Source organism: Streptomyces sp. NBC_01429 (genome assembly GCF_036231945.1).
Classification (GTDB): Bacteria; Actinomycetota; Actinomycetes; order Streptomycetales; family Streptomycetaceae; genus Streptomyces.
The window spans coordinates 4,862,162-4,973,594 of the sequence record NZ_CP109599.1 but is presented as its reverse complement, the minus strand read 5'-3'; the positions used below and the strand labels follow the sequence as shown (position 1 = coordinate 4,973,594).

General features: G+C 71.9%; 106 protein-coding genes and 3 pseudogenes (1 of these 109 only partly in view). 51 read left to right on the top strand and 58 right to left on the bottom strand.

All coding sequences use genetic code 11. The annotated features are described in order from the left end of the window. Positions 1–22: 22 nt before the first annotated feature. Positions 23–1,639, bottom strand: a complete 1,617-nt coding sequence (locus OG627_RS21940; RefSeq protein ID WP_329067636.1) for an L-lactate permease — start codon at positions 1,637–1,639, stop codon at positions 23–25. 156 nt (positions 1,640–1,795) lie between these two features. Continuing rightward, positions 1,796–2,224 carry a DUF3499 domain-containing protein gene (locus OG627_RS21935; RefSeq protein WP_329067634.1) on the bottom strand — a complete coding sequence of 143 codons (429 nt, stop codon included), beginning with the start codon at positions 2,222–2,224 and terminating at the stop codon, positions 1,796–1,798. 275 nt (positions 2,225–2,499) lie between these two features. Here OG627_RS21935 and OG627_RS21930 point away from each other — a divergent pair, with 275 nt between their 5' ends. Then, a complete protein-coding gene (locus OG627_RS21930; RefSeq protein WP_329072867.1) occupies positions 2,500–2,928 on the top strand; it encodes a metallopeptidase family protein in 429 nt (142 codons plus the stop codon). 96 nt (positions 2,929–3,024) lie between these two features. Here the strand turns inward: OG627_RS21930 and OG627_RS21925 are convergent, their stop codons facing one another. The 3 genes from OG627_RS21925 to OG627_RS21915 form a co-directional block, all read right to left on the bottom strand. Continuing rightward, positions 3,025–4,596, bottom strand: coding sequence for a DUF5719 family protein (locus tag OG627_RS21925; protein ID WP_329067632.1), 1,572 nt, complete (start codon positions 4,594–4,596; stop codon positions 3,025–3,027). Continuing rightward, complete coding sequence (locus OG627_RS21920) at positions 4,593–8,468, bottom strand: glycosyltransferase family 2 protein (RefSeq protein WP_329067630.1); 3,876 nt, start codon at positions 8,466–8,468, stop codon at positions 4,593–4,595. Before OG627_RS21920 ends, OG627_RS21925 begins: the two co-directional genes overlap by 4 nt. Positions 8,469–8,820: 352 nt before the next feature. Then, on the bottom strand, positions 8,821–9,084 hold the full coding sequence (locus tag OG627_RS21915) for a WhiB family transcriptional regulator (protein ID WP_014046372.1): 264 nt from the start codon (positions 9,082–9,084) through the stop codon (positions 8,821–8,823). A gap of 804 nt (positions 9,085–9,888) precedes the next feature. Between OG627_RS21915 and OG627_RS21910 the strand changes: the two genes are divergently transcribed. From OG627_RS21910 to OG627_RS21900, 3 genes are read left to right on the top strand one after another with little or no spacing between them, the layout of a single operon-like run. After that, positions 9,889–10,437 (top strand): cysteine dioxygenase, encoded by a 549-nt coding sequence (locus OG627_RS21910; RefSeq protein ID WP_329067628.1) that lies wholly within the window; start codon positions 9,889–9,891, stop codon positions 10,435–10,437. A 45-nt stretch (positions 10,438–10,482) separates the two neighbouring features. Next, the gene (gene cofD / locus OG627_RS21905; protein ID WP_329067626.1) at positions 10,483–11,439 is read left to right on the top strand and encodes a 2-phospho-L-lactate transferase; all 957 of its coding nucleotides are present in this window, start codon (positions 10,483–10,485) and stop codon (positions 11,437–11,439) included. Continuing rightward, complete coding sequence (locus OG627_RS21900; RefSeq protein ID WP_329067625.1) at positions 11,436–12,743, top strand: coenzyme F420-0:L-glutamate ligase; 1,308 nt, start codon at positions 11,436–11,438, stop codon at positions 12,741–12,743. The genes cofD and OG627_RS21900 overlap by 4 nt, the downstream gene beginning before the upstream one ends. Positions 12,744–12,764: 21 nt before the next feature. Here OG627_RS21900 and OG627_RS21895 read toward each other — a convergent pair whose 3' ends face one another. The 3 genes from OG627_RS21895 to OG627_RS21885 form a co-directional block, all read right to left on the bottom strand. After that, positions 12,765–13,745, bottom strand: a complete 981-nt coding sequence (locus OG627_RS21895) for a DNA-3-methyladenine glycosylase family protein (RefSeq protein WP_443073519.1) — start codon at positions 13,743–13,745, stop codon at positions 12,765–12,767. Positions 13,746–13,878: 133 nt separating this feature from the next. Next, a complete protein-coding gene (locus OG627_RS21890; RefSeq protein WP_329067621.1) occupies positions 13,879–14,961 on the bottom strand; it encodes an NDP-sugar synthase in 1,083 nt (360 codons plus the stop codon). Positions 14,962–15,090: 129 nt separating this feature from the next. Then, positions 15,091–16,524, bottom strand: coding sequence for a peptidoglycan recognition protein family protein (locus OG627_RS21885; protein ID WP_329067619.1), 1,434 nt, complete (start codon positions 16,522–16,524; stop codon positions 15,091–15,093). 126 nt (positions 16,525–16,650) lie between these two features. Between OG627_RS21885 and OG627_RS21880 the strand changes: the two genes are divergently transcribed. The 4 genes from OG627_RS21880 (at position 16,651) to OG627_RS21865 (ending at position 22,797) form a co-directional block, all read left to right on the top strand. Continuing rightward, positions 16,651–17,403: a TIGR03089 family protein gene (locus OG627_RS21880; protein ID WP_329067617.1), complete on the top strand. Its 753-nt coding sequence runs from the start codon at positions 16,651–16,653 to the stop codon at positions 17,401–17,403. Positions 17,404–17,789: 386 nt separating this feature from the next. Next, entirely contained in the window at positions 17,790–18,992 is a 1,203-nt protein-coding gene (locus OG627_RS21875) for an LCP family glycopolymer transferase (protein WP_443073642.1), read from the top strand. A gap of 222 nt (positions 18,993–19,214) precedes the next feature. Continuing rightward, positions 19,215–21,002: an LCP family protein gene (locus OG627_RS21870; RefSeq protein ID WP_329067614.1), complete on the top strand. Its 1,788-nt coding sequence runs from the start codon at positions 19,215–19,217 to the stop codon at positions 21,000–21,002. A 46-nt stretch (positions 21,003–21,048) separates the two neighbouring features. Further along, a complete protein-coding gene (locus OG627_RS21865; protein ID WP_329067612.1) occupies positions 21,049–22,797 on the top strand; it encodes an LCP family protein in 1,749 nt (582 codons plus the stop codon). Positions 22,798–22,871: 74 nt separating this feature from the next. On the opposite strand, the gene OG627_RS21860 is transcribed toward OG627_RS21865, so the two are convergent. Next, positions 22,872–23,912, bottom strand: a complete 1,041-nt coding sequence (locus tag OG627_RS21860; protein ID WP_329067610.1) for a glycosyltransferase family 2 protein — start codon at positions 23,910–23,912, stop codon at positions 22,872–22,874. Positions 23,913–24,135: 223 nt separating this feature from the next. Here OG627_RS21860 and OG627_RS21855 point away from each other — a divergent pair, with 223 nt between their 5' ends. Continuing rightward, positions 24,136–25,653 carry an LCP family protein gene (locus OG627_RS21855; protein ID WP_443073518.1) on the top strand — a complete coding sequence of 506 codons (1,518 nt, stop codon included), beginning with the start codon at positions 24,136–24,138 and terminating at the stop codon, positions 25,651–25,653. A gap of 39 nt (positions 25,654–25,692) precedes the next feature. Here OG627_RS21855 and OG627_RS21850 read toward each other — a convergent pair whose 3' ends face one another. After that, complete coding sequence (locus OG627_RS21850; protein WP_329067608.1) at positions 25,693–26,289, bottom strand: acyl-CoA thioesterase; 597 nt, start codon at positions 26,287–26,289, stop codon at positions 25,693–25,695. Between the two features lie 138 nt (positions 26,290–26,427). On the opposite strand from OG627_RS21850, the gene OG627_RS21845 reads away from it, so the two are divergent. Further along, entirely contained in the window at positions 26,428–27,708 is a 1,281-nt protein-coding gene (locus OG627_RS21845) for an LCP family protein (RefSeq protein ID WP_329067606.1), read from the top strand. Beyond that, on the top strand, positions 27,708–28,193 hold the full coding sequence (locus tag OG627_RS21840) for a cytidine deaminase family protein (protein ID WP_329067604.1): 486 nt from the start codon (positions 27,708–27,710) through the stop codon (positions 28,191–28,193). The genes OG627_RS21845 and OG627_RS21840 overlap by 1 nt, the downstream gene beginning before the upstream one ends. Before the next feature lie 63 nt (positions 28,194–28,256). Here OG627_RS21840 and OG627_RS21835 read toward each other — a convergent pair whose 3' ends face one another. Together OG627_RS21835 and OG627_RS21830 are read right to left on the bottom strand one after the other, a co-directional pair. After that, on the bottom strand, positions 28,257–28,718 hold the full coding sequence (locus tag OG627_RS21835; protein ID WP_329067602.1) for a cupin domain-containing protein: 462 nt from the start codon (positions 28,716–28,718) through the stop codon (positions 28,257–28,259). Positions 28,719–28,720: 2 nt separating this feature from the next. Further along, on the bottom strand, positions 28,721–29,179 hold the full coding sequence (locus OG627_RS21830) for a nitroreductase family deazaflavin-dependent oxidoreductase (RefSeq protein WP_329067600.1): 459 nt from the start codon (positions 29,177–29,179) through the stop codon (positions 28,721–28,723). Positions 29,180–29,506: 327 nt separating this feature from the next. Here OG627_RS21830 and OG627_RS21825 point away from each other — a divergent pair, with 327 nt between their 5' ends. From OG627_RS21825 to OG627_RS21805, 5 genes and pseudogenes are all read left to right on the top strand, one after another. Further along, entirely contained in the window at positions 29,507–29,713 is a 207-nt protein-coding gene (locus tag OG627_RS21825; RefSeq protein ID WP_329067598.1) for a hypothetical protein, read from the top strand. Beyond that, complete coding sequence (locus OG627_RS21820) at positions 29,697–30,221, top strand: DUF6879 family protein (protein ID WP_329067596.1); 525 nt, start codon at positions 29,697–29,699, stop codon at positions 30,219–30,221. The genes OG627_RS21825 and OG627_RS21820 overlap by 17 nt, the downstream gene beginning before the upstream one ends. After that, positions 30,208–31,042: pseudogene (locus OG627_RS21815) on the top strand (helix-turn-helix domain-containing protein). The gene OG627_RS21820 and the pseudogene OG627_RS21815 overlap by 14 nt, the downstream one beginning before the upstream one ends. A gap of 202 nt (positions 31,043–31,244) precedes the next feature. After that, a complete protein-coding gene (locus tag OG627_RS21810) occupies positions 31,245–31,427 on the top strand; it encodes a DUF397 domain-containing protein (RefSeq protein ID WP_329067594.1) in 183 nt (60 codons plus the stop codon). An 88-nt stretch (positions 31,428–31,515) separates the two neighbouring features. Continuing rightward, on the top strand, positions 31,516–31,983 hold the full coding sequence (locus OG627_RS21805; protein WP_329067592.1) for a hypothetical protein: 468 nt from the start codon (positions 31,516–31,518) through the stop codon (positions 31,981–31,983). Between the two features lie 47 nt (positions 31,984–32,030). On the opposite strand, the pseudogene OG627_RS21800 reads toward OG627_RS21805, so the two are convergent. Continuing rightward, positions 32,031–32,117: pseudogene (locus OG627_RS21800) on the bottom strand (acyl-CoA dehydrogenase family protein); the annotation flags it as partial. A 98-nt stretch (positions 32,118–32,215) separates the two neighbouring features. Here OG627_RS21800 and OG627_RS21795 point away from each other — a divergent pair. Next, on the top strand, positions 32,216–32,464 hold the full coding sequence (locus OG627_RS21795; protein ID WP_329067590.1) for a helix-turn-helix transcriptional regulator: 249 nt from the start codon (positions 32,216–32,218) through the stop codon (positions 32,462–32,464). A 663-nt stretch (positions 32,465–33,127) separates the two neighbouring features. On the opposite strand, the gene OG627_RS21790 is transcribed toward OG627_RS21795, so the two are convergent. From OG627_RS21790 to OG627_RS21780, 3 genes are all read right to left on the bottom strand, one after another. Continuing rightward, a complete protein-coding gene (locus OG627_RS21790) occupies positions 33,128–33,253 on the bottom strand; it encodes a hypothetical protein (RefSeq protein ID WP_329067588.1) in 126 nt (41 codons plus the stop codon). Positions 33,254–33,356: 103 nt separating this feature from the next. Continuing rightward, positions 33,357–33,779 (bottom strand): DUF6415 family natural product biosynthesis protein, encoded by a 423-nt coding sequence (locus OG627_RS21785; protein ID WP_329067586.1) that lies wholly within the window; start codon positions 33,777–33,779, stop codon positions 33,357–33,359. Continuing rightward, complete coding sequence (locus OG627_RS21780; protein WP_329067584.1) at positions 33,776–34,246, bottom strand: hypothetical protein; 471 nt, start codon at positions 34,244–34,246, stop codon at positions 33,776–33,778. Before OG627_RS21780 ends, OG627_RS21785 begins: the two co-directional genes overlap by 4 nt. A 161-nt stretch (positions 34,247–34,407) precedes the next feature. Between OG627_RS21780 and OG627_RS21775 the strand changes: the two genes are divergently transcribed. The 3 genes from OG627_RS21775 (at position 34,408) to OG627_RS21765 (ending at position 36,650) form a co-directional block, all read left to right on the top strand. After that, entirely contained in the window at positions 34,408–35,862 is a 1,455-nt protein-coding gene (locus OG627_RS21775) for a helix-turn-helix domain-containing protein (RefSeq protein WP_329067581.1), read from the top strand. An 11-nt stretch (positions 35,863–35,873) separates the two neighbouring features. After that, positions 35,874–36,359, top strand: coding sequence for a hypothetical protein (locus tag OG627_RS21770; RefSeq protein ID WP_329067579.1), 486 nt, complete (start codon positions 35,874–35,876; stop codon positions 36,357–36,359). A 120-nt stretch (positions 36,360–36,479) separates the two neighbouring features. Next, positions 36,480–36,650 carry a hypothetical protein gene (locus OG627_RS21765; RefSeq protein WP_329067577.1) on the top strand — a complete coding sequence of 57 codons (171 nt, stop codon included), beginning with the start codon at positions 36,480–36,482 and terminating at the stop codon, positions 36,648–36,650. A gap of 271 nt (positions 36,651–36,921) precedes the next feature. Here the strand turns inward: OG627_RS21765 and OG627_RS21760 are convergent, their stop codons facing one another. Next, positions 36,922–38,094, bottom strand: coding sequence for an acyl-CoA dehydrogenase (locus OG627_RS21760; RefSeq protein WP_329067575.1), 1,173 nt, complete (start codon positions 38,092–38,094; stop codon positions 36,922–36,924). 230 nt (positions 38,095–38,324) lie between these two features. On the opposite strand from OG627_RS21760, the gene OG627_RS21755 reads away from it, so the two are divergent. Both OG627_RS21755 and OG627_RS21750 read left to right on the top strand, forming a co-directional pair. Next, positions 38,325–39,683, top strand: a complete 1,359-nt coding sequence (locus tag OG627_RS21755; protein WP_329067573.1) for a UDP-glucose dehydrogenase family protein — start codon at positions 38,325–38,327, stop codon at positions 39,681–39,683. 46 nt (positions 39,684–39,729) lie between these two features. Next, positions 39,730–40,290 (top strand): hypothetical protein, encoded by a 561-nt coding sequence (locus OG627_RS21750; RefSeq protein ID WP_329067571.1) that lies wholly within the window; start codon positions 39,730–39,732, stop codon positions 40,288–40,290. Positions 40,291–40,300: 10 nt separating this feature from the next. Here OG627_RS21750 and OG627_RS21745 read toward each other — a convergent pair whose 3' ends face one another. Then, positions 40,301–40,885: a CGNR zinc finger domain-containing protein gene (locus tag OG627_RS21745; RefSeq protein WP_329067569.1), complete on the bottom strand. Its 585-nt coding sequence runs from the start codon at positions 40,883–40,885 to the stop codon at positions 40,301–40,303. 179 nt (positions 40,886–41,064) lie between these two features. Between OG627_RS21745 and OG627_RS21740 the strand changes: the two genes are divergently transcribed. Continuing rightward, positions 41,065–41,439: a VOC family protein gene (locus OG627_RS21740; RefSeq protein WP_329067567.1), complete on the top strand. Its 375-nt coding sequence runs from the start codon at positions 41,065–41,067 to the stop codon at positions 41,437–41,439. On the opposite strand, the gene OG627_RS21735 is transcribed toward OG627_RS21740, so the two are convergent. From OG627_RS21735 to OG627_RS21720, 4 genes are all read right to left on the bottom strand, one after another. Continuing rightward, on the bottom strand, positions 41,391–42,668 hold the full coding sequence (locus OG627_RS21735; RefSeq protein ID WP_329067565.1) for a dipeptidase: 1,278 nt from the start codon (positions 42,666–42,668) through the stop codon (positions 41,391–41,393). The genes OG627_RS21740 and OG627_RS21735 overlap by 49 nt on opposite strands. A 136-nt stretch (positions 42,669–42,804) precedes the next feature. Next, the gene (locus tag OG627_RS21730) at positions 42,805–44,019 is read right to left on the bottom strand and encodes a dipeptidase (RefSeq protein WP_329067563.1); all 1,215 of its coding nucleotides are present in this window, start codon (positions 44,017–44,019) and stop codon (positions 42,805–42,807) included. After that, positions 44,016–44,540, bottom strand: a complete 525-nt coding sequence (gene purE, locus OG627_RS21725) for a 5-(carboxyamino)imidazole ribonucleotide mutase (protein ID WP_329067561.1) — start codon at positions 44,538–44,540, stop codon at positions 44,016–44,018. The genes OG627_RS21730 and purE overlap by 4 nt, the downstream gene beginning before the upstream one ends. Continuing rightward, a complete protein-coding gene (locus OG627_RS21720) occupies positions 44,537–45,676 on the bottom strand; it encodes a 5-(carboxyamino)imidazole ribonucleotide synthase (protein WP_329067558.1) in 1,140 nt (379 codons plus the stop codon). The genes purE and OG627_RS21720 overlap by 4 nt, the downstream gene beginning before the upstream one ends. A 177-nt stretch (positions 45,677–45,853) precedes the next feature. On the opposite strand from OG627_RS21720, the gene OG627_RS21715 reads away from it, so the two are divergent. Continuing rightward, a complete protein-coding gene (locus OG627_RS21715; RefSeq protein ID WP_329067556.1) occupies positions 45,854–46,330 on the top strand; it encodes a GtrA family protein in 477 nt (158 codons plus the stop codon). 24 nt (positions 46,331–46,354) lie between these two features. Here the strand turns inward: OG627_RS21715 and OG627_RS21710 are convergent, their stop codons facing one another. Continuing rightward, positions 46,355–47,629, bottom strand: coding sequence for an ATP-binding protein (locus tag OG627_RS21710; RefSeq protein WP_329067554.1), 1,275 nt, complete (start codon positions 47,627–47,629; stop codon positions 46,355–46,357). Positions 47,630–47,909: 280 nt separating this feature from the next. Further along, positions 47,910–48,587: a response regulator transcription factor gene (locus OG627_RS21705; RefSeq protein WP_114623002.1), complete on the bottom strand. Its 678-nt coding sequence runs from the start codon at positions 48,585–48,587 to the stop codon at positions 47,910–47,912. Positions 48,588–48,973: 386 nt separating this feature from the next. Here OG627_RS21705 and OG627_RS21700 point away from each other — a divergent pair, with 386 nt between their 5' ends. Continuing rightward, the gene (locus OG627_RS21700) at positions 48,974–50,497 is read left to right on the top strand and encodes a peptide MFS transporter (protein ID WP_329067551.1); all 1,524 of its coding nucleotides are present in this window, start codon (positions 48,974–48,976) and stop codon (positions 50,495–50,497) included. Between the two features lie 117 nt (positions 50,498–50,614). On the opposite strand, the gene OG627_RS21695 is transcribed toward OG627_RS21700, so the two are convergent. Continuing rightward, positions 50,615–51,103, bottom strand: a complete 489-nt coding sequence (locus OG627_RS21695) for an ATP-binding protein (protein WP_329067550.1) — start codon at positions 51,101–51,103, stop codon at positions 50,615–50,617. A 375-nt stretch (positions 51,104–51,478) separates the two neighbouring features. Beyond that, positions 51,479–51,847 (bottom strand): STAS domain-containing protein, encoded by a 369-nt coding sequence (locus tag OG627_RS21690; protein ID WP_329072864.1) that lies wholly within the window; start codon positions 51,845–51,847, stop codon positions 51,479–51,481. Positions 51,848–52,118: 271 nt separating this feature from the next. Between OG627_RS21690 and OG627_RS21685 the strand changes: the two genes are divergently transcribed. Further along, the gene (locus OG627_RS21685) at positions 52,119–53,066 is read left to right on the top strand and encodes an RNA polymerase sigma factor SigF (RefSeq protein WP_443073517.1); all 948 of its coding nucleotides are present in this window, start codon (positions 52,119–52,121) and stop codon (positions 53,064–53,066) included. A 283-nt stretch (positions 53,067–53,349) separates the two neighbouring features. Further along, complete coding sequence (locus tag OG627_RS21680; protein ID WP_329072862.1) at positions 53,350–54,276, top strand: LLM class flavin-dependent oxidoreductase; 927 nt, start codon at positions 53,350–53,352, stop codon at positions 54,274–54,276. Between the two features lie 14 nt (positions 54,277–54,290). Here the strand turns inward: OG627_RS21680 and OG627_RS21675 are convergent, their stop codons facing one another. Continuing rightward, on the bottom strand, positions 54,291–54,959 hold the full coding sequence (locus OG627_RS21675; RefSeq protein WP_329067546.1) for a TetR/AcrR family transcriptional regulator: 669 nt from the start codon (positions 54,957–54,959) through the stop codon (positions 54,291–54,293). Positions 54,960–55,071: 112 nt separating this feature from the next. Between OG627_RS21675 and OG627_RS21670 the strand changes: the two genes are divergently transcribed. From OG627_RS21670 to OG627_RS21655, 4 genes are all read left to right on the top strand, one after another. Beyond that, positions 55,072–55,968, top strand: a complete 897-nt coding sequence (locus OG627_RS21670; protein WP_329067544.1) for an EamA family transporter — start codon at positions 55,072–55,074, stop codon at positions 55,966–55,968. Between the two features lie 194 nt (positions 55,969–56,162). Beyond that, positions 56,163–57,542, top strand: a complete 1,380-nt coding sequence (locus OG627_RS21665; protein ID WP_329072860.1) for a histidine-type phosphatase — start codon at positions 56,163–56,165, stop codon at positions 57,540–57,542. A gap of 109 nt (positions 57,543–57,651) precedes the next feature. After that, entirely contained in the window at positions 57,652–58,968 is a 1,317-nt protein-coding gene (locus tag OG627_RS21660) for a DegT/DnrJ/EryC1/StrS family aminotransferase (RefSeq protein WP_329067542.1), read from the top strand. Then, positions 58,961–61,216: a lipopolysaccharide biosynthesis protein gene (locus tag OG627_RS21655; RefSeq protein WP_329067539.1), complete on the top strand. Its 2,256-nt coding sequence runs from the start codon at positions 58,961–58,963 to the stop codon at positions 61,214–61,216. The genes OG627_RS21660 and OG627_RS21655 overlap by 8 nt, the downstream gene beginning before the upstream one ends. On the opposite strand, the gene OG627_RS21650 is transcribed toward OG627_RS21655, so the two are convergent. From OG627_RS21650 to OG627_RS21620, 7 genes are all read right to left on the bottom strand, one after another. After that, positions 61,186–62,328, bottom strand: a complete 1,143-nt coding sequence (locus OG627_RS21650; RefSeq protein WP_329067537.1) for a glycoside hydrolase family 26 protein — start codon at positions 62,326–62,328, stop codon at positions 61,186–61,188. The two genes, OG627_RS21655 and OG627_RS21650, sit on opposite strands and share 31 nt — an antisense overlap. A 14-nt stretch (positions 62,329–62,342) precedes the next feature. After that, entirely contained in the window at positions 62,343–62,846 is a 504-nt protein-coding gene (locus OG627_RS21645) for a hypothetical protein (protein WP_329067535.1), read from the bottom strand. 91 nt (positions 62,847–62,937) lie between these two features. Beyond that, positions 62,938–64,944: a hypothetical protein gene (locus OG627_RS21640; protein WP_329067533.1), complete on the bottom strand. Its 2,007-nt coding sequence runs from the start codon at positions 64,942–64,944 to the stop codon at positions 62,938–62,940. Between the two features lie 43 nt (positions 64,945–64,987). Continuing rightward, positions 64,988–65,833, bottom strand: coding sequence for a polysaccharide deacetylase family protein (locus OG627_RS21635; protein WP_329067531.1), 846 nt, complete (start codon positions 65,831–65,833; stop codon positions 64,988–64,990). Further along, positions 65,830–67,338, bottom strand: coding sequence for a glycosyltransferase (locus OG627_RS21630; protein WP_443073516.1), 1,509 nt, complete (start codon positions 67,336–67,338; stop codon positions 65,830–65,832). The genes OG627_RS21635 and OG627_RS21630 overlap by 4 nt, the downstream gene beginning before the upstream one ends. A 44-nt stretch (positions 67,339–67,382) precedes the next feature. Beyond that, a complete protein-coding gene (locus tag OG627_RS21625) occupies positions 67,383–68,519 on the bottom strand; it encodes a GNAT family N-acetyltransferase (RefSeq protein WP_329067527.1) in 1,137 nt (378 codons plus the stop codon). Positions 68,520–68,813: 294 nt separating this feature from the next. Next, positions 68,814–69,254, bottom strand: a complete 441-nt coding sequence (locus tag OG627_RS21620) for a DUF6415 family natural product biosynthesis protein (RefSeq protein ID WP_329067525.1) — start codon at positions 69,252–69,254, stop codon at positions 68,814–68,816. Between the two features lie 167 nt (positions 69,255–69,421). Here OG627_RS21620 and OG627_RS21615 point away from each other — a divergent pair, with 167 nt between their 5' ends. Continuing rightward, complete coding sequence (locus tag OG627_RS21615) at positions 69,422–70,828, top strand: hypothetical protein (protein WP_329067523.1); 1,407 nt, start codon at positions 69,422–69,424, stop codon at positions 70,826–70,828. Positions 70,829–70,868: 40 nt separating this feature from the next. Here the strand turns inward: OG627_RS21615 and hutI are convergent, their stop codons facing one another. From hutI to hutU, 4 genes are all read right to left on the bottom strand, one after another. After that, positions 70,869–72,083, bottom strand: coding sequence for an imidazolonepropionase (gene hutI, locus OG627_RS21610; protein ID WP_329067521.1), 1,215 nt, complete (start codon positions 72,081–72,083; stop codon positions 70,869–70,871). A gap of 140 nt (positions 72,084–72,223) precedes the next feature. Continuing rightward, complete coding sequence (locus OG627_RS21605; RefSeq protein WP_329067519.1) at positions 72,224–73,711, bottom strand: formimidoylglutamate deiminase; 1,488 nt, start codon at positions 73,709–73,711, stop codon at positions 72,224–72,226. Beyond that, complete coding sequence (locus OG627_RS21600; RefSeq protein WP_329072858.1) at positions 73,708–74,895, bottom strand: allantoate amidohydrolase; 1,188 nt, start codon at positions 74,893–74,895, stop codon at positions 73,708–73,710. Before OG627_RS21600 ends, OG627_RS21605 begins: the two co-directional genes overlap by 4 nt. Positions 74,896–75,002: 107 nt before the next feature. Beyond that, entirely contained in the window at positions 75,003–76,733 is a 1,731-nt protein-coding gene (gene hutU, locus OG627_RS21595) for a urocanate hydratase (RefSeq protein ID WP_329067517.1), read from the bottom strand. Positions 76,734–76,857: 124 nt separating this feature from the next. Between hutU and OG627_RS21590 the strand changes: the two genes are divergently transcribed. The 5 genes from OG627_RS21590 (at position 76,858) to OG627_RS21570 (ending at position 80,758) form a co-directional block, all read left to right on the top strand. After that, the gene (locus tag OG627_RS21590) at positions 76,858–78,366 is read left to right on the top strand and encodes a diaminopimelate decarboxylase (protein ID WP_329067515.1); all 1,509 of its coding nucleotides are present in this window, start codon (positions 76,858–76,860) and stop codon (positions 78,364–78,366) included. A gap of 139 nt (positions 78,367–78,505) precedes the next feature. Next, the gene (locus tag OG627_RS21585; RefSeq protein WP_329067513.1) at positions 78,506–79,003 is read left to right on the top strand and encodes a hypothetical protein; all 498 of its coding nucleotides are present in this window, start codon (positions 78,506–78,508) and stop codon (positions 79,001–79,003) included. Continuing rightward, a complete protein-coding gene (locus OG627_RS21580) occupies positions 79,000–79,794 on the top strand; it encodes a transcriptional regulator (RefSeq protein ID WP_329067511.1) in 795 nt (264 codons plus the stop codon). The genes OG627_RS21585 and OG627_RS21580 overlap by 4 nt, the downstream gene beginning before the upstream one ends. 55 nt (positions 79,795–79,849) lie before the next feature. Then, positions 79,850–80,284: a roadblock/LC7 domain-containing protein gene (locus OG627_RS21575; protein WP_329067509.1), complete on the top strand. Its 435-nt coding sequence runs from the start codon at positions 79,850–79,852 to the stop codon at positions 80,282–80,284. A gap of 99 nt (positions 80,285–80,383) precedes the next feature. After that, positions 80,384–80,758: a hypothetical protein gene (locus OG627_RS21570; protein WP_329067507.1), complete on the top strand. Its 375-nt coding sequence runs from the start codon at positions 80,384–80,386 to the stop codon at positions 80,756–80,758. Between the two features lie 98 nt (positions 80,759–80,856). Here the strand turns inward: OG627_RS21570 and OG627_RS21565 are convergent, their stop codons facing one another. Continuing rightward, complete coding sequence (locus tag OG627_RS21565; RefSeq protein ID WP_329067505.1) at positions 80,857–81,426, bottom strand: hypothetical protein; 570 nt, start codon at positions 81,424–81,426, stop codon at positions 80,857–80,859. 113 nt (positions 81,427–81,539) lie between these two features. Beyond that, positions 81,540–82,463 carry an NmrA family NAD(P)-binding protein gene (locus tag OG627_RS21560; RefSeq protein ID WP_329067503.1) on the bottom strand — a complete coding sequence of 308 codons (924 nt, stop codon included), beginning with the start codon at positions 82,461–82,463 and terminating at the stop codon, positions 81,540–81,542. Positions 82,464–82,622: 159 nt separating this feature from the next. Between OG627_RS21560 and OG627_RS21555 the strand changes: the two genes are divergently transcribed. After that, positions 82,623–83,183, top strand: coding sequence for a TetR/AcrR family transcriptional regulator (locus tag OG627_RS21555; RefSeq protein ID WP_329067502.1), 561 nt, complete (start codon positions 82,623–82,625; stop codon positions 83,181–83,183). On the opposite strand, the gene OG627_RS21550 is transcribed toward OG627_RS21555, so the two are convergent. Both OG627_RS21550 and OG627_RS21545 read right to left on the bottom strand, forming a co-directional pair. Continuing rightward, positions 83,167–83,382 carry a hypothetical protein gene (locus OG627_RS21550; protein WP_329067500.1) on the bottom strand — a complete coding sequence of 72 codons (216 nt, stop codon included), beginning with the start codon at positions 83,380–83,382 and terminating at the stop codon, positions 83,167–83,169. The genes OG627_RS21555 and OG627_RS21550 overlap by 17 nt on opposite strands. A 460-nt stretch (positions 83,383–83,842) precedes the next feature. After that, entirely contained in the window at positions 83,843–84,202 is a 360-nt protein-coding gene (locus tag OG627_RS21545) for a winged helix-turn-helix transcriptional regulator (protein WP_329067497.1), read from the bottom strand. A gap of 152 nt (positions 84,203–84,354) precedes the next feature. Here OG627_RS21545 and OG627_RS21540 point away from each other — a divergent pair, with 152 nt between their 5' ends. After that, positions 84,355–85,308: an alpha/beta fold hydrolase gene (locus OG627_RS21540; RefSeq protein ID WP_329067495.1), complete on the top strand. Its 954-nt coding sequence runs from the start codon at positions 84,355–84,357 to the stop codon at positions 85,306–85,308. Positions 85,309–85,985: 677 nt separating this feature from the next. Here OG627_RS21540 and OG627_RS21535 read toward each other — a convergent pair. Both OG627_RS21535 and OG627_RS21530 read right to left on the bottom strand, forming a co-directional pair. Next, positions 85,986–86,822: a MurR/RpiR family transcriptional regulator gene (locus OG627_RS21535; RefSeq protein WP_329067493.1), complete on the bottom strand. Its 837-nt coding sequence runs from the start codon at positions 86,820–86,822 to the stop codon at positions 85,986–85,988. Next, on the bottom strand, positions 86,819–88,540 hold the full coding sequence (locus OG627_RS21530) for an aromatic amino acid ammonia-lyase (protein WP_329067492.1): 1,722 nt from the start codon (positions 88,538–88,540) through the stop codon (positions 86,819–86,821). Before OG627_RS21530 ends, OG627_RS21535 begins: the two co-directional genes overlap by 4 nt. A 143-nt stretch (positions 88,541–88,683) precedes the next feature. Here OG627_RS21530 and OG627_RS21525 point away from each other — a divergent pair, with 143 nt between their 5' ends. From OG627_RS21525 to OG627_RS21510, 4 genes are all read left to right on the top strand, one after another. Beyond that, the gene (locus OG627_RS21525; protein ID WP_329072856.1) at positions 88,684–89,847 is read left to right on the top strand and encodes an ABC transporter ATP-binding protein; all 1,164 of its coding nucleotides are present in this window, start codon (positions 88,684–88,686) and stop codon (positions 89,845–89,847) included. Next, positions 89,844–90,560 carry an ABC transporter permease gene (locus OG627_RS21520; protein WP_329067490.1) on the top strand — a complete coding sequence of 239 codons (717 nt, stop codon included), beginning with the start codon at positions 89,844–89,846 and terminating at the stop codon, positions 90,558–90,560. Before OG627_RS21525 ends, OG627_RS21520 begins: the two co-directional genes overlap by 4 nt. 5 nt (positions 90,561–90,565) lie before the next feature. Further along, positions 90,566–91,234 (top strand): ABC transporter permease, encoded by a 669-nt coding sequence (locus OG627_RS21515; protein ID WP_329067488.1) that lies wholly within the window; start codon positions 90,566–90,568, stop codon positions 91,232–91,234. Between the two features lie 112 nt (positions 91,235–91,346). Beyond that, on the top strand, positions 91,347–92,321 hold the full coding sequence (locus OG627_RS21510) for an ABC transporter substrate-binding protein (RefSeq protein WP_329067486.1): 975 nt from the start codon (positions 91,347–91,349) through the stop codon (positions 92,319–92,321). A gap of 32 nt (positions 92,322–92,353) precedes the next feature. Here the strand turns inward: OG627_RS21510 and OG627_RS21505 are convergent, their stop codons facing one another. After that, positions 92,354–93,133: a TetR/AcrR family transcriptional regulator gene (locus tag OG627_RS21505; protein WP_329067484.1), complete on the bottom strand. Its 780-nt coding sequence runs from the start codon at positions 93,131–93,133 to the stop codon at positions 92,354–92,356. An 83-nt stretch (positions 93,134–93,216) separates the two neighbouring features. Between OG627_RS21505 and OG627_RS21500 the strand changes: the two genes are divergently transcribed. Next, entirely contained in the window at positions 93,217–94,104 is an 888-nt protein-coding gene (locus OG627_RS21500; RefSeq protein ID WP_329067482.1) for an NAD(P)H-binding protein, read from the top strand. A gap of 40 nt (positions 94,105–94,144) precedes the next feature. Here the strand turns inward: OG627_RS21500 and OG627_RS21495 are convergent, their stop codons facing one another. Then, the gene (locus OG627_RS21495) at positions 94,145–95,941 is read right to left on the bottom strand and encodes a protein kinase domain-containing protein (RefSeq protein WP_329067481.1); all 1,797 of its coding nucleotides are present in this window, start codon (positions 95,939–95,941) and stop codon (positions 94,145–94,147) included. Between the two features lie 249 nt (positions 95,942–96,190). Between OG627_RS21495 and OG627_RS21490 the strand changes: the two genes are divergently transcribed. The 3 genes from OG627_RS21490 to OG627_RS21480 all read left to right on the top strand — a co-directional run bounded on the left by OG627_RS21490 (position 96,191) and on the right by OG627_RS21480 (position 97,292). Next, positions 96,191–96,811, top strand: a complete 621-nt coding sequence (locus OG627_RS21490; protein WP_329067479.1) for a Uma2 family endonuclease — start codon at positions 96,191–96,193, stop codon at positions 96,809–96,811. A gap of 102 nt (positions 96,812–96,913) precedes the next feature. Continuing rightward, entirely contained in the window at positions 96,914–97,087 is a 174-nt protein-coding gene (locus OG627_RS21485; protein ID WP_329067477.1) for a hypothetical protein, read from the top strand. 37 nt (positions 97,088–97,124) lie between these two features. Further along, a complete protein-coding gene (locus OG627_RS21480; RefSeq protein WP_329067475.1) occupies positions 97,125–97,292 on the top strand; it encodes a hypothetical protein in 168 nt (55 codons plus the stop codon). 9 nt (positions 97,293–97,301) lie between these two features. Here the strand turns inward: OG627_RS21480 and OG627_RS21475 are convergent, their stop codons facing one another. From OG627_RS21475 to tsaB, 4 genes are read right to left on the bottom strand one after another with little or no spacing between them, the layout of a single operon-like run. Further along, on the bottom strand, positions 97,302–97,577 hold the full coding sequence (locus OG627_RS21475) for a hypothetical protein (RefSeq protein ID WP_329067473.1): 276 nt from the start codon (positions 97,575–97,577) through the stop codon (positions 97,302–97,304). Continuing rightward, on the bottom strand, positions 97,574–98,737 hold the full coding sequence (gene tsaD, locus OG627_RS21470; RefSeq protein WP_329072854.1) for a tRNA (adenosine(37)-N6)-threonylcarbamoyltransferase complex transferase subunit TsaD: 1,164 nt from the start codon (positions 98,735–98,737) through the stop codon (positions 97,574–97,576). Before tsaD ends, OG627_RS21475 begins: the two co-directional genes overlap by 4 nt. An 18-nt stretch (positions 98,738–98,755) precedes the next feature. After that, a complete protein-coding gene (locus OG627_RS21465) occupies positions 98,756–99,277 on the bottom strand; it encodes a GNAT family N-acetyltransferase (RefSeq protein ID WP_329072852.1) in 522 nt (173 codons plus the stop codon). 50 nt (positions 99,278–99,327) lie between these two features. Then, positions 99,328–99,981, bottom strand: coding sequence for a tRNA (adenosine(37)-N6)-threonylcarbamoyltransferase complex dimerization subunit type 1 TsaB (gene tsaB, locus OG627_RS21460; protein ID WP_329067470.1), 654 nt, complete (start codon positions 99,979–99,981; stop codon positions 99,328–99,330). A gap of 126 nt (positions 99,982–100,107) precedes the next feature. Between tsaB and OG627_RS21455 the strand changes: the two genes are divergently transcribed. After that, positions 100,108–100,647, top strand: coding sequence for a L,D-transpeptidase (locus tag OG627_RS21455; protein ID WP_329072850.1), 540 nt, complete (start codon positions 100,108–100,110; stop codon positions 100,645–100,647). 103 nt (positions 100,648–100,750) lie between these two features. Here OG627_RS21455 and OG627_RS21450 read toward each other — a convergent pair whose 3' ends face one another. The 7 genes and pseudogenes from OG627_RS21450 to glmS form a co-directional block, all read right to left on the bottom strand. Next, complete coding sequence (locus OG627_RS21450) at positions 100,751–101,005, bottom strand: hypothetical protein (RefSeq protein ID WP_329067468.1); 255 nt, start codon at positions 101,003–101,005, stop codon at positions 100,751–100,753. A gap of 326 nt (positions 101,006–101,331) precedes the next feature. Beyond that, positions 101,332–101,910 (bottom strand): annotated as a pseudogene (gene tsaE / locus OG627_RS21445) (tRNA (adenosine(37)-N6)-threonylcarbamoyltransferase complex ATPase subunit type 1 TsaE); the annotation flags it as partial. Next, the gene (locus OG627_RS21440) at positions 101,882–103,117 is read right to left on the bottom strand and encodes an alpha/beta fold hydrolase (RefSeq protein ID WP_329067464.1); all 1,236 of its coding nucleotides are present in this window, start codon (positions 103,115–103,117) and stop codon (positions 101,882–101,884) included. The gene OG627_RS21440 and the pseudogene tsaE, both read right to left, overlap by 29 nt. A 115-nt stretch (positions 103,118–103,232) precedes the next feature. Then, positions 103,233–104,396 (bottom strand): alanine racemase, encoded by a 1,164-nt coding sequence (alr, locus tag OG627_RS21435; RefSeq protein WP_443073515.1) that lies wholly within the window; start codon positions 104,394–104,396, stop codon positions 103,233–103,235. A gap of 90 nt (positions 104,397–104,486) precedes the next feature. Beyond that, positions 104,487–106,031 (bottom strand): bifunctional ADP-dependent NAD(P)H-hydrate dehydratase/NAD(P)H-hydrate epimerase, encoded by a 1,545-nt coding sequence (locus OG627_RS21430; RefSeq protein WP_329067463.1) that lies wholly within the window; start codon positions 106,029–106,031, stop codon positions 104,487–104,489. Positions 106,032–106,052: 21 nt separating this feature from the next. After that, entirely contained in the window at positions 106,053–106,421 is a 369-nt protein-coding gene (locus OG627_RS21425; RefSeq protein WP_329067462.1) for a holo-ACP synthase, read from the bottom strand. Positions 106,422–106,460: 39 nt separating this feature from the next. Further along, positions 106,461–108,308 carry a glutamine--fructose-6-phosphate transaminase (isomerizing) gene (glmS, locus tag OG627_RS21420; protein WP_329067460.1) on the bottom strand — a complete coding sequence of 616 codons (1,848 nt, stop codon included), beginning with the start codon at positions 108,306–108,308 and terminating at the stop codon, positions 106,461–106,463. A 222-nt stretch (positions 108,309–108,530) separates the two neighbouring features. Here glmS and coaA point away from each other — a divergent pair, with 222 nt between their 5' ends. After that, on the top strand, positions 108,531–109,526 hold the full coding sequence (gene coaA, locus OG627_RS21415) for a type I pantothenate kinase (protein WP_329067458.1): 996 nt from the start codon (positions 108,531–108,533) through the stop codon (positions 109,524–109,526). Positions 109,527–109,634: 108 nt separating this feature from the next. Continuing rightward, complete coding sequence (locus OG627_RS21410; RefSeq protein ID WP_329067455.1) at positions 109,635–110,378, top strand: class I SAM-dependent methyltransferase; 744 nt, start codon at positions 109,635–109,637, stop codon at positions 110,376–110,378. Between the two features lie 6 nt (positions 110,379–110,384). On the opposite strand, the gene OG627_RS21405 is transcribed toward OG627_RS21410, so the two are convergent. Further along, positions 110,385–111,197 (bottom strand): SDR family NAD(P)-dependent oxidoreductase, encoded by an 813-nt coding sequence (locus tag OG627_RS21405; RefSeq protein ID WP_329067453.1) that lies wholly within the window; start codon positions 111,195–111,197, stop codon positions 110,385–110,387. Positions 111,198–111,283: 86 nt separating this feature from the next. Here OG627_RS21405 and OG627_RS21400 point away from each other — a divergent pair, with 86 nt between their 5' ends. Next, positions 111,284–111,433 carry the 5' end (the start) of a helix-turn-helix transcriptional regulator gene (locus tag OG627_RS21400; RefSeq protein WP_329067452.1) on the top strand. It continues 702 nt past the right edge of the window, so only the first 150 of its 852 coding nucleotides appear in the window; the start codon lies at positions 111,284–111,286; its stop codon lies beyond the right edge, outside the window.

Below are 111,433 nucleotides of genomic sequence, written 5' to 3'. Positions count from 1 at the left end.
GCCCGGCGGGAGGCGTGGAGTCCTACGGCAGCATCCAGCCCAGTACCGGCGTGCTCTGGCCCATGACGATCAGGCACATCACCAGCAGCAGCGCCAGGCTCCACGGCAGCACCTTGCGCAGCAGGTCGCCCTCCCGGCCCGCCAGTCCCACCGCCGCGCAGGCGATCGTCAGGTTCTGCGGGGAGATCATCTTGCCGAGCACCCCGCCGGAGCTGTTCGCCGCCGCCAGCAGTTCCGGCGACAGGCCGGACTCGCCCGCCGCCGTCACCTGGAGCGCGCCGAAGAGCGCGTTGGCGGAGGTGTCCGAGCCGGAGACCGCGACGCCGAACCAGCCCAGGATCGGGGAGAGGAAGGCGAGGCCCGCGCCCGCCGCCGCGACGAAGTGGCCGATGGTGGCGGCCTGGCCGGACAGGTTCATGACGTAGGCCAGGGCGAGTACGGAGGTGACGGTGAGGATCGCGTACCGCAGCTCGCGCACGGTCGCCGCCCACTCCCGCGCCGCGTCCGCCGCCCGTACGCCGAGCACCGCGGCCGTGAGCAGGCCGGCGAGCAGGACGAGGGTGCCGCCGGTGGCGACGAGCGGCAGGGAGAAGACGTTGGCGCCGACCCGGCCGCCGTCCGCGTCGGCGACGTCGAGGAAGGGCCAGTCGAAGACGCGCGTGGCCCGGGCCAGTACCTCCTTGACCGGCGGAATCTGCGCGATCGAGAAGATGACCACGATCAGGGCGTACGGGGCGTAGGCGCGCAGCACTTGGCCGCGCGGGTCGTCCTGGTCCAGGTCGTCGCTGCGTACGCCGGTGAGCACGGAGGCGCGTACGGGCTCCGCCGCCGGTCTGCGGGCGGCGGGGAGGGCGACGAGTGCGGCGGCGCCCGCCAGCGCGGCGGCGATGTCGGCGAGTTGGGCGGAGAGGTAGTTGGAGGCGACGAACTGCGCGACGGCGAAGGCGACTCCGCAGGCCAGCGCGGGCCGCCAGGTCTCGCGCAGCCCTCGTCGGCCGTCCACGAGCCAGACCAGCACGAGGGGGACGACGAGTGCGAGCAGCGGCGTCTGCCGGCCGACGACGGAGGCGACCGTGTCCAGCGGCAACCCGGTGACCTGCGCGAGCGTCACCACCGGCGTGCCCATCGCGCCGAAGGCGACCGGCGCGGTGTTGGCGACGAGCGCGACGACGGCGGCCTTGACCGGGTCGAAGCCGAGCGCCACCAGCATCACCGCGCTGATCGCGACCGGCGCCCCGAACCCCGCGAGCGCCTCCAGGAGCGCGCCGAAGCAGAAGGCGATGACCAGCGCCTGGATGCGGGGGTCGTCGGAGAGCCGCCCGAAGGAGCGCCGCAGGACGTCGAAGTGCTGGGTGCGGACCGTCATCCGGTAGACCCAGAGGGCGTTGACGACGATCCACATGATGGGGAAAACCCCGAAGAGGGCGCCCTGCGCGCCGGCCGAGAGGGTCTGGCCGAGGGGCATGGCGAAGACGAGCCAGGCCACCAGCACGGCGACGGCCAGCCCGATCAGCCCGGCGAGATGGGCCCTCATCCGTACGGCGCCGAGCAGGACCAACACAGTGACCAGCGGTAACGCCGCGACGAGGGCGGAGAGCGCGAGCGAGTCGGCGACGGGTTCCAGTTGCTGTACGAACACGACAGTCCTCCGGATTCCGCGATACGGAAACTGATCTCTCACGAGTGGAGGAATGGTCGTGCGCACGACAAGGCGGGGTCAATGGGTCGCACAGGATCCGTGACCGAAGAAATCAGCCGGACGAACGCCGGGACACCGGGGACACCGGGCGCGACGTCAGGATTCCGGCGAGCGCAGCACCCGCAGATGCCCGCGCCGCCCGACCTCCACCGGGTCTCCGCCGCGCGCGCCCTTGCCGCCGCCCTCCGGCGACGGGCGCTCCTGCGGCCGGGCCGCTTCGCGCACCGCGTTGGCGAGTGCTTCGAGATCGTCACCGCTCGGGCGCGACGGGGCCGAGCCGTCCGTCAGACGGACGACCTCCCAGCCGCGCGGAGCGGTCAGTCGCTCGCTGTGTTCCGCACACAGGTCGTAGCAATGAGGCTCGGCGTAGGTGGCGAGCGGGCCGAGGACCGCGGTCGAGTCGGCATAGACGTACGTCAGTGTCGCGACAGCGGGACGGCCGCACGCGGTGCGCGAACAGCGACGTACAGGGCTCACGATGTTGGACGGTACCGCACTCTTGAGCGGGCCGCGACGACTCGCCACCACGTCACCCGCCCGTGTCGCGGCATGATCCCCCGCCCGAGTTGGCCGGAATCAACTGCCCTGACCTGCGCGGAAAGCGGCGTGACGGAGCGGCGACACCCCGTGACACGGTCGCCACTTGGGACAAAACCCATCAATGAAGGCGAGAGCGGCGATCGCGAGAGCGCATGGAATCGAGCCCAAGCTTGGCCGGAATGCTCAATATGCGACATGCCGCACGAGGGGGGTACCGACCGCGATATTGAGATCCCTGGGAGGGCTACCCTGCGTCAGTGATGGACAGTCCCGTACCTCCCCGCCCGGCCGAGCAGGGACCGCGCCGCCGCGACCGGCACGGCCGCGGTATGCGCGGTCCCGTCGCGCCGCCCCAGGTGCCGCTCTCGATCAGCCGCTCGGAGTCCTTCCGCGATCTCGTGCGGGACTCCGTGGACCGGCTGGAGCGGCGCTGGCCCCAGCTGTCCGACGTCGATTTCCTGGTCCTGGACGTGCCGGAGACGCTGGAGGACACCGTGCCCCTCGGCAGCTCGGTACCGGCGGCCAAGGACCGGCCGGCGCGCATCATGGTCTACCGGCGGCCCGTCGAGATCCGCACCAAGAACCGCGACGAGCGCGCGTTGCTGGTCCACGAGGTCGTGGTCGAGCAGGTCGCGGAGCTGCTCGGACTGGCCCCCGAGTCCGTCGATCCCCGGTACGGGCAGGAGTGAGCCCGGGACCGGAGGCGCCGATGTGAGCCGAGGGGGGAATGGGGGGAGAGCCAGGGGGACGTGGGGGCGAAGCCTGGCTCCGTCCCCCCGTACCCGCTACTTCCCGTCGTCCAGGATCGACAGGTCTTCCCTGGCCCTCGGTACGGAGACGGTCCCCCGGTCGTCCGGCAGCGTCTGCACCGTGAACATCGAAATGCCGTCCTCCGGCAGCGCGAGCATCCGCGCCGCATGGACCGGACCACCCGACTCCGGTTCCACCGTCAGCGCGTACGCCCCCTTCAGCCCTGCGGGCGCCGAGGGCTGGACACTCAGGGTCGTACCGGCCTTGACGCTGTACGTCTCCACCTTCGCCTCGCCGCCCCCGCTGCCCGCCGAGGCCGTGACCTTGACCTTCGCGGCGTCGCCCGGCGCGGTCAGATAGAGCGTCGAGCCCTTGGCGCGGTTGTCGGCCACGGTCGCCCGCGACGCGATCGGCCCGGTCGCCGGGATGAACGCGATCTCCCGCTTGTCGCCCTTGCCCCTGACCACGCGCAGCGCCGTGACCACCGGCGCCGAGCGGGCGCCGTCGGACGGGCTGACGATCAGCGAACCGGCCTCGCCCTTGGTGACGTCGGACAGGTCGAGCGCCGCCGTCATCCTGGACTTGACGTGCAGCGTCTCGTACCCGGCCGGGGTGATCGTGCCGTCGGCGCCCGCGAGCTGCACCTTCAGGTCCGCGTCGTCGTTGCCGGTCGCGAACGCCACCAGCCGCACATCGGTCGCGTCCGCCGGAATGCCCGGCATCACCTGACGGCTCCCGGCGTCCGCCGCGGCGGCCAGCCAGTCGCTGCCGCCCGCGCTGTCCTCCGCGCGCACCGCCGCGCCGACCCTGCCCGTACGGGTGGTGACATGGACGGTCACGCTGGGGGCGTCCTCGGCGGTCAGGGTGGACAGCAGCACCGGAACGGTGGACCGGGCGGGGACCGGGATGCCCTCCCCCGCCTCCGACTTGATCACGCCGTCCTTCCCGTACAGCTCGATGTCCACGACGGCCACCGTGTCGTCGGGGTTGGTGAGGTGCACGTAGTCCTGGCGCGACCGCTCGGTGCTCGCGCCGGGGAACCAGAAGTCGGTGTCCGGCGCGGTGCAGGTCATGCCCAGCAGGCCGCGCGCGTCGCCCACGCTCACCGCGGTGGTCTGCTGCGTCGTCCAGCCGGGGGCGAACCTGCCGGTGGCGACGCCGACCAGGGCCGGTACCTCGGCGCCGCTCGCCTCGACGGTGACGGGCTTGCCCGGCTCCTTCAGCGCGACGAACGGCTTCGCCTTCGCCGCGTCCTTCTTCGCGTCGTCCTGCTTCTTCTCGTCCTTCTTCGTGTCGCCGGAGTCCGTACCGCCGGAGTCCGCCAGGGTGACGGTGGACTTCTTCAGCTCCGCCGATCCGCCCTCCTCCTCGCCCGCCTCACGGTCAGCCCCGCCCTTGCCGGTGGGCGTGACGGAGGTGTACGTCGTCTCCGCCACCTCCGACACGCTCGGCGCCGGGCAGAGCTGGGTGGTGCGCTCCACCGGCAGCCGCGCGGCCGAGCCGGACGCCGCCGTGTCACCGGCGGCCGGGGCGGTCATGGAGGCGAATCCGGTGATGGCGGCGAGGGCGGTGGCGGCCGCGAGGAGGGAGATGCTCGTACGGTTCACTGGTTGCTGCTCCCGTCGGGGCGCTGACGCGGTTCGTTCTCGGGGCCGTCGGGGTAGGGCGGCTGCTGGGCGTAGCCGTACGGGTCGTAGGACGGCGCGTCGTACTGCTGCTGCCCGTCCTGCTGGTACGGGGCACCGGCCTGGTACTGGCCCTGCTGGTACTCACCCTGCGGGTAGTCGCCCTGCTGGTAATCGCCCTGCTGGTACGGGTCGGCGGCGTACTGCTGCTGCTGGTAGGGCTGCTGGTACTGGCCCTCGCCGTACTGCTGCGCCTGCGGGGTCTGCTGTGCCTGCTGTGCCTGCTGTGCCTGCTGTGCCTGCTGTGCCTGCTGTGCCTGCTGTGCCTGCTGTGCCTGCTGCGGGTAGTCCGCGCCCGCGTAGGTACGCGGGTCCCACTCGTCGTACGCCGGCTGCCGCGGCACGGCCCCGTACCCCTCCTCCGGCGCGCCGGGGGCGACCGGGGGCGGCGGCGGGACGGGGGCCTGCTGCCCGGTGTCGTACTCCGGCGCCTGCGCGGACTCGGGGGTACGCGACGGGGCGGGCGCGGCCTGCGGTGCCCCGTCGCCCTCGGTGTCCCGCGCGGCCTCCGCCTCCGTCTCGGCCGCCGCGGCCTCGGCCGCCGCGCGCAGCCTGCGCGCCCGGCGTCCCTCGCCCGATCCCTGCTGCTCCGGGATGTCCAGCTCCTCCTCGGGCAGGTCGTCGTCGATCTCCCGGCGACGCCCCGGCAGGGCGAGCACCAGCAGGACGACGGCGAGCGCGATCTGCGTCCAGATCCACACGGTGTGCGTGAAGGTGTCCTCGTACGTGAGGTCGAGCCGGCCGCCCTCGGCCGGCAGCTCGAAGCCCTGCGCCCAGCCGTCGACGGTCTTCTTCGTGAGGACCTTGCCGTCGAGCGTGGCCTGCCAGCCATCGGCGGCCCGGTCCGCGATCCGCAGGATCCGCCCGGAGGCGCCCGCCGGGATCTTCGTGTGCGCCTCGACGGGCGCGGACGCGACGGCCAGCGGCTCGCCCTCGCCCTTGCCGTCGACGATGGTGGCCCGCGAGATCTGCCGGTCCACGCGCCACAGCGCGCTGCCGTCCAGCTGGCTGAGCCGGGTCAGACCCGGGGTGGCGTCCAGGACGCGGCCCGTCTGCCGGGGCACTCCGTCCCGTACGAGCACGTACCGGATCGCGAAGCCGCTGAGGTGGTCGGTCTGGTCGGCGCCGGAGCCGGCGACCAGATTGGCGACGATCTTGTCGAGCCGCTCGTCCCCGCCGCCGGACGCGGTCAGCTCGGCGTCGCCGAGCCGCGCGCCGGAGCCGCGGACCAGGGAGTACGACACCTCGGCCGCCGAAGTACCGCCCAGGACCAGGGTGCGCGGCTGGTCGCGGGTGACGGACTCCTCGGCGACGAACGCGGGCACCTGCACCGGGTCGCGGCGCTCCAGCGGGCCCGCGGCGCCGCCGATCATCCAGCCGAGGGCGACGATCAGCGGGCCGAGGCCCGCGGCGGCGGCGATGAGGACGGCGACGGGCTGGCGCCAGCCGAAGCTCTGCTCGGCGACCCGGATGCGGGCGCCGTCGGCGCCGAGCACGGCGGCCGCGATCAGCGCGAGTCCGTAGAGCAGGGTGGCGGGTCCGGCCCAGCCGGAGTTGTTGGACAGGACGGCGAAGACCAGCGCGACCAGCGCGGCGGCCCAGGCCGTACGGATCGCGAACTGCCGCTCGGCGCGCAGCAGGGCCGCCAGCGCGGCCAGCACGATGCCGAGCATGAGGATGCCGCCGGCCGCCTTCGGGCCGCCGGGGCTGATGCCGAGCAGGTCGAGCGCGGAGGCCGAGCCCGTACCGAATTCGAGACCCGCTTCGCGGAAGAGGGCGCCGGGGTCGGACAGCAGCGACAGCGACCAGGGCGCGAGCATCAGGATCGGCGTGCCGAGCGCGGCGAGCACGCGCGGCGCGTACGCCTTGAGGTCGGTCCTGCGCAGCGCGAGGACGCCGACGGCGAGTACGACCGCCACCGGCCAGACGACCGGGGTGAAGGCCATCGCGAAGGTGAGCAGGAAGGCGTACGCCCAGGTGGCGCGCCAGCTGCCGCGGCTCTCGCCGTGCGCGCCCTCGCGCATGCCGTACGCGGAGACGGCGGCGCGGGCGATCAGCGGCAGCAGGACGGCGAGTACGGCGGTGCCGAGCCGCCCGGTCGCCAGGGCGCCCGTGGCGGCGGGCAGGAAGGCGTACGCGACGCTCGCCCAGGCGCGCAGCAGCCGGGACGGCACCAGGGGCCGGGAGGCGAAGTAGGCGGTGATCCCGGCCAGCGGTACGGAGCAGACCAGCAGCAGGGTCAGCGCGAAGCCGGTGGAGCCGAGGAACAGCGCGGACAGGGCCGCGAGTACGGCGAGGTAGGGCGGCGCGGTGTCGGTGAGCCCCGTACCGACGGGGTGCCAGCCGTCGGCGTACCGGGACCACAGGTCGGAGACGTCGGCGGGCGCCGGGAGCAGGGCCCCGCCCGCGAGCGCGCCGCCGCCGAACAGGCCCCTGCAGGCGATGACGGAGACGAGCAGCAGGACGGCGAAGAGGACCGGGCCCGGCTTGTGGACCAGCTTCTTCAGCCGGGCGAACTGCTCGACCTCCATGAAGTCGGCGTCGTCGCCCCCGGGGCCGGACTCGACGGCGCCGTGGCGCGAGCCGCCGGTGTCGGAGTCGGAGTCGCCGCCGAGGCTGGCGGCGACCTGTTCGACCGTGACGCGGATCGTCGCGCCGGCGGGCGGGAAGAGGGGGCGCAGTTCGGCCGCCTCCACGACGCCCTTGCCGCGCTCCTTGCGGCCGCTGACGATCCGTCCGGGCCGCAGCAGGGTGCCGAAGAGGCCCATGACCTCGTCGATGGCCTGGCCGGGCGCCTTGCCGACGAGATAGGCGAGGGTGCGCAGCAGGGTGCCGATGACGAGGCGGAACAGGACGTACGGGAGGACGGCGGCCCGCGCGTTGACGAGCATCGTGTAGGCGGCGCCGGCCTTGTCGACGCGGTGCGGGTTGACGACGGAGCGGCCCGCGCAGTCGACCGTGCGGCGCTCGCGGGCGGACGCCTCGGCGTGCCGCAGGACGGCGTCGGGGGCGATGAGGACGCGGTGCCCGGCGGCGTGCACGCGCCAGCACAGGTCGACGTCGTCGCGCATGAGGGGCAGCGCGCGGTCGAAGCCGCCGAGTTCGTCCCAGACGTCGCGGCGGATGAGCATGCCGGCGCTGGAGACGGACAGGACGGTGCGGACCTGGTCGTGCTGGCCCTGGTCCTGTTCGCGCCGGTCGAGGCCGGTCCAGCGGCGTCCGCTGTTGGCGATGGAGACGCCGACTTCGAGAAGCTGCTTGCGGTCGTACCAGCCGCGGAGTTTGGGGCCGACGACGGCGGCGTACTCGTCGGAGTCGGCGACGCGCAGCAGTTCGGCCAGCGCGTCGGGGGCGGGCGCGCAGTCGTCGTGGAGGAGCCACAGCCACTGCACCGGTTCGCCGTGCGGCAGTTCGGGGAGGCTGTAGTTCTCGTCCTGCCAGGTCTTGGTGACCGGGTCCCAGCCGCCCGGCCGCTTCAGGTACGGCAGTTCGTCGGGCGTGAGCACCCCGGCGATCCGGGCGGCCTCGTCGACCGCCGTGCCGAAGCCGGACCTGCGGGCGAGATGCAGCACATGGTCGTCGCCGAGCGCCTCGGTGAGCAGTTGGGCGGATTCGTCGGCGCTGCCGGTGTCGGCTGCCATGACGTTCTGTACGGGGCGTTCCTGGCCCAGCAGCCCGGCGAGGGCGTCGGGCAGCCAGCGCGCGCCGTCATGGGAGACGAGCACCGCGGTCACGACGTGCCGGGGGAACTCGGGGGCGGTGGCGGGAACGAACGCGGCTGTGGTGGGGGACATTGAGGTGGCGGGCCCTCCGGCCGGGGGGTCGCCCCGAAGGGGCGTTGGAGCGTCTCGGACGGGGCCCCACACTAACGGTAGGAGCGGACACCGAGCGCCCGGTCGCCCGATGATCCCGGCGTGCGTACGGGCCGGGCGCGGCCGGAAACACAACGGTCCGCCGCCTGCGGCAGAGCGCGGGCTGCGGACCGTGTCATACGTAACAGCGGGGCCGGTGGGCCGAGGGGCCGTCGGCCGGGGGTACGAGTGGGCCGGCGCCGGGGTGGGTTCGGCGCGCGGGCCGCGGCTCGGGCGGGGGCGCGATCGGACCGGGAAGGGATCGGACCGGGAGCGGGTCCCGGATCCGGCCGGATCAGATCGCGGCCTTCTTGAGCCGGCGCCGCTCGCGCTCGGAAAGCCCGCCCCAGATGCCGAATCTCTCGTCGTTGGCAAGGGCGTACTCAAGGCATTCGGAGCGGACCTCGCAGGCGAGGCAGACCTTCTTGGCCTCGCGGGTCGAACCGCCCTTTTCGGGGAAGAAGGACTCGGGATCGGTCTGGGCGCACAAGGCGCGCTCCTGCCAGCCGAGTTCCTCGTCCGCGTCCTCGACCAGCAGTTGTTGGAACAGCTCGGTCATGTGCGCCCCTCGTCTGTCTATTGCTCCCCGTGGGTGTGGCCGCTGTCGAGTTCGGCCGAACGACACGAGTGAAATTACAAGTGCGTGGTCTGGGTGGGTCAAGCCGAGATCTGCTATTGCCCCCGGTATTCACTCTGCGGAACCAAGCGTATGCGGAAAGTGTGCAAATCACCAAAAACCTGACACATGCCACTGGCCTGCCCGCATCGACCTCCTCTCCGCAAGCTCGACATGTTCGACAAGCTCAACAATCCCAACCAGGAAGACGTCACGAACTTCGCCGTTGTTGCGCGTCCGAACGGGGAAGCGATCCGGATCACACTTCCGGATCACCGCCCCGGCCGGGCCCGGCCGAGCCCCGACCGCGCCCGACCGGAAGGGAGCAAAAGGGAGCGAAGGGGTGTGCGCGCATGGTCGCTGCCCCATGTGTCCCGGACCGCCGATACGCAAACCTCCCCCTCGCCGGGGTGACCGGATGAGGTGAAGAATTACCACCAAACCGGTCATTGAGTTGACATCCGGGACTGGATTCGGGACCTTGGATCCCATGCCAGCCATCGCCTCGCAGACCGCGACCCACGTCCGTGGATTCCGCAGCGCTGTCCAGGCCCGCTGTTGCTGTTCCAGCTGTTGACGGCTCACGCCTCCAGCCGATCGAACTCCAGCCGATCGAATCCCCACCGATCGAACGTGCACCGATCGAACGTGCACCGATCGAACCGAGTCCCTTCCGTGCGTGGATGACGCCCGGCGCGTTCACGTACCCCTCGCCCCTTCCTTCATCTCCGAGGAACCACCGCGTCCATGAACAGCGACAGCGACCTTCAGATCGCCGGCGACCTCCTTGAGGTCCCGCATCTCCTCCAGCCGGCCCGGGAGCACCCGGTCACCGTGGCCGAATTCGTCGGCCTCGCCCGTACCCTCGCCGCCGACCGGGACCAGTGGGCGCCGCTGGTGCGCTACGACGCCATCAGCCGCTGGTACCACCGGCTGCGCACCGGGCCCGGCTACGAGGTCTGGCTGCTCTCCTGGGTGCCTGGGCAGAGCACCGACCCGCACGACCACGGCCGGTCCTCGGGCGTACTGACCGTGCTCGAAGGGCGGCTGACGGAGCGTTCGCAGCACGGCGACCGCACCCTGGCCCCCGGCGCGCAGCGGATCCTGGCCCCCGGCCACGCCCACGAGGTCGTCAACGACGCGCTGGAGCCCGCGGTGAGCCTGCACATCTACTACCCGGGGCTGACGGAGATGCCGACGCACCCGACGGACTCCGTCCGGGCCACCACCCCGGCCACCGCCCCTGCCCCCGCCGCGGCCACCGCTTCCGCGCGGGAGAAGGTCGTCCCCGCCTGACGCTCCCGCCCGTCGGCCGATCACCGCCCCTGACACACTGTCTTTATGCGCATTGTGGTTCTGGCCGGCGGTATCGGCGGCGCCCGTTTCCTCCGCGGCCTCAAGCAGGCCGCGCCTGACGCGGACGTCACGGTGATCGGCAACACCGGTGACGACATCCATCTGTTCGGGCTGAAAGTCTGTCCCGACCTCGACACGGTGATGTACACCCTGGGCGGTGGCATCAATGAGGAGCAGGGCTGGGGACGTACGGACGAGACGTTCCAGGTCAAGAGCGAACTCGCGGCCTACGGCGTGGGGCCCGAGTGGTTCGGCCTCGGTGACCGCGACTTCGCCACCCATATCGTCCGTACGCAGATGCTCGGCGCCGGCTACCCGCTGAGCGCCGTCACCGAGGCGCTCTGCGACCGCTGGAATCCCGGCGTACGGCTGCTGCCGATGTCCGACGACCGCGTCGAGACGCATGTGGCGATCGACGTGGACGGTGAGCGCCAGGCCGTGCACTTCCAGGAGTACTGGGTACGGATGCGGGCGGCCGTGGAGGCGCACGCGATCGTCCCGGTCGGCGCCGAGCAGGCCAAGCCGGCGCCCGGCGTGCTGGAGGCCATCGGCGCCGCCGACGTCATCCTCTTCCCGCCGTCCAACCCGGTGGTCAGCATCGGCACGATCCTGGCCGTCCCCGGCATCCGCGAGGCCATCGCCGAGGCGGGCGTCCCGGTGGTCGGGCTCTCCCCCATCGTCGGGGACGCGCCCGTGCGCGGGATGGCCGACAAGGTGCTCGCCGCGATCGGCGTCGAGGCCACGGCCTCGGCGGTCGCGCTGCACTACGGGTCCGGGCTGCTCGACGGCTGGCTGGTCGACACCGTGGACGCCGCCGCCGTGCCCTCCGTCGAGAGCGCGGGCATCCGCAGCCGCGCGGTCCCGCTGATGATGACGGACGTGGCGGCCACGGCCGCGATGGCCCGCGAGGCGCTGGCCCTGGCCGAGGAGGTACGGGCATGACACCGCCCTCGTACCGGGTGCGCGCCCTGCCGGGGCTGCCGGAGGTCCGCCCGGGGGACGACCTCGCCAAGCTCATCGCCGCCGCCGGTCCCGCGCTGGTGGACGGGGACATCCTGCTGGTCACCTCGAAGATCGTCTCCAAGGCCGAGGGCAGGATCGTCGAGGCGACCGACCGCGAGGCGGCCATCGACGCGGAGAGCGTACGGGTGGTCGCGCGGCGCGGCGCCCTGCGCATCGTCGAGAACCGGCAGGGCCTGGTCATGGCCGCGGCCGGGGTCGACGCCTCCAACACCGCGCCGGGCACGGTCCTGCTGCTGCCCGAGGACCCGGACGCGTCGGCGCGGGCGATCAGGGACGGCCTGCGGGACACGCTCGGTGCGGACATCGGTGTGATCGTCACCGACACCTTCGGCCGGCCCTGGCGCAACGGTCTGACCGATGTCGCGATCGGCGCGGCGGGCGTCCGGGTCCTGGAGGACCTGCGCGGCGCTACGGACGCGCACGGCAATCCGCTGTCGGCCACCATCGTGGCTCTCGCGGACGAGCTGGCGGCCGCCGGTGACCTGGTGAAGGGCAAGGCCGAGAATCTGCCGGTGGCGGTGGTGAGCGGGCTCGCCCATCTCGTCGCGCCCGGCGAGGCGACGGACCCGGGCGCCCGCGCGCTGGTGCGGGTCGCGGCCGACGACATGTTCCGGCTCGGCACGTCCGAGGCCGTACGGGAAGCGGTGACCCAGCGGCGCACGGTCCGCGAGTTCACCGACGACCCGGTCGACCCGGGCGCGGTCCGCCGGGCGGTCGCGGCCGCGGTCACGGCGCCGGCCCCGCACCACACGACGCCCTGGCGCTTCGTCCTGCTGGAGTCCGAGGCGTCCCGCACCCGGCTGCTGGACGCCATGCGCGACGCCTGGATCGCCGATCTGCGCCGCGACGGCAAGTCCGAGGAGTCGATCGCCAAGCGCGTGCGGCGCGGGGACGTCCTGCGCAAGGCGCCGTACCTCGTGGTGCCGTGCCTGGTGACGGACGGCGCGCACACCTACGGCGACGCCCGGCGCGACACGGCGGAACGCGAGATGTTCGTCGTCGCCACGGGCGCCGGGGTGCAGAACCTGCTGGTGGCGCTGGCCGGGGAGCGGCTGGGCTCGGCGTGGGTCTCGTCCACCATGTTCTGCCGCGATGTCGTCCGGGAGGTGCTGGACCTGCCGGAGCACTGGGACCCGATGGGCGCGGTCGCGGTGGGCCGCGCCGCGGCCCCGCCGAAGGAACGTCCGGCGCGGTCGCCGGAGAGCTTCATCGAGGTGCGCTGAGCGGGCACCACGTACGTACGTTCAGAGGCGCGCGATGTTCCGGATCTCCATCCGGGGCGCGCGCCGGGCCGGGGTCCGGCCGCTGAGCAGGATGAGCCGGACGGCGCGGTGCCGCTGGCCCTCGTAGGGGGCGAGGAGTTCCAGCATCGCCGCGTCGTCCGCGTCCCGGTCGTCCGCGAGCGCGTGCCCGACGATGCCGGGCAGATGGAGATCGCCGACGGTGACGGCGTCGGGGGCGCCGTTGGCCCGCTGGACGACCTCGGCGGCGGTCCACGGCCCGATCCCGGGGATCAGCTCCAGCCGGGCGGCGGCCCGCTCCGGCGCCATCGCCGCCGCCTCCTCCATCCGGCGCGCGACGCGGACGGCGCGCAGGATCGTGGCCGAGCGCTTGGAGTCGACGCCCGCCTTGTGCCACTCCCAGGACGGGATCAGCGCCCATGTCCTGGGGTCGGGCATCACGTACAGCCCCTCGCCGGCCGGTCCCGGCGCGGGCTCGCCGTACCCGCGTACCAGCAGCCGCCAGGCGCGGTACGCCTCGATCGTCGTGACCTTCTGCTCCAGGACCGACGGAATCAGCGACTCCAGGACGAGTCCGGTCCGGCACAGCCGCAGTCCGGGCCGACGCCGCAGCGCCTGCGCGACGACGCGGTGACGCGGGGTGAGGGCGGCCGGGTCGTCGGTGGCGCCGAGCAGCTCCGGCAGCTGTTCGAGCAGCCACTCGGCCCCCGGCCCCCACGCCTCGGCGGCCACGTCGCCGCCGCGCCTCTCGACCAGCAGCGTCCCGGCCCCCTCGGGCGTCCGGCAGGCCCGTCGTACCGCCCCGTCCGCCCCGGCCCGGAACGTCGGGTCACCGGGCCCCCGGCGCAGCGGGCCCAGTACGAGCCCGAGGTCGTACGGGCCGTCCGGCGGCGTCCAGCGCCGGGTGAGCCCCCGGGGCCGCGGCACGCTTGCGCCGTGCGCGGATCTGTCGGGGGCGGAACGGGGAGCGAAACGGCCGGCCACGGGTCGAGCGTACGGTGTCGCCTTCCGGCGGGGGGCCGCGGCCGGGCCCGGCCCGGTTCGCCGGGTGGCGGGGCGGGCCCGGCGCCCCGGCGAACCGGGGTTCCGGTGCTCCTGGCCCGCCCGCGGCGAACGGCTACGCGTCCGAGGAGAACCGCACCGCCCCCGCCCCCAGCACCGCGTCGCACCACACGCGGACGCCCTCGCGCAGTTCGTTGTCCGGGCCGACCGTCGCGCCGTCGCCGACGACCGCGCCCGTCACGACCGTACGGGCGCCGATCCGCGCGCCCGCGCCGATCAGCGAGTCGGTGATCACCGTGCCGGGCTCGACGACCGCGCCGTCCAGGACGGCGCTGCCCGCGATCCGGGCGCCCGCGCCGATCACGGCGGAGGCGCCGACCACCGTGCCCTCGGTGAGTTTGGCGTCGTCGGCGACGGAGGCGCCCGGCAGGGTCAGCCGGTCGCCGCAGCGGCCGGGCACCGCCGGGGACGGGGCGCGGCCGAGGACGAGATCGGCGGAGCCGCGCACGAAGGCTGCCGGGGTGCCGAGGTCCAGCCAGTACGTGGAGTCGACCATGCCCTGGAGATGGGCGCCGGCGGCCAGCAGCCCGGGGAACGTCTCGCGCTCCACGGAGACCGGCCGGTCCCCGGGTATGGAGTCGATGACCGAGCGCCGGAACACGTACGCCCCGGCGTTGATCTGGTCCGTGACGATCTCCTCGGGGGTCTGCGGCTTCTCCAGGAACGCCGTCACCCGCCCGTCCGCGTCGGTGGGCACGAGTCCGAACGCGCGCGGGTCGGCGACGCGGGTCAGATGGAGCGAGACGTCGGCCCCCGACGCGCTGTGCGTCGCGACGAGCGCCCGGATGTCGAGACCTGTCAGGATGTCGCCGTTGAAGACCAGTACGGGGTCGTCGGGTCCGGAGCGCAGCCGCGAGGCGACGTTTCTGATGGCGCCGCCCGTGCCGAGCGGATCGCGCTCGGTCACGTACTCCAGGCTCAGCCCGAGGGCCGAGCCGTCCCCGAAGTACGGCTCGAAGACCTCGGCGAGGTACGAGGTCGCGAGCACGACGTGCTCGACCCCCGCCGCCCGCGCACGCGCCAGCTGGTGCGTGAGGAACGGGACGCCGGCCGCCGGGACCATGGGCTTGGGCGTGCGCACGGTCAGGGGCCTGAGCCTGGTGCCCTTGCCTCCGACCAGGAGGATCGCTTCTGTCAACGTGTGGTCTCCGCTTCTCGGGGTGGTCTCGGGGCCGCGCTCTCGTACGTACATGGATACATGCGCACGTACTCGGAACCGACCGGCACTCCCCCGGCCCAGCCGTCGCCGCTGGTCAGCGACGGCTGGTCAACGGCCCTGGTAGCGGGCCGCGGTGGTGCGGACGGTGCCGAGCCTGCTGTAGAGACGGCTCCCCGGGCATTCGGTGGCGAATCCGTCCCTGTGCCCGGAGATGGTGTTCATGCTGACCCTGGTTCCCTTGGAGTACTTCCCGCTTCCCCCGGAGGTCAGTGTGACCTTGCCCTTCGGGTTGACGCGGTGCAGCCCGAGCTTCCACGCGGTGAGCTGCGCGACGGCGGTGGTGGCCGCCGCCGGCGGGTTCGTACCGCTGTACGTTCCGAGGACGGCGATGCCCATGGTGTTCGTGTTGAAACCGAGCGTGTGGGCGCCCAGTACGGGTCTCGCCACGCCCCCGGCGCGCCCTTCGTAGATGTTTCCGCACTTGTCGATGGCGAAGTTGTAGCCGAAGTCGCGCCAGCCGCTGCTCTTGACGTGGTAGCGGTAGATACTGCGCAGGACGGAGGGCGCCTGCTTGCAGGTGTAGTTGTTGCCGGTGGCGCTGTGGTGGACGAAGGCGGCCTTGACCGTGCTGGTGTAGCCGAACCGCTTCTCCCGCAGCGACTCGTCCGCGCCCCAGCCCTTGCGCGTGACGATGCGCGGGCGCGGCGCCGCGTACTGCTTGGCGGCGGCGTCGGTGACCTCGGCCTCGGACTCCGCTTTGGTGAGGGCCGGGATCTCGCGGGCGCCCAGGGTGGCGAGGCCCTCGTTCGCGGTCGAACTGGCCGATTCCTCCAGGGACATGGGGATGGCGGGGGCGCGCTCGCCCTCGGCGAGGGAGCCGGTCGCGCCCGGGTCCGCGGCGCCGCTCTCCTCGCCGGTGCTGCCCTTGCCGCCGACATCCGTACCGCCGGCTTCCGGCGTCTCCTCGCCCGGCTCCTCCCCCGGGTCGATCAGCTCCAGCCGCAGCCCCCGCGGGAGCAGCCCGCGGGCCGGGCCCGTCTCGCCGTCCTCCTGGATGGCCCGTACGCGCAGTTCGACGCCGTCCGAGCCGCCGACCCAGAGCGGGGCGGTGGAGCCGTGCACGGTGCCCGAGTCGCGCTCCTGGGTGCCGGGGTCGGCGCCGTGTTCCTGGTTGTGGGTCTCCAGGTCCTGCCAGTCGGACCAGACGTGGGTGGCGGTGGCGCGGGTCCGGACCTGGACGGTGCCGTGGAACTCGGCGTCGGCGTCGTCCCAGATGACACCGAGCATCGAGAAGGGCCGGACGTCACGGCGGGCCACGCCCTGTTCAGCGGCGCCGGACGAGCGCCGGTCGCCGAGGGCGGTGAGCGGGAGGGACTCGGTGGAGCCCGGCACGGCCGCCGCGCCCGCCCGGTGGTGCGGCTCCGCGGTGGAGGACGCCGCCGCCGTGTGCGGTGCGGCGAGCGCGTCCGACGGCTGCGACGTAGGGAGGAGCAGGGCGGCGGTGCACGTGACGCCGATCGAGGTTGCAAGGTAGGCACGCATGAGCCGATCCTGCGGGCGCGGGCGCCGCCGCGCCTCCGGGAAAACTGACGGCCCGTCGGGCCAACCGGTGTACGGCGTCACCGGTACGGCGGTGGCGGCACAGGGCCCCGGCGTACCCTGTGCCGCGTGAACGCCAGCGACCGTACCCCCGCCGACCTGCTGCGATCCGCTCTCGCCGCGGACCCGGCCCGCCCCTTGATCACTTTCTACGACGATGCCACCGGTGAGCGGGTGGAATTGTCCGTGGCCACCTTCGCCAATTGGGTGTCCAAGACCGCCAATCTGCTCCAGGACGAGCTGTCCGCCGAGCCGGGCGACCGGCTCGCGCTGCTGCTGCCCGCGCACTGGCAGAGCGCGGTGTGGCTGCTCGCCTGTTCCTCGGTGGGGGTGTGCGTGGAGATCGGCGGCGACCCCGCGGCGGCCTCTCTCGTGGTCAGCGGCCCGGACACGCTGGACGCGGCGCGCGCGTGCGGCGGCGAGCGGGTGGCGCTGGCGCTGCGTCCGCTGGGCGGCCGTTTCCCGCGGCCTCCGGCCGGGTTCGTGGACTACGCCGTCGAGGTGCCCTCGCAGGGCGACCGCTTCGCGCCGTACGCCCCGGTGGACCCGCAGGCGCCCGCGCTCGTCGTCGGGGGGACGGAGCTGACGGGGGCCCAACTGGTCGCGCGGGCACGCGCGGACGCCGAGGAGCGAGTTCTCGGCGCCGGTTCGCGGCTGCTGTCGGGGCTGTCGTACGACGGCTGGCAGGGGCTCTCGGCCGGGCTGTTCGCCCCGCTCGCGGCGGGCGGCTCCGTGGTGCTGTGCCGACATCTCGGGACGCTTCCGGCACCGGCGCTGGAGCAGCGCGTGACGAGTGAACGGGTCACCCACCGCGCGGTTTGACGCGGCGCGGAAAGGCAACACGTCTCCCCGGGAACGTCCGAAAACCGCCCGTCCCGCACACAACGGACGGGGGTGGCACAGCCGTAACCAAACCGAAGCACATGATCGGCAAGATGTGCGATCTCCAGCACAACCAAGGGCCGTCGCCGCCCGTCTACGACATCAACCGGCGGCCCAGCGTGCCGCCGACGGCTTGAAGGATGGACGAAGACGTGACCGACAGTGCTGGCACGCCGCCCGAACCGGACGAGAACGCCGGGAGCGAATCCGGGAGCGAATCCGAGAGCGGCGCGGCAGCCGAGGACAGAGACGTCACGGCCCCCCTTGACGAAAAACCCCAGCGCGGCGACGAGTACCACGCCGCCCTCACGGCCGTCGCCTCCGTCATGGCGGCGGCCGCCGCGGCGCCCGAGCCCGCAGCGGAGCCGGCCGGCGCACCGCCCGTGCTTGCCGCGCTTCCCGCGCCGCGCAAGCCCCGCAAGCGCCGCTGGCTGCGCTGGGTGGCCGTCGGCGCCTCGGTGACCGTGCTCGCCGTCACCGCCACCGGCTGGTGGTTCTACCAGCGGCTCGACGCCAACATCACGACCGATACCAGCACCGCCGCCGAACTTCAGACATACGAGAAGGAACGGCCGAAGCCCGTCGTCCTGGACGCCGAGAACATACTTCTCGTCGGCTCGGACAGCCGGGCCGGCGAGGGCAACAGCAAGTACGGCCGCGACGACGGCGGTTCGCAGCGCTCCGACACGACGATCCTGCTGCATCTGCCCGCCGACCGGAAGAGCGCGACCGCCGTCTCCTTCCCGCGCGACCTGATGGTGGACATCCCCAGCTGCCGCCGGTCGGACGGCACCCGCAGCAGGGCGCAGTCCGCGCAGTTCAACTGGGCCTTCGAGTTCGGCGGCGCGGCCTGCACCATCCGTACCGTCGAGAAGCTCACCGGTATCCGCGTCGACCATCACATGGTGGTCGACTTCCAGGGCTTCAAGGACATGGTGGACGCGGTCGACGGCGTCAAGGTCTGCCTCAAGGAGGCGGTGGACGACAAGGACTCGAAGCTCAAGCTCTCCGCCGGTACGCACACACTCGACGGCGAGCAGGCGCTCGGTTACGTACGGGCGCGGCACAGCCTCGGGGACGGCAGCGACACGCAGCGCATGGGCAGGCAGCAGCGGTTCCTCGGCGCCCTCTTCAAGAAGGTGCAGAGCAATGGGGTGCTGCTCAATCCGACGCAGCTCTATCCGGTGCTCTACGCGGCGACGAAGGCCATCACCACCGACCCGGGGCTGGGCTCGCTCAGCGATCTCTACGATCTGACGCGTTCGATGCAGAGCGTACCGACCGACAAGGTGCAGTTCCTCACTGTTCCCCGGCAACCGTATGTTCAGGACCCCAACCGGGACGAACTGGTGCAGCCCGCCGCGAATATCCTCTTCAAGCAATTGCGCGAGGACGCCCTCGTCACCGTCGTCCCGCCGAGCGCGGAAGACACCGACGAAGCCGATGAGGCCGATGATTCCCCCGCCGCCACGACGGACGAAGACCCCGTCTTCCAGGGGACAAATGCCGCGGCGCGCGTATGCGAGTAAAGCAATACCCAAAGAGTGAGCGACAGTCCACGAAAATTGGGCAGATTGCCCGCTTGTAAGGAACGTGGAATTTGTCACGGGCGTCGCTCGACGCTGAACTGGACGGATAGTGTGGCGCGATCCGGTGCATCCGACCGCCAGGTCGCGCACTAGCTGGAGCGAAAACCGGGCGTCTTCGGGGGAAGGCGACTCGCGTGGCACCGACGGAGGATTCAAGCAACCGTGGATGCACATAGCCGTGGACAGGCGGACGATATCGATCCCGCCGACCAGTGGGTGCTCAACCCGGACACGGGTAACTACGAGCTGCGACTGGACCACTCCACAGGGCAGTCACCGGCACCACGCGCCACCACCGGCAGAAGAACGGACGCCGGTACCGGCACCGGACCGGACCCGTCGGCCGCGACCGGCGACGCCCCGGCGCCGCGCGCCGACGTCCCGGAGCAGCGCAGCCGCCGGGCGGGCAAGAATCCGGCCAAGGGCCCGGGCAGGAACCAGCAGGAGCCGCCGCCCGCCGCGCCCGGCCGCCGTAAGCGCAAGGCTGTCAAGGGCAAGAAGAAGTCGGGCAAGAAGAAGGCCCTGCTGTGGACCGGCGGCGCGCTGGCCCTCGTCCTGGTGGCCGGTTCCACCGGCGGTTACCTCTACTACCAGCACCTCAACAGCAACATCGCCACCATCGATGTCGCGGGCGCGGGCAGCGGCGGCTTCAAAAAGGGCAAGCCCGTCAACATCCTGCTGATCGGCACGGACAAGCGGACCGGCGCGGGCAACGAGGGATACGGCGACGCGGGCAGCATCGGCCACGCCGACACCAATCTGCTGTTCCACGTCTCCAAGGACCGTACGAACGCGACGGTGCTCTCCATCCCGCGCGACCTGATCACCGACATCCCCGACTGCGAGACCAAGACCGAGGACGGCACCAAGGTCATCCCCGGTGCCACGCAGCAGCGCTTCAACAACAGCCTGGGCCAGGACGACCGGGACCCCGGCTGCACGATGCGCACCACCACCGAGATCACCGGCCTGGAGATCGACCACTTCATGATGGCCGACTTCAACGCGGTCAAGACGCTGTCCACCGCGGTCGGGGGCGTCGAGGTGTGCGTGGACAAGGACGTCGACGACAAAAAGTCGCGGCTCAAGCTCACCAAGGGCACCCACAAGATCGCGGGCGAGCAGGCCCTCGCCTTCGTCCGTACCCGGCACGCGTTCGGCAACGAGAGCGACCTCAGCCGGATCCAGACGCAGCAGCAGTTCCTCGGCTCGATGATCCGCGAGATGAAGTCCGGCGACACGCTGACCAGCCCCAGCAAGCTGTTCAAGCTGGCGGAGGCGGCGACGAAGGCGCTGACGGTGGACACCGGCATCGGCAGCATCGACAAGCTCAGCGAACTCGCCAAGGAACTCGCCAAGGTCCCGGCGAAGAACATCACCTTCATGACGCTGCCGGTGCTCGACAACCCGGCGGAGACCGTGAAGGCGACGGTGGTCCTCAACGACAACGAGGCCAAGCCGCTGTTCTCGATGATGCAGAACGACGTCTCCCTCACCGAGGTGAAGAAGAAGGAGTCGGCGAAGGACGCCGCCGCCAAGAAGAAGCAGGAGGCGCTCCTCAAGGGCACCAAGGCCGCGCCCGCCGATGTGCGCGTCGACGTGTTCAACGGCGGCGGCCCGCAGGGCTCCGCGCAGGAGACCCTGAACTGGCTGCAGAACACCGAGGGCGTGCTGAAGTCCTCCAACAAGGGCAACGCCCCGGCCGATGTGGCCAGGACGACGCTGGAGTACGCGCCGAACCAGGCCGACCAGGCGCGCGCGCTGGCGGACATGCTGGGGCTGCCCGCGTCCGGGATGAAGCCGGGCACCGAGGACGCCGAGGGGCTCGAAGCGATGGCGCTGACCCTGGGCAAGGACTTCAAGGGCGCCGGGGTGCCCATCGCCGGGGCGGCGAAGGTGTCGTCCAACGTGCAGAAGGTAGAAGCGGACAAGCAGGTCTGCGCCAAGTGACGCCGCGGAACCGGCTCGTACGGACTGCGTGACACGGGGAGTCTGGATGGGTCAGAGCGGTAGTGGTGTACGGCCGGAGGGCGCGCGAGAACGCGTCCCGCAGGCGCGGGAACTGGGCTGGGACGACAGCCTGTACGAGGGGGACGGACCGCCCCCGAAGGACGCGGACGGCGGGCCGGGATCCGGCGTAGGCGGCGGGTCCGGATCCGGGCCGGGCTCCCCGCCCCCCGCCGGGGCCGGGGCCGGGAAGAGCGGCGACGCGCTCCCCGTACGCACCAGGCGCGGACCCTGGCGCATAGTGCGCTGGGCCGCCGCCGTGCTGTCGCTGCTGATACTCGGGACGGCCGGCGCCGGTTACTGGTACTACGAGCACCTCAACGGCAACATCCGCAGCGGCTCGCGCACCGGCGGCGCGGCGGACCCGGCGAAGGCGCGGGCGAACGCGGCGGGCCAGACCCCGCTGAACATCCTGCTCCTGGGCTCCGACAGCCGCAGCGATCCGGCGAACGTCAAGCTCGGCGGCGGCAAGAACCTCACGGAGGACCCGCCGCTCGCGGACGTGCAGATGCTGGTCCACATATCCGCCGACCGGAAGAACGCCTCGGTCGTGTCGATACCCCGGGACACCCGGGTCTCCATACCGAAGTGCGAGGACGCCGAGACCGGCACGACCTATCCGCAGGTCAACACGATCATCAACGAGTCGCTGGGGCGCGGTGGCGCGGGCTGCACCCTCGCCACCTGGCAGAAGCTGACCGGCCTCTACATCGACCACTGGATGACGATCGACTTCTCCGGCGTCGTGAAGATGGCCGACGCGATCGGCGGCGTCGACGTCTGCGTCAAGGACAACGTGTGGGACCGGCCCCGGCCCGGGGTCCCCGGCGGCTCGGGGCTCAAACTCACCAAGGGCACCCACCAGGTCAAGGGCGAGCAGGCCCTCCAGTGGCTGCGCACCCGGCACGCCTTCGCCAGCGACCTCGGCCGCGCCAAGGCGCAGCACATGTATCTGAACTCGATGATCCGCCATCTCACCTCGCAGAACGTCTTCACCGACACGCCCAGGCTGACCGGTCTCGCGGAGGCCGCCACCAAGTCGCTGGAGGTGTCGCAGGAGATCGGTACGGTCAAGAAGCTCTTCGACCTGGCCATGCAGCTCAAGAGCGTGCCGACCGACCGCATCACCATGACCACGATGCCGACGGACGTCGATCCGCAGGATCCGAACCATCTGGTCGTGCAGCAGGCCGACGCGGACAGGATGTGGGCGATGCTCCGCGACGACGTGGCCTTCGACAGCAACGGCGACAAGGCCGATGCGAAGACCGGGGCCGCCGCCGGGAAGAAGGCCGCCGACAAGGCCGCCAAGACCCCGTCATCCACGCCCGCCGACACCGGTGTGGGCGTGCGCAACGGCACGGGCGACGCGCAGAGCAGCCCGGTACGGGGCCGCGCGGCGGCCGTGGCGACACTGCTGAACGGCAAGGGATACCCGCTGGCCAGGGCGGACGCCCAGCTCACCCCGCAGGAGAGGACGACGGTCGACTTCCCCAGCGCGGAGCTGGAGGGCGACGCGCAGGCGGTCGCCAAGGCCCTGGGGATTCCGCTGACTTCGGTGAAGAAGTCCACGGACGTGTCGGGGGTCACGGTGACGGTCGGCGCGGACTGGCGCACCGGCTCGGCCTTCCCGAAGGCGGCCGAACCCGAGGCGGGCTCCGTCCCGGACACGGCGGACGCCCTCAACGGCTCGGAGAAGGACGCCTGCATGGACGTGTACAAGCCGTACCGCTTCTGACACCGCCGTACTTACGAGAGAGGAGCGCCGCCCGGCACCTGCCGGGCGGCGCTCCCGCTTCGTTCTGCTACGGGTTACGCCTCGACCGGCCGCGCCCCGGCGGCCGGGCGGCGGCTCGCGATGACCTTCTTCGCCAGCGAGCGCGGGCTCGTCAGGAAGCCGAAGCCCCACGACATGTGCATGGTGGCCAGCGCCACCGGGATCTGTAGGCGCGCCTTCAGCGACAGGCCCTTGCCCGCCGGGAGCGAGCCCGCGACGATCGCGGCGAGATAGCCGGCCGGCACGACCAGGCCCCACGGCGTGAGAGCCACGCCGACGACCAGGCCCGCCGCGATCGCGCAGACGGCGGCCGGCGGGGCGAGATAGCGCAGGTTGATCGAGCCGGAGTGGTAGCGGGCGACGACATGGCGCCAGCGGCCGTAGTCCTTGTACTGCTTGGCGAGCGCCTTCACCGAGGGGCGCGGGCGGTACTGGACGCGCAGTTCGGGCGAGAACCAGATCGCGCCGCCCGACTCGCGGATGCGGAAGTTCAGCTCCCAGTCCTGGGCGCGGATGAACTCCTCGTTGTAGCCGTCCTGCTGTTCCAGCGCCTCGCGCCGGAAGACGCCCAGATACACGGTCTCGGCCGGGCCGGCCTCGCCTCCGGTGTGGAACGCGGCGTTGCCGACGCCGATCTTCGAGGTCATCGCGGCGGCCACCGCGTTCTCCCAGTCGTTCTCGCCCTCGGCGTGCATGATGCCGCCGACGTTCTGCGCGCCCGTCTCCTCCAGGAGCCGGACCGCGGTGGCGATGTAGTTCGGCGAGAGCATGCCGTGGCCGTCGACCCGTACGACGACGGGGTGACGGGACGCCTTGATCGCGGCGTTCAGCGCCGCCGGGGTGCGGCCCGTCGGGTTCGGGACGGTGTGGACGCGGGCGCGCGCGTCGGACGCGGTCTCCCGTACCAGCTCCGCGGCGATCTCGTCCGTACGGTCCGCGGAGGGGCCGAGCGCGATCACCACCTCCATCTCGCCGTCGTACTCCTGCTCCAGGATGTGCCGGACGGAGTTCCTCAGATGGCGTTCCTCGTTGAGCACCGGCATGATCACGGAGACCGCGGGCGGCAGGGCAGGCATGTGGTCCTTCTGGGTCCTTCGGGAGGCTGAGAGCCTGTCGGGTGACCTTCGACCGGCTCTGCGGTATGACCCGCCACGTTACCGCGAACGGGGGACAGCCACGCGCGCCGCCCGGTTGCGGACCGGTGCCGCTGATCGTATGGGCCTACCGTGCGCGGAATCCGTTCACGGCTTCACCCGCTCCCCCGGCCACCCGGCCCCTGTCACCGCGGAGGTGCTCCCCGTGCCCACGCCGCCCCGCACCACCCGCCGCCCCGCACCACCAGGACGCGGGCCCGGCCCCCGGCGGCCGCGCTGGGGCATGCGGACGGCGACGACGCTCTCCGTCCTGGTCCTGGGCGCTGGCGGGATCGGCCACGCGGTGGTGACCAGCCTCGATACGGGGATCGGCCGGGTCGACCCGTTCAAGGACATGAAGAACCGGCCGAACGCCGGGCGGGGGCTGAACCTGCTGCTCGTCGGCACCGACGGCCGCGACAAGATCACGGAGGAGGAGCGGCAGAAGTACCGGCTCGGCGGCGCGCCCTGCCACTGCACCGACACGGTCATGCTGGTGCACCTCTCGGAGGACGGGCGGCGCGCCAGCGTCGTCAGCCTGCCGCGCGACAGCTACACGGAGCTGCCCGAGCACACCGACGCCACCACCGGCAAGCGCCACGCGCCGCACCCGGTGAAGCTGAACGCGGCGTACGCGGAGGGCGGGCCGCGGCTGACGGTCGGCACGGTCGAGCGGATGACGGGCGTGAAGATCAGCCACTATCTGGAGGTCGACTTCACCGCCTTCATGAAGACGGTGGACGCGCTGGGCGGAGTGGACATCTGCACGCCCCGGCCGCTGAAGGACTCGTACACCGGCCTCGACCTGGCCCCGGGCACGCACCGGATGAACGGCGGGGAGGCGCTCCAGTACGTACGGTCCCGGCATATCGACGGCGCGGCCGACCTCGGGCGGATGCAGCGTCAGCAGCGCTTCCTGGCCGCCCTGATCCACCGGGCCACCAGCAGCGGGGTGCTGCTGAACCCGGTGCGGTTCAAGGAGGTCACCTCGACCATGCTCGACTCGGTACGGGCCGACGCCGGGTTCGGCGCGCGGCAGCTGCTCGATCTCAACGAGGCGATGCGCGGCTTCTCCCCCGCCTCGTCGGAGTTCACCTCCGTACCGCTGGCCGGTGACGGCTCGGGGGTGACGGTCAAGGGCATCGGCTCGACGGTGAAGTGGGATCCGGTGAAGTCGAAGCAGCTGTTCCGGGCGGTGCGCGACGACAAGCCGCTGACGCCGCGGAAGGACCGGCCGGCGCACCCCTCGAAGTCCGGCGGGTCCGGATCCGGTGAATCCGGCGGTAGCGGGTCCGGCGGCAAGGGCGAGCCGGTCAAGCTGGTCGACGTGAAGCCGCAGGAGATCCGGGTGCAGGTCTACAACGGGACGGCCACGGACGGCCTGGGCAAGCGGGTGGACGACGCGCTGCACGCCACCGGCTTCAACACCACCCGCGCGCCGCTCACCTCGGACGGCCCCGACGCCCATCGCACGGTCGTCATGTACGACCCGCGCTGGGACCGCTCGGCGAAGTCCCTGGCGGCGGCGCTGCCGGGCAGTGAGCTGCGGGCGGTGAAGCAGCAGGGCGCGACGCTGAAGGTGATGGCGGGCACGGACTACAAGGCGGTCACTCCGGTACGGGCGGAGGAGGCGCCGAAGGGCGAGTTCGGGGCGACGACGGGCGACCAGGCGGTGTGCGCGTAGCCGACGGCGGGCGCCGGGGCGGGGCCGGCGCGCGCGTGGCTACCGCTCGTCGGTGCTGTCGTCGCCGTCGGCGGCCGGACCGCCCCGCCGCTCGTCGATCCCGTCGGCGGCCCGCTTCGCCCGCAGCTCCTTGATCGCGCGGCGCCGGGCGAGCCGGTGCGTGCGCCGGATCTGCGCCTCCTGGTAGCGCCGTTCGTCCCGCTCGGTCTCCGGGATCACCGGCGGTACGGACCGGGGCCTGCCCTCCTCGTCCACGGCGGCGAAGACGAGATACGCGCTGCCGACCTGGGTGGCGGGGGTGGACTCGTTCCAGCGCTCGGCCAGGACGCGTACGCCGATCTCCATGGACGACCGGCCGACCCAGTTGACCTGAGCCTTCACATGGACGAGGTCCCCCACCCTGACGGGCACCAGGAAGACCATCTCGTCCATGGAGGCGGTGACGGCGGGCCCGCCGGAGTGCCGGCCGGCGACGGCCCCCGCCGCGTCGTCCACCAGCTTCATGATCACGCCGCCGTGCACCGTACCGAGCAGGTTGGTGTCGCCGCCGCTCATGATGTGGCTGAGCGTGGTCCGTGAGGCGGACGTGGGCTTGCCCGGAATCGGGGAATCCGGGTTTTGGGCCTGGTCTGTCATGCCCTCCACCCTATGCGCGGGTCCGACGGCTTCTGCCCGGGCAACGGCCCGGTCTTCTTTGCATCAGCTTCGCAACAGCCCCGATCCGATTTCCCACCTCCCTGTATGGAGCACAGCCTCGCCCGGCAGACTGTCCGTATGAATGATTGGCCCGATGGACGGAACGGCGAGCAGGGCAACGGGTACGGGCGCGGCAGCGCGGGCGGGCGGCCCGAGGGCGCGCGTTCCATGCCGCACGTACAGCGCCGCGGAGTGCCCCAGCAGTCACCGGGGTACGGCCAGGGCGCCGGCCCCGGCCGGGACAACGGGTACGGCGACGCGTACGACAACGGCTACAACACGGGCCAGGTCTACGGCGCCCCCTCCGGCGGGGCCGGCGGCGGTGGCTATGACGGCGTACCCCCGCAGCGCGGCGGGGGCGCCTCCGGGCCCCGGCAGGCGCCCGACTGGCGCCGCCGTATCAAGATCGGCGCGCTGGTGCTGGTCGTGGCCGTCCTCGGCGTCTCCATCGGCACGTACTTCTGGGCCGACTCCAAGCTCCGGCGCGAGGTCGACCTGTCGGTCGTGATCGACCGCCCGGACGGGGGCAAGGGCACGAACTATCTGATCGTCGGTACGGACAGCCGGGACGGCATGTCCGACGAGGAGAAGAAGAAGCTCCACACGGGCTCCGCCGAGGGCAGCAGGACCGACTCGATGATGATCCTGCACACGGGGTCCAACGGGCCGACCCTGATCTCGCTGCCGCGCGACACCGATGTGCAGATCCCCTCCTTCAAGGGCTCGGAGTCCGGCAAGGTCTTCCCGGCGCAGTCCGCGCACAAGAAGCTCAACGCGGCCTTCGCCGAGGACGGCGCGCCGCTGCTGGTGCGCACCGTCGAGGCCAAGACCGGGCTGCGGATCGACCACTACGTGGAGATCGGCTTCGCCGGGTTCGCCAATGTCGTGGACGCGATCGGCGGGGTGGACCTGGACATCCCCAAGGCGTTCAAGGACAAGAAGTCGGGCGCGGACTTCCAGGCGGGCGAGCAGACCCTCAACGGCGAGCAGGCGCTGGCCTTCGTACGGACGCGGTACGCCTTCGCGGGCAGCGACCTGGACCGTACGAAGAACCAGCAGAAGTTCCTCTCGGCCCTGGCCTCCCAGACGGCCACCCCGAGCACGATCATCAACCCGTTCCGGTTCTACCCGGCGGCGGGCGCGGGGCTGGACACGCTGGTCGTGGACAAGGACATGTCCCTGTGGTCGCTGGGCAGCATGTTCTTCGCGATGAAGGGCGTGACGAGCGGCGACGGCACGTCGATGAACATGCCGATCGCGGGCCAGAGCGGCGGGAACCTGCTGTGGGACGAGGCGAAGGTCAAGCAGCTCGTCAGCCAGCTCAACAACGACGAGAAGGTCACGGTCACCGGCAACTGATGACGACTCCTGTACCGCCCACAGCCCCCGGCGCCCCGGGCGTCGCGGCCGACGCCGCCTCCGCCGCGTCGGCCGCCGCCGCCTCCGCCTCCGGGACCGCGGTGGACCACGGCCTGATCGAGGCGGCGACCACGACGGCCCGCGCCCACGCCCGGGGCGACAGCCACACGGTCGCCGCGGCGGCCCGCGCCGGTGACGGCCGGATCGTCACGGCGATGAACGCGTACCACTTCACGGGCGGCCCCTGCGCCGAACTCGTCCTGGTGGGCGCGGCGGCGGCGCAGGGCGTGTACGACCTGACGACGATCGTGGCCGTGGGCGACGGCGAGCGCGGCCTGATGCCCCCGTGCGGGCGCTGCCGCCAGTTCCTCTTCGACTACTTCCCGGCGATCCACGTCATCGTCGGCACCGACGACCACCCCCGTACGCTCACGATCGCGGAGCTGCTGCCGGAGGCGTACGTCTGGGCGGACCACCAGGACTGAGCGGGCCGCCGGGAACCGGCCGACCGGGCGGCCGTCGGGACCGGGCGGCCGTCGGAGAGCCTGTCAGCGGGGCGGGCCGACGATGATCTGGCCGTACATGTCGGCGGCCTCCGCCATGCGGTCCATCGAGACCTCGAAGCCCTCGGGACGCGGCGTCGCCTTGTCGCGGCCCGCGTGGCGGAACATGCCCTCGATACCGGCCGGGGTGCACATCATCAGCAGGTCGGCGGTGTCGGAGGTGATCCGGTACCCGTGCGGGACGTTCTTCGGCAGATAGACGATGCCGCCCTCCGACAGCGCCATCTCCCGGTCGTCGCACCACAGCAGCGCGCTGCCCGTCAGCAGCATGAAGACCTCGTCCTCACGGGTGTGCACGTGGTAGGGCGGCGCCTCGCCCTTGCTGACGGTGAACCGTCCGACGGTCAGCTGTCCGTCGGTGGCCGCGCTGTCCAGCAGCACGGCGAACTGCCCGCCGTCCAGCCATTCGAGCTTCTGCTGCTGATCGGGCTGCGCCAGATACGGCATGGTCACGACGGTGTCCGTCCGGGCCGGCCGTCGGGCACGCCGTCCTCGCCCGCGGGGACGAGCGCGACGACGGGGATGACGCGTTCGGTCTTGCTCTGGTAGCCCGCGAACCCGGGATAGCGCCGCGCCTGCTCCGCGAAAGCGGTGTCACGCTCCGCGCCGTGCAGCTCGACGGCCCGTACGGTCCGGGTCTCGTCGCCGACCTCGATCCGCGCGCCGGGGTGGGCGAGCAGGTTGTGATACCAGTCCGGATTGTGGTCGGACCCCGCCTTGGAGGCGAAGACCAGATAGCGGCCCTGATCAGCCATGTACATCATCGGATTGAGACGCGGCAGACCGGAGCGGGCGCCGACGGTGTGCAGCAGGAGCAGCGGCGCTCCGGCGAAACCGCCGCCGACCTGTCCGTGGTTGGCCCGGAACTCCTCGATGGTGCGTGCGTTGAAGTCCGCTGGGGCGGTCATGGCACTCTCCCGTCCGCTCTCCTCGAAAGCTCGGGTCGCCCCGGAGAGCGGTAGCGCGGGCGGACCCGAGGAGCGCCCGCCGTCCGTGCCTCCCCCGGGCAGCGCCCTGCTGTCGATGGTCCTCTTGAATCACACCCGCCGCCAGACGTCCGGGCGGGAAGGGCGGCACCACCCGCTTCGGCCCGGCTCAGGGGCCTCCTCTGTGGTTCTCCTTGATCGTCTACCCGACAACGCGCATATTGGCGCTCCCGCGTGGACGGCCCGATTCGGACTCCGTACCGTCTTGGTCAACAGCCCACAACGGGCTCACGGACCAGGGGGTTCACCATGGCGCGCGAGGAACTGACCCGCTTAACCGGCAACGGGAACGGCGAGTGCAACCAGAACGACTGCCCCAACCTGTACCGGACCGCCAGCGGCTCCATCGTCGTCCAGGGCAACGTATCCAGCGCCTTCGCACCCCCGGAGGGTGAGGCACTGGTGGAGATCCCCGAGCACGTTCTGAGGGAGGCTTTCCGTGCTCTTGGATGGTGAGGCGTGGCAGGCCAAATTCCGCGACTTCCGATCGGAAGCATGGCGTCTTGAGACGCTGCCTGCCTACAACGTCCCGCAGGAAGCGGAAGAGATCCGAGCCTTCCAGTCCGGGGAGCGCATCGACCCTCGCACGCACTCGAACGACTACACCGAAGATCTGAAACGAGTCCGCAGAGAGGGAAGGACCAAGGGCCGCGTACACATTGTCACCCGGCCACTCTCGGACTACCTCCGGTACGAGTTCATGTATTACCGCCCGCACGTATGGGCCGGTGAAGAAATCCGAATCATGGACGTCACTGATCGCCCCAATCCGCTGGCCGGCGTCCAAGATTTCTGGATGTTCGACAAGGCGCAAGTCGTGCTCATGCATTACGAGCCCGACGGAACGCAGATCAGCCGCGAAGTGTACGAGGGAGATGCGATCCCGTACATCGAGTACCAGCGCATCGCCCTGGTCGAATCGGTGCCCTTCGAGGAGTACGTGAAGGGCCTTGACGACGTTTGAGCCAGGAGAGCTGGGCCAGTCGAAGGCTGATCTAGCGGAGACATTGCGGACGCTACGCAGGCGAGCCGGCCGTACACAGGTCTGGCTCGCTCGGTGCGTCAACATCTCAGACCAAAATCAGCAACATCGAGGGTGGAAAGATCACGCCCAGCCTTGTCGATGTTGAACTGATTCTTAGCGCACTGGACGCATCGCCCGCTCTTGCGGCCCGAATAACTTCCCTCGCCCGAACGGCCAACACGCAATGGCAAGACGTGTGGTCGCAGCGCCGTACGGGCCTGGAGAAGAAACAGAACGAACTGGCCGGGTTCGAACGGTCGTCAACCGAGTTCCGATACTTCCTGCTCTCCATGGTGACAGGCCTGCTGGCTACGCCCGAATACGTGAGGGCCAGCCTGGCAGGGATCCCCGGAGACCACAGCAAGGCCATTGCGAAGAAGTTGGAGCGCCAGGAAGTTCTTCACGATACGAGCAAGCGGTTCACGTTCATCCTGACTGAGCAAGCCGTCAGATGGCCCTACCTTCAGGGCTCGGCCATGGCCATGCAGATCGACCACTTGACCTCGGTCGGCCGCCTGCCGAATGTCCGCCTGGGAGTGATCCCGCTCGGCGGCCATATGCCCATTGCTCCCCTCAACACGTTCACGGTCTACGACGCTCGTATAGCGACACTGGAAACCTCTACCGGTGCAATGCTGTTCCGGGATCATCGCGATGTTTCCGCGTATCTGAATGAGTTCGCCGTGTACGAGGGTTACGCCTCCTTCGAAGAAGAGGCCAGGGAATTACTGTCCTCATGGATCAGCGAATACCGCTCATGATCGTCTACCCGACAACGCGCATATTACTGAAGTTCCCGTCCTGACAGGTCGATGATTCTCCTGTGGCAACCGGCCGGAAATTGGCCGACCGTTCACGCCCCATCACACAGGAGTTGCCTCACAGCCCCGCCTGGGCTGTCGGACGACCAGGAAGGCGTTTCACCATGACCTGTACACGCTGGACATCACCGGCGCCGAGTCCATGAAGGCGTGCGGCGGCAACACGCACCCCGACGGGGAGTCGTGCGCGACTCTCGCGCGGATCGGCCCGGACGGGTGGGCTCTGGGGGACAGCAAGCGGCCCGAGAAGGAGCCGCTGCGCTTCACCACGGCCGAGCTGAACGCGGCCGGAATCGACCCGGCCCGGTTCGGTCTGTCCGCCTGACCTCCCCTGCCACCGGCCGGTCTCCGTCCCCTGCGGCGGACAGGGATCGGCCGGACCCCGCCGCAGCCTCCCCGAAGGGGAACGACCAGTGCACCATCACGGCTATCTGTGGACCGGCCCCAAGCAGCGGTTCGACGAGGAGGCCCTGCGGCGGCCCCCGCACCCAGACCCGCCTCCGGCCGACGGCAAGCCGGAGTTGGTCCAACGGCACCGGGAGGTGAAGGCGGAGTTCCCCGTGGTGGATCTGCCGCCGCTCGAAACGGCGTACTGGCTGGTCAAGCCGAGGAAGCTGGTCCGGGGTACGTGGCGGGATCCGGGGGCGGCGGCCGTCTGGCTCGCGGAACGGCTGGCCGAGCACGCGCCCCGCTTCGATTCCGGGGCACAACGGGACACGGCCCACCTGGCTCTCCTGGTCGGCTCCGCCGCCGAGCGGCTGGAACAGGGCGGCGACGTGTCCCTCGGCTTCTACCTCGAACGCCCCTCGTACCTGTCCCTGGCGCTGGTGACGTGCTCCCCGAATCGTGCCGCGCCCGAACTGGCGCGCCCCGTCGCGTAGTCGAAGCGGCGAAGGAGCTCCTGCCGTCGGCCGGGGCTCCTCGGTGGCTACGGCAGGTTGCGTGCCATGACGATGCGCTGGACCTGGTTCGTCCCCTCGTAGATCTGGGTGATCTTCGAAGCGCGAGAGACGCGTCGCCGCCTGACCCGCCGAAACAAGCGTCCGACGCGACATAGCCCCAGTTCCCTGCCCAGGTAAAGACTCTCAGGCAAGATCATCACAGCGTTGGCGGGTGCCGACTGACACGCCCGCCTGGGAGATCACCCGCCGCAGGGAGATCGGCGCCGCTCTTCGAGATGCGCGGCACGCTGCGAACCTCAGTCAGATACAGCTCGGCGAGCTGGTCGGCCTCGACCACAAGACGATCCACCGCATCGAGTACGCGCTCTCCGATCCGAGCCTCGGGATGCTGCTCCGCATCGCACGCGCCGTCGGTGTCCCGCTGTCCGACCTGATCGTCGAAGGAGGCCCCTGCCGGTAGCTGGGGACGCGGACCGGCCGGGACGGTAGGGGGCGTACCAGTCGCTGTGTCGGAGGTCAGCGTCCGCACTTGCCGCAGGGCTGGCTTCCGACCTTGGCCATCTTCCTGCCCTTGTCGTCGGTCTCGTAGATGTCAGCCCGTGACCCGTCACAGCCAGGTGTTGGGCAGCTGATGTTTTCTGCCACTTGAGGCATTTTGAACTCCTGTCTTGGATGAGCCGCAGCCAGCGCACGCCTCGCGCCGTGCATTGATCAGCCTTCCGCGGGGTCCGTACCAGTACTGGTCTTGAACCTCTCCACGGCAGCTCGCGGTAGCGCACTGTGCGGACACCTTGGAGATGCGATTCGTGGGACCCGGGCTCGGCACCAAATTGCAGAAGAGACAGGGGTACAAGGTCTTGCCGTCCTCGTTCTCCACGTAGGAGATCGCCTCGGGCTCCTTGCAGTGGGGGCAGATGAGCGCCATGTCGTCCTCTCTCGGATGAGGCGCCGAGTCTTACGCCACACCGTGCGGCTTGTGTGTGGTTCTGCCCTCCTTTCACTCGGTTGAGTGGACCGCCCAACCGAAGCAGGGGGGCGGCCCGTGCCCCAGTTCGGTCGCCATGGGTGGTGCTGCGGGGTCCCTGGGAGGGAGCCCCGCAGCGGGAGCATGGTGTGTTTTTCTTCAGACGGCTCGGACCGTGAGCGCGATGACCAGAGCGGCGATAGCCGCTCCACACGCGATCAGCGTCAGGCCCATGCTGATCAGCGCCACCATCACGCGCTTCTGGCCGTCGTCCTCATTCGTCATCGCGTACGGACAGCGAGGACCAGCCGCAGCGCGATCACGGCACAGCACGCCATCACCCCGAACCCCCAGGCGATCTCGGCGGCGGCGCGCCGTGCCGTTCGCTTCATGCGCTGCCCCTGGTCTGCGAGGAGCCCTCGCCGGTGTCCACGACGGCGGCCGGCATCAGCCGCTCCTCCCGCGTCGCGTCCGGACCGTAGTGGTCCAGCAGCCATGCGCACCACCGACGGAGTAGCTCTACGCGGACGTGGCCGGACCGCGGCGTCAGGGGCGGCGCGGATGCGATCTCGCGCCTGATGCCGTCCAGCGTGGACCGGAGTCGGTACCACTCCCCACCGCCGTGCCACAGAGTGTCCGCGTGCGCCTCGGCGACGGGGAGCATCGCCTCGATGTGCTGCCGCAGGGCAGCGGCGGCGGTGGCGAGTTCGGATTCGCCGGCCCGCAGCTGGACGAGGCCGGCTGCTTCAGCGAGGACAGTCCGGATCGTTCCGGTCGACGCCGGGGCCGGTGTCTCGCTGCGCGCGGTCACCGGACGACGCCCTGGCGTTGGTGGCCGAGGTGCAACAACTCGGCGACGGCGGCAGGGTCACAGAGGGTATATGCGTGTATGGGCGGGACAGCCCAGTGGATGCCGGCGGGACCCGTACGGTCGAGCCGGGGCACCGTGAGGTAGGTGCCGTGGCTGAGTGCGGAGGCGTAAGGGGAGACCCACCCCTCGGCTGTTCCGGCAGGGACGAGGATCATGTACCAGATGGGCGGTGCCCAAATGACGGGGCCGCCGAGTTGAGCCAAGGCCACGGCCACGGCCTCCCGCTCGGGGGCGGCGGCCGCCGCGTGCACGAGGCGGCTCGGAGCCTTGACCACGTCGAAGTGGGTACCGAGGGCGAGGATGGTGGGCCGCCCGTCAGCCCAGTCGCGGTGTGCGGACTCGGGGTCCCGGATGGAAGACGCGAGCCACTGGGCGATGGCTGTCTCCGCGTTCACTCTGGCGGGCATCCCGTGCCCCTCTCATCAGCCGACTGGGTCATGGAAGTAAGCGTCGGGGTCATCTGCTGATGGCGGGATGACCAGCGGGGGTTACCGAGGCGGTAATACACTCGTTGGCGCTCCAGTAAGGCGCGCTCGCGTGCGTAGGATCGCCCTGGAAGTCGGCCCTCATGGACGCCACCGCCCCCGGCCCGCTCGCTCCTGAAGTCCTCGACCGAGAAGACCTGCGGGCAGCACTGATCGAGCACGACTTCGCTGCGGTATTCGCCCTGGTCAAAAAGTGGGGTGGCTTGTCCCAGAACCGGATCGCGTCGGCCTGCCAGCTCACCCCCGGCAAGGTGAGCACGATCATCAGCGGTAGCCAGCGCGTCACCAGCTTCGACGTGATGTGCCGGATCGCTGACGGACTTCGAATCCCTGGGCATCTCCTCGGCCTCGCGCCGCGCCCCTGGGAACACCAGCAGCCGATTCAACAGACCCTGCCAGCGCCGCCGGACGGGCGGATCGACCCCGATGAGATTCCGTGGCGGTCCGATGCCACGGTGGACCTGGCCACAGACTTGACCAGGAGCGATCTCGTGATGGACCGACGCGCAGTCACGCGCGCGCTCGCCGGAGCCGCAGTGACCGGCACCGCACTGCTCGACTCGCTGGAAGGGTGGCTGCAGCCCGCCGCCGCACTGCCCGGGCCGGCCCGCCGGGGCCGACTCGGGATGCGCGAGATAGACGAGCTGAAGACCACCGCCAAGGCGTTCCGGCAGTGGGACCACCAGTACGGAGGAGGGCTTCGCCGGAAGGCGGTGCTCGGTCAGCTCAGCGAGATCGCCGGCGCCCTCGACGACCACCAGGCGCCCGCCATCGAGACCCGCCTCTACCGCATCATGGCGCAGCTCGCCGGGACGGCCGCGACGATGGCCTGGGACTCGGGCCTGCACCGACGCGCGCAGGAGTACTACCGGCTCGCTCTGCGGTCGGCGCATGCCGGGGGCGACAAGGTGTTCGGTGCCAACGTCTTGGCGGGAATGGCCAGGCAGATGCTTTACCGGGACCGCCCCGACGACGCGCTCCAGCTCATCCAGCTGGCGCAAGAGGGCGCCCGTGACGTCATCGGCCCCCGAGTCCGGGCCATGCTGCACACCCGCGAGGCGTGGGCATACGCAGCCCAGGGCCGCACCGCCGGATTCCAGCGTGCGACCGCGCGGGCAGCCGAGGCGCTCGCCACCGCAGGACCAGGCGAGGACGAGCCCTACTGGATCGCGTACTTCGACGACGCCGAGCTGGCCGGTGTCACCGGAGGCCGACTCCTCGACCTGGCGCGGCAGGATCCGCGACAGCACGCGGACCGGGCTGCCGCCGAGATCCGCAGGGCGCTCTCCTCGCGAGGATCCGAGGCAGGGCGCTCGCACGCACTTGACCGAATCGGTCTCGCCGAATGCCGCTACCTCGTCGGCGACGTCGCGGGTGGTGCGGAGGAGACACACAGGGCAGTGGCCGCGGCACGCCTCACCCAGTCTGGACGGGTCCGCGGGCAGCTGGGTCAGCTCTACCCGTACACCGTGGGGCACAGCGCGTCGCGTACGGTCCGGGACGCGCGGGACAGTATCCGCGATCTGCTGTCGAGCTGAGGGGTGGACGCATGACGACGCTGGCCGTGACTGGGCACATGGACCTGACCGAGGAGAGCGTGCCGCTCGTACGGGCCGCACTGCGTCAGCTTCTGGAGCCGTACCGCGAGGATCTGACCGGGGTGTCGTGTATCGCCGCCGGGGCTGACGCGCTGTTCGCGGAGGAGGTGACAGCCATCGGCGGTCGCCTCGTCGTGGTGATCCCCTCGCAGGACTACCGGGCAGCGAAGGTCAAGCCTGATCACGCGGCGGCCTTCGACCAATTGGTGGAGGCCGCCGCCGAAGTGCTGACCATGCCGCACGAGTCAGCGAACCGGCAGGCGTACGAGTCCGCGAACGCCGTCCTCCTTGAGCGCGCGGACCGCCTCGTAGCAGTCTGGAACGGCCAGCCCCCGACAGGGAAGGGCGGGGGCACAGCGGACGTCGTCGCGGAAGCACGCGCGACCGGCGTCCCCGTGGACGTGATCTGGCCCGACGGAGCCGCCCGGCGCTCCTGAACCGGCATCGGACATGACGAAAGCGCCCCTCCCGTCCGAGCCCGAAGGCTGGGACGGAGGGGCGCGGCGGAGCTGGCGGGCACGCGCGGGGACCACTACGCGGTGGAAGACGCGAAGATCTTGCCCCTGGGACCACCCCCGCTCGCGCGGGACTACCAGTACGTGGAGGGGAAGCCGACGCTCGTACCCGCCAAGTACGAGTCCTTCCGCTCGCTGATCATCCCGCCGTTCCTGGCCGAGCTGTTGCTGCAACTGCTCGCTTCGCACAAGAGCGAGTTGTGCCGGGCGTAGAGGGGACGTACTCGCATACAACGCTCACGATGGAGAAGCGGATCTCGAACTCGCTTCAGGCTCTGTGGAAGGATTCCCTGCGCCCGGTCCCCGGCCGGAAGGACTACGGAGTCGTTCCGTCTCCCGAGAATACGGATCCGGAAATGATCTCCCAAAAATCTCCCAAATGATCTACATGCCAAGAAATGAAGCCCCTCGCGGAGGTCGCGAGGGGCTTCTCCTTTCGAGCCAAGCACCCCACCCACCTGGGATAACATGCCCGTCTGCTTCGCTACGGCAGGTTGCGTGCCATGACGATGCGCTGGACCTGGTTCGTCCCCTCGTAGATCTGGGTGATCTTCGCGTCGCGCATCATCCGCTCCACCGGGTAGTCGCGCGTGTACCCGTAGCCGCCGAGCAGCTGGACCGCGTCCGTGGTGATCTCCATGGCCGCGTCGGAGGCGAAGCACTTGGCCGCCGCGCCGAAGAAGGTGAGGTCCTCCTTGGCGCTGCCGCCGGAGACACGCTCCGAGCGGGCGGCGGCGGAGTAGGTGAGCTGGCGGGCGGCTTCGAGCTTCATGGCCATGTCGGCGAGCATGAACTGAACGCCCTGGAAGTCCGCGATCGGCTTGCCGAACTGCTTGCGCTCCTTGACGTATCCCGCCGCGTAGTCGAGCGCGCCCTGCGCGATGCCGAGGGCCTGGGCGGCGATGGTGATGCGGGTGTGGTCGAGGGTCTTCATCGCGGTGGCGAAGCCGGTGCCCTCCGCGCCGATGAGCCGGTCGGCGGGGATGCGGACGTTGTCGAGGTAGACCTCGCGGGTCGGGGAGCCCTTGATGCCGAGCTTCTTCTCCGGGGCCCCGAAGGAGACGCCCGGGTCCGACTTCTCGACCACGAAGGCGCTGATGCCCTTGGTGCGCTTGTCGGGGTCGGTGACCGCCATGACCGTGTAGTACTCGGAGACGCCCGCGTTGGTGATCCAGCGCTTCACGCCGTTGAGCACGTAGTGGTCGCCGTCCCGTACCGCCCTGGTCTTCATGCCGCCCGCGTCGGAGCCCGCGTCCGGCTCCGAGAGGCAGTACGAGAACATCGCGTCGCCCTTGGCCAGCGGCGCCAGGTACTTCTTCTTGAGGTCCTCGTCACCGGCCAGGATCACCGGCAGCGAGCCCAGCTTGTTCACGGCCGGGATCAGCGAGGAGGAGGCGCAGGCCCGCGCGACCTCCTCGATGACGATCACGGTGGCGAGCGCGTCCGCGCCGGCGCCGCCGTACCCCTCGGGCACGTGGATGGCGTGCAGGTCGGAGGCGACCAGCGCGTCCAGGGCCTCCTGCGGGAAACGGGCCTCTTCGTCCACGGCCGCCGCGAACGGCGCGATCTTCGCCTCGGCGAGCGCGCGTACGGTCTCGCGGAGCATGTCGTGCTCTTCGGACGGGCGGTACAGGTCGAAATCAGCCGATCCGGCCACGGTCTTTCACTCCCCAGGGATGCTAACTACCGTTAAGTAACCCAATTTTAGAGGGCCCGGGCGCCGTCGGGATAGGTGAGTTTGCCGACAGGACCCGGTTACCCGGAGAAGTGCCCCTGCGGCGCCCTCCTGACGCGCGGATATGCTCGGGCCGCGCACCCGGCGGCGCGAGTGCGCGCACTCGCCCCACCTGTGCGTCAGCCCTGCCCGTACCCCCTTGGAGCACCCACATGGCCCTCAAGATCACCGTGATCGGCACCGGCTACCTCGGCGCCACCCACGCCGCGGCCATGGCCGAGCTGGGCTTCGAGGTCCTCGGTCTGGATGTGGTGCCCGAGAAGATCGAGATGCTGTCGGCCGGCCGGGTGCCGATGTACGAACCGGGCCTGGAGGAGCTGCTGCACAAGCACGTCGCCGGGATCGGGGGATCGAGCGGGCGGCTGCGCTTCACGATGGACTGGGCGGAGGTCGCCGAGTTCGGCGATGTGCACTTCGTCTGCGTGAACACCCCGCAGAAGCACGGCGAGTACGCCTGCGACATGTCGTACGTCGACTCCGCCGTGGAGAGCCTCGCCCGGCATCTGCGCCGGCCCGCGCTCGTCGTCGGCAAGTCCACCGTGCCGGTGGGCAGCGCGGACCGGCTGGCCGCCCGCATCGCGGAGCTGGCGCCCGCGGGCGACGAGGTGGAGCTGGCCTGGAACCCGGAGTTCCTGCGCGAGGGCTTCGCCGTACAGGACACCCTGCACCCGGACCGGCTCGTGGTGGGCGTGCGCGCCGGCGCGAGCGGGGAGCGCGCCGAGCGGACGCTGCGCGAGGTGTACGCGACCCCGATCGCGGAGGGCTCGCCCTTCGTGTCGACGGACTTCCCGACCGCCGAGCTGGTCAAGACGTCGGCGAACTCCTTCCTGGCGACGAAGATCTCGTTCATCAATGCGATGGCGGAGGTCTGCGAGGCGGCCGGCGGCGATGTGGTGAAGCTGGCGGAGGCCCTCGGCCACGACGAGCGGATCGGCAAGAAGTTCCTGCGCGCCGGGATCGGCTTCGGCGGCGGCTGCCTGCCCAAGGACATCAGGGCGTTCATGGCGCGCGCGGGCGAGCTGGGCGCGGACCAGGCCCTGACGTTCCTGCGCGAGGTCGACTCGATCAACATGCGCCGCCGGGGCCACATGGTGGAGCTGGCGCGCGAGGCCGTGGGCGGCGACTCGTCCTTCCTCGGCAAGCGCGTCGCGGTGCTGGGCGCGACCTTCAAGCCGGACTCCGACGACGTACGGGACTCCCCCGCGCTCAATGTGGCCGGGCAGATACACCTCCAGGGCGGCCAGGTCACGGTGTACGACCCGAAGGGCATGGCCAACGCCAAGCGCCTCTTCCCGACCCTCGGCTACGCGGACTCGGCCCTGGAGGCGGTGCGCGGCGCCGATGTCGTCCTGCACCTGACGGAGTGGTCCGAGTTCCGCGAGCTGGACCTGGTGGCCCTCGGCGAGGCGGCGTCCCGCCGGCTCATCCTCGACGGCCGCAACGCCCTGGACCCGGAGCGCTGGCGCGCGGCGGGCTGGACGTACCGGGCGATGGGGCGGCCGAGGGCCTGAGCGGCGGCGGGGTACGGGGGGCTACGGGCGCACGGGGCGGGCCGCGATGCGGGATCTGAAGGTCAGTTATCTGGTGCACATCGGGCTGGCCCTCGCCGGGAACGCGGTGTGCGTGCTCGGCGTGGTGTGGACGGTGTTCCCCTACTCCGTGTCCGCCTCGTGGGACGGCGGGCCGTGGGCACTCGGCGGCATCGTGGTGCTCGCGGGCGTCGTGCTCACGGCGATGGCCCGGGTCTGGCTGGTGAAGGCGACGACCGGCGTCAGTCCGGTCGACAAGTCCCTCCAGGTGGGGGCGTGGCTGTGTCTGCCGCGCCCGTTCCAGGTGTACGTGGCGGTCACCGGGGCGTTGCTGGTGGCCGCCGCGCTGTGGGCGATGAGCGGCGAGTCCGTCCAGTCGGGCGGCGAGCGTGACGGCGTCTACTTCAGCAAGGAGCGGGCCGCCGGGAAGCCGCGCTGGACCGAGGTGGACCGGGAGACCCACGACAAGCTGGTGCGCAACGACGTGCGCGGGGCGCTCGGCGTTCCCGGCCTGTTCTTCACCGCCGCCGCGGTCATCGTCGCCGTCACGGCCCAGGCCGATCCGCAGGGCCGCGGGCGTACGGCCTGACGCGCCCGCCTCAGTCGTTCTCGGTCAGCCTCGCCCGGTACGCGCGCATCTTCGCGCGGGCGCCGCAGACCGACATCGAGCACCAGCGGCTGCGGCCCGCCGGGCTGCGGTCGTAGAAGACCCACTGGCAGTCCTCGGCCTCGCACGCCTTGAGCCGTTCCCAGCTGCCGTCGGCGACCCCGGCCGCTATCGCCTCCGCGATACGGCAGGTGATACGGGACGTCAGCGCGTCCGGCGCGGTGGCGGGGCGGAGGGTGGCGGCGCCGGTCGCGTCGATGGCGACCCGCAGCGGGGCGCCGGCCAGCAGCCGGTCGAGGTCGGCGGTCGAGCGCCGACGCGCGGGCGCTCGTGCGCCCGGCGGCTCCCCGGCGCGCGGAAGGTCCGCCACGCGCGGGATCGCGCCGGCGTGCGCCAGGCAGGCGGCGCGCAGGGCCTCGCGGAGTTCGCGGGCGGCGGGGACATCCTCTTCCGTGAGGCCGAGGGCGGCGCGGCCCTCCGCCGTGCCGAGGGTGTCGGTGCCGTCCTCGACGTCGAAGGTGTTCACCAGAGCCTGGACCAGCGCGAGCCCTCCGGGGGCGGGGGGCCTGTTCGTCATGGTGCGACGTTACCCCCCGCGCGTTACCTCTTGCACGCGGTCAACAGGTAACCCACACTGTTACCTGTTGGAGCCATTCACAGGTAACAGATTTGTTCCCGGTGCCGCTCGCCCCGTACTGCGTTCCCAGTGCTGCCCGAACCGCCGAACCGCCGAACCGCCGAACCGAGGAGACTCCGATGGCCCTCGCCACTCTCAACAGCGTCGTCCTGGACTGCCCCGACCCCGCCGCCCTCGCCCGCTTCTACGCCGACGTACTGGGCGGCGAGGTCGTCGGCAACAGCGACGGTGCCGACCGGTGGTTCGACCTGACGGGCGTCCCCGGGGCGCCGCTCGCCTTCCAGGCCGCGCCCGGCTTCGTACCCCCGTCGTGGCCGGCGGCCGACGGCTCGCAGCAGTTCCATCTGGATCTGACCGTCCCGGACCTGGACGCGGCGGAGAAGCAGGTGCTGGCCCTCGGCGCGACCGTGCTGGAGGCGGCGGACCGGGAGCGGAGTTTCCGGGTCTACGCGGACCCCGCCGGCCATCCGTTCTGTCTCTGCCGCGCCGCCTGAGCGCCGTCCAGTTCCTCGATCGTCGCGGTCGACGGTCCGCGCCGCTGCTGGGCGGTGCGGGCCGCGAACTCCGTGTCCCGTACGACACGGGCCGCGTTCCCCCAGGTCAGCCCGGCGATGTCGGCGTCCGTCCAGCCCCGGTCGAGCAGTTCGGCGAGCAGCAGCGGGTAGCGGGAGGCGTCTTCGAGGCCCCGGGCGCGCGGGGTGTCCGCCATCGCGCCGTACCCGCCGGAGAGGCCCACGCACCGCGGGCCCGCCACCTCGCGTACGTGATCGAGGTGGTCGGCGACGTCCCGGAGGTCCGGCGGGCGGCCCGCGCGGGCGATCTGGTCCGGGGCGAAACTCACCATGCAGACACCCAGGTTGGCGCCGAGGAGCGCCAGGCCGGCGTCCGAGATGTTGGCGGGGTGGTCGGTGAGCGCGCGGGCGGCCGAGTGGGAGAACAGGACCGGCGCCTTGGCCACGGTGAACACCCCGCGCATCGCGTCCTCGCGGGTGCCGGAGAGGTCGACCACGACCCCGAGGCGGTTCATCTCCCGTACGGCCTCCTGGCCGAACCGGCTCAGCGCCCCGTCTTCGTCCGCCCAGCGGGCTCCGGCGAGCGTGACGGCCCGCACGCCCAGCGCGTGGTAGGCGCGCAGGACGCTCAGCGAGTCCCCGAGCGCGTGCCCGGCGACCGGCCCGAGCAGGGAGGCGACGCGCCCGCAGTTGCGGGCGTCGGTGACGTCCCCCGAGGTGAGCGCGAGTCTGAACCCTTCGGGGCAGCCGTCGACCATGGCCCGCACCCGGTCGATCAGCTCCAGCGTGGCGCTGATGGCGCGGTGGTGCCCGGCCTCGTGCGCCGGGACGCGCAGCGACCAGAACTGCGCGCCGACGCCGCCCGCGCGCAGCCGGGGGAGGTCGGTGTCGAGGGCGCTCTCGCCGAATTCGAGGTCGTGCGGGGGCGAGTGCCGGAGCAGTTGGGCGAGGCCGCTGTGGCCGTCGAGGACGGGATGCGCGGCAAGGAGGACACGGACGCGTTCCGCTGTCCCGACCACCTCGACCGTCCCGACCACCTCGGCCGTCTCGGCGGCCTCAGGAGTCTCAGTGGTCTCGGCCGTCACCACTGTCTCGGTGCTCTCGACGGCCCCGCCGCTCTCGGCCGGAGCCTCGTGCGTCGGTGGGGCCGTGCCGACCGCCGCCGGTGTCGCGGCGTACGGGGCGTACGGATCGTCTCGCAGATCTGCCATGACGGGCGCTCCGGGGTCGGCGACGGCAGTACCGCCACCGTGACACGCCCGGCCCGGCAGGTCGCGGCGGACGGTGCGTTCGGGGGTACGGGGGTACGGGGGCGGATGGCGCCCGTACCCCCGAAGGCACCGACCCTCAGGCGTCCGGGCCGTCCAGCGACTCGATCGTCGCCTGCGACGCCGCCCGCGTGGTCCTCAGCGACCGCGACACGTCCTCCGCCGCGCGCAGCACCCGTACCGCGTTCTGCCACGTCAGCTTCGAGATGTCCTGCACCGACCACTTCCGGGACAGGAGTTCCGCGATCAGGTTCGGATAGCCCGCCACGTCCTCCAGGCCCTCCGGCGTGAACGGCGTCCCGTCGAAGTCGCCGCCGATGCCGATGTGGTCGACGCCCGCCGTCTCGCGCATGTGGTCGAGGTGGTCGGCGACCGTCGAGACCGTGGCCACCGGGCGCGGGTGCGCCGCCTCGAAGGCTTCGTGGACCTTCATGGCCTCGGGGGTGGTGGCGAGGTGGTGCAGCCCGTGGGCGCTCATGTTCTCGTCCGCCCGCCGGGTCCATTCCACCGCCTCGGGCAGGATGAACTTCGGTACGAAGGTGACCATCGCGACGCCGCCGTTCGCGGGCAGCAGCTCCAGCACGTCGTCCGGGATGTTGCGCGGATGGTCGCAGACCGCGCGCGCCGACGAGTGGGAGAAGAGCACCGGCGCCTCGGTCACGGCGAGCGCGTCGCGCATGGTGGTGGCGGCGACGTGGGAGAGGTCGACCAGCATGCCGACGCGGTTCATCTCCCGGACTACCTCGCGGCCGAAGGCGGAGAGCCCGCCCACGCCCGGCCGGTCCGTGGCCGAGTCGGCCCAGCGCAGGTTGTCGTTGTGCGTGAGCGTCATGTAGCGGACGCCCAGGGTGTGGAGGGCGCGCAGGGTGGCGAGGGAGTTGTTGATGGAGTGGCCGCCCTCGGCGCCCATCAGCGAGGCGATCCGGCCCTGGCGGCGCGCCGCCTCCATGTCGTCCGCCGTCAGGGCGCGGGCCAGGTCGTCGGGGTAGCGGGCGAGGAGCCGGCCGACGACGTCGATCTGCTCCAGCGTCGCGCTGACCGCGTCGTCCCCGGCCATGTCGGACCGTACGTACACGGACCAGAACTGGCCGCCGACCCCGCCGCGCCGCAGCCTCGGCAGGTCGGTGTGGAGCTGCGCCGAGGTGTCGTCGGCGATGTCGAGCCGGTCCAGGTCGTAGCGGACGTGCTCGCGCAGCGCCCACGGCAGGTCGTTGTGGCCGTCGACCACCGGGAAGTCGGTGAGCAGGGCGCGGGCCTCGTCGAGGAAACCGGCGGCGGGCACGGGCGGCGTCACTTGCCGAATCCGAAGTGGTCCGAGCCCTCGACCTTGGCGCGCAGCCGCTTGCCCTTCTCCGACGCCTGGTCGTTCAGATCGCGCTGGAACTCCCGCATCCGGCCGCGCAGCTCGGGGTCGTGCGCCGCGAGGATACGGGCGGCCAGCAGCCCCGCGTTGCGCGCGCCGCCGACCGAGACCGTGGCGACCGGGACGCCGGCCGGCATCTGCACGATGGAGAGCAGGGAGTCCATGCCGTCCAGGTACTTCAGGGGTACGGGGACACCGATCACCGGCAGCGGTGTCACCGAGGCCAGCATGCCCGGCAGATGCGCCGCGCCGCCCGCGCCCGCGATGATCGCTTTGAGGCCGCGGTCGGCCGCGTGCTCGCCGTAGGAGATCATCTCGCGCGGCATGCGGTGGGCGGAGACGACATCGACCTCGTACGGGATGTCGAACTCGTGCAGGGCCTTCGCCGCGGCCTCCATGACGGGCCAGTCGGAGTCCGAACCCATGACGACGCCGACCAGGGGGGGAATCATTCGGTGATCGTTCCTCGCAGATAGCCGGCGGCGTGGCGGGCGCGCTCCAGCACGTCGTCCAGGTCGTCGCCGTAGGTGTTGACGTGGCCCACCTTGCGGCCGGGCTTCACGTCCTTGCCGTACATGTGGATCTTCAGCCTCGGGTCCCTGGCCATGCAGTGCAGATAGGCCGGGTACATGTCGGGGTAGTCGCCGCCGAGGACGTTGCACATGACCGTCCAGGGCGCGCGCGGGCGCGGGTCGCCGAGGGGGAGGTCGAGTACGGCCCGTACGTGGTTGGCGAACTGGGAGGTGATCGCGCCGTCCTGGGTCCAGTGCCCGGAGTTGTGGGGGCGCATGGCCAGTTCGTTGACGAGGACGCGTCCGTCGCGGGTCTCGAAGAGTTCCACCGCGAGGTGCCCGACGACGCCGAGTTCCGACGCGATCCGCAGCGCGAGCCGCTGGGCCTCGCCGGACAGCTCCTCGGAGAGTCCGGGAGCAGGCGCGATGACGGTGTCGCAGACGCCGTCGACCTGCTGGGACTCGACCACGGGATAGGCCACGGCCTGGCCGTGCGGCGAGCGGACTATGTTCGCCGCCAGCTCGCGTACGAAGTCGACCTTCTCCTCGGCCAGGACGGGCACCCCGGCCCGGAAGGGCGGCTCGGCCTCGGCCTCGGACCGTACGACCCAGACTCCCTTGCCGTCGTAGCCGCCGCGCACCGTCTTGAGGACGACGGGGAAGCCGCCCACCTCGGCGGCGAAGGCAGCGGCGTCGGCGGGGTCGGTCACCAGGCGGTGGCGCGGGCAGGGGGCGCCCAGCTCGGTGAGCCGGGCACGCATCACGCCCTTGTCCTGGGCGTGCCTGAGCGCGTCGGGACCGGGCCTGACGGGGATGCCGTCGGCCTCCAGCGCGCGCAAATGCTCGATCGGGACATGTTCATGGTCGAACGTGATCACATCGCAACCCCGCGCGAAGTCACGCAGCGTATCCAGGTCGCGATAGTCGCCGATGACGACATCGTTCACCACCTGGGCCGCCGAGTCCTGCGGGGTGTCGCTGAGGAGCTTGAATCTGAGGCCGAGGGGGATGCCCGCCTCGTGGGTCATACGGGCGAGCTGACCGCCGCCGACCATGCCGACTACCGGAAACGTCACGCACCCAGGGTATCCGGACCCGGCGGGCGCTACGCCGACGACCGTCCGTACCGCCGCGACCCACCGCCACCGAGCGTGACGTACGGTCGCCCAGGCGGGTGCGGAGGGTGCTGGTTAGCATGGTTCGATACTGCTGGATCGAGCGAACCGCCGAACGGACTGGGGCTGAACGGGCATATGAGCGAAAGCGGCGCACTCCGTGTGCGACTGGACCGGCTCATGCGCGAGGCGGTCAAGTTCGGCGCGGTGGGCGGCGCGGGGCTGCTGGTCAACCTCCTCGTCTTCAACCTCGTACGGCACACCACCTCACTGCCCGTGGTGCGGGCGAGCATCCTGGCCACCGTCGTCGCGATCGCCTTCAACTACGTGGGCTTCCGCTACTTCACCTACCGGGACCGCGACAAGAGCGGGCGCACCAAGGAGCTGACGCTGTTCCTGCTGTTCAGCGTGGTCGGCCTGGTGATCGAGAACGGCATTCTGTACGCCGCGACGTACGGGTTCGGCTGGGACTCCCCGCTCCAGAGCAACGTCTTCAAGTTCATCGGCATCGGCATCGCGACGCTCTTCCGCTTCTGGTCGTACCGCACCTGGGTGTTCCGGGCGCGGCCCGCTGCGGACGGGGAGGACCGGGCCGAGCCGGTACGGGTGCGCTGACGCCCGATCCTCGCCGCTCGCCGGTCAGCGGACCGGGGGCCGCGGGTCCTCCGCCGACTTGCGGGTACGGGCCTCCCGGCTGAGGAACAGCGCGAAGACCGGCGGCTGCTGCTGGAGCAGTTCGAGCCGTCCGCCGTCCGCCTCCGCCAGGTCGCGCGCCACGGCGAGGCCGATGCCGGTGGAGTTGCGGCCGCTGATGGTGCGCTCGAAGATCCGTGCCCCGAGGTCGGCCGGTACACCGGGCCCCTCGTCGGTCACCTCGATGACGGCCTGGTTCCCGGTGACCCGGGTGCGCAGCGCGACCGTACCGCCGCCGTGCATCAGCGAGTTCTCGATCAGCGCCGCGAGGACCTGGGCGACGGCGCCGGGGGTCGCGACGGCGCGCATCCCCGGCCGGCCCGAGCAGACGATGGCGCGGCCGGCGCTGCGGTAGGCGGGCCGCCACTCCTCGATCTGCTGCTTGACGACCTCGTCGAGGTCGAAGGCGACGGCGGAGCCGGTACGCGGGTCGCGGGCGTTGGTGAGCAGCCGTTCGACCACATCGGTCAGCCGCTCCACCTGCGTCAGCGCGATCGTCGCCTCTTCCTTCACCGTGTCCAGGTCGTCGGTCACGGAGATCTCCTCCAGCCGCATGGACAGCGCGGTCAGCGGGGTACGCAGCTGATGCGAGGCGTCCGCGGCGAGCCGCCGCTCGGCGGTGAGCATCCGGGCGATCCGCTCGGCGCTGGAGTCGAGCACGTCGGCGACCCGGTCCAGCTCGGGGACGGCATAGCGCCGGTGGCGGGGGCGCGGATCGCCGGAGCCGAGGCGCTCCGCGGTCTCCGCGAGGTCGGTGAGCGGCGAGGCGAGCCGGTTGGCCTGCCGTACGGCCAGCAGCGCGGCGGCGATCACGGCGAGCAGCGCGACCGCGCCGATGATCAGCAGGGTGCGGCCGACCTCGCGGGTGACGGAGGAGCGGGTCTCCTCGACCGTGACGGTCTCGCCCTCCTCGCCCCTGGCCTGGCCGCGCAGGACGCTGCCGGTGGGGCGCTCGCCGATCTCGACGGTGTCGCGGCCGGGGATCTGGATGCGGGCGTACCGCTTCTTCGCCACCTGCTCGGAGAGCACCTTGGCGTTGACGCGGTCGCCGCCGAGCAGTCGGCTGTCGACGATGCTGACGAGGCGCAGCGCCTCGGAGTCCACGCTCTCCTGGGCACTGGCGCTGATCGTGCGGGTCTCGACGATGACGAGCGACACCCCGAACACGGCGATGACGATGAGCACCACGGCGAGCGTGGAGCTGATCAGGCGACGGCGCACGGTGCGCTCCCCCCATGGATCGGCGGCCGGACCGGCGACGCGGCCCCGGTCACCGGGCCGCCTCTGTCGTCACGCCGCTGGAGCCACGACCGTGCGGACGTCGCCGGTGGCGGCACCAGTGCCGTGACCGGCAATGTTCGCCCCCGAAGGGAGCGCCGTCCGGCGCGTGCGATCGCGGGGCGGCCGGAAGTCCGGGTAGCGGAGCTACCTGGGATTTTGGCCAACGCGGCGAGCGTGCGTGCTGGGCGGCGCGACGGGGCAGAGCTTGCCGGGAGGGGCACTAGCTCTTCTCGAACCGGAAGCCGACGCCCCGTACCGTCGCGATGTAGCGCGGGTTGGCGGCGTCGTCACCGAGTTTCTTGCGCAGCCAGGAGATGTGCATGTCGAGGGTCTTGGTCGAGGACCACCAGGTGGTGTCCCAGACCTCGCGCATCAGCTGGTCACGGGTGACGACCCGGCCGGCGTCCCGGACCAGCACCCGCAGCAGGTCGAACTCCTTGGCGGTGAGCTGGAGCTCCTCGTCGCCCATCCAGGCGCGGTGCGACTCGACGTCGATCCGCACGCCGTGCGTGGCGGGGGCGGGGCCGGTGTCCGCGGCGCCGCGCCGCAGCAGGGCCCGTACGCGCGCCAGCAGCTCGGCGAGCCGGAACGGCTTGGTCACGTAGTCGTCGGCGCCGGCGTCCAGTCCGACGACGGTGTCGACCTCGTCGGCGCGGGCGGTCAGCACCAGGATCGGGATGGCGTGGCCCTCGGCGCGCAGTCGGCGGGCGACTTCGAGGCCGTCCATTCCGGGCAGCCCCAGGTCGAGGACCACCAGGTCGATCCCGCCCTGGAGTCCAGCGTCCAGCGCGGTCGGGCCGTCTTCGCGGACCTCGACCTCGTAACCCTCCCGTCGCAGGGCGCGGGCCAGCGGCTCCGAGATGGAAGCGTCGTCCTCGGCGAGCAGTACACGGGTCATGAGGTGATGGTAGACCGCACAGGGCGGCGCTCGGGCAGTGCTCGCGACGGTGGGTGCGGGAGCCCCTCGCGCGCCCGCGGGTCACCTGGGGGTCGTCCGCGGGTCGCCCGCGTGCCAGTGCCGCGATCCGATGATCTTCCTTCGAATGTCGGCGCCCGCTCCGCCGTCACCTGTGATCCATGTCTCTCCGTTCCGTCGGTCCTTTCATATGACGCTCTGTCGTGCCGTATGGTGTCGAGGCACCTTTAAGCACTACTCACCCCCACTTGCACCACTAGCACCACTCACACCGCTCACCCCCCACTCGTAGACCTTTGCGACCTTTGGCCTGCTGAGCGCCGAAGGTCTCTTTTATGCGGTCTCTTCCTATGCGCAAGGATCGATCGATGGCGTCCAGCCTGACGAAGGACTCGCCCAGCGCCCCCGCCGGACCCGAGAAGACCTTCTTCGGCCACCCCCGCGGACTGGCCACCCTCTTCATGACCGAGATGTGGGAGCGCTTCAGCTTCTACGGCATGAGGGCCCTGCTCACCATCTACCTGATCTCCGGCGGCCCCGATGCCTCGAAGGGGCTTCAGGGCGGCGGGCTGGGGATGGACCTGGCCACCACCACGGCCATCTACTCCATCTATCTCTCGATGGTCTATCTGCTGGCCATGCCGGGCGGCTGGCTGGGCGACCGGGTGTGGGGGCCGCGCAAGACCGTCACGATCGCGGCCTGCACGATCATGGTGGGACATCTGACGCTGGCCCTGCCGGGCTCGGGGACCTTCTTCGCCGGTCTGGCGCTGGTGGCGCTCGGCTCCGGCCTGCTGAAGGCCAACATCTCCACGATGGTCGGGCAGCTCTACGACGGTCCCGACGACCCGCGCCGGGACGGCGGCTTCACCATCTTCTACATGGGCATCAACATCGGTGCCTTCTTCGCCCCGCTGGTCATCGGCACGGTCGGCGAGACGTACAGCTGGCATCTGGGCTTCGCCCTCGCGGCGGTCGGGATGGGGATCGGCCTGGTCACCTTCCTGTTCGGTACGCGCCACCTGAACCCGGCGAGCAGCCGCGTCCCCACCCCGCTCTCCCGCGAGGAGCGGATCTCCTGGCTGCGCAAGGGCATGACCTGGCTGCTGATCGCCGCCGTCTTCTACGGTGTCGTCGTGCTGAGCGGTCACTTCACCCTCAACTGGGCGATGGTGCCGCTGACCGTGGCGGGCGTCGTCATCCCGGCCGGGGTGCTGATCCGGATCAAGCGCGACAAGGACCTCTCGGCGACCGAGCAGACCAAGATGTCCGGGTACATCTGGTTCTTCGTCGCCGCCGCGGTCTTCTGGATGATCTACGACCAGGGCGGCTCCACGCTCCAGGCGTTCGGTACGACGAAGGCGGCGACCGAGCTGTTCGGCGTCGGTTTCCCGACCTCCTGGTACCAGTCGCTGAACCCGGTGTTCATCATGGCGCTGGCGCCGGTGATGGCCTGGATGTGGCTGTGGCTGAACCGAAGGGGCCAGGAGCCCACGACGGTGGTGAAGTTCGCGGCCGGGCTGGTCCTGGTCGGCGTCTCGTTCTTCTTCTTCCTGATCCCGCTGCTGATGGCGGGCGGCGGCACGCTGGTGAGCCCGATGTGGCTGGTGGGGATCTATCTGATCCAGACCGTCGGCGAGCTGTGCGTGTCGCCGGTGGGGCTGTCGGTGACCACGAAGATGGCGCCGGCGAAGTACGCGAGCCAGATGATGGGCGTCTGGTTCCTCGCGGTCACGGCGGGCGACTCGGTGACGGGGCTGCTCTCGATCGCCGGTGTCGACCTGGGCAAGTCGGGCGTGGTGGGGCTGGAAGCGCTCCTGGCGACGCTGGCGGGGGTGGCGGTGTACATGTACCGGAAGAAGGTCAGGGCGCTGATGGGCGACATTCACTGAGCCCGGCCGCCGTACGCTGCTGACGTACGCGTGCTGACGTACGCGTACGGAAAGAGCCGCCGCACCTTCCGGTGCGGCGGCTCTTTGCGCGTGGCTCCGTGCGCGTGGGCGCGCGGCTCAGGCGGGGGCGGCCAGTTCCGCCCAGACGGTTTTGCCGGCCGCGTCCGGGGTCCTGACCACGCCCCAGTCGAGGCAGAGCCGCTGGACGATGAACATGCCGTGGCCGCCGGGCCGGCCCGCGCGGTGCGGGGTGCGCGGCGCGGGCTGTCCCGTACCCCGGTCGCTGACCTCTAGGCGCAGCGCCTTGGTGCCGTACGAGACGCGCAGCCCTTCGGGGCCCTCGGCGTGCAGGCAGGCGTTGGTGACCAGCTCGGAGACGACCAGCAGGACGTCCTCAGCCGCGGCCCGCCGGTCGGCGGTGGCGGCCGGGAGCCAGCCCCAGTCGTACAGCGCCTGGCGGGTGAAGTCGCGTGCGAGCGGGACGACGCCGCTGGCACCGGACAGCACGAGCGTCCGTACCCGCGCGTCGGACGTCGCGGGACGGGGGCCCGCCTCGTCCGGCTCGGGTCCGAGGTCGCCCGGCGGAGGCTGCCGGGTGGTGCTCATCAGCGCTTCACCTCACCGAATTCACCCATGTGTGAGTTCCATCAATACAGAGCGTGCGGGTTCAGGGTTCCATGGTCCCCTGAGTGGCCTGCCCGGGGTCTTCTGCCCCTCCGAATCGTGACAACACCCACTTCACCGATACGGAAAGCGTGACGCACACGACACGAGGGGCGGCCGGGCCGGGGAAAAGCATCCGGCCGGGACTTCTGCCGGGGGTCCGTCGGAGCTCCGACAGGGGTTTGACCAGCGGTTTGACAGCGGTTTGACCAGGGGGCGGTCGGCGACCCGGTCAGGGGTCCGACCGAGTACGCGGTCAGGATTACGACCGGAGTGCCGACCTGGGATCCGGCCGGCGTTCGGGTCTTCGGAGTCGGATCAGTCGACGAGGGCTTCTTCCAGCGAGCCGTGGACGGTGAAAACCGCGTCCGCCCCGGTGATCTCGAAAACCCTCGCGACCACGGGAAGCATGCCCGCCAAGTGGACCCCTCCGCCTGCCGCGTCCGCTTTCAGGCGGGCGCCGAGCAGCACGTTGAGTCCGGTGGAATCGCAGAACTCAAGCTGCGAGCAGTCGATCACCAGGCGTACCCGGCCCTGTTCGAGCGCGTCGTCCAGAGGAGCCCGCAACAGCTCGGCCGTATGGTGATCCAACTCACCGGCCGCCGTCACTACCTCGCTCCGGCCCTCGGTCCGAACCGCGACCTGGAGCCGGCCCCGGTTCGCACTGCCGACCGTCTGGCGGTCCATGCCGTCCCTCTTCGCCGTGTCGTACGCCGTCGTCAGATGTGTCATCTCATCGTCATCACAACTCGATGACGTCCGTCGAACATTACGCCTTCCAGCCACCGGCCGGTACTCAAACTCCCCCACAATACGGGCATAACGCACAATTAACACTTGCAACTGTCCGTGCGGACCGGGTAGGGCTTGTAAGAACACATTCGACTTCGGCCGGCTTTGGAGGCGCCGCACACCGTAGCAACGCGCACTGGCATCGGCAGCCATATGCCGAAAACGTATGGAGGAGACCATGTCACCCCGGCTCGACGAAACGCGTACCCCGAACGCGCCGTCGGCAACTACGTCCGCACCTTCCGAGACCGACGTCACACTCCCGCCGGCCGGCGCCGAGGGCCCGGGCATCGAGAGCCAGGCCGACGGCCTGGAGGACCTGCCCGAGATCCCGCCCTTCGACGAAGTGGGCGCAGTGGATGCCCGGGCCCTGTCGAAGACTCTCTTCGCCCGTCTCGAAGCCCTCGAAGAGGGCACGCACGAGCACGCGTACGTCCGCAACACCCTGGTCGAGCTGAACCTCGCGCTGGTGAAGTTCGCGGCCTCCCGGTTCCGCTCCCGCAGCGAGCCGATGGAGGACATCGTCCAGGTCGGCACGATCGGACTGATCAAGGCCATCGACCGCTTCGAGCTGAGCAGGGGCGTCGAGTTCCCCACCTTCGCGATGCCGACCATCGTCGGCGAGATCAAGCGTTTCTTCCGCGACACGTCGTGGTCGGTACGCGTCCCGCGCAGGCTCCAGGAACTCCGCCTCGACCTCGCCAAGGCGGGCGACGAGCTGGCGCAGCAGCTGGACCGCGCGCCGACCGTCGGAGAACTCGCGGCGCGCCTCGGCCTCACCAACGAGGAAGTCGTCGAGGGGATGACGGCGAGCAACGCGTACACCGCCAGCTCCCTGGACGCCCAGCCCGAGGACGACGACAGCGAGGGAGCGCTCGCGGACCGGATCGGGTACGAGGACCACGGCATCGAGGGCATCGAGTACGTCGAGTCGCTCAAGCCGCTGATCGCGAGCCTGCCGTCGCGGGACCGCAAGATCCTCTCCTTGCGTTTCGTCGCCAATATGACGCAGTCGGAGATCGGCGAGGAGCTGAACATCTCGCAGATGCACGTCTCCCGGCTCCTCTCGCGCACGCTGAACAAGCTGCGCAAGGGTCTGACGCTGGAGGAATGAGCGCGCGCCGCCTGGCCGCGTATCCGCCACCCGTGCCCGCCACCCGTGCCCGTCCGCTGTGCCCGTCGCTGTGAACTCGGCGAGTCACAGGGGGCGGGCACGGGTGGTTGTGGGGGCCGCCGAGGTCTGGTCGGGGCGTACCGCGACTCATTAGGGTCAAGGAATGATCAATGCCTCGTCAGACACGACCGCGTCGGATACCAGCACGCCGGACACCACCGAGTCGGACCCCAGCACGTCGGACACCACTCCCCCGGCATCGGGCACGCGCCGTATCGGCGTGATGTTCGACAGGGACCAGCGCCCGGAGGAACTCGCCTCGTTCGCGGCCGAGTTGGAGGGGCTGGGAGCGGACGGCGGTCCGCGGGTGGACGACCTGTGGGTGGTGGAGGACCTCGCCTGGGCGGGCTCCGTCGCCTCGGCGACACTGGCGCTGGCCTCGACCGAGCGCCTGCGGGTGGGCATCGGCATCAGCCCGGCCCCGCTCCGTAACCCGGCGCTGCTGGCCATGGAACTCGCCACCCTGGCCCGGGTGTTCCCCGGCCGGCTCGTCGCGGGCGTCGGGCACGGCGCGTCGGAGTGGATGGCCCAGGTGGGCGCCGCCTCCCCCACCAAGCTGGCGCTGCTGGAAGAGACGATCGAGGCCGTACGCGGCCTGCTGACGGGCGCGACCACGAGTGTGGCCGGCCGCACCGTGCACATCGACGGCGTCACCCTGGTCCATCCCCCGGCCGTGGCACCGCCCGTCGTCGCCGGTGTCGTACGCCCCCGGTCGCTGGAACTCTCCGGCCGGGTGGCCGACGGCACGGTCATGGCCGAAGGCCAGGGCCCGCGCGCGGTCGAGGCCGCGCTGAACGCCATCGCGAAGGGCCGCGCGTCCGCCTCGGCGGACGGCCCGTCCGGCACGTCCGGCCTGTCCGGCCCGTCCGCGCACGAACTCATCATCTTCACCCACCTGTACGTGGACGACGACCCGGCCCGCGTCGCCACGGCGACCGCGCCGGTGGTGGCGGAGTACACGCAGTGGCTCGGCATCCCGCCGCAGGACGTCTTCCTGGCGGCGGGCGAGGCCACCACGGCGACCGCCCGGATCCGCAGCCTGTGGGAGGCGGGGGCCGACACGGTGGTCCTGCGCCCGGTCGGCGACGACCCGCTGGGCCAGGTCCGCGCCGCGCTCGCGGAGTTGGGGGAACCGGCGCGGTCGCGGTAGCAGGGCAGGGGGACTTACCCGGTCCCGACGGTGGCCCGCACCAGGCGGCTCGCGAAGGTCCTGCCGTGTTCGAGGGGGTTGGGCGTCAGTCCTCTGAGGAGGCCGGCCATGGCTCCGTCGTACACGAGCAGTACGTCGCGGGCCAAGGCCGCTGAATCGTCGGCGGTCACCGCTTCCGCGAGGCGGGTCAGCCGCGTGAGGAGCAGTGCGGATTCCGCCGCGATCACCGCGTGGGCCGGGTGGCCGGGGTCGGGCAGTTCGGTGCTGGTCGCGAGGAAGGCGCACCCGCGGCCCGGGATGTACCGGACCCGGTACGCGGAGACGGCGCCGAAGACGGCCAGGAGCTTGTCGGCGGGGGATGCCTCGGCGTCGACGGCGCCCTGCCACACCCGGTCCCAGCGGTCCAGGCGCCGTTGCAGCGCGGCGACGATCAGGCCGTCCTTCCCGCCGAAGTGCGCGTAGAGCGTGCCGGGTGCGACGTGTGCGCGCCGCAGCACCTGATCGACGCTGGTGCGGGCGATGCCGTCCCGGTAGAAGAGTTCGTCGGCCGCGTCGAGCAATCGGTCCCTGGGTGACGCGCCGACCGCGGCGCCGTCGGTGTCCTGCCCCATGTCCTGCCCCATGCCCAGCTCCATGTCCTGGTCCATGTCCTGCTCCTTGCCCTGCCTCTTGCCCTGAGCCATGACTCGGCTGTCCCGACTATAACGAGCGACTGTAACGGGCGTTACACTGAAACGATCGTTTCAGTGAGAGCGGAGAGGCCGGTCGCCTCTCGCCCCGGCCGGAGAGGCGCCCGTGCACCTGACAGCCCGCGAGGGACATCACCGCGCCGGCCCGTTCCTCGGCGCGGCCCTGGTCGTCGTCAGCTGCCTCGGCGTGCAGGCGTCCGCGGCACTCGCCTCGACCCTCTTCGACCGGCTGGGCACTCCCGCCGTCGCCGGTCTGCGGCAACTCTGTGCCGCCCTGGTCCTGCTCGTACTGGTGCGCCCCCGGATCCGCGGGCGCACCCGGGCGCAATGGTCGGGCATCGCGGTCTACGGAGCGGCGATGGCCGCGATGAACGTGGCCTACTACGGCGCGGTGGACCGTCTCCCTCTCGGAGTGGCCGCGACGCTGCTGTTCCTCGGGCCGTTCGCCGTCGCGGTGGCCTCGGCGCGCATCTGGCGGGAAGCCCTCGTCCCCGCGGCCGGCCTGGCAGGTGTCGTGCTGGTCACGCGGCCGGGTGGCGCGCCGGCATGGGCCGGGATCGCCTTCGGGCTGCTGTCCGCGCTGGCCCTCGCCCTCTACACCGTCTTCGCGCAGCGCGTGGGCCGGGCGTCGTCGGGACTGGACGGGCTGGCACTGGCGGTCGGCGTATCGGCGCTGCTGCTGCTCCCCTTCTCCGCTCCCGCCACCCCGGACATGACCGGTTCCGACTGGGGCCTCATCGCCCTCTCCGGCCTCATCGGCGTCGCCCTGGCCTTCACGCTGGACTTCCTGGCCGTCAGGATCGCCACCGCCAAAGTGGTGGCGACCCTGTTCTCCCTCGACCCCGTGATGGGCGCGCTGGTCGGCGCCGTAGCCCTCGCCGAAACCCTCTCCGCGCCGGTGCTCGCGGGCATGGGGCTGATCATCTCGGCGGGCGCCACGGCAACATGGCGCGCGGGGGCCGCGCCGTCCGGCGACGGCGGCCGTCCACTCACGGGACGTTGATCGCGCTCGTGACGAGCGCGCCCCGATGTGCGACGTTGGAGCCATTCTCGGCTGCTCTCCCCGCTCTGACGTCGCACTCGACGGGGCAGCCCCGCCGCGGCCGAGCGCGCCTCCGGGCCGATGCCGTGTGGCGGTCACGTCTCGTTCATGTCGGCGGGCCACCGTGGGGCGACATGAATGAGGACCAGAGGACCATGCGACGCGTCACCCTCCCCGTCATCGCACTCGCGCTTGCCGCGCTGCTGCCGTCCGCGGCCGCGGCCTCCGCTCAGGCGTCGGCTCGTACGTCCGCTCGTACGTCCGCTCATACCGACCATGGGCAGGCGCGGACTTCGTACGCCACCAAGGCGCCCTACCGGCCCCAGCAGGACGCCCGTTCCTATCAGCGCGCGCCCGCCGGGTTCGTTCCCGTGTTCACGGAGAACGTGTCGCGGCACGGGTCGCGGGCCGCCACCAGCGGCGAGGACGGGGATCTGGTCCTCGCGCTGTGGGCGAAGGCCGGGCGGGAGGGTGCGCTGACCTCGCTCGGGGCGTCGCTCGGGCCCGAGGTCCGGCGGCTGCTGGATGCCATGGCGAAGGTCGGGTACGGGGAGCTGAGCGGGCGCGGGAAGCGGGAGTTGCGGGATACGGCGGTACGGCTGCGCGAGCGGCTGCCCGCGTTGTTCGACGCCATGCCCGCCAACGGCGAGCGCATCGATGTCGTCAGCTCGGGCAAGGGCCGCGCGGTGGACAGCGGTACGGAGTTCGCGGGGGCGCTCGTCGCCGCCGATCCGAAGCTCGGGCCGCTGGTCGACCCCGCGCGTACGGACGCGGACCTGCTCTACTTCCACAAGTCCGACGGCGGCGCCGCCTACCGCGACTACCTCGACAACGACCAGCGCCTCGCCGCCACCCTGAAGAAGATCCGGGAGCAGCCCCGCACCCGGGCCGCCGCCCGTGATGTGCTGCGGAAGTCCTTCTCCGCCGCCTTTGTGGACCGGATGCCGGCCGCCGACCAGGTCGCCGCCGCCGAGGCCGTCCACAGCCTCTACGCCATCGCCCCCAGCATGAGCGCCGAGGGCGACTGGCGGCGCTTCGACCGGTACATCGGTGCCCCTGGCGCCGCCTGGTTCGGATATCTGGACGATGCCGAGAGCTTCTACGAGAACGGTCCCGGCTTCAGCGACTCCGACATCACCTACCGGATGGCGGACGTCCTGCTGGACGATCTCTTCCGGCAGATCGAGGCCAAGCGGTCCGGCAAGGGCGACTTCGGCGCCGTCCTCCGCTTCACCCACGCCGAGGAGATCATGCCGCTGGCCGCCCTGATGAAGCTCCCCGGCAGCGAACGCCCCGCGTCGCCGGCCCGTCCGTACACGTACGCGGACAACCCCTGGCGCGGTGCCTCGGTCGCGCCCATGGCCGCGAACATCCAGTGGGATCTGTTCCGTAAGGGCTCCGTGTATCTCGTACGGATGCTCTACAACGAGAAGGAGACCGCCTTCAAGACCGGCTGCCGGCCCGTCTCGAAGGGCAGTTCGTTCTACAACGTGGACGAACTGGAGCGCTGCTTCGGGCGCGTGACCGACAGGTAGTCATTGCCTCTGCCCTCCCGCCCCCGTTCCACCGCCTCCGTCCCGTCTTCGCCGTATTGACGGGCCGCCCGGTATGGGCCACATTGAGCCCGGGCAGGGGGGAATACGCATGGCTCTTGGGGAGGGCTCCCCGGCGGAGCACTCGGCGTACGCGGCGTTGGAGACGTCGATGCGCCAGCGCCTCGGCAGGGAGTGTCTGTACGTGCCGTCGTGCCGGATCGGGCTCTACCTCGCGCTGCGGCACTGGTGTCCGCCCGGCGGGCGGGTGCTCATGTCGCCGGTCAACGACGACGTCATCTTCTTCGTCGTGCTCGCGGCCGGACTGCGGCCGGTGCAGGCGCCGTTGAATCCGTACGACGGGTCGATCGACGTCGACTCGGTGGAGGAGGGCGTCTGGAGCGGGCTGTCCGGCGTCATCACCACCAATCTGTACGGTAATCCCGATCCCGTGGCGCAACTCCGGCTCCGTTGCGACACGTTGGGGATTCCGCTGATCGAGGATGCCGCCCACGCCATCGGGAGCACGGTGGCGGGCCGCCCGGTCGGGTCGTTCGGGGACGCCGCCGTGTTCAGCCTGTCCAAGCATGTGGGCGCCAAGACCGGGGGGTTCCTGGCGGTCGCGGAGCCGGGGGTACGGGACGAGCTGGCCGCCGCGCGTGACGCGTTGCTGCTGCCCACGCGGCCAGGCGCCGAACTGGCCTACGCGGTAAGGCCGTACGCCGAGGCGGCGGTACGGGGGCTGCGGCTGGTGCGCGCCGCGCGCACCGCGTTGCGGCTGCTCGGGCAGGAGGAACGCGCCCATATCCGGATGGAGTTACGACCCGGGGAGTTGAGTCGGGCGCTGACGGAGGCGCCGGATCTGGCGGCCTTCCACTCCTGGGTACGGGTCGACATGCACGACTACCGGCTCCGGCCCGGCCGGACGCGGCTGCGCCGTACGGAACGGCTGCTGGCCGGGCTCGACCGGACGCTCGCCGCCCATCGGGCCGGTACGGAGGAGCTGTTGGCCAGCCCCTGGGCCGCGCCGGACGCAGCCGTCGGCGCGGACGCAACCGTCAGCACTGACGCGGTCGTCGGCGAGGGCGTCAACGCCGCCAGGACCGTGCAGCCCCTCTTTCGGGTGCCGTTACTCGTCGAGGACCGCGACGCGGCGGTCGCGGCCCTCGCCCGGCACCGTCTGACCACCGGTTATCTCTACGATCCGCCACTCGACGACTGGGCGGGCCCCGACTTCACCGATCCGTCGCCCGCGCCCGCGCCGGCCGCCTGGTTCGCCCGGCACGCCCTGCCCGTCGACCCGCGCAGGGCCGGACAGGTGCTCTCCGTACTCCGGGAGGCCGGGGCGCGTCCCGCGGAAGTGGGTGCGGATGCGGATGCGGACGTGGACGTGGACGTGGCACCGGAGGAGTTGGGCAGTGGTGGCTGACACCACCCGTTTACGGCCCGCTCCCGCCTCGGCCCATTCCCCGGAACCCGCCGAGCGCGGCGGCGACTCCATGTTCCGCAACGCCTACGCCCTCATGCTCTCCACCGGCGTCTCCGCCGCCCTCGGCCTCGGCTTCTGGCTCGTCGCCGCGCGCTACTACACCGAGGAGGCCGTCGGCCAGGGGTCCGCCGCCATCGCCGCCATGCGGCTGCTCGCCTCCCTCACCGCCACCACCATGATCGGCGCGGTGGTCCGCTACGTCCCCCGGGCCGGCCGGGCGACCGGGCCGCTGGTGTGGCGGACGTACGCCGTCAGCTCGCTCGTCGTGAGCGTGGCGTGCGTGGTGTTCCTGGCGACCCTCGACCGGTGGGGACCCTCGTACGCGCCGCTGCGCGGGCTCACCGCCGGGCTCGTCTTCACCGCCTCCTGTGTCGCCTGGGCGCTGCTCACCCTCCAGGACGGAGTGCTGACCGGGCTGCGCCGTGCCTTCTGGGTGCCCGTCGGCAACGCCGCCTTCTCCATCGGCAAGCTGCTGCTGCTCGCCGCGTTCGCGACGGCGATGCCGGTCCTGGGCGTCTTCGTGTCCTGGGCGGCGGCCATCGCCCTGTCCGTACTGCCGCTCGGCTGGCTGGTGTTCCGCAGGCTCATCCCGCGCCAGGCCGCCGCCGACCGCGACCGCGAGCCGCCGCGAGCGGCCGACATCGGGCGGTTCCTCGCCGGTGACTCGGTCGGGGCGCTGTTCAGCCTCGCGATGATCAATCTGCTGCCGGTGCTGGTCGCTGTGCGCTTCGACTCCGCGCACAACGCCTTCTTCTACACGGCCTACACGGTCGGCGGCACCATGGAGTTCATGGCCATCAACATGGCCTCCTCGCTCACCGCGCACGCCTCCCACAGCCCGGAGCGGCTGGCCGAGGGCGTACGGGGAGCGCTGCGCCGGATGGCGCTGCTGCTGGTGCCGGTGGTCCTGGTGCTGGTGGTCTTCGCCCCGCAGATCCTCGCGCCGTTCGGCGCCGACTACGCCCGCCACGGCACGACGGTGTTACGGCTGCTGGCCGCCGCCGCGCTGCCCCGGGTGGTGGTCGAGCTGTACATCGGGGTGCTGCGCGTCCAGGGGCGTACGGGCATGCTCGCCGCGTTGCAGGGCAGCATGTGCGTGCTCGTGCTCGGCAGCGCGCTGTATCTGCTCGGGCCGGGCGGGGCGGGGATCGCCGGGGCCGGTCTCGCGATGCTGCTGTCGATGACGCTGGTCGCGCTGGTCGCGGCGCCGGGGCTGCGTGCGGCGCTGCGCTCGGGCGGGGGCGCGGCGATTCCGCGGGGGGCGGGACCGTACAGAGCCGCTTCGCCGCGGGCCGGTTCGCGCCGTACGTCCGGAGCCTCCCGGGCGGACGCCGACGGGTACGGGACGCGCTGGGCCCGCGAGGCCGCTCGGCTCCGTACCGGAACCGCCGTCGCCAAGGCGCCTTCCCCGGATCCACTGCCCGACTGGTCGCGCGGCTCGCACGACACCGCGACTCCCGCCTTCGGCCTGATGGTGCCCACCGGAGCCCCTCCCGCGCCCGCCCCGCGTGTCGACGAGGGGCGGCTCGTCACCTTCCTGTGGCTGCTGCTCGGGGTCTCGGCCGGGCTGTTCTGGGCGCCGCTCCTGCGCGTCGGGGACATCGGCCGGGACCGGCTCACCGGGGTGCAACTGCTGGACGTACTGCCGCCGTTCACCGTCGTCGCGGGCATTCTGCTGATCGTCGTCCAGTGCGCGGCCGTCTCTCTCGTACGGCCGGGAGCGGCGCTGCTCGCGCTGGGGCCGCTGATCACGTTCGCCTCGCTGCACTCCGCGGCGCCGCTGCTCGGCGTACGGCCGGACCGGGCGTCGGGGCTCTGGCACGAGCCGCTCGCGCAGTCGCTGGCCCGGGTGACGGCGCTCGACGGCACGGGTACGGGTACAGGCATGGGCGCGGGTGCGGGCGTCGGCACCGACACCGCGCTGCGCGTCCTGCCCGTCGTCCTCCAACTGGTCTGCCTCGTGCTCGCCGCCGTCATCCTCTGGGCGCTGCGTACGGACCCGCGGCTCACCGCGAGCGCGGTGTGGCTGCTCGCGGTCGCCGGCTGGGCGGCGCAGGGCGCGTTCGCGACCGCCGCCGTACCCGTGGCCCTGGGGCTTCTCGGCGTGGCGGCCGGGACCTGCGCCCTGCGCCGTCACCGCTCGCACCGGCGCGCACGTCACCGCGACGGCAGTGGCTGGTTGAAGTAGTCGTCCTCGCCCGCGTACCGGTAACCGTCCAGCGCCGGGCCCTTGTTGACCGTCAGATCGCAGTTCTTCCCCGGCACCGGCCTGTTCCAGTGCACCAGCGCCTTCACTCCCGGCAGCGTCGGCGCCACCTTCGGGATCTCGCGGTACCAGCCGCGCTGCCGGTCCGGGCGGTCCGGGTCGGGCGCCGTGCTGAACTCGGACATCATGATGGGCTTCTCGTCGGAGATGTTCGCGCGCATCCAGTCGTACGTCGGCCGCTGGCTGCTCTCGAAGTCGAGCCACCGCGCGGTCCGTTGGCAGCGGAAGTAGTTGTACTGGTCCATGCCGATCCAGTCCACGTACGCGTCGCCCGGATACAGCGCCTTCATCAGGTCGGCGTTCCCCGGATAGCCGGAGACGGTCCACACCCACACCACGTTGTCGACGCCGAGCTTCCCGAACCGCTCGTGGATATGGCGGTACGCGGCGACGAACTCCTCCGGCGTGCCCGCGTCCGGCGTGCGGAAGTCGGTCTCCTGGTCGAAGGAGAAGAAGACCCGCTTGCCATACGCCTTGAGCCGTCTGGCCTGCGGATCGATGATGTCGCGGTCGTACTTCCCCGACGCGACCTCGCGCCAGCCGAGCTGGGTCTCGGTCCAGTTCTCGTGATGCGGCTCGGTCCACACGGTGGACTCCCACGCCAGCATCAGCATGCGGTCGCGGCCCAGCTCCTGCTCGTCGGGGGTGAGCAGCACTCCGTCGCGCTCGGTGTTCGACATGTCGTGGTAGTTGTAGACGAGATCGAGCCGTCGTCCGATCTTCTTCTCGAAGGCGTGCACCGCGTCCTTGAGCGAGCCGCTCTCCGCGTACGGGACGTACGCGCCCCACCACGCGCCGCAGGGCGGCTCCAGCAGTACGCTCGCCACGCACGCGCCCCGTGGCATCGAGCCGGAGGCCGCGTTGTCGGGCAGGCCCCGGCCGCCCGCCCCGGCCGCCGCGCCGTGCTGGCCGTCCCGGGTGATCCAGACGCCGAGGCCGACGATCATCGCGCCGACGGCGGCGAGGACGACGGCCAGATACGTATTCCTGCGGGTCAGCGGAGTCCTGCGGGCTGTTGGGCTCCTGCGGGTCATCGGGCCCTTTCCTGTCATCGGCCCCTCCAGGGGACCGGCTTGTGACGTTCGGCCGCGCCCCGGGTCGCGGCGGGCAGGGGGACGGCGGGCAGCAGCGCGGCCACCGTGGTGACGGCGGCGAGCGACGCGAGGAACACCGTGGCCGTGAATCCCGCCACCAGGTAGAGCGCGGTGGCCGCCAGCGCCGCGAGGGACAGGCTCAGCGGCGCGGCCAGCGCCACCGCCTCCAGCCGGGCGGCGGGCCGCAGTCCGGGCGGGAGCGGCAGGAGCAGGGCGCAGCCGGGGCCGAACGCGACGAAGAGCAGGACGGGGATCCAGCGCGCGGGCGAGGCGGGGGGCAGGGCGGTGGCGGCGAGGGCGAGCCAGCCGGTGAGCGCGAGGACGGCTCTGAGGCGGGGGGCGGTCAGGGACCGGGCGGAGTGGGACCGGGCGGAGTAGGGCCCGGCGGTCAGCGGCCGGGCGGTCGAGTTCCCGGTGGAGTGGGGGTTACCGACCTCGTCGGTACGTTGTCGCGGCATGGCGGCGGCCTCCTCGTGCTTTCGGCGTGTCTTCTTCCTGCGTTCGTCTGCGTTCGTGTGTGTTCAGGTGCGCTCCGGGCGTTCTCGTACCTCATCCGGCGGGAGCCGCGCCGTCGGGTCTGCTCGGTCTGTCCGGTCTCTCGGGGCTCTCCGGTACGTGCTCCAGGAACAGCCCCTCGGCGCTCTCCTCCACCACCCGGAAGCGCGGCGAGCGCTTCAGCGCCTCGCTCATCCGCGCGAAGCCGCCCGCCGGCAGGTATCCCTCACCGATCGTGGCCTTGTCCTGCGACGGCGTGAGCAGCACGTACGCCGGACGTCCGTCCGGAACGCCCGCGTCGAGATAGCCGGCCGGGTCCCTCAGCATCTTCAGGTTCTCCGGGACCTCCTGCTCGGTGAAGAACCAGCGTTCGTAGTGGTCGTAGCGGTAGTACGCGCCCGGGAAGGACCCCGTGGTGGCCATGATCAGCGCGCCGTCCGGCGCCCGGTCGTAGGACCGCTTGACGAAGGCGGCCTCGGCCGGGGGCGCGTACTGCATGCCCTCCTTGCCGTAGTACGAGGGCAGAAAGCCCCCCAGCAGCGCGAGCAGAGCCAGCGGCAGGGCGATCGCCGTCGCCCGACGGGCGTAGCGGCGCGCCCTGTTGGTCCCTGCGGCGGCCGGGACGAGGGCGGCCGCCGCGAAGAACGCGGTGCCCGGCAGCCCGAACAGGTAGACGCGGAAGAGCATTTCGCCGCCGTAGTCGTTCACGGCGAACAGCGGCACGGGCGCCGCCGCCGCCAGCAGCAGCGGCAGCGCGCTCCGCACGAGCCTGCGCCGCAGCAGCACCGCCGTGCCGGCGAGCCCGCCGAGCACCAGCACCATCAGGATGTTGGCGGTCCCCACCAACTCGGGTCCCGCCCCGGTCGGTTCGCCCGCGAAGCCGGGCCGCGAGTTCTTCATCAGATCGCCGACGGAGTCGCGCAGGGTACTCAGAGTGTCCAGGAACAGCACCCGGCCCATCGTCAGATCCCAGACGAGCATGATGAGTCCGGTGACCGCCAGCAGACCGAGATTGCGGTAGCGGCGGGTCAGACACAGCGCCATCAGGGTCATGCAGAGCATGACGGGGGTCAGTTGGTGCGAGGCGTTGATGGCCGCGATCAGCGGGGCGAGGATCGCCACGCACACGGCGCGCTGCCGCCACCCGGTCGGCGGGGGGACGGAGGTCGCGGCCGGATCGAGCCGGTCGCGCGCACGCAGGGTCCTGGCGGATCCCGGCCGTACGAAGTGCCGGACGACCACCGCGAAGACGCTCAGGAAGAGCAGATAGGCGAACGCCTGGGGGGCCAGGTAGTCCTGCCCCACCCAGTTGGCGAGCTGGAAGATCCACACCGCCGTCCAGACCAGCCGCCAGTCGTCGGTGAAGGTGCGGTAGATCAGTACGAGCACCGGCAGCGTCAGCAGGCCGAACGCCACGGGCGCCCAGTTGGTGTACGAGGCCGCGCCCTCCACCCCGAAGGCCCTGATCAGCGCCGCGTTGAGGGAGAAGAAGCCGGGCCACTGGTCGTACGCCGACATGCCGCCGGACAGCTCCGCGTGCGGGTGTACGGTCCCCTCGGCCAGCAGCCGCGCGATCACGGCGTCGTGCTTGGAGGCCCACGCGTAGCGCACCGAGTCGTACAGCAGCGCGGGCGGCGCCTTGATCGCGACGAGCAGGGCGACGCAGTAGGCCAGCGGCCACAGGGGGGCGGTGCCGGCCCGGCGCAGGGTGAGCAGGAACCCGGCGGTGAGGACGGCCAGGGCAAGGTAGAAGGCGATCGGGAAGCGGTCGAGGAGTCCGAACTCCCCGATGTCGCGGAACCCGATCCGGGGCAGCGACCAGCTCCAGAGGGCGGCGGCGGTCAGCAGCGGCAGCCAGGTGACAAGTTGCGGAGGGCGGAGGCGGGAGCCGGGTCCTGGGCCGGAGCCGGAGCGGGGCCGCCGGGGCGGGGCGGACCGTGTGAGGGGTGCTGGTGAAGCGGGGGGTGCTTCCTGGCCGCGCCTCGGGTCCGCCCAGGCCGGGGCCTCGGTCGCCGGCGCGGGCTGTGTCCCGTCCCCGGTCTCGTACACGCGTTGCCGCACGGTGAGCCTTCTCCCCTTGTCCGGCGTCTTGTCCGGCATCCGGCTATCCGGCGAACTCGGGGCCGCGCACGCGGGCGCGCGCCCCCCGGTACAGCCGCCAGCCCAGCGTCGGCAGCGAGTCGGGGAAGGGCGCGACCCTGCCCCGCTCGCCCTCGGCCGCCTCCCCCGCCATCCAGGACGCCACATCCGCGACGGTGTGGGTACGGCGCACGATGAGGCGGGCGATGCGGTACGTCTCGTCCCGGCCGGAGCTGAGCGCGTGGCGTACGGCGACGGCGGAGGCGTACCCGGCGCGGGCGGCGGCCCGGCGCACGGCGGCGCTGTTGTAGCCGTGCGGGTAGGCGAGATGGGCGACCTCGCGGCCGAGAACGTCCTCCAGCGCGCGCTTGGAGTCGTACAGCTCGCGATGGAGCGCGGGGGCGCGCAGGGTGTCCAGTTGCGGATGCGTGACGGTGTGCGCCCCCACCTCCACCCCGTACGCGCCCAGCAGGCCCGCCTGGCCGAGCGCCATCATCGGCGCGGGCGGCAGCAGACTGGTCCGTCCCGGGGTGAGGGCGCCGGTGGTGAGGTAGGCGGTGGCGGGCAGCGCGCGGGCGGCGAGGGCCTCGGCGGTCGGGCCGGGGAGATCGGCGAAGCCGTCGTCGAAAGTGAGGACGACGGGCCGGGGCGGCAGCGGCGCGCGGTGGGTGAGATGCCGTACGAGGGTGCTGACCGGTACGGGCGACCTGCCGCTGGCGACGACGGCGTCGAGCTGGGCGGCGAAGTCCCTTGGCCCGACGCTGAATTCGGCGATCCAGGCGGGCGGGTCGTCCATCACCGCGTGATAGAGGAGGACGGGTATGGGGGTGAGGCCCGGGGCGGGGCCCGGGGCGGGGGGTGTCTCCGTCATGTCCGGCCTCCGCGTATCCGTCTGCGCGCCTTGAGGTAGCCGATCGGGCCGTACAGCATTCCCCGGCGCTCCAGCCGGGAAAGCACGCGCGGCCAGGGGTGGGTGTGCGCGCCGTGCGCGCCGGGGACTGCACCGGGCACAGCGCCGTGCGCGCCTGTCGCGCCTGTCACTCCGTCCGCCCGGTGGGCCGTGATCGCGCGGGCGTGGGCCAGGCCGCGCGGGAGCTTGGCGAGGAAGGCGGGCAGCAGGGCGGGGCGGCGGACGAGGATCGCGGTGAGGTAGGCGGTGAGCCCGGCACCGTATCCGTACGCCTGGTCACCGAGGTCCTGCCAGGTCTCACGGTGGTGGTGCCAGACGAGCGCGTCGGGCGTGTAGAGCAGCCGGTGTCCGGCGGTCAGGACGCGGACGAAGGCGTAGAGGTCGTCGCCTCCCCTGGCGGGCGTTCCGGTGCCGGTGGCCGGGTCGAAGCCGCCCACCGCCCGCAACGCCCCGGCGCGGAAGGCCATGTTCGCGCCCGAGCCGAAGCTGCCCGCCGTGAAGGGGAACAGCGGTTCGTCGGCGGGAGGCCGCGCCGGGTCGTACAGCCGGGGCTCGAAGCCCTTGGCGAAGCCTCCGTGGCTCTCCAGCAGGATCTGCGCGGGGGTGGTCAGCCGGGCGGGCAGGATCAGGCCGGTGACACAGCCGAGGCCGGGGTCGGTGGCGAAGGGCGCGGTGAGCGCGGTGAGCCAGTGCGGATCGGCGACCACGTCGTCGTCCGTGAAGGCGATGACGTCGCCGTCGGCGGCGGCGACACCCCGGTTGTGGGCGACGGCCAGTCCCGGCCGGGGCTCGGTGACGTGGTCGACGCGGCCCGCGTACCGGGACTCGACCAGGTCGCGGGTGGCCGTCGTGACGGGCGCGTTGTCCACGAGGAGGACGCGGAAGTCCGGGTGGTCCTGTGCGAGGAGCGAGTCGAGCGCGCGGGCCAGTTGCCCGGCGTGTCCGGCGTGCCCCGCGTGTCCGGCGCGCTCGCGCGTGGCCACGACGACCGTGGTGCGGGGAAGGGGGAGCGGGGGCGGGGGCGTTGCGGTGGTACGCGCCGGGGCGGGGGCGGAAACGGACACGGGGGCGGAATCGGGCACGGGCTGCTCGGCGGGAAGCACGCCGTACGGCTCCGGGCGCGCCGGTGACATCCGCGTGCGCCCGTACCGGTCCTGACGCGCCAGGAACGCGGCGGTCAGGACCTCGGCCGGGGCCTCCCCGTCCCGTACCCGTCCGAGCACGGTGGCGACGGGCCGCCCGCGTAACCGTACGAGCGCGTAGACGTCGCCTTCGCCTTCCGGGGGCGGGCCGCCGGGGGCCGGGACGAGGGAGAGCGCCTTGTGGTCCTCGCCGTCATCGAGGTCGAGATCGACCACCGTGATGGACGTCGGTGGCCGCTGCGCCCGCCCCTCACTTCCCCCGCCTCGCCCCTTCCACCCGTCTCGTTCGCCTCGCCCGCCTCGTTCGCTCCGTCCGTACGCCATCGGCTCCCCCTTCTCGATGCGTTGTCGATGCGGTGTCCCTGCCGTCATCTGCCCCGTAGCCGGCCCGCCCGGTTCAGCGTCCGCTGCGCGTAGCGGGCCAGGGCGGGCCGGTTCCGTACGAAGCTGTGCGCGCGACGGGACGGCTCCTTGCTCAGCCGGTGGAGGGCCGCCCGCGCGCCCGGCCGGGCGGCGGAGCCCTCGTACACCCGCAGCCCGCCGGTCTTCAGCGCGTCCTTGTACTCCGCCGCCCCGCGCCCCAGGTCGAGCAGGCCGATGCCCGCGCCGGCGGCGGCCTCGGCCATCCGCAGATGGAGGATCAGCCCGGGCGAATACCTGGCGAACTCCGGTTCGTACGCCGGGAACCAGCAGGACAGCACGGTGCGCGAGCGCAGCCCGAAGTGAGCGGCGACGGGGCGGTCGGCCACGTACAGCACGGAGAGCACGCCGGAGCACGCGGGCGTGCGGGTCGCGGCGAGCCGGCGCACGAGCGTACTGATCCACTCCTTCGCGAAGCGGTCACGGCGGCCCGTCCTGCGGTACTGCGCGGATTTCCACTCCATGAGGGTGCGCAGGGCGGCCGGGTCGCGCTCGTCGAAGACGAAGCGGACCTCGCCGACCTGGCGGGCCAGCCTGCGTTCCTTCGCGGTCGTCGTACGGAAGAACTTGGGCGACCGCGCGCGCAGCACCGCCTCGTACGCCTCGTACCCCTCCCCCACGTCGATGACCGGGGACTCCAGCTCCTCGGCGGCGGCCGGGACGAACAGCCCCTGACCCGCTTCGAGGTTGTCGAACTCCCAGGTGGACAGCGCGCAGCCCTTGAGCAGTTCGCGCGCCGACAGCCCGAGCCCCGCCCGGAACACCCCGCCCTGGCAGTCCGACACGCCGAGCCCGATCGCCCTGCCCAGGCCCAGCGGCCCCTTCTCGTACGGGAAGAAGCCGACCGGTTCGCCACCCCAGGCGTTTCCGCCGCTCCCGGCGCTTCCGCCGTCCCGTACGACGGCGACCCGGGCCCCCCGCCGGACCTCGCCGACCGCCGCCGTGAACTCCGGTTCCATGAACGGATTGGCCGGCGCCCCCGACGCGGCGCGCAACGCGCGCCATGCCCCGGCTTCCGCCTCGGTCAGTTCCCCCGGCGCCACCACCCGGATGCGCGGGCGTGCGGCACTGCGTACATCGCTCAACTCGACCCCCCGGTCCCAGCCCCGCTCGACAGGACGGTACCGGTCGAAATCATTGCGGGACAGTGCCAGTCGCCCACCTGGTGACGGATCAGGAGATGCCACGTGACGGGCGGGAGAGGTGGTGCGGGTGGTGCGGGTGGTGCAGTTCGTTCAGGTGGGGCAGGTGGGGCGCAGGAAGGTTGAAGCCCCACGTGCGCTCAGCCGGTCACAGCCGCAGCCCGACGGCCAGGGCGATCGTCAGCCCCAGGGTGCAGACCGCGACGACGAACCATGCTTGCTGTCTCCCTTCCGGACTCACGTTCGGCGCCGCCCGTCGCGTTGCCGCTCGCGGTCCCGCTCCCCCAGGTAGTCCATGAAGGTGCGGCACATGCGTGCCATGGCCCGCATATGGACCCAGTTGGCCATGGCTCCCTCGCCGGGGCCGCCGTCGGTCAGGTCGTACCAGTCCTTGAGCGCGCCCTTCGCCCGTACGGAGTGTTCGGATTCGGGGATCGTCTCCACGACGGCGACGAGCCGCGCGCCGTGGCTGATCAGCCGGACGGTCAGATCGGCGATCTCGGCCGGTGGCGGCATCATGCGGTGCGGCGCGAGGGCCCGGTCCGCGTCGAGGCTGATGACGTCACGGTCCGGGACCGAGGGAAAAGTGGATGATGGGGTGTTGGTCGGGTGGGCGGTCGGCGTGGATTGCGTGGTGTGCGCGTTTTCGCCTGTGCCACCTGTTCTGTCGTCTGTCACTGTGGTCACCTTGACCCCCGTATTCGCGTTCTCTGCTGCTTTGCCGGTGCTTCTGTTCTCCGCTGCGACATGCCTCTATGACGAGAGAACCGCGTTATCTCCCTCCGCGAGTACCGTGGAGGAAGGTCTGATGATGAAAGCCATGAACGCATGGGGGAGTTGGAACCATGGCGAGTAATTCACGCACGCCCAACACCGGCCTGGCCGCCCTGCTGACGCAGTCGAAGTGGTCTCGTTCGCAGTTCGCACAGATCATCAATCGCATGGGCGCCGAAGCCGGTCTCGAACTCCACTACGACCAGTCGGCGGTCTCGCACTGGGTGGCGGGCACCATACCGAAGGAGCAGGTCAGGCCGCTGATCGTGGAGGCGTTCGCGCGGAAACTGCGACGGCCGGTCACCCACGCGGAGGCCGGTCTGCCGACCGCCCGCCACCGGCCGGACGGGTCGGACCCGTCCGGCGCCGGCCGGCCGCCCGACTCAACCGCCACACCGGGGAGTTCACGCACCAACACCCTGGAAGAGCTGGTCGACATGGGGAGAGCGGACATGGACCCCTCGCGCCGGAGTCTGATCGCCGCGGGGCTGTTCTCCGCTGCCGCTGTCGTCCCGCTGTTCCCGGATCTGGCGCACGCCGCCACCCCGCCGAACGCCGCTCCGGGGAAGCGGACGGTGCGGATCGGCGCCCCGCAAGTACAGGCCGTACGCACGATGACGGACCGAATAGCCGACATTCTCGATGAGTTGGGCGGTGGACACGCGCGCCCGATGGCGGCCGCCTTCCTCGTGAACACGGTCATGCCGTGGCTGAAGGCCGAGGCGCCCGAACCCATACGCAAGGACATGCTGGCCGCCGCGTCCGATCTGGTCTATCTGACCGGATGGATGGCGATGTACGAGCGGGCGCACGGTCTCGGCCAGCGGTACTACCTCCGGGCGCTGGAGCTGGCGGGCGCCGCCGAGGACCACGTCACGTACTGCCGCACGCTGCGCGGCATGTCGCTCCAGGCGTCGAACCTCGGGTACGGAAAGCGCGCACTGGAACTCGCGGACTCGGCCGCCGAGGCGTCGCCGAAGGCCGAGCCGCGCCTTCAGGCGTTCCTCTCGGGGCAGCAGGCCCACGCCGCCGCGATGGTCGGGGACAAACGCCAGGCCCTGGCCCGGCTCCGGCAGACGGAGACGGCGCTGAACAGGGCGGACGACCGGCGCGAGTCCGTGGGCTTCTACGACAGGACGGGGTATCTCTTCCATGTCTCGCACGTGCTGTACGAGTTCAAGGACCTGCCGGGCTCCATCTCCGCCCTCCAGCAGTCCCTGAAGGCGCAGCGGAAGAACGAGCGCCAGGGCCGCGTCCACTTCCTCGCCGTACTGGCGCAGCGCCAGCTGGAATTCGGCCATCTTGAGGCCGCCTGCGAGAGCTGGTCGCAGTTTTTGGTGGACTACGAGCACGTCTCGTCGGCGCGCGGGGACGAGCACTTCGAGACGATGCAGCGACGGCTGAAGCCGTACGAGAAGACGCGGGCCGTACGCAATCTGCGGCCGAGGATCAGTGAGATCGCCGTACTGAAGGCGTGAGCGCGCGTCTGCGCGGGCGGGCGTCCAAGCGTCTGCCCGTCTACGGGAGCGGGCGTCCGGGCGTTGGCGCGTCCACGGGAGTGGACCGCCTGCCGCCGCGCCAGACCGCCGTGACGAGCGGGACCCCCGGGCGGTACGCGAGATGGACATGGCTCGGGGCGTCGAGGAGGACGAGGTCGGCGCGGGCGCCGGGGGTCAGCCGGCCGATGTCCTGGCGGCGCAGGGCGGCCGCGCCGCCCGCGGTGGCCGACCAGATCGCCTCGTCCGGGGTCATGCCCATGTCGCGTACGGCGAGGGCGATGCAGAAGGGCATGGAGGAGGTGAACGAGGAGCCCGGGTTGCAGTCGGTGGAGAGCGCGACGGTCGCGCCCGCGTCGAGCAGCCTGCGGGCGTCGGGCCACGCGGCCCTGGTGGAGAACTCGGCGCCGGGGAGCAGCGTGGCGACCGTGTCGCTGTGGGCGAGCGCGTCGACGTCGGCGTCGGTGAGGTGGGTGCAGTGGTCGGCGGAGGCGGCGTCGAGTTCGACGGCGAGCTGGACGCCGGGGCCGTACGACAGCTGGTTGGCGTGGACGCGGGGGTGCAGGCCCTTGGCACGGCCCGCGGTGAGGATCGCGCGGGCCTGGTCGCCGTCGAAGGCGCCCTGCTCGCAGAAGACGTCGATCCAGCGGGCGTGGGGCGCGCAGGCGTCGAGCATCTCGCCGGTGACGAGGGCGACGTACGCGGCGGGGTCGGTGGCGTACGCGGGGTCGGGCGGCACGATGTGGGCGCCGAGGTAGGTGACCTCGTCGGTCTGTTCGCGGGCGATGCGCAGGGCGCGGGCCTCGTCGTGGACGGTGAGGCCGTACCCCGACTTGGTCTCCTGGGTGGTGGTGCCCTGGCGCAGGGCCTCCGCGAGGTACCGGGCGACGTTGGCGCTCAGCTCGGCGTCGGTCGCGGCGCGGGTGGCGGCGACGGTGGTGCGGATGCCGCCGGCGGAGTAGGCGCGGCCGGACATCCGGGCGTTGAACTCCTGAGTGCGGTCGCCCGCGAAGACGAGGTGGGAGTGGGAGTCGACGAAGCCGGGGACGACGGCCCGGCCGCCCGCGTCGAGGGCGTTGTCAGTGGCGGGTGCTTTGCTTGATTCACCGACCCAGGCGATGCGGTCGCCGTCGATGACGACGGCCGCGTCCTGGATCAGACCGATGGGGGTTCCGTCACCGAGGGAGGGGTCGTTGGTGACCAGACTGGCGATGTTGGTGAGGGCTGTGGTCGTCATCGCGGGGATGCTCCTGTTCAGGGGCGGCGGCTCGGGCTCTGGCGGCTTCGGGGGCGGCGGCTCGGGCGGCCTCTTCGCCTCGGGCTCCGGCGGCTCCGGCGGCTTCGGCGGCTTCAGCGGGGTCAGCGGCTTCGGCGGGGTCAGCCGCGCAGGGCGGCGACGGATTCGGCGAGCGCGGCGGGGACGTCGGGGACCAGGGTGTGGACCCCGTCCCGTACGAGGTGCCGGCCGCCCACGACCGTATGGCGTACATCAGCCGCGGAGGCGGCGAATACGGCGGTCTCCGCGCCGAGCCGGGGTTCCGGTCCGGCTGTCCTGACCGAGTCCAGGGCGATCGTGGTGAGATCCGCGAGCGCGCCCGGCTCGATCCGGCCCGCCTCGTGCCAGCCGAGGGCGGCGTGCCCGTCGGCGGTGGCGGCGCGCAGCAGCGCGGCGGCGGTCCAGTGGCCCCGGGTCCTGGTGCGCAGGCGCTCGTCCAGTTCCATCGCGCGCGCCTCTTCGAGGATGTCGATCACGGCGTGGCTGTCGCTGCCGAGCGACAGCGGGGAGCCCGCGCGCTGGAGGCGGGCGGCCGGTCCGATGCCGTCGGCGAGGTCGCGCTCGGTGGTGGGACACATACAGGTGCCGGTCCGGGTGGAGCCGAGCAGGGCGATGTCCTCGTCGGTGAGGTGCGTGCCGTGGACAGCGGTGGTGCCGGGGCCGAGGACTCCGTGGTCGGCGAGGAGCCGGGTGGGCGTCCGGCCGTAGGCATCCTGGCAGGCGTCGTTCTCGGCGGTCTGCTCGGAAAGGTGTACATGGAGCGGGGCCCGCCGCTCCTGGGCCCACCGCGCGACCGTGCTCAACTGCCCGGCGGGGACGGCCCGTACGGAGTGGATGGCCGCGCCGATCCTGGCGTGGCCGCGATCCTTGACAACTGAACAGCGTGCGGCCCAGGCGTCCGCCGTGCCGTCGGAGAAGCGGAGCTGGTGGCGGTCGGGGGCGGCGCCGAAGCCCGAGGAGAGATAGGCCGTGTCGAGGAGGGTGATCCGGATCCCGGCCTCGGCTGCGGCCTCGATCAGGGCCTCCCCCATGGCGTTCGGGTCGGCGTAGGGCGCCCCGCCGGGCGCGTGGTGCAGATAGTGGAACTCGCCGACGGCGGTGATGCCGGCGAGTGCCATCTCGGCGTACACGGCGCGGGCGAGCGCGTGGTACGAGTCGGGCGTGAGCCGGTCCGCGACGCCGTACATGACCTCGCGCCAGGTCCAGAAGGTGCCGGAGCCGACCTGGACGGAGGAGCGCAGGGCGCGGTGGAAGGCGTGGGAGTGGGCGTTGGCCAGGCCGGGCAGCGTGAGCCCGCGCAGCGCCGTGGCCCCGGGCGGCGGGGCCCCGACGCCGGTGCGGACCTCGGCGATCCGGCCGTCGGCGACGGTGACGAGCACCCCGGACTCGACGCGCGGGGTGGTCGGAGGGGTGGCCGAGGGGGCGGCGGCTGAGCTGGCCCGCACAGCGGCTGTCGGGCCGGCCGAGGCGGTGACGCCCGCGCTGTCGCCCGCCGCTGCGGTGGTGAGCCGGGCGTGTTCCAGCCAGGCGTGCTCCAGCCAGTAGGAGCGGTCGGCGCGGGGGGCGGCCGGCTGCGGCGGGGTCGTCATGTGCACGCGAGTCCTTCCAGTACGTCGGCGAGCGCCAGGACCCCGGCCACGCAGTCGTCCTCGGTGGCGTACTCGGCCGGGGAGTGCGAGACGCCGGTCGGATTCCGTACGAACAGCATGGCGGTCGGGACCGATCCGGACAGGATCCCCGCGTCGTGTCCGGCGCCGGTCCCCAGGACGGGCGGCTGACCGAGGATCTTGCCGAGTTCGTCCCGCAGGGCGTGCTGGAACTCGACGACGGGGCTGAAGGACTCCCGTACCACCCGCAGATCGATCCCGGCCCGGTCGGCGCTCTCCCGGGCGGCCCTCTCGATACCGGCCACGACGGTGTCCAGGGCGGGCTGGTCGGCGGCGCGGGAATCCAGCCAGCCACGGACGAGGGAGGGGATGGCGTTGACGCCGTTGGGCTCGACGGAGACCTTGCCGAAGGTGGCGAGCGCCCCGGCGAGTTCGGCCTCGCGGCGGGCGGCGAGGACGGTCTCGGCGTAGCTGAGCATCGGGTCGCGGCGGTCGGCGAGGCGGGTGGTGCCGGCGTGGTTGGCCTCGCCGTGGAAGTCGAACCGCCAGCGGCCGTGCGGCCAGATCGCGGAGGCGATGCCGACGGGGTCGCCGGAGAGGTCGAGGGCGCGGCCCTGCTCGACGTGGAGTTCGACGAACGCGCCGATGCGCGCGAGCCGTTCCGGGTCGGGGCCGAGGGCGGACGGGTCGTGGCCGGCGGCCTCCATGGCCTTCGGCAGCGAGACGCCGTCGCCGTCGCGCAGCGCGTGGGCCAGGTCCGGGGTGAGCCGGCCCGCCGTGAGCCGGGAGCCGACGCAGGCGAGACCGAAGCGGGCGCCCTCCTCGTCGCCGAAGTTGGTGATGGCGAGCGGCTTGCGGAACCGCGCGCCGCGTCCGCGCAGTTCGTCGAGCGCGGCGAAGGAGGAGACGACTCCGAGCGGTCCGTCGAAGGCGCCGCCGTCGGGTACGGAGTCCAGATGCGAGCCGGTCACGACGGCGTCCCCGGCGAGCGGGTCACCGAGCCAGGCCCACTGGTTGCCGTTGCGGTCGGTCTCGTAGGTCAGCCCGCGCGACTCGGCCTGGGCCCGGAACCAGGCGCGGCAGTCGGTGTCGGCGGCCGTCCAGGCGTAGCGGCGGTAGCCGCCGCTGTCGGCGGAGCGCCCGAGGGGCTTCAGCTCCCGCCACATCTCCAGGAAGGAGGCGGGCCGGGCGGAGGCGGGCCCGGTGGAGGGCACGCCTCCCCGCCCTCCCGGACCGCCCGGACCGGGAGGCGTGTCGTGCGGCTCGCGGGAGGTCATGCCGTGCCGCCCTCGGCCGGGGCGGCGCCGGGCGTGACGTCGCCCGGGTCCGCGTGGGCGTGCTCCCGCATCGGGATGCGGACGTCGCGCTCGTCCGCGACCGACTCCGCGAGGTCGTAGCCCGCGTCGACATGGCGGATGACGCCCATGCCGGGGTCGTTGGTGAGGACGCGGCGGATCTTCTCGCCCGCGAGCTTCGTGCCGTCCGCCACCGAGACCTGGCCCGCGTGGATCGAGCGGCCCATGCCGACACCGCCGCCGTGGTGGATGGAGACCCAGGAGGCGCCGGAGGCGACGTTGACCATGGCGTTGAGGAGGGGCCAGTCCGCGATGGCGTCGGAGCCGTCGAGCATGGCCTCGGTCTCGCGGTACGGGGAGGCGACCGAGCCGCAGTCGAGGTGGTCGCGGCCGATGACCAGCGGGGCGGCGAGTTCACCGGAGGCGACCATGTCGTTGAAGCGCTCGCCCGCCCTGTCCCGCTCGCCGTAGCCGAGCCAGCAGATGCGGGCGGGCAGGCCCTGGAAGTGGACGCGTTCGCCCGCCATCCTGATCCAGCGGTGCAGGGATTCGTTCTGCGCGGAGTCGCCCTCGGGGAAGAGTTCGAGGATCGCCTTGTCCGTCTTGTGGATGTCGGACGCCTCACCGGACAGGGCCGCCCAGCGGAACGGGCCCCTCCCCTCGCAGAAGAGCGGGCGGATATAGGCGGGCACGAAGCCGGGGAAGGCGAAGGCGCGCCCGTATCCGGCCAGTCGGGCTTCGCCCCGGATGGAGTTGCCGTAGTCGAAGACCTCGGCGCCCGCGTCCATGAAGCCGACCATCGCCTCGACGTGCCGCGCCATGGACTCGCGGGCCCGCAGCGTGAAGTCGGCGGGCTTCTCGGCGGCGTACGAGGCCATGTCGTCGAAGTCGACGCCGAGCGGCAGATACGCCAGCGGGTCGTGGGCGGAGGTCTGGTCCGTGACGATGTCGATGGGGGCGCCCTCGGCGAGCATGCGCGGCAGCAGCTCCGCCGCGTTGCCCAGCAGCCCGATGGAGAGCGGCCTGCGCGCGTCCCTGGCCTCGGTCGCGAGCTGGAGCGCGTGGGCCGGGCTGTCGGCCTTCACGTCGAGGTAGCGGTGCTCGATGCGGCGGTCGATGGCGCGCGGGTCGCAGTCGATACAGATCACCACGCCGTCGTTCATGGTCACGGCCAGCGGCTGGGCGCCGCCCATGCCGCCCAGTCCGGCGGTGAGGGTGATCGTCCCTGCGAGCGTCCCGCCGAAGCGCTTCGCGGCGACGGCGGCGAACGTCTCGTAGGTGCCCTGGAGGATGCCCTGGGTGCCGATGTAGATCCAGGAACCGGCCGTCATCTGGCCGTACATGGTCAGCCCGAGGGATTCCAGCCGCCGGAACTCCTCCCAGTTCGCCCAGTCGCCGACCAGGTTGGAGTTGGCGAGCAGCACGCGCGGCGCCCACTCGTGGGTCTGCATGACGCCCACCGGCCGGCCGGACTGGACGAGCATCGTCTCGTCCTGCTTGAGCGTGCGCAGCGTGCGGACCATGGCGTCGAAGGAGCGCCAGTCGCGGGCGGCCTTGCCGGTGCCGCCGTAGACGACGAGCTGGTCGGGGTGTTCGGCGACCTCGGGGTCGAGGTTGTTCTGGAGCATGCGCAGGGCGGCTTCCTGCTGCCATCCCAGGGCGCTCAGTTCCGTACCGCGCGGTGCCCGTACGGGGCGGGGTCCTGACATGGCGATGCCTCCTCCGGCGTGGAGCCACTGACGAATCCGTTGGTCAAACTATTCACATCCTGGACGGATGAATACTTGTAGTCAACAGCTGCGTGGCCGTCCCGCGGATGATTGGCTGGAGGACATGGCTTCGGTGCGGGACAGCGGCAAGAACGCGGATCACGACGCACGGCACGACACGGCCGGTCCGGGCGATCCGGGCGGCCCGGCCGGTCCGGGCGGCACGACGGCGGCGGGGACCGCGTCGACAACGGAGAACGGGACGGCGCCGGTGCCGGGGACGGCGACAGCGACGGGCCCCGGGGCCGACGCGGCCGCCCGGCGCGACCGTGCCGTGCGGGCGGCCGTGGAGCAGGGGCTGATCGCGGAGGACGAGCCGATCGTCGCCCTGCTGGACGTGGCCGGGATCCGCGCCTCGGCCGCCGCGCTCCGCGCCGCGTTCGACCGGGTCACCGCGCCCGGCACCCCCGTCCTGCACGCCTTCGCCGTCAAGGCCGCGCCGCTCGTGCCCGTACTGCGCCTGCTGGACGCGGAGGGCATCGGCGCCGAGGTCGCCAGCCCCGGGGAGCTGGCCCTCGCGCGGGCGGCCGGGATACCGGCGGAGCGCACCGTCCTCGACTCGCCCGCCAAGACCGTCTCCGAGCTGCGCGAGGCGCTCGCGCTGGGCATCGCCGTCAACGCGGACAACCCGCAGGAGCTGGCGCGCCTCGACGCGCTGACCGCCTCGGCGCCCACCGTCTCGCCGCGCGGCCTGCGGGTCAACCCGCAGCTCGGCGGCGGCTCCATCGGCGCCCTGTCCACCGCGACCGCCACCTCCAAGTTCGGGGTCGCGCTGCGCGACGAGGGCGCCCGCGCCTGGGTGGTGCGGGCCTTCCTCGACCGGCCCTGGCTGACCCGGCTGCACACCCACTCCGGCTCGCAGGGCGTCCCGCTGGAACTCATGGCGCGGGGCGTACGGGCGGTGTACGAGCTGGCCGAGGAGATCAACGCGGCGGCCGGCCGCCGACAGGTCGACACCGTCGACCTCGGCGGCGGACTCCCCGTCAACTTCGCCTCCGAGGAGGAGACACCGACGTACGCCGACTACGCCCGGCTGCTGAGCGAGACCGTCCCCGGACTGCTGGACGGGCGCTACGGCCTGGTGACCGAGTTCGGCCGCTCCCTGCTCTCCAAGCACGGCACGGTCCTCGCCCGCGTCGAGTACGCGAAGACCTCGGGTTCCCGTCCCATCGCGGTGACCCACGCGGGCGCGCAGGTCGCCACCCGTACCGTCTACGACCCGGCCTCCTGGCCGCTGCGCATCGCCGGGTACGACCCGGCGGGACGGCCGAAAACCGGCCCCGCCGTGGCACAGGACATCGCGGGCCCCGCCTGTTTCGCGGGTGACCTGCTGGCCGAGAACCGACCGCTGCCGCTGCTGGAGCAGGGGGATCTCGTCGCGGCCCTCGACACCGGCGCGTACTACTTCGCCACCCACTACTCCTACAACAGCCTGGCCAGGCCCGGTGTCCACGGCTTCTCGGTTCCCGCGCGCGGACCGGTCCGCTTCGCGACCGTACGGACCGCGCAGACCGTCGCGGAGATTGTGGCCGAATCGGGCGGGGCCCATCCGGACGCCCTCCTGGAAGGCTGAACCGAAAGCTCTCGGCCCGTCCAGAGCATGTTCCGCTGGAAAATGCCAGAACGCCCACCCCGCGCGCGGACGTTGCGTAATCTCTCGATTACCGCCGTACGACAGTGCGCCCGCGCGCCCGGCTGGGAGGGGGATCCGCATGCCCGGAATCGACGCTTGCCTGGAGGAGGCGATGACCCTGCCAGGAGCCCTCGGGGCGGCCATTGTCGACTGGACGAGCGGACTGGCACTCGGCACGGCGGGGCAATCGCCCAACGGCGACCACGAGGCCACCGCCGCCGAGACGGCCGAACTGGCCAGAGCGGCCGCCGAGTACTCGGCGTTCGCGCCCACGGCCAGACCCCCGACCCCGGCCAGACCCCCGACCCGCGCCCCGGCCCCGGCGTCCAGACCCGACGGCCACGCCCAGGCCCCCGCCACCACGCCTGGCTCCACCGCCGCTTCCGCAGGTGACAAGGGCCCGCCCGTCGAGGACCTCATCGTCACCACCCGCACCGGGTATCACATATTGAGCTTCGTGGAGACGACGTTCGACAGCAGCGTCTTCCTCCACCTCTGGCTCGACCGCGACACCGGCAACCTCGCCCTCGCCCGCATCCGCCTGGGGCAGCTCGCCGAACGGCTGGTGCTGGGATGACCGCCGGGACCACCACACCACCCGGCATACAGTCGGCCGTCTCCCCGATGCTCGTACGGCTCGCCGGGGAACGCGCCACCGGAGCCCTGCTGCGCGACCACGGCACGCTCTATCTCACCGACGGCCGCGTCGTACATGCCGAGAGCCCCGCCGCCCCCGGCATCGACGTCCTGCTCACCGCGGGCGGCCGATTACCGCGCGCGGGCTGGGAAGAGGCCGTCAACCGGGCGGGCACCCGCCGCGAGGTGGGCAGATTCCTCGTGGACAGCGGCCGGCTGCACGACGGCGAGCTGGAGATCTGCCATCTGGGCGCACTCTTCGACGCCGCCTTCTTCGCCCTCTCCCCCGGCAGCGGCCCCACCCGCTTCCGCTACGGGGTGGCGCACTGGATCGGCCCCGTACGCCCCGTATCCGCGTCGGCCGTCGAACGCGAGACGCTGCGCAGGCGCGAACTCCTCGACCAGGTATGGCCGTACGCGGCCGTCGACACGGCCCCCGTCGTCGCCAGGAAGCCCGCACCCGGGCAGGCCGTCACCCACAGACAGCGCGCGCTGCTGGCGCTCGCCGACGGCGTCCGTACGCCGGTGGCCATCGCCTGGGCCCTGGGCAGGCCCGCGTTCCACACCCTTCTCGACATCCGGCGGCTGGCCGCCGCCGGTCTGGTCGAGACGCCCGAGGAACCGGAGACGGCCGCACTCCCGACGCTCCCCGCGTGGGTCGCGACCGTCTCCGGCGATCCGGACATCGCCCTGCTCCGCCGGCTACGCGACGCCCTGGAGGCAAGCCTGTGACCCCCCGCTCCATCCACCGTCACCGTCACCCGGACCGCGCCGCGCCGTCATGGTCATGAGGCGCACGTTGCGGGCGCGTGCCGAGAGGAGACAGCTGATGACGGCAGAAGCCGACGTACTCGGTGAGCTGAGGCGCCTGCGGGCCCGCCTCCCCCAGCTCAGCGGGGCGCTCGCGGCCAGTACCGACGGCCTGGTGCTGGCCCAGGACACGGCCGACGTGGAGGCCGAGGGCGTGGCCGCCCTCACCGCCGCCGCGCTGGGCGTCGCCCTGCGGCTGACGGACGCCACGGGCCAGGGCGGATTCCGGGAGCTGCTGATCCGGGGAGAGCTGGGCTACGTCGCGACGTACGCGGCGGGCTCCTCCGCCGTTCTGACGCTGCTGGCGGATCCGAGGACCAATGTGGGCCGGCTCCATCTGGAGGCGCGCAGGTCCAGCGCCCGCATCGGGGAACTGGTCGACGGCGCCCTCGAACGGCTGGAGAACGCCTGACCGGCGACGACACCCACACCGACGCCGACACCACACGACACCCGGCCGCCCGGAACCCCCCGGGCCGCCGCCACCGGACGGAAGGGAAGCACGATATTCATGGCCACCACCGAAGCCGCTCTCAAGGAAGCCACCACCGTCATAGAAGGCGCCCTGGGGGCGGCCCTCGTCGACTACTCCAGCGGCATGGCCCTGGGCACGGTCGGCGGCAGCAAGGATCTCGACCTGACGGTCGCCGCGGCGGGCAACACCGATGTGGTCCGGGCGAAGGTCCGCACCATGGAGCTGCTCGGCATGAAGGACGAGATCGACGACATCCTCATCACCCTCGGCTCCCAGTACCACCTGATCCGGCTGCTCAAGGGGCGCGGCAACAGCGGGCTGTTCCTCTACCTGGCGCTCGACAGGTCCCGGGCGAATCTGGCGATGGCCCGCCACCAGCTGATGAAGATAGAGGCGGACCTGGAGGTCTGACGCCCGACGGATCCACCCCGGACCGACCGCAGGACCGGCGCCGACTCCGCAACGAGCCGACACCGGTCCTGGCGGCGGTCCTGTGGACCCCCCGGGGTTCAGCGCCCCCGACGCCGCGCCCCGCCGGCCACGGCGTCACCGGCCGCGAGCCCCGTCGTGCGGTACCCCTTCACCTGCTTGCCGACGGGCCGGCCGGACCCGGCCCAGTCGGTACGTACCCACAGCAGCGCCTCGTCCCGCCGCTCCCGCGCCCCCAGCCAGACGGCCTTCAGCCACAGCCCGGCGCCCGCGCCCGCCAGGACGAGGCCCCCGGCGATCGGCAGCGCGAAGGACGCGCCCACCGCGGCCAGGAACCCGGCGAGCAGCCACCACAGGTGCGCCCGCCGCCAGTTCCGCAGCGTCACCGCGCGGTCCTGGAGGTAGTCGTACTTCGCGGCCCGCGAGGCGCCGTCCGCCCACGCGGTATAGCGACGACGGCGTACGAGAGCGACCACGGCGGCGCACACGATGAACAGCGCGGCCCCGGCGTAACCGCCGATCCGGCGGCCGGTCAGCCCGGGAATCAGAAACCCGATCCCGGCCGCCACCAGCCCCAGCCACCACAGGGGCACCGCCCCCGCCCGTACGATCACTGCCACCCGTGCCAGAGACTGTCCGCCGCGCCCCACTACCTGCCTCCTAGAGCCGTTCCACGCCTGCGTGTGGCGCGCAGACTAACAACGCTCTCTGAGCATTTCCTGAGTTCGGCCGGGCTACTCGGGACGCCTCTCGTGGTCAAGCGTCAGGCCCCGGGCCTCAGGTGCTCCTCGGCCCACTCCGTGAAGCCGGTGAGCGGGATCCCGAGGTCCCGGGCGTACGCGGGGCGGGCGGGCTGGCCCACCTGGTTCAGCCACTCGTGCCCGGCGAGCAGTTGCGGTATTCCGACGACGCCCGCCTCCTCCTCGGTCATGTCCGGGGCGGTCAGCTCGACGCCCAGGGCGCGGGAGAGGACCTCGGCGACGCCGGTCATCGTCAACTGCTCGCTCGACAGCTCCAGTTCGACGCGGTGGAACCGCTCCGGCTCGGCGAAGGCCGCCGCCGCGGCGGCGCCGATGTCGGCGACCGCGACGAGGGACAGCTCGGTGCCGGGCCGCAGAACCGTCACCAGGCCGCCCTCGACGCCCTTCGGGAGCAGCAGGGACGGCAGCAGGAAGTTCTCCATGAAGAAGCTCGGCTTGAGGAGCGTCCAGTACGGGAAGCCCGCCTCGCGGACCCTGGCCTGGAGCCCGCTCTTGGTCTCCATGTAGTGCTCCAGCGCCGCCCAGCGGCCCTCCGCCCAGCCGGGCGCGGAGCGGTGCTGGTCGGCGCCGGAGACGGAGGCGTGCACGAACTGCGCCACCCCCGCCTCCCGCGCCGCGTCGACCAGGTTGCGCCCCTGGACCCACTCGGAGTCGCCGGCCAGATCGGTCATGTCCGGCATCTGCACGGAGAAGACGGCCCGCGCCCCCTCGGCGGCCCGCCGCACGGTGTCCGGCTGGTAGAGGTCGCCGGTGACCAGTTCGGCACCGAGCGCCGCGACGGCCCTGGCCCGCTCGCTCTCCGGGTCACGGACCAGGGCCCGCACGGGAACGCCCGTGGCGAGCAGGGCGCGAGCGGTGGCACCGCCCATCCTGCCGGTGGCGCCGGTGACCAGAACGGGCGCGGAATCTGCGGAATCTATGGACATGAACACTCCCAGGACAGACCGAGGACAGACCGGACCACATAAACGGCGGGGTCCGCCGTTTAACTCTTGGGTACGATACGGAGGGCCCCGCCACTTAGCAACCGCACGCTTCGAAACCGCACACCTCGAAACCGCACTTCACAACCGGGAGATGACGCCATGACCGCCCAGCGCGCGGACGCCCGGCGCAACTACGCCCGCATCCTGGCCGTGGCCGAGGAGGAGGTCGCCGCGCGCGGCGCCGACGCCTCCCTCGAACAGATCGCCCGCACGGCGGGCGTCGGCTCGGCCACGGTGCGCCGCCACTTCCCGACGCGGCCGGCACTGCTCGAAGCCGTCTTCCGGGAGCGGATCGAGGCCCTGCGCGTCCGCGCCCACGAGCTGACCGGGGCGGACGACCCCCGAGCGGCGCTGCTGGAGTGGCTGAGCGCGCTCAGCGCGTACGCCGCCTCCGCGCGCGGGCTGGCCGAGGCCATGGCCTCGGGCGGAGCGGCCGACCCGGCGTACGCGGGCGGCTGCGCCACGAACCTCACCGAGGCACTCGCACCCCTGGTGGACCGCGCCGCCCGCGCGGGCACCGTGACACCGGAGGTGACCGCCACGGACCTGGTCACCCTGGTCACCGGCATCGCCCTGGCGACCGAGCACCACCGGACCCCGGCGGCCGAGGCGGACCGGCTGCTGAGCCTGACCATGGCGGGCATCAGCCCACGGGGGTGAGCGGGGCGTCAGCGGGTACGGGTCCGGCCAGGACCCGTCCCGAGGACCGCTCGGGCACCATCACCGCCGGTTCCCCGGCCCTGCGTTCCAGCACCGCGAGGTCCGAGACCCCGTCAAGCACCCGGTCGACGGAGTCGGCGTCGGGATCGTTCCGGCGCGGGACGCGGATCGATCGCCACCACCCGGCCCTGCCGAACACCCCCGGTACGGAACGGAGCCACGCACACCGGCCGCCGCCCTGGTTGAGTGGGGTGGTGGCGCGTGGTTCTGGCGCCTGTCCGCCGGGTGTTGGCGGGATTCATGCCCCGCTGGTCACTGTCCGCTGCTGAGTGCCACACGGGCACCAGGCGGCCCGGAAAGGGCCTGGGAGGAGCCGGGGAAGGGCCCGTTGGGGCTCGGGATGGGGTTCATGTGTCGGGAAGTGCCTTTCGCGGAGCTACCGGCACAGAAGGACTCCAGGAGGTGCCCCATCCACCTCACGCGGCACATCTCTCCCAGCGGGTGGACCGTGTTCCTGGATGTGGGCAGGGCGCAACACGCCTGATTCGTAACGGTTGTTGAAGGCTGGTGGGCGGGCCCGGGGATCGCCGCCTGCTCTTCCTCGCACTGGGGGTCGGCATGGCGTCGGTGCCGTCCTGTGCGATGACGCGGCGGGTGTGTCAGCCGGGCAGACGTTGCTCGTCGTAGTCGGAGCGGGCGGTTTCGACTTCGTCGAGGTGCTCGACGAACCATTCCAGCATGGCTTGAAGGGGGGACCGCAGGGTCCGGCCCAGGCGGGTGACGCTGTACTCGATCGCCACCGGATCCGTGGACACGACCACTCGCTCGACCATGCCGTTGCGCTCCAGCCGTCGCAGGCACGTGGTCAGGGACTTCGGTGTGATGGCGGGCAGCTGCCGCCGAAGTTCGTTGAAGCGCCTGGGATGCTCGCACAACCCGTCCAGCACCAGCAAAGACCACTTGTCGAACAGCTGGTTGAGCAGCTGACGGCCGTCGTCATCGAGTTCTGCTGGCTTCACGTGGGTCTCCTCGGCGATACCTGATCTCGTTGCAGTCTACTTCTGCCACTAGGTATACAAGAGATATCGAACAGGGCTGTCGAGGGCCACGGCTGGCACGTCGGCTTCGCCGGGCGCCGGGCCCGACCGGGACGAGATATACGGAGACGCATATGACTGGCAAGGCGACCACTCACCCGAATCCGCTGGGTCGCGGCGGTTTTGTTGCCCACGCCTACCCCGAGAAGCAGGTGAACCTCGGTGAGATCACGATGAACTACGCGGAGGCGGGGTCACCGGACAAGCCTGCACTCCTGCTCATTCCCGAGCAGACGGGCTCCTGGTGGAGCTACGAGCCGGCGATCGAGCTGCTGACCGAGGACTTCCACGTGTTCGCCGTCGACCTGCGCGGACAGGGACGGAGTACCTGGACTCCGAAGCGGTACAGCCTGGACAACTTCGGGAACGACCTGGTGCGCTTCATCTCGCTGGTGATCCGGCGTCCGGTCATCGTGTCGGGGAACTCGTCCGGTGGGGTCCTGGCCGCCTGGCTGTCGGCGTACTCGCTCCCCGGCCAGATCAGGGGCGCGCTCTGCGAGGACGCACCGTTCTTCGCCTCCGAGCTGGTCCCCGCGTTCGGGCACAACATTCGCCAGGGAGCGGGCCCGTTCTTCGAGCTGCTCAGCAAACACCTCGGTGACCAGTGGTCCGTCGGTGACTGGGCCGCCTTCTGCGCTGCGGCCGAGGCTTCGTCGTCGAAGCTCGCGGGGTTCTTCCCGGCGAGCGCGGAGCCGCCTCAGAACTTCAAGGAGTACGACCCCGAGTGGGCGCGGGCGTTCTTCGAGGGAACCGCCGGCCTCAACTCTCCCCACGACCGGATGCTGGCCCAGGTCAAGACGCCTGTCCTGATCACCCACCACAATCGGGCGGTCGACCCGGAGACGGGCGATTTCGTCGGGTCGCTCTCCGACGAGCAGGCACAGAAGGCGCAGGACATCATGGCGACCGCTGGCGCCAAGGTCGACTACGAGTCGCACCCGGAAGCGCACCACATGATGCACCAATTCGACCCGGCGCTGTACGTGAAGCTGCTGACGGAGTGGTCCTCGGCCCTTCCGGCGGAGTGACCGGCAGCTCGGGCGTCCTCGTCGTCCTGCTCCCCCCCCTGTCGCCCAGGGTGCCGACGGGGACTCGTGACCCGCTGCTGGGTGTCGGGCGACCGGGAAGGGGGCCGTTGAAGCCCTGCCCCGGAGGCTGTGTGTCAGGGAATGCGTTTGGCGGAGCTACCGACACAGGAGCACTCCAGGAGCTGCCCTATCGGCATGAGAGGGCCGTTCGGGCAGCCGGGCCGCTGTGCCCGCCGCTGTCCCCCACCCACGGGCGGCCATTGGGGTCTCTAGCCCTCCCCAAAAGGTCTCCTGTGCCAACCAGCCCCCTTATCGGTCCTCAGGACACAAGACCTCCCCCTGCATGCCCACTGAGCACCTCCCCCGTCACACCCGCCCCACCCCACCCACTCCGAGTGACCAACGGGGCATGAATCCCAGCACACAATGGACGGTCAGCCGCCGAACCGGCGCCGGGCCACCCCACACAAGTAGTGCGAGCTTCAGCCGGTCAAGGTCTCGTCGCGGAGTGCGTCCACGAACGACTGCCAGGACGCGGGCCCGAAGACGGCGGCGCCGCGCTCGCGGTCCTTGGTATCACCTGCGCCTGCTGGACCAGCCGGAGTTCGTCCCGCCGGCCCTCCGCTCCGACCGCCTCCCCCCTCCGCCGGCCCTCCGCTCCTCCGCCCCCGCGCCCCTCACTCCACGAAGAGCCCCCGCGCGCTCGCCCTCGCGTCGAACTCCTCCAGCCGCGCCTGCGCGTCGGGCAGCCCGTCGCACATGGCTTCCAGCAGCACCCTCCCCAGCAGCATCGGCGCGCACACCGTGTCGAAGGCGAGGCCCGTGCCGACCGCCGCCGGGATCAGCAGGTCGCTGTGGCGGGCGACCGGGGCGAACGCCGAGTCGGCGACCGTGACCACCGTCAGGCCGGCCGAGCGCGCGTACTCCAGCGCCTCGACGACCTCCCTGGGATGGCGCGGCAGGGCGAAGCAGAGCAGTGCACTCGCGCCCGCGTGCCGGGCCGCGTCGATGCGGTCGGCGAGCAGCGTGCCGCCCTCGTCCAGCAGCCGTACGTCCGGGTGGACCTTCGCGGCGAAGTAGGCGAAGCCGCGCGCCTGCGAGGAGGCGGCGCGCAGGCCGAGGACCGGCAGCGGGCGGGAGGCGGCGAGGAGGCGGCCGGCGCGTTCGACGGGCGCCGGGTCGGCGAGGAGTTCGGAGAGCCGGCGCAGATTCTCGATCTCGCCCTGTACGGCCTGCTGGTACTCGTTGTACGAGGAGTCCGGGTCGGCCGGTCCTGCGGGCGCGACCTCCCGCAGGTGGCGGCGCAGCGCCGGGTAGCCGTCGAAGCCGAGCGCGACCGCGAAGCGGGTGACGGACGGCTGGCTGACCCCGGCCAGCTCCGCGAGTTCGACGCTCGACAGGAACGGCGCGTCGGCGGCCTGCCGGACCATGCTGTGGGCGATCCGGCGCTGGGTGGGGGTGAGCCGGTGGCCCTCGAAGAGCTGCTGGAGTCGGGCGGCAGGGCTGTCGCTCATGCGATCCCCCTTGGGTGTCGGTCGGTGGGTTCGGCGGCTGCGGCATGGCCCGCGTCGTATTCGGCCTCGTACATCGCGGCGTACTCCGCGTCGTTCGCCAGCTCCGTGAACCGGTCGAGCAGCGCGGCGGCCGTGGTCACATCATCGGTCAACGGCCGGTCGACGATCGCCTCCTCCAGTACGGTCTCGGCCAGTTCGAAGGCCCGGCCGACCGGGAGTCCGGGCTCCGGGCGCAGTCCGCGCTGGCGCAACGCCCTTACGGCGGCGACCAGTTCGCAGCCGACGACCAGCCGGTACGCGTCCGCGAGCCGCAGCGTCTGGCGCGCGGCCAGCGAAGCGAAGCTGGCCTGCTCCTCCACGCCCCGGGACAGGACCGCGTGGCCGAGCGAGGCGGGCGCCGCGTACGCGCGCAGATCGCCCAGGGCCGCCCCGGCGGCGTACTCCAGGATCATCACCCCGGAACTGGCGGGCTCGGCGTCGGCGAGGAAGGGGCGCAGCCGGGTGAAACCTGGCTCGTTCAGGGCGGAGAGCCGGGAGGTGGAGAGCCGCGCGGTCTGGACGAGGGAGAGCCTGAAGTGGTCCAGCGCCAGCGCGATCTGGGCCAGATAGAAGCCGCCGTGGTGGTACGCGGCGGGGATCGGGTCCGTCTCCGTGCCCGGAAAGATCAGCGGGTTCTCGGCGGCTGCGTTGATCTCGACGGCGAGGGCGCTCTCCAGCGCGTCGGCGGCGTCGCGCGCCGGGCCGTGTATCTGCGGGACGCAGCGGAAGCCGTACGGGTCCTGGATCCGGCCGAGGGGCGGCCCCGGCCGCTCGGGGGCGCCGAGGAGCCCCCGCATGCGGGCGGCGACGGCGTACGAGCCCGGGTGCGGGCGCGCGGCGTGCACGGGTTCCGCGTACGCCTCGTAGGAGCCGTCCACGGCCAGCAGGGAGAGCGCGGCCACCAGTTCGGTGGCGACGAGGAGGCGGCGCAACTCGTCCAGCGCGAGGGCGGCCTGACCGAGCGTCAGGGCGTTGCTGCTGATCAGCGCGAGGGCGTCGTTGTTGTCGAGCGGCTGCGCGGCGGGCCCCCGGGCGGGACTCCGGTCAGGGCCAGGGGCGGGACTCCGGCCGGCCCCCCGGCCGGAAGACCGGCCGCCGCCATCCCCATCGCCTCCATCCCCATCGCCGTACCCACCCAGCCAGGGGTGCTCGCCCGCCAGCGCGAGGCCCAGTTGCGCGAGCGCCGCGATGTCGCCCGTACCGACCGAGCCGAACTCGTGGACCAGGGGGTACGCCCCCGACTCCAGCGCCTCGCACAGCGCAGTGACGACGGTGGGCCGCAGCCCGGCGCCGCCCGCGAGCAGCTGATTGGCCCGTACGGCGAGCATGGCGCGCACCTCGCGGGCGGGCAGTGGCGCGCCGACGGCACCGGCGTGGCTGCGCAGCAGGCGCAGCCCGTGGTCGGCGGCCTCGCTGGGCACGGCCTCGCCCCGGTTGGCGCCGACGCCGGTGGACCGCCCGTACACCCGGCCCGAGGCGGCCAGCTCACGGGCGACGTACCAGCTCTGCTCGACGCGCTTCATGGCGTCGGTCCCGGGTACGGGACGAGCGGCGCCTTCGGCCAGGCGTACGACGTCGGCGACCGGGAGGCTCTGTCCGTCCAGTACGACAAGAGCGGCCCGATCAGGCGTTCCGGCCCGGCCGACGCCCGGCGGGTCCGCCCTGTGGGACGACTTCATGTGCGAACGCCTCCTCTGGTCTGCTCTGCTCCGGGCCATCCGTAACCAGTGATTTACCTCGGGGCATTGACAATCTATTCAGCTACCGAGAACTCTGCATGACTATATGCAGCCAGGCAAGGGACGCGGGCAAGGGACTACTGATGATCAAATTCGACGCGGTGAACAAACGCTTCCCCAACGGCACCACGGCGGTTCACGACCTCACGCTGGAGATGCCGGAGGGCGGTATCACCGTCCTCGTCGGCTCCTCGGGCTGCGGTAAGACGACCACGCTGCGCATGATCAACCGCATGGTCGACCCGACCTCGGGCACCATCCGGCTGGGCGGCAAGGACATCCGCGAGCAGGACGCCGCCGAACTGCGGCGCGGTATCGGGTACGTGATCCAGCAGTCGGGCCTCTTCCCGCACCGTACGGTCCTCGACAACATCGCGACCGTGCCGCTGCTGCTGGGCTGGGGCCGCCGGAAGTCCCGCGCGCGGGCCGCCGAGCTGCTGGAGACGGTCGGGCTGACGGCGGAGGCCGGCAAGCGCTACCCGCACCAGCTCTCCGGCGGCCAGCAGCAGCGCGTCGGCGTGGCCAGGGCGCTGGCCGCCGATCCGCCGGTGCTGCTGATGGACGAACCGTTCGGCGCGGTCGACCCGGTCGTCCGGATCCAGCTCCAGGACGAGCTGCTCCGGCTCCAGCAGGAGCTGAACAAGACGATCGCGTTCGTCACGCACGACATCGACGAGGCGGTACGGCTCGGTGACCGCATCGCCGTCTTCCGTACCGGCGGCCATCTGGTGCAGTGCGCGCCGCCCGCCGAGCTGCTGGCCCGCCCGGCCGACGACTTCGTCGCGGACTTCCTGGGCGCGGAGCGCGAGTTGAAGCTGCTGTCGCTGACGACGCTCGCGGACGTCCCCGTCCAGCGGGCCACGACCGTACGGACGGTACGGGACGACGCGCCGGCGCCCCGGCCGGGAAGCGGACCGCATCTGGTCGTCTCCGCGCGGAACGAGCCGCTGGGCTGGCTGGACCCGGACGCCGGGGCGGCCGGCCCGCCCTCCCCCGTGCGCCCGCTGCGCGACACGGACTCGCTGCTCGCGGCGCTGAACGAGTCGATCGCCTCGCCGACCGGGCTGATAGCCAGGGTCGACGGCGACGGTGTGCTCACCGGGGTCACCTCGCGGGAGGCGATCCACGAGCACGCGGGCCGCAGGCACCGGCAGGCGACGCGGACGGAGCCCACCGCACAGGAGACGGCACCGAAGGACGATCCCGGAACCCCGGCCGCCTCCGCCACCCCCGGTGGGGCGATATGACCGTCGACTGGTCCTGGATCTCCGATCACGCGGGCGATCTCACCACGCTCACCCTCAGCCACCTCCAGGCCGCCCTGACCGCCGTCGTCCTCGGCCTGCTGATCTCCCTCCCGCTGGCCGTTCTCGCCCACCGGGTCCGCCCGCTGCGCGGGCTGCTCCTCGGGATGTCGAACGTCCTGTTCACCATCCCCTCGATCGCGGTCTTCGTGCTCCTGCTGCCCGTCTCGGGGCTGACCAGGACCACGACCGTGATCGGTCTGACGATCTACACCCTCGTCGTCCTGCTGCGGAACACCGTCGAGGGTCTCGACTCCGTGCCCGCCAAGGCCCGCGAGGCCGCCGTCGCGATGGGCACGCGCCCGCTGCGCACGCTGCTGACCGTCGAGCTGCCGCTCGCGCTGCCGGTGATCATGGCGGGGGTGCGGATCGCCACCGTCATGTCGATCTCGCTGGTCAGCGTCGCCACGTACATCGGTGACGGCGGGCTCGGCCAGCTGTTCACCGACGGCTTCCAGCGCAACTTCCCCACCCCCGTGGTGGCCGGGATCTTCCTGACCCTGCTGCTGGCGCTGGTCGCGGACGCGCTGCTGGTGACGGTGCAGTACGTGCTGACCCCCTGGACGAGGCGCCCCCGCACGAGGCGCCCCCGGACGACGCGGCTCCGCACGACGCGCCCCCGGACGACGCGCCCCCGGACGAGCGGGAAGGGCTGACCGCCATGTACGAACTCTTCAAGAACCTCGGCTCCTGGCTGGTCGCCGGCGAGCAGTGGACGGGCCCCGACGGCATCGGCCACCGCATCGCGGAACATCTCCAGTACTCGCTGCTCGCGACCCTCATCGCCGCCGCCATCGCGCTGCCCGTCGGACTGCTCATCGGCCATACGGGCCGGGGCGCGTTCGTCGCGATCAACCTGGCCTCCTTCGGCCGGGCGCTGCCGACGGTGGGACTGGTCGTGCTGGTCTTCCTGGCCGGCGGGCTGTCGATGACCCCGGTGTACGTGGCGCTGGTCGCCCTGGCCGTGCCGTCCGTCGTGACCAACACGTACGCCGGGATGACCGCCGTCGACCCGGAGGTCAAGGACGCTGCGCGCGGCCAGGGCATGCGCGGCCACCAGGTGCTGCTGCGGGTGGAGATCCCGCTCGCGCTCCCGCTGATCATGACCGGGCTGCGGCTCGCGCTGATCCAGGTGGTGGCGACGGCGACCATCGCCGCGTACGTCAGCTTCGGCGGGCTCGGCCGGTACGTCTTCGACGGGCTGGCGCAGCGCGACCTGGTGCAGGTGCTGGGCGGCGCGGTGCTGGTCGCGGTGGTGGCGGTCGTGCTGGACCTGGCGCTCTCGGGGCTCCAGCGCGTTCTGTTCCGCCACCGCCGCGCGGCGGCGTGAGCGCGTGCCGCCGCCGGAGCGCCGCCGCCGACCGCCGCCGTAACGCGGCATCGCCGCCGTACCGCCGTACCGCCGTAACGCCCGCCCGGAAAGCCGAAGCAAGGACGAAGCCATGAACGCACCGAGTTCACCGAAGCACTCCGCCCTCCCCCGCCGCGCGCTGCTCGGCGGCCTGCTGGCCACCGCCTCCGTACCCGTGCTCGCCGCGTGCGGCGGCGGCATCACCTCCCTGGACGGCCAGGGCGGCGGCGGGGGCACGGGCGGCGGTTCCAGCGCGGGCGGCGTCACCATCGGCACCGCCAACTTCACCGAGAACCAGATCCTGGGCCACCTCTACGCCGCCGTCCTCGGCGCGGCAGGCGTGAAGACGAAGGTCCGCCCCAACCTCGGGACCCGCGAGATCCTCATCCCCGCCCTCAAGGGCGGCGACATCGACCTCCTCCCGGAGTACCAGGGCGCGCTGCTCCACTACCTCTCGCCGAAGGCCACCGCCACGGAGGAGGGCGAGATGCAGAACGCCCTCGCCGTCGCCCTGCCCGCCGGGCTCCAGATCCTCCCGTACGGCAGGGCCGAGGACTCCGACGCCTTCGCCGTCACCCGGGAGACCGCCGCCAAATACGGGCTCGTCTCCCTCGCCGATCTGAAGAAGCAGAACGGCAAGCTGGTCATCGGGGCGGCGCCCGAGGTGAAGAAGCGGGTCGTGGGGGTCGTCGGGCTCAAGGAGGTGTACGGAGTCGAGTTCAAGGAGTTCAAGTCGCTCGACTCCTCCGGGCCGCTGGTCAAGGGCGCGCTGAAGAAGGGCGATGTGGATGTCGCCAACCTCTTCACCACGGACACCGACATCGCCGCCGAGGGCTGGGTCGTCCTCACCGACCCCAAGAACCTCGTGCCGGGCCAGCACGTCGTCCCGCTGATAGCCGACCGCAAGGCCGACTCGACGGTCCGCAAGGCCCTGGCGCGGCTGGGCGGGGCGCTCACGACGGAGGACCTCACCGAGCTGAACCGCCGGGTCGACAAGGACAAGAAGGACCCGGAGGACGTCGCGAACGCCTGGGCGGCGGCGCACGGACTGGCGAAGAAGCGCTGAGCCGGGCCGCCGGCCGCTGAGTGCGCGCGGGCTCAGCGGCCGATGGCCCGGTCCAGCCACTCGGACATGAGCGCGCGCTCGACGGCGGTCAGCGTCGGAAGCCGGGGTACGACGGTCCGGAACGCGACGGCGGCCGCGGCCGTGCCGTCCTCGGCGGCCCCGGACCCGGGGGCGGGCGCGGGCGCGGATACAGGCGCGGGCGCGGATACGGAGTCGGATACGGGCGCGGGCGTCGGCGCTTCGGTCAGGATCGACCGCGTCACCGCCTCGTACATCGCGTCGCCGAGGCCGAGGTCCCGGTCCTGCGGCTCCATGGCGAGCAGGGCGAGCACGGCACCGGTACCGGCGGCGTGAATCAGCTCGACGGCGCGGCGCTCCGAGACGCGGAGCCGGCCGGTCGCCGCGACGCGGCGCACGCGAGCCCGCAGGACCTCCAGGCCGGCGGCCACAGCCGGTGAACGGGCGCCCCGGCCGGGATCCGTGAGAAGGCCGAACAGCGCCGGGTTGGCCAGGCCGAAGCCGACATGCACGTCCCACCCCGCCCGAAGGTCCTCGATCGGGTCGCCGCTGTCCTCGGCGCGCTTCTTACCGGCGACATGGGCGGCGAAGACGTGTTCCGCGACGGCGTCGAGCAGGCCGTCCTTGTCCCCGAACAACCGGTAGATCGTCGGTGCCTGCGCGCCCGCCGCCTGGGCGACGGCCCGGGTGGTGACGGCGGCCGCACCCTGCTCGCTCAGGAGCCTCGCCGCGACCTCCACAAGCGTCGCCCGCGTCTCGCGTCTGCCGATATCTCCGGGTCGTGTCTCCACCATGTTCCAACGATAACGCATAACCGCTAACAATGTTCTATCATCGATAGCATCGTCGAGTTTCCAGGGATAACACGAGGTGGAACATGATCATCGTCACCGGCGCGAACGGCAAGCTCGGCTCCAGGACCGTTCAGCGGCTGCTCGATCGGATCCCCGCGGACCGGATCGGTGTGAGCGTGCGCAACACGGACAGCGCCGCCGGCCTCGCCGCGCGCGGCGTCCGGGTACGGCGCGGAGACTTCGCGGACCCCGACTCCCTCTCCGAGGCGTTCGAGGGCGCCACCCATGTGCTCGTCGTCTCGACGTACACCACCGGCCCTGCCGCGATCGCTCATCACACGGCGGCCGCCGACGCGGCCATAGCGGCCGGGGCCAAGCGTGTTCTGTACACGAGTCACCAGGGCGCGAGCGCCGACTCCCTCTTCGCCCCGATGCCCGACCACGCCGCCACCGAGCGGTACCTCGCGGGGACGGGCACACCGTTCACGGCCCTGCGCAACGGGTACTACGCGAGCACCATCCCGCTCCTCCTCGGCCAGGCGCTCCGGACCGGTGAACTGGTCGCCCCGGCCGACGGGCCGGTGTCGTGGACCGCACACGACGACCTCGCGGAGGCGACGGCGGTCATCCTCGCGGACGAAGGCCGGTTCGAGGGCCGGTTCGAGGGCCGGTTCGACGGCGCGACCCCGCCGCTGACCGCGCCGGACGCGCTCGACCTGGAAGACATCGCCGGCATCCTCGGCGACCTGACCGGACGCACCATCCGCCGGGTCGTCGCCGACGACGCCGAGTGGACGGCCGGCCTGGTCGGGCACGGCGTGCCCGAGGATCATGCGGCCTTGCTGCTGGGCATGTTCCACGCGTCCCGGCGCGGCGAGTTCGCCGCCACCGGGCCCACGCTCACGGACCTGCTCGGGCGGGACACCGTGCCGATCCGCTCGGTCCTGGAGGAAGTGGTCGCCACGGGCTGAACGCGCCCCGGGCAGAACGTCCTCGGCGGATGCGGCGGGTCTACCAGGACAGCCCCCGGGCATGGCCCGCGATGCGGGCCTGCTGGAGGGTGGTGAGCCGGGTCACGAAGAGGATGGCCAGCACGGTGGAGACGATGCCGAGGAGGTTACTGAACTGCGCGGTGACGATGCTGTCCGTGGCTTCGACGACGAAGGTGCCGTCGTACCAGCTGCTGATCGAGTCGATCGCGGACACCACGAGGTAGCCGAGCCAGAGCCACCACCAGGTGTGCAGCCGCCACCGCTGATCACCCGTCGGCCGGCCGGTCGTCGCCGTCCAGATGTCGTCCGCGATCCGCTTGGGCATGTAGAGGTTGACGATCGGGATGAACCAGGAACCGGACGCCAGCCCCGACGCGTAGCGGAGGCGCCCCGGCGCGAAGGACTCGGCGTTGAACCGCGTGCGCTGGAACCAGAACAGCCACATGGTCGCCACCACCACGCCCATCAGCATGTTGAGACCTTCGGACGCCATCGTCGCGAACCTCAGGTCCGCGAAGTCCCCGATGGCGTCGGGGGAAGACATGCTGTCCTGCGCCCCGAGACGGCTGTAGGCGACAGCGAGGACGAAGCCCCGCAGCAGCAGGGGCAGTACGAACAGGCAGAGCAGGATGGTCAGGGCCACCGAGAGGGCTCGGGCCGAGCGGGCGGGCGGCGGGAAGGGGGTGTACGCGGCGGGGGCCGGGGCCTGGAAGCCGCCCGGCGCAGGGCTGTGCCACGGGGGCGGCGTCGACGGGACGTACGCGAGGGGCGGCCCGAAGCCCGCCACGGGCACGGCTCCCGCCCCCGCTGCCGCTGTCGCTGCTGCCGCCGGCCCGGGCCTCGTCGCGCTCCCGGCGAGTACGTGGCCTTCCGGATCCTCACTGTCCAGGAGCCCCACGGCGTGCCTGCCCAGCGCCGCCAGCACCTCGCCCGGCAGCCACGCGCCACCGGACGCGGCGCCCGGAGCGGCGCCGGGCACGCCGTCCGCGTCCGCCGCACCCTCGATGGACGCCAACAGCGCCTCCAGTGAAGGGCGTTGGGCCGCGTCCTTCGCGAGGCAGGACGCGATCAGCTCTCCCCAGGGCTCGGGAATCCCCGTGAGGTCCGCCTCCTCCTCCGCGATCCGGAAGAGCAGCGAGTGGATCCCGCCCTCGCCGGTGCCGAAGGGCAGCCGTCCCGTCGCCGTGTACGCCAGTACGGCGCCCAGGCAGAAGACGTCACTCGCGAACGACACCCGCTCCCCGCGCACCTGCTCGGGCGACATGTAACCCGGCGACCCCACGAGGGCGCCCGTTCCGGTGAGTCCGTCGCCGGACTGCGCCGCCGTGTCGAGGGTGCGCGCGATGCCGAAGTCGATGACGCGGGGCCCGTCGATCGTCACCAGGACGTTCGAAGGCTTGAGATCGCGGTGCACGAGTCCCGCGCCGTGGATGGCCTGGAGCGCGCGTATGAGCCCGATCGCCAGCGCGCGCAGGGACTTCCGGGGCAGCGGTCCGTACTGGACGTCCACCACCTCGGTGAGCGAGGGCCCGGCGACGTAACCGGTGGCGACCCACGGCGTCGGCGCGTCCGTATCGGCGTCCAGCACGGGCGCCGTCCACTCCCCGCCGACCCGCCGCGCCGCGTTCACCTCCAGCGTGAAGCGCCGCCTGAAGTCGGGCTTGCGGGCCAGTTCTTCCCGGACGACCTTGACCGCGACCGTACGGCCGCGCTCGGAACGCGCCAGATAGACCCGCCCCATGCCGCCCTCACCGAGTCTGCCGAGCAGTCGGTAGCTGCCGATCCAGCCCGGATCATCCGGATTCAAACCGTCCATGGATGCTCCCTCAAACCCCAGGCATTGCGTCCGCACGAGGATAGGAGATGGGGGAGTGACGTGTGGGGCTCCAGTGCCTGGCAGTACGACAGGGGGCACAGGGGGGGGAGTCACCAGGGCGCGGGAGCAGCACGACACCCTTCGGGGGAATTTCTTCGAAAGTGCTGTGGGCATGTGCGCGTCTGCTCCAGCATCCGGTCGGGGCACCCGAGACGGGCTAGCCTGGCAACAGAGACAGGGAGGACTGCGATGAGCGCCGATCCCATCATGGAGCCGGTGGCCAAGCCGAGCCAGGACCCCATCGATCTACTGATCGCGATCGAGGAGGCGTCGGAGACGCCGATTCGGCCCGAGTACTTCGAGGGGATGGTGGTCGTGCCACCGCAACCGGACCACAGTCACAACCACGGCGCGTTCGAACTTTCGTTCCAGCTCCGTGCGGCGGGAATCGATCTGGCCGGCATCGGCAACGGCTTCCGCACCGGGCTCAGGAACGAGCGCACCCTCGCCCTCACCATCCCCGACTTCTACGTCATGCACCGCACCCCGACCGATATGGATGAGGCGTACCGCAAGGCGTACAAGGGCTGGTACCCGATCGACCTGCTCGCCCTGGTCGGGGAGGTCACCTCCAGCAATCACGAGACGGATTCCGGCCCCAAGTACCGCAGCTACGCGGCTGCGGGCATCCCCGTCTACGTGCTCATCCACCGCCAGGAGGCCAAGGCGTACGCCTTCTCCGACCCGGTACCGGAGAGCGGCAGGGACGCCGCGCACTACGCCACCAAGGTGGAAGTCGAGCTGGGCCGCCCGCTTCCGCTGCCGGGTCCCTACCCGTCGCTCGACACCGCCGTGCTCCTGGCGGACTGACGCGGGGCGCGGTCCGGCCGCTTCCGTGGCAGCAGCGCCGCCGCGACCGCCGAGGCCGCGACCAGCAGCAGCGCCGCCACGCCGTAGGCACGGGCGTACCCCGTGGCCGGGGCGGCGGGGGTGGTGCCGCACCTGACCGAACTGGCACCCCGCCGGGACGAGCTGTCGGACACGTACGACGTCACCGAGCAGCTCGGAGCGATCATCGACGGCCTGCTGCTCAGGGGCGGTTCACCCGAAATCGTCGCCAACTCCCCGCTTCCTGACGCATCATGAGGATGTCGACACCGCCCCAGGAGCCAAGGAGTACCGGATGAAACCTCGCACGCGCCAGACGGTCAGGGTCGTCCTGGCCTCCGCGATCCTTCTCTCGCTCGCCCTCACCGTCGCCGGAGAAGCCTCCGCCACCACGGCCTCCGGCACCACGGCCTCCGTCACCACGGTGCTCGCCGGGGACAAAAAGGTCGAGGTGATCAAGTAGTCCCGGTGATCAAGTAACGGTGCCGTCGGCGCCGAGCGACTCGAAGCGCCAGCGGTGGGCCGGGCGGGCGAGCAGGTCGGCCGGCGGCGCGGGGAGTTCCGGGACGTCGGCGTCGTACGGGCCGTCCCACCAGGTGATGACGAGGACGCGGTCCTGCGGGGCGCGCAGGAGTTCGTGACGGAGCGGCGCGGGCGCCAGCTCCCCGGCGCGCGCCCGCGCCCACTCCAGCAGCTCCCCGCCCCGGCCCGGCGCCGCCTTGGCCTCCCACATCAGCGCCACGGTCATGAGTACAGGTTCTCCTTGCTCAGCTCGTGCAGATGATCGTGGTCATGGCCGTGACCGTCACCATGCCCGTGACCGTGCCCGTGACCGTGCCCGTGACCCTCACCATGCCCGTGCTCGTGCCCCGGCACATGCGGCTCCGTCACCGGCAGCGACGAGTCCGCCGACAGCTCCCAGTCCGAGGCCGGCCGGTTGCGCGCCACCATCTCCGCGCCCAGCGCCGCCACCATCGCGCCGTTGTCCGTGCACAGCCCCGGACGCGGCACCCGCAGCCGGATGCCCGCGCGCTCGCAGCGCTCCGCCGCCAGCGCGCGCAGCCGGGAGTTGGCCGCGACTCCGCCGCCGATCATCAGATGGTCCACGCCCTGGTCCTTGCAGGCGCGCACCGCCTTTCGCGTCAGCACGTCGACCACCGCCTCCTGGAACGACGCCGCCACGTCCCGTACGGGCACCTCCTCGCCCGCCGCCCGCTTCGCCTCGATCCAGCGGGCCACCGACGTCTTCAGCCCGGAGAAGGAGAAGTCGTACGCGGCGTCGCGCGGCCCGGTCAGACCGCGCGGGAACGCGATCGCCGCCGGGTCGCCCTCCCGGGCCAGCCGGTCGATCACCGGACCGCCCGGGAAGCCCAGGTGCAGCACGCGCGCGATCTTGTCGAACGCCTCGCCCGCCGCGTCGTCGATCGTCGCCCCCATGGGCCGTACGTCGGAGGTGATGTCCGGCGCGAGCAGCAGCGACGAGTGGCCGCCGCTGACCAGCAGCGCCATCGTCGGCTCGGGCAGCGGACCGTGCTCCAGCTGGTCGACGCAGATGTGGGAGGCGAGGTGGTTCACGCCGTACAGCGGCTTGCCCAGGGCGTACGCGTACGACTTGGCCGCCGAGACGCCGACCAGCAGCGCGCCGGCCAGACCGGGCCCCGCGGTGACCGCGATCCCGTCCAGGTCGCGGGCCGAGACCCCGGCCTCCTTCAGCGCGCGCTCGATCGTCGGGACCATCGCCTCCAGGTGCGCGCGGGACGCGACCTCCGGTACGACGCCGCCGAAGCGGGCGTGCTCGTCGACGCTCGACGCGATGGCGTCGGCGAGCAGCGTCGTACCGCGCACGATGCCGACGCCGGTCTCGTCACAGGAGGTCTCGATACCGAGGACGAGGGGTTCGTCAGCCATTGTCATCAGCCATTCTCATCAGCCCTGGGGCTCGGTTCCTTGATGGGTCTTCACATGGAGGCGCATGACGAGCGCGTCGACGTTGCCGGGCTGGTAGTAGCCGCGGCGGAAGCCGATGGGCTCGAAGCCGAACCGTTCGTACAGCTTCTGCGCCCGGGTGTTGTCCACCCGCACTTCGAGCAGCACCTCCTCGCACTCGAAGGCGGTGGCGTGCTGGAGGAGATCGGTCAGCAGGCGCGCGCCGAGGCCGGTGCCCCACTGGTCGCGGGCGGCCGCGATGGTCTGTACGTCGGCGAGCCCGCCGGCCGCCGCGAGCCCCGCGTACCCGACGATCCGGCCACCGGAGCCGTCGGAGCCGTCGGAGCCGTCGGAGCCGTCGGAGCCACCATCCCCCGCCACCTCCGCGACGACATAGCGACGGGTCGCCCGGGGGCCGCGCGCGTGTGCCAGCTCCGACCAGAACATGCCGGGCGACCAGGCGTCCTCGGGGAAGAGTTCGTGTTCGAGCGCGAGGACGGGCTCGATGTCCCACCAGCGCATCTCGCGCAGTACCACGGGGGCGGGCACCACGGGGGCGGACTCCGGACCGGTCACTTCGGGGTGACCACCTTGTAGTTCTTCGGCACCTGCGCGTCGGGCCGGCGCAGATACAGCGGCAGCGGCGGCAGGAAGTCCCCGCCCGCCGCCAGTTTCTCGGCGGCCAGCGCGGCGAGCGCCGCCGCCGACTGGTGTTCGGGCCCCCTGGCGTCCGGGAAAGCGTCCGGGTAGAGCAGCCCGCCCGCGCCGACCACGGGCAGCCCCGCCAGCGCCTCGGCCAGCTCGGCGGGCCGGTCCACGGCCGGGTCGGTCAGCCGCGTACGGCTGTCCGCGTACCGGGCCCAGTAGACCTCCTTGCGCCGAGCGTCCGTCGCCACGGCGAACGGCTCGTCGAGCCCGGCGGCGTACGCGAGACCGTCCAGCGTGCACAGCCCGCGCACCGGCACCCCGAGCGCAGAGCCGAAGCTCAGGGCCGTGACGAGGCCGACGCGCAGCCCCGTGTACGGACCCGGCCCCACCCCCACGACCACATCGGTCACGGCGTCCAGTTTCACCCCGGCCCCGGTGAGGACCCGGTCGACGGCGGGCAGCAGCAGCTCCCCGTGGCGGCGCGCGTCGACCGCGCTCTCGGCGGCCAGAAGGGAGCCGCCGTCGTGGAGAGCGACGGTGACGGCGGGCGTGGCGGTATCAACGGCGAGCAGAAGCACGCAAACAGCCTACGGCCCCCCGCCCCCGGAGCACGCCGTCCCTGGTACCGGGACGCCTGCTGCTACCGTCCCCACGGGGTCGTACGCACGAGAGGCGGATCAAGGGTGTCCAGGAGCAGCTCCGGAATCGTGGCCGCGCTCACAGCCGCGGCCATCGCCACGGTCGGCTTCCTCGCCTACCAGGCGTCGGCGAACGCGTCCGACGCCCTCGGCAAGCCCTCGGGGACACCGAGCGCCTCCGCGTCCGCGTCCGCCTCCGGCGCCGCCGCCCAGCCCCGCAAGGACTCGCGCGCGCTGCCCGCCGATTCGGGCAGCGGCGAGCGGGTCGTCTACTCGCTGCGCGACCGGCGGGTGTGGCTGGTGGACGAGGACGGCAGGCAGGAGCGGAGCTTCGCGGTCGTGCCGAGCACGATCAGCCCGGAGACCGGTTCGTATCTCGTGTCCTCGCGGTCCGGCTCGATCACCGGCTCGGACGGGGTACGGATCGAACACGTGGTCCGGTTCGCGAACGTCAACGAGGTGGCGATCGGCTTCAGCGCGGCGGTCGACGGCACGATGTCGGCCCCCGACCCGTCCCTGAAGACGGGCGGGGTCCGGATGAAGCGGGCGGACGGGAACGCGCTGTGGACGTTCGCGACGGTCGGCACGAAGGTCGTCGTCGTCTAGAGGCGGGCCGACGTCGGACCGTACGCCGTACTTAGGCCCTGTGCCGCCGTCAGCCGCCTCCAGTAGAGGCGGGTGCCGTCACCTCCAGTAGAGGCGGGTGCCGTCAGGCCGCGTCCCGCCGCAGCGCGTCCTCCGCGGCCTCGCGCGCCTCTCCGGCCTCGCGCGCCGCCTCGGCCACCGCGGCGGCCGCCGAAGGCGTGTGCGGGGGCGTGGAGACGGCTCTGGCCGCCGCGCAGGACGCCAGCAGGTCTTTCATCGGTACGGAGGACGGCGACAGCGCCCGCGACAGGTACGCCGGGGACTGCGGCCGCGGCTGCGGCTCTGACTGCGGACGTGATGCACGCTCGGGGGCCGGCATGGATGCCTCCTGTGGCTCCGGGGGCAGGCGTGGTTAGGTAGACCTAACCAGGTCTCGGTAACCATGTGACCATGCGCGGCACGGCACGCGCAACATTTTGCCGACGTCTTGTCGGAACGTACGGAACGCCTGGCCGGATCCCGGCGGAATCCCACCCGATGTCAGCCCTCGATGTCGGCCCGATGTGCCGGCCGGTCCGGCGAACCGGCGGGTCAGCGGCCTCCCGCCTCTCCCGTAGGCAGCTCCGAAGGCAGCTCCGAAGGCAGCTCCGAAGGCAGCTCGGGTGACGGCTGGGAAGACGGCTCGGGAGACTGGGGAGACAGCTCCAGCGCCGTGCCCGACCAGCGGTCGCCGTACCCGGTCAGCGTCACGGTCCGCCGGTCGTCGTCCTCCGAACCGGCGTCCACGGCGCCCACCACCCGGTCGATGACCACGTGCAGCCGGTCGTCCGACAGCTCCTCGACCTTGCCGTCGCCCCACTCCACGACCACCACCGAATCCGGCAGCGAGACGTCGAGGTCGAGGTCCTCCATCTCGTCCAGTCCCCCGCCGAGCCGGTACGCGTCGACGTGCACCAGCGCGGGACCGCCGGTCAGCGACGGGTGTACGCGGGCGATCACGAACGTGGGCGAGGTCACGGCGCCCCGGACCCCGAGGCCCTCGCCGAGGCCGCGCGTCAGCGTGGTCTTGCCCGCGCCGAGTTCGCCGGTGAGCATCACCAGGTCACCGGGGCGCAGCAGGGCGGCGAGTCCCCGGCCCAGCTCCCGCATCTCCTCGGGAGAGCCGATGGTGAGAACGGTCGGCGCCGGTGTCGGTGCCGACACCGGCGCCGGGTTCGGGTTCGGGTACGGGCTCGGGCTCGGCGGGGTGACGGCGTCAGCTGTCTGGCTGTGCGGTGCTTCCATGCGTGCCAACGTTAGTCTCCAGCGGCACAGCTCCGACCCTCATCAGCAGGTCGGCGAGCCGGTCCGTGACCGCCTCCGGGCGTTCCAGCATCACCAGATGGCCCGCGTCGGGGACGAGCACCAGCTCCGCGTCCGGCAGCAGATCGCCGATGGCCTCGCTGTGCGTGCTGGGCGTCACGAGATCGCTCTCACCGGCCAGGACGAGCGTCGGGACCTCCATGAAGACCGCGAGCGCCCATGCCTTGTCGTGGTCGGTGAAGGCCGGGTAGAACTCCGCGACGACATCGATCGGCGTCGACTCGATGAGCCGCTCGGCGAACCGCGCGACGGCGGGGTCCACGTCCTTCGAGCTGAACGAGTAGCGCTTGATCAGCCCCGCGAACAGGTCGGCGGTGAGCCGCCGCCCGCGCTCGACCAGTTCGGTCTGCGAGCCGAGCGCCTTGAGGACGCCGGGCAGCACGCGGCGCACCGCGTTCACGCCCGCCATCGGCAGCCCGTAGCTGACCTCGCCGAGCTTCCCGCCGGACGTACCGACGAAGGCGGCGCCGACGACCCGTTCCCGTACCAGCTCCGGGTACTGGGCCGCGAGGCCCATCATCGTCATCCCGCCCATGGAGTGCCCGACCAGCACGAGCGGGCCCTCGGGCGCCGCCGCGTCGATGACGGCCTTGAGGTCGCGGCCGAGCCGGTCGATGTCGACCGGCACGGCGTCGGGTCCGCGCTGGGCGACGCCCCGGGCGGAGCGGCCGTGGCTGCGCTGGTCCCAGTGGACGGTACGGACGAGGCCGCGCAGCGCGGCGCGCTGGAAGTGCCACGAGTCCTGGTTGAGGCAGTAGCCGTGGCTGAAGACGACGGTGACGGGCGCGGGTGCCTTGCGTCCGAAGAGGCGCCGGCGGCGCGGGGCCGAGCCCGTCGCGGCGGAGCCGGTCTCCGGCGCGACGTCGTCGACCTCGTAGTACAGCTCCGTGCCGTCGTCGGCGAGGGCCTTGCCCGGGGTGCCGCGCAGGGCGCCGTACGGTCCCGTGGCGTCGAGCGCGAGCTGCGCCTTTCTCCGTATGCCGCGGCCGACGGTCAGGCGCTCGATCGCGACGCCCGCGGCGGCCCCGGCGGCGATCACGCCTATCGCGGCGCCGGCCACCCCGGCCCGGCGCCAGCTGCCCGTGGCCGCCGCCGCTGCCGCGTCCGCCGCCGCGCTGCTCTCGCTCACCGTGCGCTCCTCGTCGTACCGGACCCGGGCCGTTGCCTATTCAACATGCTCCCCGGGACGTCGGCCCATGCCTTGCTCAGCGACCTCGCTCGGCCCGTTGCTCGGCCCGTCCTGCTCAGCCCGTGCTCTCGTTCGCGTACACGCGGGGCACGCGCGCGCCGATACGGGTGACGATCTCGTACGCGATGGTGTCCGCGGCCACCGCCCAGTCCTCGGCCGTCGGCTCGCCCCGGTCGCCGGGGCCGAACAGGACGGCGGTCTCGCCCGGCTCCGGCGTGTCGCCGCCGAGGTCGACCACGAACTGGTCCATCGCGACCCGCCCGGCCACCCGCCGCCGCGCGCCGCCGACCAGTACGGGTCCGCGCCCCGAGGCGTGGCGGGGAATGCCGTCGGCGTAGCCGAGGGGGATCAGCCCGAGGGTCGTCCCGTCCGGCGTGACGTAGTGGTGGCCGTAGCTGACGCCGTGGCCCGCCGGTACCTGCTTGACCAGGGCGACGGAGGCGGACAGCGTCATCACCGGCCGCAGCCCGAAGTCGGCGGGGACGCCGATCTCGGGGCTGGGCGAGAGGCCGTACAGGGCGATACCGGTCCTGACGAGGTCGAAGGACGACTCGGGGAGCGTCAGGGTCGCCGCCGAGTTGGCGATGTGCCGGACCTCGGGCTCGACGCCCTCCTTCTCGGCGTACGCGAGCATCTCGTGGAACACGTCCAGCTGGCCCGCGATCGAGGGATGCCCCGGCTCGTCGGCGCACGCGAAGTGCGACCAGAGGCCGGTGACCTCGACGAGCCCCGCGTCCCGCGCGGCGAGAGCGGCGCCCACGAGTTCCGGCCAGTCGGCGGGCTGGCAGCCGTTCCGGCCGAGGCCGGTGTCGGCCTTGAGCTGGATACGGGCGGGCCGCCCCGCCTCACGTGCGGCGGCGGTCACCTCGCGCAGCGCCCACATGCCGCTGACGGACATGTCGAGGTCGGCCTCGATGCCCGCGCGCCACGGGTCGCCCGGCGTCCACAGCCAGCACATCACCCGCCCGCCGATCCCCGCAGCCCGCAGCGCGAGTGCCTCGTGCGGCGTGGCGGTCCCCAGCCAGCCGGCCCCGGCAGCGCGGGCCGCGCGGGCGACGGGCAGCATGCCGTGTCCGTACGCGTCGGACTTCACGACGGCCATCAGCGCGGTGCCCGCCCCCACCCGGGAGCGCAGGGCGCGCACATTGCCCCGCAGGGCGGCGAGATCGACTTCGGCGCGCGCGCGGGTACCGGCCGAGGTCTGCATGATTCCGGTCATCGGCCCCAGTCTCTCAGCTCACCGTCCCCCGGCCGCGATCGCGGTGCGCGCGGCGCCGGCGCCGGGTCGGCGTGGCGTTCCCGCCCCCCGTCACCCCACCACGTTCCGCCACGCCTCCGGCAGCCACGCCGCCACGTCGTCCGCCGCCACCGGGGCGCCCCTGGAGGCCAGTCGGGCCGACAGGCCGTGCAGGTAGGCAGCGACCGAGGCGGCGTCGCGGGCGGGCAGGCCGGTCGCCAGGAGGGAGCCGGCCAGGCCGGAGAGGACGTCGCCGCTGCCGGCCGTGGCCAGCCAGGGCGTGCCGGTCGGGTTGACCCGTACCGGATGCGCCGAGTCCACCAGCGGCGCGGAGCCTGTCCCAGAGCCGGTCCCAGAGCCCGGCACGTCGGCCCCTCCCGGATCGGCCCCTCCCCGATCGCCCCGCCCCGGATCGGCCACCAGCGTCGTGGAGCCCTTCAGCAGCACCGTCGCGCCGTACCGCGCCGCCAGTTCCCGTACGGCGGCGAGCCGGCCCGCCTCGACCTCCTCGCGGGGGACGCCGAGCAGCGCCGCCGCCTCCCCCGCGTGCGGGGTGAGCAGGGTCGGGGCGGCGCGGTCGCGCACCGCCCGCGCGTCCAGCAGCCGCAGGCCGTCCGCGTCGACCAGCACCGGGACGTCCGAGGCCAGCACGTCCGCGACGGCCGCCGCAGCCCAGGAGCCGTCGCCGAGGCCGGGGCCGACGACCCACGCCTGGACCCGGCCCGCCTTCGACGGCGGCCCCTCGTGCACCAGCGTCTCGGGGAAGCGCGCGAGCACCGCCTCGCCGCCGGGGCCGACATACCGCACGGCCCCCGCGCCGCCGCGCAGCGCGCCCGACACGGCGAGCACCGCCGCGCCCGGGTAGCGCGCCGATCCGGCCACGACGCCGATGACACCGCGCCGGTACTTGTCGCTCTCGCCCACCGGCCGCGGCAGCAGCCGCGCCACGTCCGCGTGCTGGAGCGCCTCCAGCGCGGGCACGGACGGCAGATACGGGCCGAGCCCGATGTCCACGAGCCGCAGCGCGCCGGCCCGCTCGCGCGCCGGGTCGATCAGGAGCCCCGGCTTGTACGTACCGAACGTCACGGTCGCGTCGGCGCGCACCGCCTCGCCCGTCACCTCGCCGCTGTCCGCCTCCACCCCGCTCGGCAGGTCGACGGCCACGACCATCGCGCTGCCGCCCCGGGCGGCCCGTACCACCGGTACCGCGTCGGGGCGCAGCCCGCCGTGGCCGCCGATGCCGGTGATGCCGTCCAGGACGAGGTCGGCGGTGGCGAGCACCTCGAAGGGGTCCTCGGCGATCCGGCCGCCCGCGCCGAGCAGCGCCGCCAGGCCGCCGGGGTGCGTACGGCCGGGGGCGAGCGGTACGACGCACACCCCGGCGCCCCTGCGGGCCAGCCGGGCACCGGCGTAGAGCGCGTCGCCGCCGTTGTCACCGCTGCCGACGAGCAGCACGACGCGCGCGCCGTACACCCGTCCCAGCAGGTCCTTCAGCAGTCCGGCGCAGGCCGTGGCGAGACTGGCCGCCGCGCGCCGCATGAGCGTGCCCTCGGGGAGCCGGGCCATCAGCTCCCGCTCGGCGTTCCTGACGGCCTCCACGCTATGAGCAGTACGCATGCCTCAAGCCTCCTCCACTCATCAACCCTCCGCGATCACGACCGCCGACGCCACCCCCGCGTCATGGCTGAGCGAGACGTGCCAGCTGCGTACGCCCAGCTCCGCCGCGCGCGCCGCCACCGTCCCGCGTACCCGCAGCCGGGGCTGCCCGCTGCCCTCCTGCCACACCTCGGCGTCGGTCCAGTGCAGCCCGGGAGGCGCGCCGAGCGCCTTGGCGACGGCTTCCTTGGCGGCGAACCGGGCCGCCAGGGAGGCGATCCCGCGCCGTTCACCGCTCGGCAGGAGCAACTCGCTCTGCGAGAAGAGCCGGTCGGCGAGTTGCGGGGTCCGTTCCAGGGACGCCGCGAACCGGTCGATGCCGGCCACGTCGATGCCCACCCCAATGATCATTTACCAGTCCTCACATCAGACCTCACGGAACACCCGACCTCACTCCACCGTCACGGACTTGGCCAGGTTCCTCGGCTGGTCCACCTCGTTGCCGCGCGCCGTGGCCAGTTCGCACGCGAACACCTGCAACGGCACGGTAGCGACCAGCGGCTGAAGCAGTGTCGGGGTCGCCGGGATCCGGATCAGATGGTCCGCGTACGGCACCACCTCCTCGTCCCCCTCCTCCGCGATCACGATGGTGCGCGCGCCCCTGGCCCTGATCTCCTGGATGTTCGACACGATCTTGTCGTGCAGCACCGAGCGCCCGCGCGGCGACGGTACGACGACGACCACGGGCAGATCCTCCTCGACGAGCGCGATCGGGCCGTGCTTCAGCTCCCCCGCCGCGAACCCCTCCGCGTGCATGTACGCCAGCTCCTTGAGCTTGAGCGCGCCCTCCAGCGCCACCGGGTACCCGACGTGCCGGCCGAGGAACAGCACCGTCTTCTTGTCCTTGAGCGAGCGCGCCAGCTCCCGTACCGGCTCCATCGTCTCCAGTACGCGCTCCACGTCGCCCGCGATCCGCGACAGCTCCCGGACGACGGCCCTGATCTCGTCGCCCCACTTCGTACCGCGCCGCTGCCCCAGGTAGAGCGCGACCAGGTAGCAGGCCACCAGCTGGGTCAGGAACGCCTTGGTGGAGGCGACGGCGACCTCGGGGCCCGCGTGCGTGTAGAGGACCGCGTCGGACTCCCGGGGGATGGTCGACCCGTTGGTGTTGCAGATGGCCAGCACCTTCGCGCCCTGCTCACGGGCGTGCCGCAGCGCCATCAGCGTGTCCATGGTCTCGCCGGACTGCGAGATCGCGATCACCAGGGTGCGCGGGTCCAGGATCGGGTCGCGGTAGCGGAACTCACTGGCCAGCTCGACCTCGCACGGCATCCGGGTCCAGTGCTCGATGGCGTACTTCGCGATCAGCCCGGCGTGGAAGGCCGTCCCGCACGCGACGATGACGACCTTGTCGACCTCCCGCAGGACGGCCGCGGGGATGCGCACCTCGTCCAGGGTCAGCGATCCCTCGCCGTCGATCCGGCCCAGCAGGGTGTCGGCGACGGCCCTGGGCTGCTCGGCGATCTCCTTGAGCATGAAGGAGGCGTAGCCGCCCTTCTCGGCGGCCGAGGCGTCCCAGTCCACGTGGTACGAGCGGACCTCGGCCGGGGCGCCGTCGAAGTCCGTCACCGTCACCCCGTCGCGGCGCAGCTCCACGACCTGGTCCTGGCCCAGTTCGATGGCGGAGCGGGTGTGCGCGATGAACGCGGCGACGTCGGAGGCGAGGAACGCCTCGCCGTCCCCGACGCCCACCACCAGCGGGGAGTTGCGGCGCGCGCCCACCACCACGTCCGGCTCGTCGGCGTGCACGGCGACGAGCGTGAAGGCGCCCTCCAGCCGCCGGCAGACCTGCCGCATCGACTCGGCGAGGTCGCCGCAGGCCGAGAACGCCTCGGCGAGCAGGTGCGACACGGCCTCGGTGTCGGTCTCCGAGCCCAGGTCATGGCCCCGGCCGGTCAGTTCGGCGCGCAGCGCGGCGAAGTTCTCGATGATGCCGTTGTGTACGACGGCCACGCGCCCCGCGTTGTCCAGATGGGGGTGGGCGTTGGCATCGGTCGGGCCGCCGTGGGTGGCCCACCTGGTGTGTCCGATCCCGGTGGCGCCGCTCGGCAGCGGCCGTTCCACCAGGGCTTTCTCCAGATTGACGAGCTTGCCGGCCTTCTTCGCCGAGGCGAGCCCGCCGTCGGCGAGGACCGCGACCCCGGCCGAGTCGTACCCCCGGTACTCAAGCCGCCTGAGGCCCGCGACGACGACGTCGAGCGCCGACTGTCCGCCGACGTAACCCACGATTCCGCACATAACGCTCCCTTTCCTGCCGTACCCACCCTTCGACCCGCTCGGGACGCATCGTCGCAGAAGGTACGGCGACGGGCGGGGAGCGCGCGGTCGCGCCCCGGACGCGGTTCGCGCCGCTCACTCCCGCGCGCTCCGGCCGCCCCTCCCACAACCCCGGCCGACCCCACCGCCACGCGTGATTTAACACACCCGCCACAATCCGCCACGACCGCCGACAATGGCCCAGTGATCACTGAGCCGACACGAGGCGCCCCCCGCCGGGGCGAGCACGGACCGACCCCGTACGTCGACCTCTCCCGGGGCGAGTGGAGCGCGCTGCGCGACAAGACGCCGCTGCCGCTGACCGCCGAGGAGGTCGAGGCGCTGCGCGGGCTCGGGGACGTCATCGACCTGGACGAGGTACGGGACGTCTATCTGCCGCTCTCCCGGCTGCTCAACCTCTACGTCCAGGCGACGGCCGGGCTGCGCGGCGCGCTCAACACGTTCCTCGGGGACGCGGGCAACGGCCACGGCGCCCAGCGCGGTACGCCCTTCGTCATAGGGGTGGCGGGCAGTGTGGCGGTCGGGAAGTCCACCGTCGCCCGGCTGCTCCAGGCGCTGCTGGCGCGCTGGCCCGAGCACCCCAGGGTGGAACTCGTCACCACGGACGGCTTCCTGCTGCCGATGAAGGAGCTGATCTCACGGGGGCTGATGGGCCGCAAGGGCTTCCCCGAGTCCTTCGACCGGCGCGCGCTGACCCGCTTCGTCGCCGACATCAAGGCGGGCAAGGACGAGGTCAGCGCCCCCGTCTACTCGCATCTGATCTACGACATCGTGCCCGGCGAAGTACTCACCGTGCGCCGCCCCGACATCCTCATCGTGGAGGGCCTCAACGTCCTCCAGCCCGCCCTGCCCGGCAAGGACGGCAGGACGAGGGTCGCGCTCGCCGACTACTTCGACTTCAGCGTGTACGTGGACGCCAGGCCCGAGGACATCGAGACCTGGTACCTGCACCGCTTCCGCCGGCTGCGCGAGACGGCCTTCCAGGACCCGTCCTCGTACTTCAGGAAGTACACCCAGGTCTCCGAGGAGGAGGCCCTCGACTACGCCCGCACCACCTGGCGCACCATCAACAAGCCCAACCTGCTGGAGAACGTGGCCCCCACCCGGGGACGGGCCACCCTGGTGCTGCGCAAGGGCCCGGACCACACGGTCCAGCGGCTCTCGCTGCGCAAGCTCTGACGGCCCGCCCCGGTCCGTACCGCGCGGCCGGAAGCGGACGGCGGACGGCGGACGGAAAATCGCGAAATCGCTCGTCCGGCCCTGGGGCACTCTGGCAGGCTGCCGGGCATGGTCGACAAACTGTTCTCGGACACCGAACTGGCCGCGCTCTACGACCTCTACTACCCCGGCGCCAAGCGCGGGGACTTCGCGTTCTACCTGCCCCTGGTGATGTCCGCGCGCTCCGTCCTGGACGTCGGGTGCGGTACGGGCTCCCTGCTGCGCGCCGCCCGCGAGCAGGGCCACACCGGACGGCTGTGCGGGCTGGACCCGGCCGCCGGGATGCTGGAAGTGGCCCGGGAACGCGCGGACATCGAGTGGATCCTCGCCGATCTGTCCACCGCCCCCGGCTGGGAGCGCCCCTTCGAGCTGGCCGTCATGACCGGCCACGCGTTCCAGGTGCTCCTGGAGGACGACGAGCTGCGCGTCGCCCTGGCGGCGATCGCCGGGGCCCTGACCGACGACGGCGCCTTCGCCTTCGAGACCCGCAATCCGCTGGTCAGGGAGTGGGAGGAGTGGCATGTGCGCTACTCGGGCGAGGTCGTCGACTCCACCGGAGCGGTCGTACGGGGTACGTGCGAGGTCGACACCCCGGTCGAAGGGGACCGCGTCTCCTTCACGCACACGTACACCAGCGACGGCTGGGACGCGCCCCGGCTGAGCCGGAGCACCCTGCGCTTCCTGGACCGTGACACCCTGTCGGCCTTCCTGGCGGAAGCGGGCCTCACGGTCACGGAGCAGTACGGCGACTGGAGTCGCGGCCCCCTGACGGACGCCAGCCCGGAGATCGTCACGGTCGCCCGCCGCGCCTGACCGGACTCACGCCCGCAGGCCGCCGTCGACCGAGAGGATCACCCCCGTCACGTACGAGGAGCGGTCGCTGAGCAGCCAGGCGGCCGACTCGGCGATCTCCTCGGGCGCGGCGGCCCGGCGCAGCGGGGTCTGCAAGCTGATCTGGTCGATGACGCCGGGGGTCTCGTCGTCCCAGGCGCGGATCATGTCGGTCAGCGTGCCGCCGGGAGCGATGGCGTTGACGCGGATGCCCTCCGGGCCGTACGTCACGGCGGCGGACTCGGTGAGGCTGTTGACCGCGCGCTTCATCGCGCCGTACGAGGGCAGCGCGGGGTTGCCGCGCAGGCTGCCGACGCTGGAGTTGTTGACGATGGCCCCGGTCCCGGCGGTGGCCCGGATGGCGGCCACCTCGGCGGACATGGCGAGCCACGCGCCCTTGAGGTTGACGGCGTAGACCGCGTCGAACTCCTCCTCGGTCACCTCGTCCACCGGGCCGGGGCGCACGATCGCCGCGCCGTTGTTGAAGGCGACGTCGAGCCGCCCGTACACCTCCACGACGCGGTCGACTGCGGCGCGCACACTGGCGGCGTCGGCCAGGTCGCAGACGACGTACTCCGCGGTGCCGCCCGCCGCCCGCACTTCCTCGGTGACCGCCTTGAGCTGGGCTTCCGTCCTGGCCGCGAGCATCACCCTGGCGCCCTCCCGGGCGAACAGCCGGGCGGCGGCGGCGCCGATACCGCGTCCGGCGCCGGTGATGAAGGCGACCTTGCCCTCCAGCAGGCGGGGGGTGGCGGGAGCGGAGGTTTCGTTGATCTGTGTGGTGCCCTGGGTGTTGTCCATGCCTCCCACCGTGCGTCCGGCGGCGGAGGCTATCCAGGCACCGGCTGTACCTGGATGGCGGCGGCGGCCCGCCGCACACTGGGGGTGTGGACAGACAAGAACTCGCCGATTTCCTGCGCAGCAGGCGCGAGCGGATCGCCCCCGCCGAGGCCGGGCTGCCCGCCGGGCCGCGCCGCCGTACGCCGGGGCTGCGCCGCGAGGAGGTGGCGCAGCTGGCGTTCATCTCGACCGAGTAC

What these genes read in the sequence shown, in the direction of transcription:
- OG627_RS21930 (WP_329072867.1), top strand. Translation starts at nt 2,500, where the DNA reads ATGGACAGTCCCGTACCTCCCCGCCCGGCCGAGCAGGGACCGCGCCGC.
- OG627_RS21650 (WP_329067537.1), bottom strand. Translation starts at nt 62,328, where the DNA reads ATGACCCGCAGGAGCCCAACAGCCCGCAGGACTCCGCTGACCCGCAGG.
- OG627_RS21475 (WP_329067473.1), bottom strand. Translation starts at nt 97,577, where the DNA reads ATGACCGTGGCGCTGATGTGGGAGGCCAAGGCGGCGCCGGGCCGGGGC.
- OG627_RS21480 (WP_329067475.1), top strand. Translation starts at nt 97,125, where the DNA reads ATGAAACCTCGCACGCGCCAGACGGTCAGGGTCGTCCTGGCCTCCGCG.
- OG627_RS21585 (WP_329067513.1), top strand. Translation starts at nt 78,506, where the DNA reads ATGCCCGGAATCGACGCTTGCCTGGAGGAGGCGATGACCCTGCCAGGA.
- OG627_RS21580 (WP_329067511.1), top strand. Translation starts at nt 79,000, where the DNA reads ATGACCGCCGGGACCACCACACCACCCGGCATACAGTCGGCCGTCTCC.
- OG627_RS21510 (WP_329067486.1), top strand. Translation starts at nt 91,347, where the DNA reads ATGAACGCACCGAGTTCACCGAAGCACTCCGCCCTCCCCCGCCGCGCG.
- OG627_RS21860 (WP_329067610.1), bottom strand. Translation starts at nt 23,912, where the DNA reads ATGCCTGCCCTGCCGCCCGCGGTCTCCGTGATCATGCCGGTGCTCAAC.
- hutU (WP_329067517.1), bottom strand. Translation starts at nt 76,733, where the DNA reads ATGTCAGGACCCCGCCCCGTACGGGCACCGCGCGGTACGGAACTGAGC.
- OG627_RS21495 (WP_329067481.1), bottom strand. Translation starts at nt 95,941, where the DNA reads ATGGACGGTTTGAATCCGGATGATCCGGGCTGGATCGGCAGCTACCGA.
- OG627_RS21515 (WP_329067488.1), top strand. Translation starts at nt 90,566, where the DNA reads ATGTACGAACTCTTCAAGAACCTCGGCTCCTGGCTGGTCGCCGGCGAG.
- alr (WP_443073515.1), bottom strand. Translation starts at nt 104,396, where the DNA reads ATGACCGGAATCATGCAGACCTCGGCCGGTACCCGCGCGCGCGCCGAA.
- purE (WP_329067561.1), bottom strand. Translation starts at nt 44,540, where the DNA reads ATGATTCCCCCCCTGGTCGGCGTCGTCATGGGTTCGGACTCCGACTGG.
- OG627_RS21605 (WP_329067519.1), bottom strand. Translation starts at nt 73,711, where the DNA reads ATGACGACCCCGCCGCAGCCGGCCGCCCCCCGCGCCGACCGCTCCTAC.
- OG627_RS21530 (WP_329067492.1), bottom strand. Translation starts at nt 88,540, where the DNA reads ATGAAGTCGTCCCACAGGGCGGACCCGCCGGGCGTCGGCCGGGCCGGA.
- OG627_RS21675 (WP_329067546.1), bottom strand. Translation starts at nt 54,959, where the DNA reads ATGGCTCAGGGCAAGAGGCAGGGCAAGGAGCAGGACATGGACCAGGAC.
- OG627_RS21405 (WP_329067453.1), bottom strand. Translation starts at nt 111,197, where the DNA reads ATGGACAACACCCAGGGCACCACACAGATCAACGAAACCTCCGCTCCC.
- cofD (WP_329067626.1), top strand. Translation starts at nt 10,483, where the DNA reads ATGCGCATTGTGGTTCTGGCCGGCGGTATCGGCGGCGCCCGTTTCCTC.
- OG627_RS21555 (WP_329067502.1), top strand. Translation starts at nt 82,623, where the DNA reads ATGACCGCCCAGCGCGCGGACGCCCGGCGCAACTACGCCCGCATCCTG.
- OG627_RS21745 (WP_329067569.1), bottom strand. Translation starts at nt 40,885, where the DNA reads ATGACGAACAGGCCCCCCGCCCCCGGAGGGCTCGCGCTGGTCCAGGCT.
- OG627_RS21465 (WP_329072852.1), bottom strand. Translation starts at nt 99,277, where the DNA reads ATGCGCTGGTGGGACATCGAGCCCGTCCTCGCGCTCGAACACGAACTC.
- OG627_RS21750 (WP_329067571.1), top strand. Translation starts at nt 39,730, where the DNA reads ATGCGGGATCTGAAGGTCAGTTATCTGGTGCACATCGGGCTGGCCCTC.
- OG627_RS21840 (WP_329067604.1), top strand. Translation starts at nt 27,708, where the DNA reads ATGACGACTCCTGTACCGCCCACAGCCCCCGGCGCCCCGGGCGTCGCG.
- OG627_RS21425 (WP_329067462.1), bottom strand. Translation starts at nt 106,421, where the DNA reads ATGATCATTGGGGTGGGCATCGACGTGGCCGGCATCGACCGGTTCGCG.
- OG627_RS21770 (WP_329067579.1), top strand. Translation starts at nt 35,874, where the DNA reads ATGACGACGCTGGCCGTGACTGGGCACATGGACCTGACCGAGGAGAGC.
- OG627_RS21865 (WP_329067612.1), top strand. Translation starts at nt 21,049, where the DNA reads ATGGGTCAGAGCGGTAGTGGTGTACGGCCGGAGGGCGCGCGAGAACGC.
- OG627_RS21885 (WP_329067619.1), bottom strand. Translation starts at nt 16,524, where the DNA reads ATGCGTGCCTACCTTGCAACCTCGATCGGCGTCACGTGCACCGCCGCC.
- OG627_RS21600 (WP_329072858.1), bottom strand. Translation starts at nt 74,895, where the DNA reads ATGTGGCGGGAGCTGAAGCCCCTCGGGCGCTCCGCCGACAGCGGCGGC.
- OG627_RS21490 (WP_329067479.1), top strand. Translation starts at nt 96,191, where the DNA reads ATGAGCGCCGATCCCATCATGGAGCCGGTGGCCAAGCCGAGCCAGGAC.
- OG627_RS21825 (WP_329067598.1), top strand. Translation starts at nt 29,507, where the DNA reads ATGGCGCGCGAGGAACTGACCCGCTTAACCGGCAACGGGAACGGCGAG.
- OG627_RS21660 (WP_329067542.1), top strand. Translation starts at nt 57,652, where the DNA reads ATGGCTCTTGGGGAGGGCTCCCCGGCGGAGCACTCGGCGTACGCGGCG.
- OG627_RS21780 (WP_329067584.1), bottom strand. Translation starts at nt 34,246, where the DNA reads ATGCCCGCCAGAGTGAACGCGGAGACAGCCATCGCCCAGTGGCTCGCG.
- hutI (WP_329067521.1), bottom strand. Translation starts at nt 72,083, where the DNA reads ATGACGACCACAGCCCTCACCAACATCGCCAGTCTGGTCACCAACGAC.
- OG627_RS21700 (WP_329067551.1), top strand. Translation starts at nt 48,974, where the DNA reads ATGGCGTCCAGCCTGACGAAGGACTCGCCCAGCGCCCCCGCCGGACCC.
- OG627_RS21535 (WP_329067493.1), bottom strand. Translation starts at nt 86,822, where the DNA reads ATGAGCGACAGCCCTGCCGCCCGACTCCAGCAGCTCTTCGAGGGCCAC.
- OG627_RS21520 (WP_329067490.1), top strand. Translation starts at nt 89,844, where the DNA reads ATGACCGTCGACTGGTCCTGGATCTCCGATCACGCGGGCGATCTCACC.
- OG627_RS21735 (WP_329067565.1), bottom strand. Translation starts at nt 42,668, where the DNA reads ATGGCAGATCTGCGAGACGATCCGTACGCCCCGTACGCCGCGACACCG.
- OG627_RS21635 (WP_329067531.1), bottom strand. Translation starts at nt 65,833, where the DNA reads ATGACGGAGACACCCCCCGCCCCGGGCCCCGCCCCGGGCCTCACCCCC.
- OG627_RS21850 (WP_329067608.1), bottom strand. Translation starts at nt 26,289, where the DNA reads ATGACAGACCAGGCCCAAAACCCGGATTCCCCGATTCCGGGCAAGCCC.
- OG627_RS21900 (WP_329067625.1), top strand. Translation starts at nt 11,436, where the DNA reads ATGACACCGCCCTCGTACCGGGTGCGCGCCCTGCCGGGGCTGCCGGAG.
- OG627_RS21790 (WP_329067588.1), bottom strand. Translation starts at nt 33,253, where the DNA reads ATGACGAATGAGGACGACGGCCAGAAGCGCGTGATGGTGGCGCTGATC.
- OG627_RS21430 (WP_329067463.1), bottom strand. Translation starts at nt 106,031, where the DNA reads ATGCGTACTGCTCATAGCGTGGAGGCCGTCAGGAACGCCGAGCGGGAG.
- OG627_RS21775 (WP_329067581.1), top strand. Translation starts at nt 34,408, where the DNA reads ATGGACGCCACCGCCCCCGGCCCGCTCGCTCCTGAAGTCCTCGACCGA.
- OG627_RS21695 (WP_329067550.1), bottom strand. Translation starts at nt 51,103, where the DNA reads ATGAGCACCACCCGGCAGCCTCCGCCGGGCGACCTCGGACCCGAGCCG.
- OG627_RS21410 (WP_329067455.1), top strand. Translation starts at nt 109,635, where the DNA reads ATGGTCGACAAACTGTTCTCGGACACCGAACTGGCCGCGCTCTACGAC.
- OG627_RS21875 (WP_443073642.1), top strand. Translation starts at nt 17,790, where the DNA reads ATGGCGGCGGCCGCCGCGGCGCCCGAGCCCGCAGCGGAGCCGGCCGGC.
- OG627_RS21910 (WP_329067628.1), top strand. Translation starts at nt 9,889, where the DNA reads ATGAACAGCGACAGCGACCTTCAGATCGCCGGCGACCTCCTTGAGGTC.
- OG627_RS21525 (WP_329072856.1), top strand. Translation starts at nt 88,684, where the DNA reads ATGATCAAATTCGACGCGGTGAACAAACGCTTCCCCAACGGCACCACG.
- OG627_RS21680 (WP_329072862.1), top strand. Translation starts at nt 53,350, where the DNA reads ATGTTCGACAGGGACCAGCGCCCGGAGGAACTCGCCTCGTTCGCGGCC.
- OG627_RS21835 (WP_329067602.1), bottom strand. Translation starts at nt 28,718, where the DNA reads ATGCCGTATCTGGCGCAGCCCGATCAGCAGCAGAAGCTCGAATGGCTG.
- OG627_RS21505 (WP_329067484.1), bottom strand. Translation starts at nt 93,133, where the DNA reads ATGGTGGAGACACGACCCGGAGATATCGGCAGACGCGAGACGCGGGCG.
- OG627_RS21705 (WP_114623002.1), bottom strand. Translation starts at nt 48,587, where the DNA reads ATGACCCGTGTACTGCTCGCCGAGGACGACGCTTCCATCTCGGAGCCG.
- OG627_RS21915 (WP_014046372.1), bottom strand. Translation starts at nt 9,084, where the DNA reads ATGACCGAGCTGTTCCAACAACTGCTGGTCGAGGACGCGGACGAGGAA.
- OG627_RS21845 (WP_329067606.1), top strand. Translation starts at nt 26,428, where the DNA reads ATGAATGATTGGCCCGATGGACGGAACGGCGAGCAGGGCAACGGGTAC.
- OG627_RS21810 (WP_329067594.1), top strand. Translation starts at nt 31,245, where the DNA reads ATGAAGGCGTGCGGCGGCAACACGCACCCCGACGGGGAGTCGTGCGCG.
- OG627_RS21500 (WP_329067482.1), top strand. Translation starts at nt 93,217, where the DNA reads ATGATCATCGTCACCGGCGCGAACGGCAAGCTCGGCTCCAGGACCGTT.
- OG627_RS21755 (WP_329067573.1), top strand. Translation starts at nt 38,325, where the DNA reads ATGGCCCTCAAGATCACCGTGATCGGCACCGGCTACCTCGGCGCCACC.
- OG627_RS21560 (WP_329067503.1), bottom strand. Translation starts at nt 82,463, where the DNA reads ATGTCCATAGATTCCGCAGATTCCGCGCCCGTTCTGGTCACCGGCGCC.
- OG627_RS21575 (WP_329067509.1), top strand. Translation starts at nt 79,850, where the DNA reads ATGAGGCGCACGTTGCGGGCGCGTGCCGAGAGGAGACAGCTGATGACG.
- OG627_RS21740 (WP_329067567.1), top strand. Translation starts at nt 41,065, where the DNA reads ATGGCCCTCGCCACTCTCAACAGCGTCGTCCTGGACTGCCCCGACCCC.
- OG627_RS21685 (WP_443073517.1), top strand. Translation starts at nt 52,119, where the DNA reads ATGGAGGAGACCATGTCACCCCGGCTCGACGAAACGCGTACCCCGAAC.
- OG627_RS21450 (WP_329067468.1), bottom strand. Translation starts at nt 101,005, where the DNA reads ATGCCGGCCCCCGAGCGTGCATCACGTCCGCAGTCAGAGCCGCAGCCG.
- OG627_RS21665 (WP_329072860.1), top strand. Translation starts at nt 56,163, where the DNA reads ATGCGACGCGTCACCCTCCCCGTCATCGCACTCGCGCTTGCCGCGCTG.
- OG627_RS21540 (WP_329067495.1), top strand. Translation starts at nt 84,355, where the DNA reads ATGACTGGCAAGGCGACCACTCACCCGAATCCGCTGGGTCGCGGCGGT.
- OG627_RS21590 (WP_329067515.1), top strand. Translation starts at nt 76,858, where the DNA reads ATGGCTTCGGTGCGGGACAGCGGCAAGAACGCGGATCACGACGCACGG.
- OG627_RS21645 (WP_329067535.1), bottom strand. Translation starts at nt 62,846, where the DNA reads ATGCCGCGACAACGTACCGACGAGGTCGGTAACCCCCACTCCACCGGG.
- OG627_RS21570 (WP_329067507.1), top strand. Translation starts at nt 80,384, where the DNA reads ATGGCCACCACCGAAGCCGCTCTCAAGGAAGCCACCACCGTCATAGAA.
- OG627_RS21630 (WP_443073516.1), bottom strand. Translation starts at nt 67,338, where the DNA reads ATGGCGTACGGACGGAGCGAACGAGGCGGGCGAGGCGAACGAGACGGG.
- OG627_RS21920 (WP_329067630.1), bottom strand. Translation starts at nt 8,468, where the DNA reads ATGTCCCCCACCACAGCCGCGTTCGTTCCCGCCACCGCCCCCGAGTTC.
- OG627_RS21830 (WP_329067600.1), bottom strand. Translation starts at nt 29,179, where the DNA reads ATGACCGCCCCAGCGGACTTCAACGCACGCACCATCGAGGAGTTCCGG.
- glmS (WP_329067460.1), bottom strand. Translation starts at nt 108,308, where the DNA reads ATGTGCGGAATCGTGGGTTACGTCGGCGGACAGTCGGCGCTCGACGTC.
- tsaD (WP_329072854.1), bottom strand. Translation starts at nt 98,737, where the DNA reads ATGGCTGACGAACCCCTCGTCCTCGGTATCGAGACCTCCTGTGACGAG.
- OG627_RS21615 (WP_329067523.1), top strand. Translation starts at nt 69,422, where the DNA reads ATGGCGAGTAATTCACGCACGCCCAACACCGGCCTGGCCGCCCTGCTG.
- OG627_RS21715 (WP_329067556.1), top strand. Translation starts at nt 45,854, where the DNA reads ATGAGCGAAAGCGGCGCACTCCGTGTGCGACTGGACCGGCTCATGCGC.
- OG627_RS21690 (WP_329072864.1), bottom strand. Translation starts at nt 51,847, where the DNA reads ATGGACCGCCAGACGGTCGGCAGTGCGAACCGGGGCCGGCTCCAGGTC.